Here is a 115,343-nt window from a genome sequence, read left to right on the forward strand (position 1 = left end):
CCAACAGCCAACGGCGCCAACACCCTGAGTGAGCAGTTCGCCGTCACCGTGGTCGATGACAACGGCACCACCGCCAACGCCAACCTCGACGTCAACATCGTCGACGACCTGCCAAAAGGCGTAAACGACACCAACGCCGGCACCGCCTCGGAAACCAACCTCACCTTGACCGGCAACGTCCTGACCAACGACGTGCAAGGCGCTGACCGCGTCCCAACCGGCCCCAACGCTGGCCCGATCACCGCCGGCACTTTCACCGGGACTTACGGCACCCTGGTGCTGAACGCCAACGGCACCTACACCTACACCCTCAACACCAACGATGCGGACTTCAAAAACCTGCACGGCAATGGCAACGGCACCGAGACCTTCACCTACACCATCACCGACTCGGACGGCGACGCCAGCACCGCGAACCTCGTACTGCAGATCCACAACAACGACGATCCGGTGATTCTCAACGGCCTGGACGTAAACGGTGGCGAGCTCACTGTTTTCGAGAAAAACCTCAGCAACGGCACTGCGCCGGATGCGACGGCGTTGACTCAGAGCGGCACCTTCACCGTCACCGCCCTCGACGGTCTGCAAACCCTCACCGTCGGCGGTATCGCCGTGGTGACCAATGGTGTAGCCGCAGGCTTCCCGCAATCGGTCGTCACGCCGCTGGGCAGCACGCTGACCATCACCGGTTACAACCCGGCCACGGGCGTGGTGAGTTACAGCTACACCCTGGTGGATCACGAAACCCACCCGACCGGCAACGGCGCCAACAGCATCACCGAGAACTTCAACGTGGTGGCTACCGATGGCGATGGCAGCACCGCGTCCGGGCAGATCAACGTCAACATCGTCGATGACCTGCCGACCGCCAAGGCCGACACCGGCTCGGTGGTGGAGGGCGGCACGGTCAATATCAGCGTGCTGGGCAACGACGTCACCGGTGCCGATGGCCCGGCGGCGGGCGGTGCGGTGGTGGGCGTGCGGGCTGGCAGCAACACCGCGACCTCGGCCATTGGCGGCCTCAACAGCAACATCAACGGCACCTACGGCTACCTGACCCTGGATGCGGCCGGCAACGCCGTTTATCACAGCAATCCGAACTCGGTGAGTCCAGCGGGCGCCACCGACACCTTCACCTACACCATCCGCGACAGTGACGGTGACGAAAGCACCACCACCATCACCGTCAACGTCGCCGACAGCAAACTCGTGGCCTCGGTCGATCAGGACGTGACCGTCTACGAAAAAGCCCTCGACCTGACCAAGGACGGGCAAGACCTGGCCCCCGGAACGGTCACCGGCAGCGATCCGACCAACACCGGCGAAACCGCCACCGGCACGCTGGTCGGCGCGGTCACCGGCGGCAGCGGCGCTATCACTTACACCCTGGTCGGTAGCGCCACCGGCACCTACGGACAGATCCTGCTCAACCCCGACGGCACGTACACCTACACCCTGACCTCGGCGCCGAAAACCACGCCGAACGCCAACGACGGGCCGAACACCCTGAGCGAAAGTTTCACCTACAAGGCCACCGATGCGCTGGGCAACAGCACCACCAGCACCATCGTGGTCAACATCGTCGACGATGTGCCAAAAGCGGTGGCGTCGGATCGGTCGGTGGCGGCGGTGGAGATCGACTCCAACATCCTGATCGTGCTCGACATCTCCGGCAGTATGGCCGACGCCTCCGGTGTGCCGGGCCTGTCGCGGCTGGACCTGGCCAAGCAGGCGATCAGTGCCTTGCTCGACAAGTACGATGATCTGGGCGATGTGAAAGTGCAGCTCGTCACCTTCAGCAGCAACGCCACCGACCGCACGACGGTGTGGGTCGATGTGGCGACGGCCAAGACCCTGCTCGCCGGCCTCAGCGCCGGTGGCGGCACCAACTACGATGCGGCCGTGGCGACCATGCAGACCGCGTTCAACACCTCGGGCAAACTCACCGGGGCGCAGAACGTCGGCTACTTCTTCTCCGACGGCAAACCCACCACCGGCCAGGAAATCGGCACCGCCGACGAGACCGCGCTGAAAAACTTCCTCGATGCCAACAACATCAAGAACTATGCGATCGGCCTGGGCAACGGCGTCAGCAACGCCAACCTCGATCCACTGGCTTACGACGGCATCAGCCACACCAACACCAATGCGGTGGTGGTCACCGACCTCAATCAACTCAACTCGGTGCTGTCCGGCACCGTGGTCGGCGCGCCGGTCACCGGTTCGCTGCTGGGTGACAGTGGTTCGTTCGGCGCCGATGGCGGTTTCATCAAATCCATCGTGGTGGACGGCACCACCTACACCTACGACCCGAAAGCCAACAGCGGCCAGGGTTCGCTGACCGCCAGCGGCGGCACCAACCACGGCACCTTCGACACGGTGAACAACACCCTGAGCATCGCCACCAACAACAGCGGCACCCTGGTGATCAACCTCGACACCGGCGACTACAGCTACACCTCGCAAAAAACCACCACGACGGTGATCACCGAGAACATCGGCTTTACCCTCAGCGACAACGATGGCGACCTCGCCAGCTCGACGCTGACGGTGAAAGTGATCCCCAACTCGCCTCCGGTGGCGGTGGACGACCACATCATCACCAACGTGCTGTCGAGCAATGTCGTGGTTCCGGGCGAGTTGCTGCTGGCCAACGACACCGATCCGGACAACGATACACTCAACGCTTCGCCAACCACCTTCAACACCGGTTGGGTCGCCAAGGGGGCGGACTTCACCGGCAGCGGCGCGATCAGCTTCACCGGCACCAGCAACACCGCCGCCAACCAGAACCTGGCGGATGTACGCAATTCCTTCGCAGCCAATACGGCGGCCATGACGGCGGTGCTGGTGGTCAGCGGCTACCTCGGCGCGGTGACCAACGCCAATGCCAACGATGAAGACCTCATCACCGTCAAACTGAAACAAGGCGAGACCCTCAACCTCGACCACAACCTGGCGGCCGGCCACATCACCATGGAGTACTCGGTGAACGGCGGGGCGTTCGTCAGCATCGCCGATGGCGGCACCATCACCGCCAGCGCCGATGGCACGTACCAGATCCACGTGACCAACATCACCAACACCAGCGGCAGCAACACCAATGCTGCGGAAAACTATCAACTGACCATGACGGTCAACTACGCCGGGGCCCACGACATCACCCCGGATTTCCACGGCACCTACACCGCCAACGACAACCACGGCGGCAACGACACCGCCAACGTGACCATCAGCTATCAGGACGGCCACACCCTTACCGGGACTTCCGGCGATGACGTGCTGGTGGCGGGCAGCGGCGACAACATCCTCAACGGTGGCGACGGCAACGATGTGCTCACCGCAGGCTCCGGGAATAACGAACTGCACGGCGGCGCCGGCAACGACTTGCTCTACAGCGGGCCGGGCAACGACATCCTCGATGGCGGCACCGGAATCGACACGGTCAGCTACGCACACGCGACGGCCGGGGTGACGGTCAACCTGAGCCTGCTCGGTGCGCAGAACACCCTCGGCGCTGGCATCGATACCATCAGCAACGTCGAAAACCTTGTCGGCTCGAACTTCAACGACACCCTGACCGGCGACAACAACAGCAACGTGATCAACGGCGGCCTGGGCAACGACATCCTCAACGGCGGCGGAGGCGATGACCTGCTGATCGGCGGGATGGGCAACAACACCCTGACCGGCGGGCCGGGCGCCGACACCTTCCAGTGGCTCAAGGGCAACAGCGGCCACGACACCGTCACCGACTTCACCCCCGGCACCGACAAGCTGGATCTGTCGCAACTGCTGCAAGGTGAAAACGGCACGTCGGCGTCACTGGATGACTACCTGCACTTCACCGTCACCGGCAGCGGCGCTTCGGTGGTCACCAGCATCGATGTCAGCGCCATGGCCGGCGCCACGCCGAACCAGACCATCGACCTGGCGGGCGTCAACCTCGCCAGCCACTATGGCGTGACACCGGGCGCGGGTGGGTTGATCGCCAGCGGGCATGACACGGCGACGATCATCAACGGGATGCTGAATGATCATTCGTTGAAGGTGGATACGGTGTAAGCCAGGGCTGAAACGACAAAACCCGCCGTCCCGATCAACCGGGGCGGCGGTTTTTTTGCGCGTTGATCGTTCCCACGCAGAGCGTGGGAACGATCAGTCGGCGATCAAGCCACAGCAGGCGCCTCAGCCTTCAACTCCAGATTATCCAGCACCCGATTCACCGCCAGCTCACCCAGCATGATCAACTGCGCAATCCCCAGCAGCACATGCCGTTGCGACCCATCCACCAGCCCGGCGAAGTCATTGGCCATGGTCTTGGCCGAAGTCAGGGTTTCACAGGCGTCGGCCAGCAGTTCTTCGCTGTCGATACCGGGGGCGATGAGGTAACGGGAGTTGGGTTTGAGCAGCGGCTTTCTGGGGAGGAGGGGATTGAGGTAGTGATCGAGCGCGCGCTCGGCGGCTTCGTGGAATTTTTTTGAATCGAGGGTTTCGTAGGGCGAGGTGGTGTCGGTTTCGGGTGGGTTCGGCGTTGGTTTGATCATGGGTAAAGCCTCTAGAGTAGTGGAGGCGCCACGCTTCGCTGCTAAACGAAAGAGGTGGCGGCCGTACGCGGGTTAGCAGACCAGGACTCTAGAACCCGGCGCACCGAAGTGCCCCACGCAAAGCCGCCATAACGTGAACGTTCAGGTGTGAACCTGATCACGAACGAACGGCATTGTGCGTCTAGAGTAGATCCGGGCTGCTAAACCCGATCGCTGCTTTTCAGCGACCGCCAAACAATAGAACCCGCCCCCAAGGCGCACAAGCCGGCGGATTCTGGCGGATGCGTAGGCAAAGGCGCAAGGTCGCGTGGCTTTGCGGACATAACATTCAACACTCTTCAACGAGGGTTTCCGAATGCGCGGAATCGACAAAATACGCGCTCCCGGTTGACCGGAAGCGCGGGTTTTCGTGTGGGGACTGTTAAATAAATGCGTCCCCATTTCTCTTTTCTTTATTCAGACCTCAAACCAGAGGTGATCCAAAAGGAAACCGTCATTTATTGAGAGGATCTGAATTGATGTAATTTCAGGAAAAGAACCTTCAAAGTACGTGATTTGTGAGCTGTGCGAAAGTGGTTTTTGTCCTAGTAGTCCGCCAGTACCATAGAATAAAACCACCGTATTTGCATCGTTTACTCCGTAGTGCCAAAAACTCAATTTATTGATTTTTAAATTAAATAGAATGCTTACGTTGTTTTGAGTTGTTGGATCCTTTGGCACAATGTTTAAGATATTTCCACTCATTTTTCCAGGTTGAGGTGGCGGAGGAAGACTTGTTTTGCTCAGGTCAACTATTTTTATGGTCGCGTTCCCGGATAGTAAGAGGATGGTCAATAAGTTAGTTTTTATGTGTTGGCCGAATTCAATAGATTGTTCCGGTTCAGAATCGAAGTCTTCAAAGTTTATGTTGCCTACTGTCAATGACCATTGATCAGAAGGTAACGAACTGGAGTTTGGACGTAAACCGAAGGTGTGCATCCCTTCAGACAGCCCCTCCACGCGCATAAAGAACCGACCACTGTCGTTGTACTCGGCATTGGCTGGGCTTAGAACTTTAAGGGTGCCGTTATGTGTGTCGGTTATTTGCAATGGAGTTTTCGGCGGTCCGTCGGCACCGATTTCAATGTCTCTGGATAACGTGGTGTCAGGGGGCTTCAGAGGCTTCCCGCTGGGATGTTCGGTAGCATAGGAGAAATACGGATTCTGCATTTTTGGCCTTTTCTTCATGGCAAACGCTCCTTCGTGGGTTCAGCCATGTCTGCCGGAGCAGCAGCGGGCATGTCCCATGAAGCGCCATCAGTAGAACGTTACACACCTGTCAACTCTGACAGTCCCGACAACCGGTCAAGACTTGTGCAACGTCTTCTGCCGCAAGATATAAACCGTCACCAGCACCGCACTGGTCAGCATGAACCCCCGCGCCCAAGGCAGCGGCACGAGGTAGCACGAAAACAGAATGCTCGCCCACATCAGCCCGATCGCATGGACCTTGCCTTGAAACGACAAAACCCGCCATCCCGGTTATACGGGACGGCGGGTTTTTCATGTCTGGTGAAACTGTGGCGAGGGAGCTTGCTCCCGCTGGGTTGCGAAGCAGCCCCCAAAAGCATTGCGAGCGCTTCGCACTCGAGCGGGAGCAAGCTCCCTCGCCACAATCGCTCACTTGCCTAGAGGTTTGCGTCAGCCTTCACTTCCAGATTATCCAGCACCCGATTCACCGCCAGCTCACCCAGCATGATCAACTGCGCAATCCCCAACAGCACATGCCGCTGCGGCGCATCGAGCATCCCGGCGAAATCGCTGGCCATGGTTTTGGCCGAGGTCAGGGTTTCGCAGGTGTCGGCCAGCAGCTCTTCACTCGGGATGCCGGGGGCGATGAGGTAGCGGGTGTTGGGTTTGAGCAGCGGTTTTCTGGGGTGGAACGGATTGAGGTAGTGATCGAGGGCGCGTTCGGCGGCCTCGTGGAATTTCTTTGAATCGAGGGTTCCGTAGGGCGAAGTCGAATCGACTTCCGGCGGGTTTGGCGTGGGTTTGATCATGGCGAATCTCCGTGATTGGACTGAGCCGCCACGACTCATCGCTAAACAAGTAAAGGTGGCGGCTGTACGCAGGTTAGCGATCCGGGTCACAGAAACCCCGGGTAGACCCGAAGGTCTCCCACGCACAGCCACCATTACGCCAAGTGCAGAGAAGAGACTGCAATCGGGATTGGGCGTTGTTGCGTCTGTCTGGAGCCGGATCGCTAAACCCGATCGCTGTTTTTCAGCGACCGCCAAACAATAGAACCCGCCCCCAAGGCGCACAAGCCGGCGGATTCTGGCGGATGCGTAGGCAAAGGCGCAAGGTGATGTGGCTTTGCGGACATAGCATTCAGCACTATTCAACAAATGTTACCGAAGGCGCGGAAACGACAAAACCCGCCTTCCCGATCGAACAGGAGGGCGGGTTTATCAGGGTTGGTGCTGGTAAATAAATGCGTCCCCTTTTATTGGTAAATAAATGCGTCCCCTTTTATTTTCTTTTATTTCTGGTAAATAAGTACCTCCCCTTTTCTCTTTTAATGGGCATCCCCTTTTTGCATTAGCTCCACTCAATGTTGTCTATGTGAGCAGCATATCCTACAACATCAAAATATGATGCGCGAGAGCTTGTTGAAGCCTCAAATGTATATGTACCTATAGGGGTGCGTATGTATTGTTCATCTAACTTATTCCCTGATGAGTCATAAACAGTAATTAACAGGTAGCCATCGTGTATGTTGAAAAACGGAAAGTGAATTTTACTTGCGGTATTGGGTAGTCTGAATCTACAAGTGCTTGTGCCCATGTATAAGTACTTTCCTTCCATGTTGGGTAATGGTTGTGATTTGACGGTGAATATCCCTGTTAAATTACTACCTAATATTGTCGTGGTGATTATGAGTCCACTCCTGCACGTGAGTGGTACATTGAGTCTGAGTAATTGGTCGGCCTCGTTACTGAAATTCTCTCTTCTGATCACCTGCTCAATGACACTCAGCGTGCGCACGTTTGAATATATCGGATTCGAAGGGTACAGCGACTTGGCATACAACCGATGAGCACCTGGCTCGACAGAAATCGAGAGTTCCCAATCACCACTGGCACTGACGGTCGCTTTGCCCTTGGGCACTGCACTTGCGCCGCTGTCGTCTAATACTTCGACCTGCTGGCCAGGACTTGCCTTGCCTTTAAGTGTCAACTGAGTGCTGGCAGTGCTTGTACCTTCTGGAACCTCCACATTGTTGGCGTCCAGCACGTTAATCAAGGTCGGGACAATCAACGTCGTGCCCACAAGCAATGTTCTCGGCGGGGTCGACACTGGACCCGAATCATAGTTGCCTTCGATCGTGTAACTACGTAGCCCCGCTGCTTGAGTACCGGTGTTATAGGCCCAGTCGCCATTTCTATCCACGGCGATCAGCCCCGGTTGCCTGACCCGGTCGATACGTAGATAAATGGTAGAGTTCGGCTTGGCTTTTCCACTCATCGCAAACAACGTTTCGGGAGTGGTGGCGCCTTCAGGAATCTCTACTCCGCTGATCAAACCTTTGAGCGACTTAATCGTCAGCGTCACGGCTGCACCCACGGTCAATATAAAAACATCGGTCTCAGGCAAACTGGCATTTCCCCGCAATTCAAAACGATGCAGTCCCTGAACCAGATTCACCAGTTGCTGGATGAATGCGCTGCTTGGATTGAACACTCCACTAGCCACTACCGCGCCGTTATCCGTAATCACAAATGGAGCACCCGCCGGCCCGCTTCCGCCAAACTCGACACCCGTGGAGGGGGTCGTGTCGCCAGGACTCAACGGGGATCCGCCGGGATACGTCGTGCAATAGCTAAAGAAAGGATTTTGAGTGCTCATGGGGAACGCTCCTTCGCAGGTTCAGCCGTTTTTGCCGGAATGGCAGCGGGCATGCACTATGAAGCGCCATCAAACGAACCTTACACACCTGTCAACTCTGACAGTCCCGACAACCGGTCAAGACTTGTGCAACGTCTTCTGCCGCAAGATATAAACCGTCACCAACACCGCACTGGTCAGCATGAACCCACGCGCCCACGGCAGCGGCACCAGATAGCACGAGAACAGAATGCTCACCCACATCAGCCCGATCGCGTAGACCTTGCCCTTGAGCGGTATGCCGTTGCCGTCGAGGTAATCGCGGATCCATGGCCCGAGCCGGGGATGCTCGACCAGCCATTGATAGAAACGCGGAGAGCTGCGGGCGAAGCAGGCGGCCGCCAGCAGAAGGAAGGGAGTGGTGGGGAGAACAGGCAGGAATATCCCGATCACCCCCAATGCCACGCTGAGCCAGCCGATGGCCAGCAGGATGTAGCGCAACATCAGGGGGCGGTTGCCTATGGGGTTGTCCATAGGCCGGAGCTTAGTGGTGACGTGGCTTGAGGATCGCCGGTTTTTCGTCGGGTGCCTGGCACAGCAGGTACAGCGCGGTCAGGGCTTCCGGGATCTGCACGATCATGTCGTCCATCAGGTTGGCGTCCTTGGCGATGTCTTCGAACTCGGGCTGTTCGTCGAACAGACCCGAACCGACCATGATCGGCAGGAGCATTTCGCTGACTTCTTCTTCGGCGGTTTCGAACCAGGCCGCTTCGCGCAGGAACACGCCTTCCATGAAGCCGATGCACCAGCCGCGCAGTTCGGAATCGTCCGGCTCGTCGCCCAGGTCCAGCTCGCATGGCAGCTCGAATTCTTCATCGGAGGCCAGTTGGCGGGCGATGTGGGCTTTCAGGCCGATCAGCGTGGCTTCGATCTCTTCGCGCTGGGCTTCGCTGCTGTAGTGCGGCTCTTCGGCGAACAGGGCGTCGATCCACTCACGATCCGGCACCACGTCGGCGCAGATCGACAGCGCGGTCAGGTAACCGTGAGCGGCCACGTAGTCCAGCGCCTCTTCATGCAGCTCGTCGGCGTCGAGGAAGACTTGCAGGCGGGTTAGTTGCTCGGCGAAGGACATTAAAGGGCTACCTTGGGGGAATAAACAATGCGGGAATTCTAGGCCTTCTTGAGCCCTCAAGCCAGCCGCACGGCAGATTTGCGCCCACAAGCTTCTTATCGGCGGTGCCCTTTGCCGGGGAGGGCTCGGGTATACTGCCGCGCTTTGCGATCCCTGCCGGTGTCGCGGCTGAAACTGTACGGCGTCAAGCAATGCGCCCTTACGTTTTGTTTAAAGCAGCCTCGGCTGTCTTGAACCAGCCTGTGCAGGGATGCTTCGGTGGATTTTTGGAGTTTTTATGCTCGAACAGGCTCAACGCGTCCTCAAGGACATCTTCGGCTACGACAGTTTCCGTGGCCGTCAGGGTGCAATCATTGAGCGCGTGGCCAGTGGCGGCGATGCCCTTGTCCTGATGCCGACCGGCGGCGGCAAGTCCCTGTGCTTCCAGGTGCCGGCGCTGCTGCGCGACGGCCTGGCGGTGGTGGTGTCGCCGCTGATCGCGCTGATGGACGATCAGGTCGCCACCCTCGAAGAGCTGGGTGTGGCTGCTGCCGCGTTGAACTCCACGTTGAGCGCCGAACAGCAGCGCGACCTCGCCAACCGGATCAAGCGCGGCGAAGTGAAAATGCTCTATCTGGCGCCCGAGCGTCTGGTGCAGCCGCGGATGCTGTCGTTCCTGCAAGGCTTGAACATCGCGCTGTTCGCCATCGATGAAGCGCACTGCGTGTCGCAATGGGGCCACGACTTCCGCCCGGAATACCTGCAACTGGGGCAGTTGGCGGAAATGTTCCCCGACGTGCCGCGCATCGCCCTGACCGCCACCGCCGACAAGCGCACCCGCGAAGAAATCGTCACTCGCCTGCATTTGCAGAACGCCGAGCGTTTTCTGTCGAGCTTCGACCGGCCGAACATCTTCTACCGCATCGTGCCCAAGGAGCAGCCGCGCAAGCAGTTGCTGGCGTTCCTTGCCGAGCGGCGCAGCGATGCCGGTATCGTCTACTGCCTGTCGCGCAAGAAGGTGGAGGAGGTGGCCGCGTTTCTCACCGAGCAGGGCTTCCCGGCGCTGCCGTATCACGCCGGTCTGCCCAACGATCTGCGCGCCTATCACCAGAAACGCTTCCTCAACGAGGAAGGCCTGATCATGGTCGCCACCGTGGCGTTCGGCATGGGCATCGACAAACCCAACGTGCGTTTCGTCGCTCACCTCGACCTGCCGAAATCCCTTGAGGCGTATTACCAGGAAACCGGACGCGGCGGCCGTGACGGTCTGCCGGCGGACGCGTGGATGGCCTACGGTCTGCAAGACGTGGTGATGCTCAAGCAGATGCTGCAGAACTCCGAAGGCGACGAGCGCCACAAGCGTCTGGAGCAGCACAAGCTCGACGCCATGCTCTCGCTCTGCGAAGAAACCCGCTGCCGTCGTCAGGCGTTGCTGGCGTATTTCGACGAAGACATGCCCGAGCCATGCGGGCACTGCGACAACTGCACCGACGGCGTGCAGACCTGGGACGCCACCGAGCCTGCACGTCAGGCGCTGTCGGCGATCTATCGCACTGGCCAGCGTTACGGTGTCGGCCATCTGGTGGACGTGCTGCTGGGCAAGGACAACGAAAAGGTCCGCAGTTTCGGCCATCAGCACCTGTCGGTGTACGGCGTGGGCAAGGCGCTTAGCGAGAGCGAATGGCGCTCGCTGTTTCGCCAATTGGTTGCTCGCGGCCTGGCGGATGTCGATCACGAAGGCTACGGCGGGCTGCGTCTTAGCGACACTTGCCGGCCGCTGCTCAAGGGGGAAGTGAGCCTGGAGCTGCGCCGCGACCTCAAGCCGCAAGTCACCGCCAAGAGCGGCAGCAAGAGCCCGGCCAGTCAACTGGTGCGCTTTGAGGAACGCGAACAGTGGGAAGCGCTGCGTGCCCTGCGCCGCAAACTGGCGGAAGAACACGGCGTGCCGCCGTACGTCATCTTCCCCGATTCGACCCTGCTGGAAATGCTCCGCAGCCAGCCGACCTCGCTGGCGGAAATGGCCCAGGTCAGCGGCGTCGGCGCACGCAAGCTGGAGCGCTACGGCGAGGCCTTCCTCGAAGTGCTCGGCGGCGAGGCCGAAACGCCGAAGGTGGTGGCCGACGTACGCCACGAATTGATTACCCTGGCCCGTGCCGGCATGACGCCGCTGCAGATTTCCGGTCAGTTGCAGTGCTCGGAAAAGAACGTCTACACCATGCTTGCCGAAGCCATCGGCAAGCAGCAACTGTCGCTGGAACAGGCGCTGGACCTGCCGGAAGACCTGATGGGCGAAGTCCAGGATGCATTCCTCGACGGCGAGGGCGAGTTGCCGTCGGTCGCTGAAGTGGCGGAGCTGTTTGCCGGCCGCGTACCGGAAGGCGTGCTGTATTGCGTAAGGGCTGCGCTGCAATCTGAATTCGAGATGTGAGCCTGGGCTTACACAAACCGTTGTACAGATGTAACGATTCAGTACAGGGCGGCTCTTGCCTATAGCCAAATGTCATGCTTAGCTGACTAATAATTAGTTTTTCTCTATTTCTTCAGTCTAACCATGAGTGTTTTATGCCGTTAACCGATCAACACCGCTTTGGCATGCAACTGGCCCAGATGTCCCGTGGCTGGCGTGCCGAACTGGATCGCCGGCTGGCCGGCCTGGGTTTGTCCCAGGCGCGCTGGCTGGTGCTGCTGCATCTGGCGCGCTTCGAAGAAGCCCCGACCCAACGGGAGCTGGCGCAAAGCGTTGGCGTCGAAGGGCCGACCCTTGCCCGTCTGCTCGACAGCCTGGAAAGCCAGGGCCTGGTGCAACGCCAGTCCGTGATGGAAGACCGGCGGGCGAAAAAAATCGTGTTGTGCGCTCCGGCCCTGCCGTTGATCGAACAGATCGAGACCATCGCCACGCAACTGCGTCACGAATTGTTCGAAGGCGTCGACGAGGCGGATTTGAAGGTGTGCATGCGGGTTCATGGGCACATTCTGGCCAACCTGGAAAAGTCTTGAGGCACAACCGCGTGCCGTTTTTTTGAGAGATCGCGCTGGGCAGACTATAAGAACTACTGGGCAATATCGTGTTCGTACCGGATGTGCGAACCCATAGAAGTCGGTTTTGCTTATTTAAGGGATGCTCATGTTCGACAGTCGGCACGTGGTACTGCGTTGCGCCAACTCACTGCTGGTGGCCGGTGTTCTCACCTGGTCCACGGCGTCACTGGCGCTGGGGCTCGGTGACATCACCGTGCACTCGGCCCTCAATCAGCCGCTAAAGGCCGACATCGCGCTGGTGGATGTCGCCGGGCTCAGCGAAAGCGAGCTCTCGGTCCGTCTGGCCACGGCGGACGAATTCGGCCGTGCCGGGGTCGAGCGGGTGTTCTTCCTCAATGACCTCAAGTTCACCCCGATCCTGCGTGGCAATCGCAACCTGATCCGGGTGACCTCCAGCAAACCGGTCAACGAACCCTTTCTGAATTTCCTTGTGCAGCTCAATCAGCCCAACGGCCACCTGCTGCGCGAATACACGGTGCTGATTGATCCGCCGGGTTCGCCGGGCATCGTGCCGGCCACCGACGAGCCCGACGTCCGCGCGCAATCGTCGGAGTTTCCAACGCCTGAGGCACCTGCTGCCGGCACCCAAAGCAAGCCTGCTGCGCCACCCGCCGCGCCAGTGCCGCAAACGGCTGCGACCAACGACGCGCAAGCCGAGCAGTTGGCTGCCAGCGTGCTGCAGAACCAGCAACTGCAGAAAACCATCGATGAGCTGAACGTGAAGCTTCAGGCGCAGGAAATCCTGATCGCCGACGGCAAGAAACAGCTGGGTGATTTGCAGGCCCGTCTGGCGGAAGTGCAACAGGCGCCGCCGGCTCCGGTAGCACCTGTGCAAGCCCCGGCTCCGGTTGCTGCACCGGTAGAGTCGCAGGAAGACTCCGTCAGCTGGCCGCTGCTTGGCGGTTTGCTGGTGTTGTTGGGCCTGTTGGGGGCGGTGTTGTATGTACACCGCCGACGCCAGTCTGAAGCGAATCTTGTCGGGCTTGCGGCGGTGGCACCCCAGCGAAGCGAACCCGCGCTCAATGAACCCGAAGTCGTTCGTCAGAACGTGGTTCAGGAGGCCGTCGAGCACCGTGACGAACAGGCCGCAGGCGATGTACTGGAGGCGGTCGGCATTTATCTGGCGTATGGGCGTCTCGGTGAAGCGCTCGGTCTGCTGCGCGAGGCCTTGCAAAAGGAGCCGGAGCGCATCGATCTGGGTGTGCAGATGCTTGAGGTACTGGGGCGCCAGGGCGACCAGTCAGCCTATGACGAACAGGAAAACCACCTGCGTCAGCTCGGTGTCGAGGAACAGCGATTGCTCGATATCCGGGCCCGCTACCCGAAACTGACCAGGACTGAACCTCCGGCTGCGGCGGCTCCGGTCATTGCCGCGCTGCCCGTTGAGCAAGCTGCACCCGCCACACCGTTGGCCGAGGATGATTTCGAGCTGAATCTGGAGCAGCTGTCGATGGATTCCAGCTGGGATCTGGAAGACCGTCGCCCGGCAACAGACACACCTTCGTCGACCCCGTCGGCACTGGGTTCCAGCCTGCAAGTGCTGCCACAGGATTTCGAGCTGCCGCAAACCGCCAACGATGACGCTGAGGCGACGGAGCTGGAGTGGATCGCCGAACCGGATGTGCAGCCGATAGACGATGACTTCCTCAACGAATTTGGCGATCCCGGTCAGTCGCTGAAACTGGAGCCACTGGATCTGCAATTACCGGAAGCCGAGCCGGGCCCGACCGAGGCGGCCAACGCCGGAAAGCTCGAGCAGGCCCAGACCTGCATCGACGACGGCGACCTCGACAGTGCGATCGCCTTGCTCAATGAGCTGTTGAAGGAAGGCGATGAGCCTCTCAGGCAAACGGCCCGAACCCTGTTGGCCGGGATTCGCTGATCCGGGTCAGAAGGTCTGCCCCAGATTCAGGTAAACCGCCTGTTCGTTGGCATCGTTCAGGCCATAGCTGAAGTTCAGCGGCCCCAGCGGTGTGTCGAAACCGATGAATACGCTGGCGGCATTGATGTAGCCGCTGTCGAACTCGTTGTCGTTGTTCCAGGCCCGGCCGCGCTCCAGCGAGCCGCCGGCATACAGCGGGAAATCCAGCGGCAGATAAGCGCGCGGCGTCAGACGGCGGTAATACACCGCCCGCATCAGGCTGACGTTCTGCCCGGAGATGGCATCTTCGCGGAAACCGGACAGTTGTCGGGCGCCGCCCAGCAGGAAGCTCGACGTCACCACATTCGCATCGTCCAGCGTGCGCCCGTAACGACCGCCCAGAATCAGCGTATTCGGGCCGCTGCTCATGGCCTTGTCCAGTTTGAATTCCCACTGCCGGTAGCGCGTGTCGGAACCCAGGCTCGGTTCGAATTGCATCAGGGTCAGGCTGATGTCCTTGCCGTCGTGGGGGAAGTACACATTGTCCAGTGAGTCGAACGAGTACTTCAGCGCATAAAACCCTTCGTTGAAGTGTTCGCTCGGCAGATTCTGATCGCCGATTCGCACATCCGCTTTGCCCCAGGCCTCGCCGACACCAAAGCGGATTTCACCGTTGTTGCCGATCTGGCGGCCGACATTGAGGCCGAGGCCGTAGCGCTCGACGCGATATTGGGCGATCGGGTCGTTGTCGAGCACCGAGTCGACGTTCTGGGCTTCGAACGCTGCATACGGTGCGACGAAGTAGCGCGAGCCAACGTCCAGCGGCTGATAGAACTCGGTGTAGAGCTCCTGCTTGTCGCCGATCTGCGCCCGGGTCAGCCATTCAGCGCCGAGTCGGTTGATGCCGTTCATTCGGTAACTGGCGCCGAGGTTGAAGGCGCTGTCGCCGCGCATGTCGTCCGACAGGTTCAAGCCAACCCGCAAGTAATCGGTGCCGCTGCGCTTGCCCCGGGCGCTGATCACCAGCGTATGTTCCTGGCCCTTGTGCACCACGCGGTATTGCACCTGTTCGAAGTAATCCAGGCCGTACAAGGTGCCCATGTCAGAGTGCAGACGCCCGAGGTCGAGCGGCTCACCGATGGGCTGACGGATGTAGTAACGGATCACGTCGTCGCCGACTTTCGAGTCGTTCTCGACCCTGATCGCGGTGATGATCGGCGTGCGCTGGCCCGGTGCGCGTGCGGCGTTGAGCTCGGCGTCCTGAGACACGGCGGGTTTCAATCGGGCGAGGCGGGCGTCGAGGGCCTTGGCGGCGCGGTAACCGGCATCGATCATTTCCTCGGCACGACCGAAATCGGTGGCGCCGAAACTGGCCAGCGGCGGCTGGATCAGCACGTCATTCGGGTGCAGCGCCGCCAGTTGTTCTTCGGAGTTGCGCCGGGTCATCAGGGTGATCGACTGGTTCAGTACATCGACCACGGTGGTCAGTTGCTTGCGGTTGCGCAGCGGGGTGCCGATGTCGACCACGATGGCCACGTCGACGCCCATTTCCCGGGCCACATCGAGGGGAATGTTATCGGTCATGCCGCCGTCCACCAGCAGCCGGCCATCAAGCTCGACCGGGGCGAACACGGCCGGGATCGACATGCTGGCGCGAATCACCTGGGGCAGGTGGCCTTTGCGAAACACCACTTTTTCGCCGTTGGCGATGTCGGTGGCCACGGCGCGGAACGGGATCGGCAGCTTGTCGAAATCACGGGTGTCGCTGGTGTGGGCCAGCAGGCTTTCCAGCAGCAGCGCGAGGTTCTGCCCTTGAATCACCCCGAGCGGCAGGCCGAGGCTGCCGTCGTCGCGAAAGCTCAGTTTCTGCTTCACCAGAAAATCGCGGTCATCCTGTTTGCGTCGAAACGGTACGTCTTCCCGGGGCGGGGCATCGGACAGGGCCTGCTGCCAGTCGATGCTCAGGGCGAGTTTTTCCAGTTCGTCGATCTTGTAACCCGAGGCGTAGAGGCCACCGACCACTGCACCCATGCTGGTGCCGGCAATCGCATCGATCTTGATGCCTTGCTCTTCCAGCGCCTTGAGCACGCCGATGTGCGCCAGTCCGCGGGCCGCACCGCCGGACAGCACCAGGCCGACTTTCGGTCGCGGCGCTTCACTGGCATGAACGAACAGCGGAAGGAAACCAAGCAAAAGGCAGATCAGCAGACGACGCATTGTGAGTCTCGGGGCAAGCGTTAAAGCCGGCTATTATAGCGGCGCCCTCTGGCTCAGGAGTTTCAACGATCATGACCGCCACAAAACCGGAAATCGTCATCACTTATTGCACGCAGTGCCAGTGGCTGCTGCGCGCCGCGTGGCTGGCGCAGGAGTTGCTCAGTACCTTTGGCGACGACCTTGGCAAAGTGTCACTGGTGCCGGGTACCGGCGGGATCTTTCACATCAGTTGCAACGATGTGCAGATCTGGGAGCGCAAGGCCGACGGTGGTTTCCCCGAGGCCAAGGTGCTCAAGCAGCGAGTCCGCGACCAGATCGACCCTGACCGCGACCTCGGCCATAACGACCGCACTCAATGAGACGCAGCCTCGGCCTCCACCGTTTTTTTGCTGGCGCTGCCTGACATCTGGCTCGACACAACGATGGCGACGATGATCAGCGCGCCGCCGAGCAGCATCCGCAGGGTCGGGTTTTCATCGAACAGCAGCCACGCGACGGTAATGCCGTACACCGGCTCCATGGCGAACACCACCGCCGCAGTTCGCGCCTTGATCACGGCGAGACTGGCGACGAACAGGCTGTGGGCGACGCCGGTACAGAACACACCGAGCAGGGCGATCCACAGCCAGTCGATGGCGCGCACTTCACTCAGTTGCGGCGCCGCCACCGGCAGCAGACACAACGCCACCACCACGTTCTGACACAACGCTGCCTGCACCGCCGGGATGCGTCCGGAACTGGCACGGTTGGTCAGCGACAACAGTGAAAACAGCAGGCCGGAAAGAATCGCCCAGAGCAGCCCGGTGGTGGCGCCGCTGGCCAGGTCGAACGCCGGGGTCACCAGCACCAGGCCGACACTGACCAGCGCCACCAGAATGATTTCGTTGGCACGGATGCGTTCGCGGAAGATCAACCCTTCGAGGATGACCGTGAAGGCCGGAAAACTGGCGAAACCCAGGGTGGCCACCGCGACGCCGGCCACCTTCACGGCAATGAAGAAGCTCACCCAGTGACCGGCCAGCAGCACACCGCTCAGGGCCAGTCGTCGCCAGTCCACGGCTTGCAGTTTTTGCCAGCCGTGCTGGCTGGCGAAACGGGCAAAGAACGCCAGCGCAAGAACGGCAAAGGCGGCCCGTCCAAAGACGATGACCGCTGGCGTTGCGGCGGCGAGTTTGCCGAAGACGCCGGTCAGGCCGAACATCAATGCGCCGATATGCAGGGCGCCAAGGGCAGTACGGGGAGTCATTGCAGTCCTTTTTCCAAACGCCATTTCAGGCACACATTGAAGCGTGTAGCGGCCGAAAAGTCTGTCGGCAGACTATCGACTTTTGTCGTCAGCCTCGCGTCGCAATTGTGTAGGAGAGGTACCGAATTCACGCAGGACGGCGGCCGAGAACGCACTTTGCGATCCATAGCCTACACGGCTGGCCACTTCCCCGATGGCTAGCGTGGTTTCCCGCAACAGCGTGACGGCCTTATGCAGCCGTCGACTGCGAATGTAATCCATGGGTGTCTGCCCGCATTCGGCGACGAACCGCGCATGCAATCGGGCGCTGGATAGTCCGGCGATGCGCGCCAGATCCGCGACTTGCAGCGGATAGGCCGCGTATTGCTCGATGTGCGCATCGAGGGCCGCGTAGGGCAGGCGACGGGCGCAGACCTCGGCAGGTTGCGCGTGATTCAGGCTCGCCAGCAACAGCACCGCGCCCTGTTGCGCAATCAGCGGATCGTCCACCGGGCTGTTCGCCAGCCAATTGACCAGTTGGCCCTGGCCGGCATCCAGCGACAGACGCGCGGCGTTGTCCAGCAGGCGGCGGCTGGCGTCGGCGTGATCGCCCAGTGAGCGTGACAACCATTGATCGTCCGGCACGTCCAGTACCAGGCAACGGCTGCCCTTGGGGCTGCCGCATGCGTGATGCGCGCCGGAGGGAATCACCACGAAGCTCTGCTGCAATACCTGGCTGCCATGCCCTTCGACCTCGAAATCCAGCGCACCCGACAGGCCGAACACCAGTTGGGCGTGGTCGTGACTGTGGACGATCAGGTCGTGGGTGTAATGGCGCAGGGTCAGGATCGGTGGCATGGCGGTCTCCGGGCGAGCTGCCAGTCTACACCGGCGCAGGGGCGACGCGTTTGTCACAAGACTGACGCACGCCTGTCATGGTCGATTAACCGGGCTCGCGCACAGTGGCGAAAACATCGCAGAGGGTTGCCCATGACCAGCGCCGAGCTCGCCAGACCCAGCCGTAAACAAAGGGTTCGCACCTTGTGGATTTCCGACGTGCATCTGGGCACGCGGGATTGCCAGGCCGAGCATCTGTCGCAATTTCTCAAGGGCTATCACGCCGACAAGATCTACCTGGTCGGTGACATCATCGACGGCTGGAAACTGCGCGGCGGCATGTACTGGCCCCAGGCGCACACCAACGTGATCCGCCGCTTGCTGACCATGAGCAAGCGCGGCACCGAGGTGATCTACGTTACCGGCAACCATGACGAATTCCTGCGTCGCTATTCGAAGCTGATCCTGGGCAACATCCAGTTGGTCGACGAAGCGGTGCATGTCACGGCCGATGGCCGGCATTTGCTGGTGATCCACGGCGACCAGTTCGACGTGATCACCCGTTATCACCGCTGGCTGGCGTTCCTTGGCGATTCGGCCTACGAATTCACCCTGACCCTTAATCGCTGGCTCAATCACTGGCGGGCGAAATACGGTTACGGCTATTGGTCGCTGTCGGCCTATCTCAAGCACAAGGTGAAGACCGCGGTGAGCTTCATCAGCGACTTCGAAGAAGCCATCGCTCACGAGTGCGTGAAGCGCGAATTGCACGGCGTGGTCTGCGGGCACATTCACCATGCCGAGATCCGCAAGGTCGGCGAGGTGGATTACCTCAATTGCGGTGACTGGGTGGAGTCGTGCACGGCGCTGATCGAACACTGGGACGGCACGATCGAGCTGTATCGCCTGGCGGATGCGCAGGCGCGGGAGGCCGAACTGAAAGCGGCCAAGGTTGCCGAGCTGGCCTGAGTGTCCAGATCAACTCAGGCCGGCGCGTGTTCTTCCATCGCAGCCTTGTAGATGGAGTTCTTCGGCCGGGCGAACAGGCGCTCCATCATCGGTTCGAAGAAGCTCAGCGGCAGGGTGTCGTAATCCGGGTCGAATGCCGCCGCGTCGTATTTCGCGCAGAATTCCGCGGTCGCCTGATACTGCGGATGACCGCTGAACTGCTCGCGCAGGTGCCGATCCATGCCCAGGTGATGGAAGAAGTAGTAGCCCTGGAAGATCCCGTGCTTTTCCACCATCCACAGGTTCTCGGCGCTGACGAACGGCTTGAGAATGGCGGCGGCGATGTCCGGGTGATTGTAGGAGCCCAGCGTGTCGCCGATGTCGTGGAGCAGGGCGCAGACCACGTATTCCTCGTCGCGTCCGTCGCGATATGCACGGGTCGCGGTTTGCAGCGAGTGGGTCAGGCGATCCACCGGAAACCCGCCGAAATCACCTTCGAGCAATTTCAGGTGCGCCATGATCCGGCCCGGCAGTTGACGGGCGTAGGCGCTGAAGTCCGCCGCGATAATCGCCCAGTCTTCCTGCGTGCCGTCCTTCATATGGGTGAAACGGGCATTGGCATTCATCGGCAATCCTCTTGGTCAGGGTTTCTAGAACGCCACGCGGCCCAGGATCATGTCGCGGTACATGACGAAATCCCCCAGCAGGCTGTAGAACGGATGCTGGAATGTCGCCGGCCGGTTCTTCTCGAAAAAGAAATGGCCGACCCAGGCGAAGCTGTAGCCGGCCAGCGGCAGGGCCAGCAACAGCAGCCAGGCGCCCTTGGCGATGGTCATCGCGAGAATGAAGATCACCAGCGTCGTCCCGATGAAATGCAGGCGACGGCAGGTGCTGTTGCTGTGTTCGCTGAGGTAATACGGATAGAACTCGGCGAAGCTGTTGAAAGGCTTGATGGTTTCCACGACCGCGATCTCTGTGGTTATTGTTCTGATTGCAAGTTGTTCGGTGGGTAGCTTATTTGAGTCTAGAGTGATCATTGGCGTCGGCCAGTGACAATCGGCGCCACTTTACTATCCTTGGGAAATCGGCCGTAGTATGCGGCTCACCATGTCATCCAAGAAAAAACGCCATGAGCGAACGAACGACATCTGCAAGCTGGGCGATGGGGATTGTCAAGGCACTGGAAATGGACGGCCTGGATTGCCGGGTTCTGTTCAAACAGCTGGGGCTCGACTACGCGGCGCTGGAGGATCCGGACGCACGCTTCCCGCAGGATTCCATGACCCGACTCTGGCAACGGGCGGTCGAGCTGTCCGGCAATCCCGCCATTGGTCTGAACATGGGCAAGGTGGTGCGACCGGCGTCGTTCCATGTGGCGGGCTACGCGCTGATGTCCAGCAACACCCTGGCCGAAGGCTTTCAGCGACTGGTGCGTTATCAGCGGATCATTGCCGAAAGTGCCGACTTGAGTTTTCGTCTGCTCGACGAAGGTTATGCATTGATTCTGACGGTGCACGGCGATCATCTGCCGCCGACCCGGCAAAGTGCCGAAGCCTCGCTGGCCTGCGCACTGGCGCTGTGCGGCTGGCTGACCGGGCGCACGCTGCACCCGCGCAAAGTGCTGGTGCAGGGCGACGAGCCCGATGATCTTCAACCCTACAAGCAAGCCTTTCATGCACCGCTGGTGTTCAACGCGCCGTATGACGCGCTGATCTTCGAACGCGCGGACATGGAAGCGCCGCTGCCCACCGCCAACGAGGCGATGGCGCTGCTGCACGACCGGTTTGCCGGGGAATATCTGGCGCGGTTTTCCGAAAGCCGTGTGACCCACAAGGCGCGTCAGGTGTTGTGCCGCTTGCTGCCGCAGGGCGAGCCCAAGCGCGATACGGTGGCGCAGACCCTGCACCTGTCGCAACGCACTTTGCAACGGCGTTTGCAGGAGGAGGGCACCAGTTTTCAGCAGTTGCTGGATGACACCCGCCGAGAACTCGCCGAGCAATACCTGGCGCAGCCGAGCATGACCTTGCTGGAGATTGCCTATCTGCTGGGGTTTGCCGATCCGAGCAATTTCTTCCGTGCCTTCCGCCGCTGGTTCGACACCACGCCCGGCGATTACCGGGCGCGGTTGCTGGAGGCGCCGAACGCGATCAGTGACGCCAGAACGCCGGAATACACAGCACAAACACCGTAATGATCTCCAGTCGGCCGAGCAGCATGCCGAACGACAGAATCCACTTGGCCGCATCCGGCAGGCTGGCGAAGTTGCCGGCCGGGCCGATGGTTTCGCCCAGCCCCGGGCCGACGCCGGATACGGTGCTGGCGGCGCCGGTCAACGCGGTCATCCAGTCCACGCCCAGCAGCGACAGCAGCAGGGCGATCACGCAGATGGTAATGGCGAAGAAGAACGAGAACGTCAGGATCGACCGGACGATTTCCTCGTCGAGGCGATGACCGTTGTACTTCTGTTTGATCACCGCACGCGGGTGGATCAGCTGGTTAAGGTTGGCCTTGAGCAGGATGTAGGCGACCTGGAAGCGGAAGATCTTGATCCCGCCCGCCGTCGAGCCGGAGCAGCCACCGACGAAGCCCAGATAGAAGAACAGCATCAGTGAGAAATTCCCCCACAGGCTGTAATCCCCCAATGCGAATCCGGTGGTGGTGACCACTGACGTCACGTTCAGCGCCACATGGCGAAGGGCGTCCAGCCAATGCAGGTTGGTGGTCCACCAGTACCACGTGCCGAGCACCAGCCAGGTCACCAGCAACATGCCGAGCAAACCCTGCACCTGTTGATCCTTGATCAGCGCCCGACGGTTGCCGCGCAGCGTCGCCACGTACAGGGTGAACGGCAGGCTGCCGAGGATCATCACCACCACTGCCACCCAGTGCACCGCCGGTTGCGTCCACTTGGCCAGGGATTGGTCGGAGGTCGAGAAACCGCCGGTGGAGATCGCCGACATCGCGTGGTTGATCGCATCGAACGGACTCATGCCCGCCCACCAGAACGCCAGGCTGCCGAGAATGGTGATGCCCACGTATGCCGCCACGATCAGCCGCGCCACCATGTGCGAGCGGGGCATGACCTTTTCCGAGCGGTCCGAGGATTCGGTCTGGAACAGGCGCATGCCGCCGATGCGCAGCAGCGGCAGAATCGCCACCGCCATGCCGATGAAGCCGATGCCGCCGAGCCAGTGCAGCAGCGAGCGCCACATCAGGATGCCCGGGGACATGGTGTCCAGCCCGCTCAATACAGTCGAGCCGGTGGCCGTGATGCCGGACATGCTTTCGAAGAACGAGTCGGTGTAGCTGATGTGCTGGGTCAGCAAAAACGGCAGCGCGGCGAAGATGCACACCACCAGCCAACTGGTGACGGTCAGCAGGTACATGTCGCGGGGACGCAGGTGAATGTGTTCCGGGCGCCCGGGAATCACCAGCGCGAGGCCGGCGAGGAAGGTGATCATGCTCGCCCAGAGGAACGACGGCAGATCGCCGGTGCGGTCGAAAATCACCAGGGTGGCCATGGGCACGACCATGGCGATGGCCAGGGTGATCAGGAAGATGCCGATGATGAAACCAATGATCCGTAAGGTCGGCAACGCCATGAAGTCCGCTCGGGCTGATGTGGGAAGGGCGCCATTCTACCTGCGGGGCAAGGCATGTAAACCGACGCGGCCGGATCACTTGCAGCTAGAATAGCCGGACATTTTTTTCAGGAGGTGGCCGATGCAGGCTCTCGACGCTTTGCTCAACCGTGTTTCCGTTCCACGACTGATCGATCCGGCCCCCACCGCCGAACAGCGCGAAGTGCTGTTTGCCGCCGCGACCCGTGCACCGGATCACGGGCATTTGCAGCCGTATCGCTTCCTGACCGTCGAAGGCGCGGCGCGTGAGCAGATGGGCGAGTTGCTGGCCGAAGCGGCGCAGATGCAGGAAGGCGAAGTCACCGAAGCGATGATCGACAAGGCCCGCAACGGCCCGCTGCGGGCGCCACTGGTGGTCGTGGTCATCGCCAAATTGCAGGATCACGTCAAATACCCGAAAGCCGAGCAGTTGCTGGCGGCGGGCTGTGCGGCGCACGGGATTCTGCTGGCGGCCTACGCGCAGGGGATTGGCGCGGTATGGCGCACCGGTGATCTGGCGTACTCGAAGCATGTCGCCAAGGGTTTGGGGCTGACGGATGGCGAAGAGGTGATTGCGTTCCTTTACCTCGGTACGCCGCAGAAAGAACCGCGGGTGGCCGAGAAGGTTGATCTGGCGGAGTTTGTCAGCGCCTGGCCAGCAAAGGCTTAAAGGGCGTTAAAAGCTTTAAAAGCGCCCTCACCCTAACCCTCTCCCGGAGGGAGAGGGGACTGATTGTGGGATGCTGCAGAGGTTCACCGACCTGAACGAACTTGGCCGAATCCGGAATGGACTCGGTTCAAGTGCTTCGGCCAAATCCGAATTGGCTTGGTTCAGGTGCTTTTTGCGGAACCGCAATCGACTCGGTCATTCAGGTCGATGTATGACCTAAGACACCTCGGTCGGCTCCCTCTCCCTCCGGGAGAGGGCTGGGGTGAGGGGCTGCTTCTAGGGCTGGACCACCGCTCCGGGCTCCAACGGCAATTCAAGACTGGCCACAAACCCGCCCTGCGGGTGATTGGCCAGCACCAGCGTCCCGCCATGGCGCTCCGCCGCTCTCCGGGCGATCGCCAGGCCCAGGCCGTGCCCGGCCGCAGTCTGCCCCGGCGCCCGATAAAACGGTTCGCCCAACTGATTCAAATGTTCGGCCTGCACCCCCGGCCCGTGGTCGCGCACGCTGACCACGATTCGCTCGCCCTGACGTGAAGCCTGCATTTCGATCGATTGCCCCACCGGGTTGAAGCGCTGGGCGTTGCGCAGCAGGTTGTCCACGGCGCGCTCGATCATGGTCGGCCATCCGGTCATGTTGAGCTGCGGCTCGACCTCCAGGCGGACGGTCTGCTCGGGCGAGCCGAGTTGCGCGTCCTTTTGCAGAGAGCCCAGCAGGGCATTCAGGTCCACGGCTTCGGCACTGGCGTTGTCGGCGTCGACCCGCGCCAGCACCAGGATTTCACTGATCAACGCTTCCAGCCGATCGCACTCGCGGGTCAGGCGTGGCCAGAGCTTTTCCCGTTCTTCCGGGCTCGCCCGTTCGGCCAATGCCAGCGCGATGCGTAGCCGTGCCAGCGGTGAACGCAACTCGTGGGACACGTCGCGCAGCAACTGGCGCTGACTGCCGATCAGGCTTTGCAGGCGTGCGCCCATGCGGTTGAAATCGTTGGCGAGCACGCCGAACTCATCGCGACGGTTGGCCAGTTTCGCCAGGCTGTTCTGCTGATAGGTGGTCTGCCCCAGATCGTGCACCGCGCCGCGCAAACGGCTGAGCGGACGGGTGATGGAGAAGGTCACCAGCAGGCTGAACAGGGTCAGCACCACCAATGCGATACCCAGCGCACTCAATGGCCAGAGCAGGCTTTCGCGATGCCAGGCGTCGAGTTCCGGGTGCGGGATGCGGTAGATAAAGAGGTAGGTGTCGCCGCTTTTTTCGCTGGTGAACTCATCGGTCAGTCGTCGCCATGGCAGGCGTCGGTCGTCATTGTTCTGCCGTGCTTCGAAAGCGGCCGCGCGACGGGGGAAGGTGCCACGCACCACGGGGTCGCCGCTCTCGTTCAGCACTTGCACGTCGATGTGGTATTGGCGTTTGCGTTGTTCGAGGATGTCCTGGGCAGCGTCTTCGCCCTGGGCTTCGTAGGTCTGCGTCCAGTCGGCGGCCAGGGTGTTGAGGCCCGGATGGCGGCTGAGGATCCACGCGTCCTGGTTGAGCATGTGCCCCAGCAGAATGGAAAGCCCTGCAACCAGAGCGATGGCCAGCCAGAAGCTCGCGAGAATACGCCAGAACAATGAACGCACGGAAAGTCCTCAAACAAAGAAAACCCAACGGCGGTGAGCCGTTGGGTCGGGGCGTGACGCTAGAACATTATTGCGCCTTTTGCGGTTGTTGCGCTTTCCAGGCCTTGAATTCAGCCCATTCGGCGCGACGCTCGTCCTGTTTCTTCTGGATCTCGTCGAATTTTTTCTGTTGATCCGGCTTCAGCACGGCGCGGACATCGGATTCGGCTTTCTTGTGGTTGGCCGCCATCTCGTCCTTCATGGCTTTCTGGTCGGCTGGCGAGAGTTTCTCCAGGTATTTCTCGACCGTCTGCTTACGCTCGTGCATCTGCTCGCCCATGATCTTGCGGATCTGCTCGCGCTGTTCGCGGGACAGGTCCAACTGGCTGTACGGGCCTTTGCCGTGCATGCCGTGCATCTGACCGCCGTGGCGCCAGCCACCGTCCGGCCCGCCCATCGGGCCACCATCCTGCGGCACGGCCATGGCGACGGTTGGCAGAGCGGCAGCGAACATCAGAGCGATAAGAGTCTTGCGCATGGTGTATCTCCTTGTCTCGTTCCCGGTACGTTCCGGATGAGTCCAGATTACGGAGATCAAGGTCAGCGGCGGTCAGCGCTGGGTAAAGCTTGGGTAAAGACGCTTTGTCATCAAACTGACAAAGCGTCCGGGTGCGGGGATTCAGAGGCTGTAATAGTAGCCGCGGCTGCGCAGGGCGACGATGCGCGGGCGGCCGTCGGCGTGGGGGCCGATCTTCTTGCGCAGGTTGCTGACGTGCATGTCCAGGCTGCGGTCGTACAGGGTCAGCTTGCGGCCGAGGGCGATCTGCGCCAGTTCCTGTTTGTCCAGCGGCTCGCCGGGTTGCTTGAGCAGGGCTTCGAGCAGGCGGCTTTCGGAAACGGTGAGGGTGAATTCCTTCTCGTCGATGCTGACCACGCCACGCACCGGGCTGAAACTCAAATCACCCAACTCAAGTTGGGTCGAGACGGCGGCTGGGTGACTGCGGCGCAAAACGGCGCGCAGGCGGGCGGTGAGCTCGCGCGGGTCGCACGGTTTGGCCAGGTAATCGTCGGCACCCAGTTCCAGGCCGAGGATGCGATCCAGCGGCTCGCCGCGAGCCGAGAGCATCAGCACCGGCAGATCGGGGTGGTCGTTGCGCAGTTGCTTGAGCAGTTCCAGACCGCTGCCGTCAGGCAGCATCACGTCCAGCACCACGGCGGCAGGCGCGGTCTCGGCCAGTGCCTTGCGGGCGCTCTGGCCGTCGTGACATGCACGGACCTGAAAGCCTTCCTGGCTCAGCCAACTGCTCAGGAGCTCACACAGCTCCTCGTCATCATCAATCAGTAACAGCTCGCTCATGACTCACTCAATTTAGCCATTGTCGACGTTTTCGACTTGCACCACTGGCAAAGATACCGCAGAGCAGGGCCAATAGCGCTACCCCGGCACCGGTGACGAACCATTGCTGCTGTTCGGTCAGCAGGCGCGGCAGCGGGCTGGCTTGGGCTTCCTTGAGTTGCAGCTTCAGGCGCTGGTTCTCTTGGCGCAACCGGGCAAGCTGGGCGCTTTCGCGGGTGTTGTCGGCATCTTGCAGTTGTTTGCTCAGTTCTTCCCGCTGCTGCTCGCTGGCCTTCAGGCGCTGCTGCAACTCGGTGATCTGGCTGCCGGCGCTCAACGAAAGCGGCGTGGAGTTGCCGCTTTCGGTGGTTTCTACACCATGGGCGGGCGCCACGATCGACAACGTGACCAACATCAGACACAACGGACCCTTGCGCATCGCGACTCCTGTTACCAAATGGATATTGGGCAGGTTGTCGGCCGGCAAACGAGAATAATGAGCGATTGAGAACGCGATGAACCGACAAGGTTCATCGCGTGGGGACACGGGCGGGGGAAAGTTACGGCAGGACTTGCTTGAACGGCTTCACGACAACATTGGCGTAGACACCGGCGGCGATGTACGGATCGGCATCGGCCCAGGCTTGCGCAGCGCTCAGGGAGTCGAATTCGGCGACGATCAGGCTGCCGGTGAAACCCGCAGCGCCCGGATCATTGCTGTCGACGGCCGGGTGCGGGCCGGCCAGGACGATGCGGCCTTCGCCCTTGAGCACTTGCAGGCGTTCAAGGTGGGCCGGGCGGGCGGCGAGGCGCGCGTCCAGGGAGTTGGCGACGTCGGTGGCAATGATTGCGTAGAGCATGTCAGTCCTCGGTTTTTGGCGTTGTGGTATCGGCGTCGTGCAGGTGACGGGTCAGGTAGATGCCCTGAGCGACCAGGAACAGCACGGTCAGGCCCAGGCTGCCGAATACCTTGAAGTCCACCCAGTAGTCCTGGAAGGTGAAGGCGACGAACAGGTTGGCGGCGCCGCAGAACAGCAAGAAAGCGATCCAGGCGATGTTCAGGCGCGCCCAGATCGGTTCCGGCAGCGTCACTGCGTGACCCATGATGCGTTTGATCAGCAGGCGGTCACCGATGAAATGGCTGCCGAGGAAGGCCAGGGCGAACAGCCAGTTGACCACCGGGGCTTTCCATTTCAGGAAGGTTTCGCTGTGGAAGGCCAGGGTCAGGCTGCCGAACACGAGGCAGGCGATCAGGGTCAGCCACTGGCTCTTTTCCAGCTTGCGCTGCTTGATGAAGAGCGCGCCATAGACCACCAGGGAGCTGATGATCAGCACGGCCGTGGCGCTGTAAATACCGCCTACGGTCAACTCATGACCGGCGACGTCGACGGTGCGTGGATCGAGTTTGTAGACGATGAAGAACAGCAGAAGCGGGATGAAATCGATGAATTGTTTCACAGTGAGAGCCAGAAGCTGGATGTGGCGGCATAATAACAAACATATGGGCGCGCGATAGCGCCAGCTGATTTGAGGTTACACATCCCCGTGAATGTTGATTTGCACTGCCATAGCACGGCCTCCGATGGCGCCCTGGCGCCTGCGGCACTGGTTGCGCGTGCGTTCGAGAACGGCGTGCGAGTCCTGGCCCTGACCGATCACGATACCCTCGAAGGCTTGGCCGAGGCGCGCATCGCGGCCACGGAACTGGGGATGCAACTGGTCAACGGCGTCGAGCTGTCCTGCACCTGGGGCGGTGCCACCATTCACGTGCTGGGCTACGGTTTCGACGTCAACGCCGCGCCATTGGTTGAGGCGATTGCGAAGCTGCACGATGGCCGCTGGCTACGGTCTGAAGAAATAAGCCGCAAGCTCGCCCTCAAGGGCATGCCGAATGCGCTCGACGGCGCACGGCAGATCCAGCAGGAACTGGGCGACAGCGGCAACGCGCCGGCCCGTCCGCATTTCGCCGACTGGATGGTGCGTGAAGGTTTCGTCAAGGATCGCGCCGAGGCGTTTCGTAAATGGCTCGGCGCCGGCAAGCTGGGGGACGTCAAGCAACACTGGCCGACCCTCGAAGACACCGTCGGCACGCTGCGCGCCGCCGGGGCGTGGGTCAGCCTGGCGCATCCCTGGCACTACGATTTCACGCGCAGCAAGCGCCGAAAGCTGATTGCCGACTATATTCAAGCGGGCGGGCATGCGATCGAAGTGGTCAACGGTCATCAGCCTGCGGAACAGGTGGGCAGCCTTGCAATCCTTGCCCGTGAGTTCGGTCTGCTGGTCAGCGCCGGCAGTGATTTCCATGGCCCTGGTGGCTGGTCCGAGATCGGCCAGTACCGGCCGGTGCCGGAGGACCTTCCACCCCTGTGGTGTCGGTTCAAACATGACACAGTTATTGCCGCCGTCTGAACAGGTAGAGAATGTGAGTCAATTTTTCCAGATCCATCCGGAAAACCCGCAAGCGCGCCTGATCAAACAGGCGGTCGAAATCATCCGCAAAGGCGGGGTGGTGGTCTATCCAACGGACTCTTCCTACGCAATCGGTTGCCAGATCGGCGACAAGAACGGCATCGAGCGCGTTCGACGCCTGCGTCAGCTCGACGAAAAGCACAACTTCGCGCTGATCTGCAGCGACCTGTCGCAACTGGGCAATTACGCCAAGATCGACACCGGCACCTTCCGTATTCTCAAGGCTCATTTGCCGGGGCCTTACACGTTCATTCTCAACGCCACCCGCGAAGTGCCACGGCTTTTGCTGCACCCGAAGAAGCGCACCATCGGCCTGCGGGTGCCGAGCCATCCGATCGCTTTGGCGTTGCTTGCCGAACTGGGCGAGCCGCTGATGAGCGTGACCCTGATCATGCCGGGCGATGAAGACCCGCTGAGCGATCCGTACGAAATGCGCCAGTTGCTCGAGCATCAAGTGGACCTGATCATCGACGGCGGTTTCGGTGGCATCAAGGCCTCCACCGTGATTGACCTGACCGGCGACGATCCGGAAGTGGTCCGCGTCGGTTGCGGCGATCCGGCTCCGTTCATGGTCGAGGCCTGAATGTCCGCAGTGGAAACCGTTGATCCCCAGGCCGGTGCCCAGCAGGAACTGCCGTTTGCGATGGTCTATGGCCAGGCCGTCACGGAAATGCCGCTGGACCTGTACATCCCGCCGGACGCCCTGGAAGTCTTCCTCGAAGCCTTCGAAGGCCCGCTCGATCTGCTGCTGTACCTGATCCGCAAACAGAACATCAACATCCTCGACATCCCGGTGGCGGAAATCACCCGCCAGTACATGGGCTATGTCGAGTTGATGCAGTCGGTGCGCCTGGAACTGGCCGCCGAGTATCTGGTGATGGCGGCGATGCTGGCCGAGATCAAGTCGCGGATGCTGCTGCCCCGGGCCGAAACCGTCGAAGAGGAAGAGGACGACCCGCGCGCCGAACTGATCCGTCGCCTGCAGGAATACGAACGCTTCAAGGCCGCTGCCGAAGGCATCGACGGCCTGAGCCGCGTCGGCCGCGACGTGATCGTGCCCAAGCTCGATGCCCCGGAAGCCCGGGCGCGCAAGCTGTTGCCGGACGTGGCGCTGGAAGAGATATTGATGTCCATGGCCGAAGTGCTGCGCCGTGGCGATATGTTCGAAAGCCATCAGGTCAGCCGCGAGGCACTGTCCACCCGCGAACGCATGAGCGATGTGCTGGAGCGGCTCAAGGGCGCCGGGTTTGTGCCGTTCGTCGAGCTGTTCACCGCCGAGGAAGGCCGGCTCGGCGTGGTGGTGACCTTCATGGCGATCCTTGAACTGGTCAAGGAATCCTTGGTCGAGCTGGTGCAGAATGAGCCGTTCGCCGCGATCCACGTGCGAGCCCGAGCCGAATAACGAGTCCCGATATGAACCTGAGTGAACCCCGCGAGCTGGCGCCCCTGCTTGAAGCCTTTCTGTTGGCCTCGGGAAAGCCGCAAACCCTTGAACGCCTGTACGAGTTGTTCGAGGAAGGTGAACGGCCGGAACCGCCGGTCTTCAAGAAGGCACTGACCCTGCTCGGCAAGTCCTGCGAGGGGCGGGCGTTCGAGCTCGTGGAGGTTGCCTCCGGCTATCGCCTGCAGATCCGCGAGAAGTTCGCGCCATGGGTCGGCCGCCTGTGGGAAGAGCGCCCGCAGCGTTATTCCCGGGCCCTGCTGGAAACCATGGCGTTGATTGCCTATCGCCAGCCGATCACCCGCGGCGAGATCGAAGACGTGCGTGGCGTGGCGGTCAACACCAACATCGTCAAGACGCTGATGGAGCGTGAGTGGATCCGCATCGTTGGTTACCGCGATGTGCCGGGCAAACCGGCGATGTTCGCCACCACCAAGCTGTTTCTCGATCACTTCAACCTCAAGAGCCTCGACGAGTTGCCACCGCTGGCCGAACTGCGCGAGATCGAGCCGGATCCGGTGCTCGACTTCGACGACGCTCCAGTGCCGCCGGGCTTGCAGGAACTGGCCGATGCCAGCGCCGAGCCGGAAGAGCCGAAAGAGGAAACCAGTTTCCACACGCTGCTGCTGGAACTGGACAGCATGGAGGAGGGGATCAAGACCGACTTCGACGATTTGCTGCGTGATGTTGCGGATGGCGAGCCGATGCCATCGGGGTTTGAGTCCGACCTGATTGAACCGCCAGTCGATGTGGAGCCTGAAGTAGAGCCAGAGGACGATTTTGAGCCTGAATCGGAATTTGAGCCTGAGCCCGAGCAGGAAGACGATGTGCTCGGCGTGGCCGAAGCCCGGGAAAAACTGCTGGCCGCCGTCGCCCGGCTTGAACAACCCGCACCAGATCCGGAACCAGAACTGAGCGAAGAAGAAGCCGAAGCCCGCGCCCTGGCCGAGGCCATCGAAGCCGAGCGCCGCGAGTTCGAAGATTGAGCATGAGCTCAGCCAAGGACCCGTGCGTCAGCCTCTGCAAGTTCAGCGACGACGTCTGCCTTGGCTGCGGTCGCAGCAAGCGCGAGATCAGGGTCTGGAAGAAACTCGACAAGGACGACAAGCGCACGGTGCTCGCCGAAGCTTCGCTGCGCCTGATCAAGCTCGGTGCCACCGGTCGGCGGAAAAAGAAATAACCTTGCCTCGATCGACTAGTCTCTGATGCGCGAACGAACACATCCGCGTATGATTCGCGACCCTTCGGCGATCCCTTCGCCCGAAAACCCAGATTTCAACGTTTCAGCGGGCTCAATCCTGAGCCGCTGAACAGACCACACCGGGAGGTGCCCAGATGAGTGACAACCAGAAAGACGACCAGGAAATCGGCCCAGCAGGCGAAAAACTGCAGAAAGTCCTCGCCCGTATCGGCGTCGGCTCGCGCCGTGACGTGGAAGCGTGGATCAGCCAGGGCCGGATCAAGGTCAACGGCAAAGACGCCACCCTCGGCCTGCGCGTCGACATGCACGATGCAATCACCATTGATGGCAAGGTCATCAAGCGTGAAGAGGCTGCCGAGTCGGTCCGCCGCGTGATCATGTATAACAAGCCCGATGGCGAGATCTGCACCCGTGACGACCCGGAAGGCCGTCCGACCGTGTTCGACAAGTTGCCGCGTCCGAAAGAAGGGCGCTGGATCAACATCGGTCGTCTCGACATCAACACCACCGGCCTGCTGATGTTCACCACCGACGGTGAGCTGGCCAACCGCCTGATGCACCCGTCCTACGAGATGGACCGTGAGTACGCGGTCCGTGTTCGCGGCGAAGTCGATGACGAGATGATCGAACGTCTGAAGGCCGGCGTTGTGCTGGAAGACGGCCCGGCGCGTTTCACCGACATCAAACAGGCACCGGGTGGCGAAGGCTTCAACCACTGGTATCACTGCGTGGTGATGGAAGGTCGCAACCGTGAAGTGCGTCGTCTGTGGGAATCCCAGGGTCTGGTGGTCAGCCGTCTGAAGCGTGTGCGTTTCGGTCCGGTGTTCCTCAACTCCGACCTGCCGATGGGCCGCTGGCGCGAAATGAGCCAGTACGAAGTCGATATTCTGAGTGCTGAAGTCGGCCTGACCCCGGTAGCCATGCCGCAACTGAACGCCAAGAGCAAAGACAAGCTCGATCGCATGCAGCGCAAGTCGTCGCGTCCTATGGCCCGTACCGAGCGCGTGCGTACCCTGCGTCCGGCCAATGGCGCACCGGCGGCTGCCGGCCCGCGTCAAGTGCGTGAGCCGCAGATCGAAGGCGAGCGTCCAGGTCGCAAGCCAGCAGCACGTGACGGCGAGCGCGCTCCGCGTCCGGCCAATGGCCGTACCGAGCGTGGCGAGCGGGGTGCTCCGGCCGGTCGCGGTACGCCGGTGGCGGATCGTCCAGCCGACACCAAGCGCCCGGCCAAGCCTGCGCCGAAGCGTCCAGGCATCAAACTGGCTGACGATGACAAGCCGTCGGGCAAGCGTCGTGGCGCACCGGCCGGTTCCGGCCAGCGTCCGGGTTTCGGTCGCAAGAAGCCTGAATGATCGTATTCAGCGCTGAATGAAAAAACGCCAACCTTCGGGTTGGCGTTTTTTTTTGGATTTTTTATTTCTTTTTTTCAGCGGTTTTTTCTGATTTGAAAACAAAAAACCTGAAGCACTTTCAAATAGTTAGCGAGCTAACAGCCACGGGCGGACCCCTTCTCGATTCGTCTGCTGTGGAAACTTTACGTTACGCGCTGTCAGTAAATGTTTACGGAAAAAGCCCCGGAGTCCCATGGATCGTGCGCCTTTGCAAGGCTGTAAGGAAAACCTGCCGAAGCCCTGTCGATATGGGCCGGCGCAGGGCTCTGGCGTGCTTGTTTCAGGCTCGTTTGAGAGGTGAGATGCGCCCCATGCCTGTCGTGCAGGTGCATAACAAGAAGGAGGCGCAATGAACGCCGATATCCATTTTCACTTCTCTACGTGGGACGGATTTTTCATCGTCCACGCCGATGGCCTGCAAAGGCCTGACTCAATTTTTGCAGCCGCCCGAGCCTCTCAGGGCGGACACACGCAATCCCGGCAACCGACACGCTGATCCAGCGGGGTCTGGCAGCAGGGGGTTAGCGGTGTACAATGCGCCGCGTTTTAACTGTGACCCTCTGCGTAATCGCGCATACCTCAAGGCTATCCGCCTTGTTCACTCCGTCGCGTCACGAGCGTGTCGGGTTCGATTTCGTCACAGATAAAAACAAACAGGTGACGCATGACCGTTGTAAAAAAGCTGAATTCCTGGTGCCTGCGCTGGGGTTTGATCAAGGTTGGTTGAAATCGCAACCTTGCAGCAACGTCTACTGAACATCATCAAACCTTGCGTGAGACCTTTTTCATGAGTGGACAAAACTCGCAATCAGGCGAGCTGAAACGCGGCCTGAAAAATCGCCACATTCAACTGATCGCCCTCGGTGGCGCGATCGGTACCGGATTGTTCCTCGGCTCGGCCGGGGTGCTGAAATCCGCCGGCCCGTCGATGATCCTCGGCTATGCCATCTGCGGCTTCATCGCTTTCATGATCATGCGCCAGCTCGGCGAGATGATCGTCGAAGAGCCGGTGGCCGGCTCTTTCAGCCACTTTGCGCACAAGTACTGGGGCGGCTTCGCCGGTTTCCTGTCGGGCTGGAACTGCTGGATCCTGTACATCCTGGTGGGCATGTCGGAGCTGACGGCGGTCGGCAAGTACATCCACTACTGGGCGCCGGAGATCCCGAGCTGGGTCACCGCCGCCGCCTTCTTCCTTCTGATCAACGCGATCAACCTGGCCAACGTCAAAGTCTTCGGTGAAGCCGAATTCTGGTTCGCGATCATCAAGGTCGTGGCGATCGTCGGCATGATTGCCCTGGGCAGCTATCTGCTGGTCAGCGGCCATGGCGGCCCGCAGGCTTCGGTCAGCAACCTGTGGTCCCACGGCGGCTTCTTCCCGAACGGCGTCAGCGGTCTGGTGATGGCCATGGCGATCATCATGTTCTCATTCGGTGGTCTGGAAATGCTCGGTTTCACCGCCGCCGAAGCCGACAAGCCGAAAACCGTGATCCCGAAAGCGATCAATCAGGTGATCTACCGGATCCTGATTTTCTACATCGGCGCACTGGTGATCCTGCTGTCGCTGACCCCATGGGACAGCCTGCTGGAAACCCTCAATGCGTCGGGCGACTCCTACAGCGGCAGCCCGTTCGTGCAAGTGTTCTCGATGCTCGGCAGCAGCACCGCCGCGCACATCCTCAACTTCGTGGTGTTGACCGCCGCGCTGTCGGTGTACAACAGCGGTACCTACTGCAACAGCCGCATGCTGCTGGGCATGGCTGAACAGGGTGATGCGCCGAAAGGCCTGGCGAAGATCGACAAGCGTGGCGTGCCGGTACGTTCGATCCTGGCCTCGGCGGCGGTAACGCTGGTGGCCGTGTTGCTGAACTACCTGATCCCGCAACACGCGCTGGAACTGCTGATGTCGCTGGTGGTTGCAACGCTGGTGATCAACTGGGCGATGATCAGCTTCTCGCACTTCAAGTTCCGCCAGCACATGAACAAGACCAACCAGAAGCCGCTGTTCAAGGCGCTCTGGTACCCGTACGGCAACTACATCTGCCTGGCGTTCGTCGCGTTCATTCTGGGTGTGATGCTGCTGATCCCGGGCATCCAGATCTCGGTGTATGCGATTCCGGTGTGGGTCGTGTTCATGTGGGTCTGCTACGTGATCAAGAACAAGCGTGGTGCGCAGCAAGCGCTGACTGCAGCAGGCGCTTCCAAATAAGCGACTCTGCAGAAACAAAAAACCCGGCCAAGTGCCGGGTTTTTTGTTTCTGCAGAGTCTGGAGGCTTTTCCGAGTTACGAGCCACTCCAGCTGCTAAGCGTAGTCAGCGATGGGATACAGCGTGCACAGCGCTTCGGTCTGTAGGCGGAATTGCTCCCTCAGTGTGGGTTCCAGCGTGTAGTCCTGCTCGCCGAGCGGCGTCACGTTGTCCAGAATCCGGCACATCAGATCGACAATCTGCCGGCATCCCCGGGCGTCGATGTGGCGTTGCGCGATGGAGCCAGTGCCGATGCGCAGCCCACTGGTCACGAGGGATGATCGGGTCTCGCCGGGGACGCGGTGTTTGTTGACGATGATCCCGCAGTGCTCCAGCGCTGACTCCGCAATGGCGCCGGTGATACCGCTGCGCAACCGAAGCAGAATCGCGTGGTTCTCACTGCGCCCGCCCACGACCTCGTAGTCATGTGCCTGAAACGCACTGGCGAGTTCATCGGCCGTGCTCCGGATCCGCGCCATGTAGGCGTCGAACTCGGCCGACCTTGCATAGCCCAGTGCCGCCGCCTTGGCCGCGATCATGTTGACCGCCGGCGCGCCCTGCATTCCGGGAAACACGGCTTGATCAAGGGCACGACTGAAGGTTGTCCGCAGGCCGGGTACCTTGGTGTTCGCGTCCCGGCCGGAAAGGATCAGGCCGCCGCGGGGGCCCATGAGTTGCTTGTGCGTGCAGGTCGTGGTGACGTGTGCAACGTTGATCGGGCTCGGATGTCGCCCGGTGGCAACCAGTCCGGCGATGTGCGAAATATCAGCGAGCAGAATCGCTCCGGCCTCATCGGCAATCTCACGGAACCGTTCGAAGTCCACAACCTGTGAATAGGCGGTGGCGCAGCACATGATGATGCGCGGGCGGTGGTCGAGGGCCAGTCGGCGTACGTTGTCGTAATCGATCAGGCCGTCGGCGGTCGTGCCGTACTGGATCGCCTTGTAGTGGTCGCCCGAAAACGCGGCGGTGCTGCCGTGGGTGAGATGACCTCCGTGTTCGACGGCCATTCCCAGCAGCGTATCTCCCGGTTCAAGCAGGCCGGTGAGCACCTGGTAGTTGGCGTTCGACGCCGAGTGTGACTGCACGTTGGCGTACTGGGCGTCGAACAGCTCCCGGGCTCTTCGGATGGCCAGCGACTCGACCCGGGTGACGTTCTCGCACCCGGCGTTATAGCGCCTGCCGGGCATGCCCTCGGCCGTCACGTTGACCAGTGCCGACGCCGATGCCACCAAGGTGCGAGGCTTGACTGCGCAAGAGGAGGAGACCAGCGAGAGAGTCCGGTGTTGACGCGTGACTTCAGCGTCGAGGATCTGTGCGAGTTCGGCGTCTTCCGCCCGGAGATCCGCCAGGCCACGTCGCAATAAGTCGGCCTGGTTCGTAAGCTGTTCGGTATTGACTGGCATTGTCTGTATTCCTTCCCTGTTTGTTGCGCGCAACGAACAACCGCGCGTCTTCCCTGGTCTTGCGTGTGCGTACCTGCATCCATGTTCTGCCAAGCGCCATACAGGCCGATCCGTGTTCTGGCGGCGATGCGCGCAAAACTAAAGCCTGTTTAAACAGCCGGTTTTCATGACCTCTGCTCGTAACCGTGAGGAGAGAATCACCGGATGCATCATAGATTTTTTGCTTGGGAACGCCACAAGATTAATCAGAAAAATGAACATTGTTCAAATAAAATGATTCTTTTTGTCCCCCTGAAGGGTGTAAAACTGCAGCTCGGCAGGCGTGATTTTTCAGGTGTCACGGGTGACGACAAGGAGAACTAACAAGTCAGTACAGATTTGCTGACCTGGACTATGCGGTGTCGTTTAGTCACTCAAGGAGGGAGGATGCTATGATCGCGCGCGGCTTTGATACGGATAAAACTGTAATGACCCACTTGACTTGAGTGATCCATGAGTGAGCGCTCGGGGTGTGATGTCAATTACAGTTATAAATGGATGGTAAGCACTTCATGCACAGAAGAGAAAGATCGGAGAATCTGAAAAACAACATCAAGTACTTGATTAAAAGTCGTGGGGAGACGCAGCTGTCCTTGTGCAACTCCAGTGGCCTGACCCGAACCACCATCTATAATATTCTCGAAGGGAAGGTGGTCAACGTACAGCAGTCCACGGTTCGCAAGATTTCTGATTTTTTCGGCGTTTCCTATGAGGAAATAGAAACGATCGATTTTGAAGAGAAGGAGATAATAGAAAGCAGTATTTCTCCGCAGGGGAATATGAACCCGGCGGCAGTGCCTATCATAAAAGAGAGCCTGGTTATCCAGAGTCTGGATAAAAGGATAGGCGAGTTGGCCACGATTTACCCGTTGACTTACTATTTCGGCACCTCCTTCAACTTGATAGGTGTGCTGCTGGAGAACGAGATCAATGGTTTACATGAACCAGGCGATCTATTGATCGTGCAGAAAGGTTCGTCGACCGGCGATAGGGAAAAGCTGGTGTATGACAAGATCACAAACAGGCTGCTTATAACCAAAGAGATCAGCGTTGCTACGGATCGCATTTGTGTTGTCGGGGATATAATCGAGGAACGATTTAATGGGTTGTAGTGTTGAAATGGAAAACAGCAAGTACAAGCTATTGGGGTTTGAAAATGGAAAAAGCCTGGCCGTCATCATGGTCATCGCGACCGGCAAGATTATTAAAATAAAACTGAGTGAAGTGTTGAATAGTGAGATTATGGACAATCTGAACAAGATAGAAGTCAAAAACCTGTACAAGAAGTTTTATTCCCAAGGAGAGACGCTCACCGCCTATGATCTGAATGATCGTCATGAGAGTTCCTGGATGATCTATATCATTCTGAACCTCATGTTGTTTACGCTGTACATCTTTACCAGTATCGCCGCGACCAAACCGATCTATCTGGAATACTTTGATATTATCGTAACGCCGGGTACCTTTCTTTATCCGTTGACCTTTCTGATCGTCGATTTGTTGAATGAGACGTTCGGTCTCAGGCTTGCGCGAAAAGCGATACTTTTTGCTTTTATCAGCAACGCGGCCATCATCATTTTGCTGGCCATCACGACTCATCTCCCCGGGCTGCCGGGCTGGAAGCTCGATGGGCCTTACAATGACGTTATCAGTCAGTTGTCTTCTGTCCTGGTAGCCTCTTCTGTTTCATTTCTGGTTTCCGAGAATATCAACTCGTATCTGTTGTGCAAAATCAAGGAGCTCACGAACTCCAGATTCCTGTTTTTGCGCGTGTTTTTAAGTACGTTGTTTGCGGTGATCATCGACAGCTTTCTTTTCTGCTTCATCGCATTTTATGGCGCGATGGAGACCAGCGCGATACTGAACATGATCTACGTCCAGATTGCGATAAAGGTAGGCTTCGCTTTCTTTAATGTCTTGCCTGCCTACGGGGCAAGGGCATTGTTCAAGAAGTACCTGACTGGCGGTCAGACGCAATAATGCAGGATGGCGCTCACCGGGTGTGTTGTTGCTGTCGTGCCGGGTGAGCGCTTGATGTGTCGTTATATACTTAGTTAAGATTCAGTTTTGCTTTCAGGCTGTGCGCAACCTGTTCTTTGTTGTTCAGGAACTCGTTGAGGCCTTTGGCACGAAGATTACAGGCATCGCAATTGGAGCAGCCGTTACCTTTGATGCCGTTGTAGCAGGTCAGTGTCTGGTCGCGAATGAACTCCAGCCGGTTATGGTAATCGGCCAGCGCCCAGGTTTCCGCTTTGTTCAGCCACATCAGCGGAGTGTCCAGGGTCAATTTGTAATCCATACCCAGTTCAAGGGCTTTGTTCAGTGCCTTTACAAAGTCATCTCGGCAATCCGGGTAGCCAGAGAAGTCTGTTTCACAAACACCGGTAATGACGGTCTTGGCCTGAACCTGGTACGCATATATGGAAGCCAGGGTCAAAAACAGGATATTTCTGCCCGGCACAAATGTACTCGGCAGGCTTTCTCCTGAACTATTGATGGTCGGGACTGGAATGTTGTCGCGCGTCAGGCTGCTGATGGCCAGTTCATTCAGCAGTGATACGTCCATGGTCTTGTGTACGGTCACGCCAAGTTCTTTTGCCAGTTGCTGTGCAACTTCAATTTCTGCGCGATGGCGCTGGCCATAGTCAAACGTGATGCAGTGGATTTCATCGTAGTGGGTCAAGGCGTGGATCAAACAGGTTGTTGAATCCTGCCCGCCGCTAAAAACGATAACTGCTTTATTGCTCATGGTTATGCTTCCTGCATTGATCGAGTAAGTGCAATGTTTGAACAATAATCGAGGAGGTTCTTGTCTCGGTTGCTCATTGCCGTGGCGATATTCTACGTAGTACGGCGCTCGTTGGCACTGATTAATGCCCCCATGTTGGCGTGGCATTTCTCCCGGACGTTTTCCCGTTTCGCCTGCCCGTTTCGCCTGATAGTCGCCGTGTATAGTGAAAAGGCGCGACACTGAAAGCACACCCAAGGTCAAGCTGACCGTAGCCGCTACAGGCACGGCGAAACAGGCTCTACGATGAGAATGCAATGCTGAAGATTTCCAATAACGTGCATCTGCCGGATGCCGAGATCGAACTGACTGCCATCCGCGCCCAAGGGGCCGGCGGGCAGAACGTCAACAAGGTCTCCAGCGCCGTGCACCTGCGCTTCGATATTCCTGCCTCGTCCTTGCCCGAGTTCTACAAGGAGCGGCTGCTGGCGCTTCGCGACACTCGCATCACCAGCGACGGCGTGTTGATCATCAAGGCTCAGCAATACCGCACGCAGGAACAGAATCGCGCCGATGCACTGGAGCGTCTGACCGAGCTGATCCTCAGCGCCACCAAGATCGAAAAGAAGCGTCGTCCAACCAAGCCGACGCTGGGTTCGAAGAAGCGTCGGCTGGAGTCGAAGACCAAGCGCGGCAGCATCAAGGCCGGGCGCGGCAAGGTGGATTTCTAGTCTTCGCGGTACTTCGACGTGTGGCGGTACAGATAGACGCTCAACGCCAGGCCGCTCAGCGCGGCGATCGCGGCAAACAGGAAGATCGAGGCAAAACCGAAGCCCGCCGCAATCGCTCCGGCCAGCGGCCCGGTGATCCCCAACGACAAGTCGATGAACAACGAATAGGCGCCAACCGCCGCGCCACGGCTGGAAGCCGGCACCAGATTCACCGCTTCCACGCCCAGCGCCGGGAACACCAGCGAGAAGCCGAAACCGCTCAGCGCCGCACCCGCCAATGCCCAGTGCGCATCCGGCGCCAGCCATAGCAATAGCAGCCCCAGTGTTTCCACCGACAGGCAGGCAATCGCCACGCGAAAGCCGCCGAGACGGTTGATCAGGTTGCCGAACAGCAGTCGCGCGCCGATGAAGCTGGCACCGAACAGACTCAGGCACAGCACCGCGTTATCCCAATGCTGGGTGGCGTAATACAACGTGATGAAGGTAGCGATGGTGCCGAAACCGATCGAGCCCAGCGCCAGTCCGCAGCCGTGGGGAAAGACGCGACCCAGCACGTGCATGAACGGCAAGCGCTCGCCAGCGACAATCGGCGCGGCGGTTTTCGGCCAGGCCAGCAGCAGGCCCAGCGCTGCAAGCAACAGAATGCTCACGCCCATGCTCCAGAGACCGAAACGGCTGACCAGCCACACGCCCAGCGGCGCACCGATCGCCAGCGCGCCGTAACTGGCGATGCCGTTCCACGAGATGACTTTGGCGGTGTTGGCCGCGCCGACGCGGCCGATGCCCCAGCCGATGGATCCGGAGCCGACAAGACTTTCCGCGCTGCCGAGCACCAGACGGCCGACGAACAGGCTGATCAGGCTGAGCATCGGCAGGTTCGGGGTCCAGGCCGAAATCAGCATGAACACACCGCTCAAGCCACAACCAGCCAGACCAATCATCACCGCACGTTTGCTGCCCTTGTTGTCGATGATCTTGCCGGCATATGGGCGGCTGAGCAGGGTGGCGAGGTATTGCACGCTGATCACCAGACCGGCGATGACCGCGCCGAAGCCCAGGTCGCTATGCACGTAGCCGGGCAGCACGGCCAGCGGGATGCCGATATTCAGGTAGCCGATGAAGGTGAACAGGACAATGGAAACGACTTGCAGCGTGACCGCCAGGGGGCGCTGGGGTTCTGGCATAGAGGACGACATGGGTAACGATCCACGGGGAGAGCAGAATAGATAGGCTGCTCATGATACCGGCGTGGACGATGCTGCGGCGGGGAAAAGTAAAACTATTTGGCCGGAGCGACCAGTTGCGTGGTGACCAGTGCGGCGAGGGCATTTTCTTCGCTGCCGAAACGGGCGAGCAGGGCGGCTTGCTTCTCGGGCGAGAGGCGGCTCCAGATCTCGATCATCTTCTCGGTGGCGCCGATGAGGATTTCAGCCTGTTGTTCGTTAAAGGATTCGTCGGTCATGGCAGGCTCGGGCTTCAGGCAGTGTGGAAAGCGCATGTTAGCGCTTTCCACACGGTCTGTACGGCGGGTGTTACTTACTCTTTGCTGTCGGCCGGACGGCTTTCGGCGGCTTCTTTCGGCTCGGGCTGTTGGGCACCGGCTTGTTGCGTGGTCGTCTGCTCAGGTACGTGCAGGCTTGGGAAGGGGAGATTGGGAATCTCGTGCATGGTTGCGCTCCTCGCTAAGTCTGTTGATAGATCTGGTAGATCCGCGCTTTCAGAAAGCCTGCGAAGGATACAGCAGTAAAAATGACAAACAGATTTTTAATTCCGCTTGTTGCGACGGGCGGGATTGTCTAGACAAGTGCGACAGGGTGACGCAGGGCAAATGCGGGAGCGGCGGTGTGCCCGCCGCCCCTGACATTCGTTTATTTGCAGACGCTAGCGATCGCTTCGGCCAGCAAATCCAGACGTGTCGCATCAATCCCGGCGACGTTGGCGCGGCCCGAGCTGACCATGTACACGCTGTGATGCTCGCGCAGGTTTTTCACTTGTTCCGGCGACAGGCCGGTGTAGGAAAACATCCCGCGTTGCACGCCAATGTGCGCAAAGCGCTCGCGCAGACCGTGCGGTTCCAGCGCTTCGACCAAACCGCTGCGCAACTGGGCGATGCGCAGACGCATGGCTTCCACTTCGTCGGCCCAGCGGCGTTTCAGCTCCGGGTCGGCGAGGATTGTTGCGACGACGGCCGCGCCGTGATCCGGCGGCGTCGACCACAGGTTGCGGGCGATGTGGGCCAGCTGGCTGCGGATGTCGATGAGCTTGTCAGCGGTTTTCGCGCAGACGATCAGCGCACCGGTACGGTCGCGGTACAGGCCGAAGTTCTTCGAGCAGGAACTGGTGATCAGCAGCTCAGGCAACTCGGCGGCGAACAGCCGGGTTGACCATGCATCCTGCTCCAGACCGTCGCCAAAGCCCTGGTAGGCAAAGTCGATCAGCGGCAGCAGGTTGCGGCTGCGCACCACGTCCAGCACCCGGTGCCAGTCGTCGTGACTCAGATCGAAACCGGTCGGGTTGTGGCAGCACGCGTGCAGCAGCACCACATCGCCTTTCGGCACTTCGTTGAGCACAGCGAGCATCGCGTCGACGTCGAGGCGGTTGTCGCTGCCGACGTACGGGTAATGGCTGATCTTGACCCCGGCCGCCGCGAAAATCGTTTCGTGGATCGGCCAGGTCGGGTTGCTCAGCCACACGCCTTTGCCCGGCAGGCATTGCGCGATGAAATCTGCTGCAAGACGCAGGGCGCCAGTGCCGCCCGGCGTCTGGGTAGCGCCGGCGCGTTGCTGGGCGATCAGCGCCGAATCGGCACCCAGCACCAGCTCATTGATGACCTTGCCGAACAGCGGATTGCCGTGACCACCGATGTAGGTCTTGGTGTCCTGGCTTTCGACCAGGCGCGCCTCGGCGATTTTCACCGCTTCGGGAATCGGCGTCAGGCCCTGGGCATCCTTGTAGACGCCCACGCCGAGGTCGAACTTGCGCGGGTTGGAATCCTGCGCGTAGGCCTCCATCAGGCCGAGGATCGGGTCGCCGGGCACCCGGCCGATGGCGTCGAAGTGCATTACTTGCGTCCTTCTGCGGTCTTGGCCACTTCGTCAGTGCGCGCGGCCATGATGAAGTCGTTGCGGTGCAGGCCTTTGATCGAGTGGCTCCACCAGGTCACGGTGACTTTGCCCCACTCGGTCAGCAGGCCCGGGTGATGACCTTCGGCCTCGGAGATCTCGCCGACGGCGTTGGTGAAGGCCAGGGCGTGCTTGAAATTCTTGAACAGGAAGACTTTTTCCAGCTGCATGATGCTGTCACGCACTTCGATGTTCCAGTCAGGGATCTGCTTGATCAGGATCGGCAGTTCTTCATCGCTGACTTGTGGGGCATCGGCACGGCACGCTTCGCAATGGGCTTGGTTCAAAGTGGACATGGTTTGATTCCTGAGATCGGATGTCTTTTTTATAAGAGCTGTTACGGTCGTCAATGTCGTCACGCTAAACCAAAGCCGCGACGACTGACAGGCTCACTTGTAAGTAAAAGCCACGGTTCACGCAGCTTTTGGTTTCGGCGGAAATTTCGGTGCGTGCAGACCCAGCTGCATGCCTTGCTTGACCATGCCCATGATGTCTTCGTGGGCGAGGTCGAACAGGCGCTTGAGGTTCGGCAGGACAAAGTACAGCGGTTGCAGGATGTCGATGCGATACGGCGTGCGCATGGCTTCCAGCGGATCGAAGGCCTGATGTTCAGGTTCGTCCGACAGCGAGTAAACGGTTTCTTTTGGCGAGGACAGGATGCCGCCGCCGTAGATGCGTTTGCCTTGCGGGGTATCGACCAGGCCGAACTCGATGGTCATCCAGTACAGACGCGCCAGATAAACGCGCTCTTCCTTGGTCGCTTGCAGGCCGAGCTTGCCGTATGTGTGGGTGAATTCGGCGAACCACGGGTTGGTCAGCAGCGGGCAGTGACCAAAGATCTCGTGGAAAATATCAGGCTCTTGCAGGTAGTCCAGTTCTTCGCGGGTGCGAATGAATGTGGCCACCGGAAACTGCTTGCTGGCGAGCAATTCGAAAAAGGTCTGGAACGGAATCAGCGCCGGGACGCGGGCGACCTGCCAACCGGTGGTCTCGCCGAGCACCTTGTTGATCTCGCCCAGTTGCGGAATGCGGTCGTGGGGCAGACCGAGTTTTTCGATACCGTCCAGGTATTCCTGGCACGCCCGACCCTCGATCACTTTCAACTGGCGGGTGATCAGCGTGTTCCACACCGCGTGTTCTTCGGCGGGGTAGTCGATAAAACCTTGCGCATCGGGCTCGCGGGCCACGTATTGCGTCTGCTTCATACTGCTCTCCTGCGAGGGGAATTCGTTCTTGTTATGTCCTGCTATGGACTGAGAAATACCCCAGAGCGTGCCGTGTTGCAGCAGGTTGATGACCGACCGAGTAGGAAAAGTCTCTTTAAATCGTAAAATTATCGTTACGCTTTTTGCGATAAGTCGTGATTACGGTGATTGGCGGGTTTGAAATGGCCGGTGTCTGTCACATAATCTTGACGACTATCTTGCGGGCGGCAGAGAAAAATCCGCCCCTCTACCTGTTTCGGGCCTTTATATGCGTATCAAAGTCCACTGCCAGAACCGCATCGGCATCCTGCGCGACATCCTCAATCTGCTGGTGGAGTACGGGATCAACGTCGCCCGCGGCGAGGTCGGCGGTGAGCACGGCAATGCGATCTATCTGCATTGCCCGAACCTGATCAATTTGCAGTTCCAGGCGTTGCGGCCCAAATTCGAAGCCATCGCCGGGGTGTTCGGCGTCAAGCGGGTAGGGCTGATGCCCAGCGAACGCCGACACATGGAACTGAATGCGTTGCTCGGTGCGCTGGAGTTTCCGGTGCTGTCGATCGACATGGGCGGCTCGATCGTTGCCGCCAACCGTGCGGCGGCGCAGTTGCTCGGCGTGCGGGTCGACGAAGTGCCGGGGATTCCACTGTCGCGTTACGCCGAGGATTTCGACTTGCCCGAACTGGTGCGCGCCAACAAATCGCGAATCAACGGCATGCGGGTCAAGGTCAAGGGCGATATCTTTCTGGCCGACATCGCTCCATTGCAATCGGAGCACGATGACAGCGAGGCCATGGCCGGTGCGGTATTGACGCTGCACCGGGCGGATCGGGTCGGCGAGCGCATCTACAACGTGCGCAAGCAGGAGTTGCGTGGTTTCGACAGCATCTTTCAAAGCTCGAAAGTGATGGCGGCGGTGGTGCGTGAAGCCCGGCGCATGGCACCGCTCGATGCGCCTCTTCTAATTGAAGGCGAAACCGGCACCGGTAAAGAGTTGCTGGCTCGGGCTTGTCACCTGGCGAGCCCGCGCGGCCAGTCGCCATTGATGGCGCTCAACTGCGCGGGGCTGCCGGAATCGATGGCCGAGACCGAGTTGTTCGGCTACGGCCCCGGTGCCTTCGAAGGGGCGCGGGCTGAAGGCAAGCTCGGGCTGCTGGAGCTGACGGCGGGCGGCACGCTGTTCCTCGATGGTGTCGGCGAAATGAGCCCACGCTTACAGGTGAAATTGCTGCGCTTCCTGCAGGACGGTTGCTTCCGTCGTGTGGGCAGTGATGAAGAGGTTTACCTGGATGTACGGGTGATCTGCGCCACCCAGGTCGACCTGTCCGAGTTGTGCGCTCGTGGCGAGTTTCGCCAGGATTTGTACCATCGCTTAAACGTGCTTTCGTTGCACATCCCGCCACTGCGCGAATGCCTCGACGGTTTGACGCCGTTGGTGGAGCACTTCCTCGATCAGGCCAGTCGGCAGATCGGTTGCCCGTTGCCGAAGTTGGCGCCGGCGGCGATGGATCGGCTCAGTCATTACCACTGGCCGGGCAACGTGCGACAACTGGAGAACGTGCTGTTCCAGGCGGTTTCGCTGTGTGATGGCGGGACGGTCAAGGCCGAGCATATTCGTCTGCCGGACTATGGCGTGCGTCAGCCGCTTGGCGATTTCTCGCTGGAGGGCGGGCTCGACGAGATTGTCGGGCGCTTCGAGAAAGCGGTGCTTGAGCGACTGTATTCCGAACATCCGAGCAGTCGGCAGCTGGGCAAGCGGCTGGGCGTCTCGCACACCACGATTGCCAACAAGCTGCGTGAGTATGAGGTGGGCAAGACCGAGTCTTGATCCCTGCGCGATCACTCCTGCGCAAGGCACGGGGTGATCGCGCCTCACCATTGCCGCCAAGCGGCATGACACCGCCGGTTTTTCGACTTCGATACATTTCCCCAAACCCTGCTGAATCCCTCAAGTCCTTTGTTTATCGGGTCCTCGACCGCCAGAAAAAAGTTGGTCTGCAAATTGCTTGTGGCTCAGCAGTACAGCGGTGGGCGGCAAACGTCCGGCATGCAGAGGAAAGAGTGTGGACAAGTACCTTTATGTGGCAATGACCGGCGCCAGCCAGAACGCACTGGCGCAAAAGGCTCATGCCAACAACCTGGCGAACATCTCCACCAATGGTTTTCAGCGCGACCTGGAGCAGGCGCGTTCGATGCCGGTGTTCGGTGACAGCTTTCCGGCGCGTGCGTTTGCCATGAGCGAACGGCCCGCCACCGACTTCACCGCAGGCTCCCTGGTGGAGACCGGTCGCGACCTCGACGTCGCCGTGACCGGCAACGGTTTCATTGCCGTGCAGAACCCCAACGGCGGTGAAAGCTACGTGCGCACCGGCAGCCTCAATATCGACGCCCTGGGCGTGCTGCGTGCCGGCAACGGCATGCCGGTCATGGGCAATGGCGGGCCGATTGCCGTGCCGCCGCAGCAGCAGGTGGAAGTCGGTGAAGACGGCACCATCAGTATTCGTGCGATGGGCGAAGGCCCGCGCGTCATGGCCGAAGTCGACCGGATCAAACTGGTCAATCCGGACATCAAGAACATGAACAAGGGCCTGGACGGTTCGATCTACACCAAGGACGGCCAGCCTGCGCCGGCCGATGCCAACGTCAAACTGGTGTCGGGTTTCCTGGAGTCGAGCAACGTCAATGCCGTGGAAGAAATGACGTCGGTGCTGGCCCTGGCCAAGCAGTTCGAGTTGCACGTCAAGATGATGAACACCGCCAAAGACGACGACCAGGCCATGGCTCGGGTCTTGCAGATCAGCTAATTATCAGAACGTCGCGCCGTAAAACAGGCGCACGAGGAGAATCGAATGCTTCCGGCTCTATGGGTTGCCAAAACCGGTCTGTCCGCCCAGGACACCAACCTGACCACCATTTCCAACAACCTGGCGAACGTGTCGACCACGGGTTTCAAACGTGACCGCGCCGAGTTCCAGGACCTGCTGTATCAGATCAAGCGTCAGCCTGGCGCCCAGTCGACCCAGGACAGCGAACTGCCGTCGGGTCTGCAAGTGGGTACCGGTGTGCGCATCGTCGGCACCCAGAAGAACTTCACCGCCGGTAGCCTGCAAACCACCGAGCAGCCGCTGGACATGGCCCTCGACGGCCGTGGTTTCTTCCAGATCCTGCAACCGGACGGCACCACGTCCTACACCCGTGACGGTACTTTCCACCTCGACTCCAATGGCCAGATCGTCAACGCCAGCGGTTTCGCTCTGGAGCCAGCGATTGTCATCCCGAACAACGCCCAGACCTTCACCGTTGGCCGTGACGGCACCGTGTCGATCACCGTTGCCGGCAACGCCGCCTCGCAAGTGATCGGCAACCTGCAAACCGCCGACTTCATCAACCCGGCCGGTCTGCAAGCCGTGGGCAACAACCTGTTCCTGGAAACCGCCGCTTCCGGCGCGCCACAAATCGGCACTCCGGGCCTGAACGGTTTCGGCACCACCCTGCAGAACACCCTGGAAACCTCCAACGTCAGCACCGTGGAAGAGATGGTCAACATGATCACCACTCAGCGCGCTTACGAGATGAACTCCAAGGTGATCTCCACCGCCGACCAGATGCTCTCGTTCGTAACGCAGAATCTGTAATCAAGTCTATGAGGCGGCCATGAGGCCGCCTGCAACACCGTGAGGTAAGGGTCATGAAACGCTTCGTATCTGTTCTGGCATTGGGTGGGGTGGTCTCGCTCGCGGGCTGCGTCGCTCCGACGCCCAAGCCCAATGACCCTTACTACGCCCCGGTGTTGCCGCGGACGCCGTTGCCGGCGGCCGCCAACAACGGCTCGATCTATCAGGCCGGTTTCGAACAGAACCTGTACAGCGACCGCAAGGCGTTCCGGGTCGGTGACATCATCACCATCACCCTGAACGAGAAGACTCAGGCCAGCAAGAACGCCAACTCGCAAGTGGCCAAGAACAGCAAGACCGGCATCGGCCTGACTTCGTTGTTCGGCGGCAGCGGCACCACCAACAACCCGTTGGGCGGTAACGACCTGAGCCTGGACGTCGGCTACAGCGGCGACCGTGCGACCAAGGGCGACAGCAAGGCGGCCCAGGGCAACACCCTGACCGGTTCGATCACCGTGACCGTCGCCGACGTGCTGCCCAACGGAATCATCGCCGTGCGCGGCGAGAAGTGGATGACCCTCAACACCGGTGATGAACTGGTGCGGATCGCCGGCCTCGTGCGCGCCGATGACATCGCCACTGACAACACCGTGTCGTCGACCCGGGTCGCCGATGCGCGCATCACCTACTCGGGCACCGGTTCGTTCGCCGATGCGAGTCAGCCAGGCTGGTTCGACCGTTTCTTCCTCAGCCCGCTGTTCCCTTTCTAGGTGGCTACGTTGAATTTCAAGAGCCTCATGCTCGCTGCGGCGTTGATGTCCGCAGCCTTTGGTGCCCACGCCGAGCGGCTGAAAGATATCGCCAGCATCTCTGGCGTGCGTTCCAACCAGTTGATCGGCTACGGCCTGGTGGTCGGGCTTAACGGCACCGGCGACCAGACGACGCAAACCCCGTTCACCCTGCAGACCTTCAACAACATGCTCTCGCAGTTCGGCATCAAGGTGCCGCCGGGATCGGGCAACGTGCAGTTGAAAAACGTCGCGGCGGTATCGGTGAGTGCCGATCTGCCGGCGTTCGCCAAACCGGGTCAGCAGGTCGACATTACCGTTTCGTCCATCGGTAACTCCAAGAGCCTGCGCGGCGGCACCCTGTTGCTGACCCCGCTCAAGGGTATCGACGGCAACGTCTACGCCATCGCTCAGGGCAACCTGGTGGTCGGCGGTTTCGATGCTGAAGGTCGTGACGGTTCGAAGATCACCGTCAACGTTCCGTCGGCCGGTCGCATCCCGGGCGGTGCATCGGTCGAACGTTCGGTGCCGAGCGGTTTCAACCAGGGCAACAGCCTGACGCTGAACCTCAACCGTTCCGACTTCACCACCGCCAAGCGCATCGTCGACAAGATCAACGACATGCTCGGCCCTGGCGTTGCCCAGGCCATCGACGGTGGTTCGATCCGCGTCACCGCGCCGCTCGATCCGAGCCAGCGCGTCGACTATCTGTCGATCCTGGAAAACCTCGAAGTCGACCCGGGTCAGGCCGTGGCGAAAGTCATCATCAACTCGCGTACCGGCACCATCGTCATCGGCCAGAACGTGAAAGTTTCGCCGGCCGCCGTGACCCACGGCAGCCTGACCGTGACCATCACCGAAGACCCGATCGTCAGCCAGCCGGGCCCGCTGTCCAATGGTCAGACGGCCGTGGTGCCGCGCTCGCGGGTGAATGCTCAGCAGGAAGCCAAGCCGATGTTCAAGTTCGGCCCGGGCACCACCCTCGACGAAATCGTGCGTGCGGTGAACCAGGTCGGCGCGGCACCGGGTGACCTGATGGCCATTCTCGAAGCACTGAAGCAGGCCGGCGCGTTGCAAGCCGATCTGATCGTGATCTGAGGACGGCACTCATGGATATGCGCAAAAGCGGTCTGGTCAGCAGCAGCGATTCGGGTTCGTACTCCGACCTCAATCGTCTGAACCAGCTCAAGGTCGGCGACAAGAACAGCGACGGGAACATGCGCAAGGTTGCGCAGGAGTTCGAATCGCTGTTCCTCGGTGAAATGCTCAAGTCGATGCGTTCGGCCACTGAAGCGCTGGGCCAGGACAACCCGCTCAACACCCCGGCAGCCAAGCAATATCAGGAAATGTACGACCAGCAACTGGCGGTTTCCCTGTCCCGCGAGGGCGGTGGTATCGGTCTGGCCGACGTGCTGATGAAGCAGATGTCGAAGAACAAACCGATGGCACCGGGCGAGGCCGCCGCCGCGTCCGCTGCCAAGCAGCAGGAAGCCCTGGCCAAGGCCGCTGCGGTGGAAACGCCGATTGCCGCCGGCACCTTGGCTACCAACGGTCCGCTGTCGCGCCTCAATGGCGAACGTCCGTTGTGGGCCTCGCGTTCGGTGCATGCGCCGAACACCCAGCTGACCCATCGCAACGACATGGAAATGATCAACCAGCGTCGCCTGGCACTGCCGCCGAAACTGGCTGATCGTTTGCTCGCCGGTCTGGTGCCTTCGGCCACGCCGACGGCGGCCACTCAATTGCCGCAACGCGCCACGACGGCCGCTGCCACCGGTTCCGGTCCGCTGTACAACGGCGACTGGCTGGCCCGCGCCGAGGCGGACAAGGCCTCTGGCGGGCAGATGCAGATTTACGGTCGCGCCATGGCACAGATTCCGCTGGCGCCGGCGAAGAAGGCATTCAGCAACGCCGACGAATTCGTCAGCACCATGCTGCCGATGGCCAAGGAAGCGGCCGCGCGCATCGGTGTCGATCCGCGTTACCTGGTGGCTCAGGCCGCGCTCGAAACCGGCTATGGCAAGTCGGTCATGCGCGCCCAGGACGGCACCAGCAGTCACAACCTGTTCGGCATCAAGGCCAGCAGCAACTGGCAGGGCGATTCGGCCCGTGCGATCACCAGCGAGTTCCGCAACGGGCAGATGGTCAAGGAGACGGCGGAGTTCCGTTCCTACGCCTCGTACAAGGACAGCTTCCACGATCTGGTGACTTTGCTGCAGAGCAATAATCGCTATCAAGATGTGCTGAAGTCGGCCGATAACCCAGAACAGTTTGTACGCGAGTTGCAAAAGGCCGGTTACGCAACCGACCCGAACTACGCAAGCAAGATTTCGCAGATTGCCAGGCAGATGACGGTAAATCAGAACTACGCTGCGGCCGGCGTTTCAACAACGCCTTTATAAACACAAGGTAAGGTTTGAATCATGAGTTTGCTCAATATCGGGATGTCGGGGTTGGCCGCGAGTTCGTCCTCTCTGGCTGTGACAGGTAACAACATTGCCAACGTCGACACCGCCGGTTATTCACGCCAGCAAACCGTGCAGGGCACCAAGTCCTCGCAGCAGTTCGGCAACGTCTTCATCGGCACGGGCACGACCCTGGCCGACGTGCGCCGGGTGTACAACTCTTACCTCGAAACACAACTGCACACCGCCACCTCGCTCAACAGCGAAGCGGCCGCGTACGGTGCCCAGGCGACCGCGCTGGACGCCTCGCTGTCCGACACCAACACGGGCCTGACCGGTGTGCTGCAGAAATTCTTCACCTCGATGCAGGGTGTAGCGACCTCGGCGACCGACGACACTTCCCGTCAGTCGGTACTGACCGGTGCGCAGGCCCTGACCAGCCGCTTCAACGCGCTGGCCAAACAGCTGAACGATCAGAACACCACGATCAACGGCAACCTGTCGGACATGACGTCCCAGGTGAACAAGCTGGCCACCGCGATTGCCAACCTGAACCAGAAGATCGGTGAGGTTTCCACCAGCGGCGGCCAGCCGAACGATCTGCTCGACAGCCGTAACGAAGCCGTGCGTCAGCTCTCCGAGTTGACCGGTGCGCAAGTCGTCGAGCGCGGCAGCAGTTTCGACGTCTACGTCGGCAGCGGTCAGCCACTGGTCATCGGCAACACCACCAACACCCTGAGCACCGTGCCGAGCAAGGACGACCCGTCGCGCATGGGCATCCAGATGGATCGCGGCTCAAGCACCCTCGACATCACCTCGGTGATGAGCGGCGGTGAAATCGGTGGTCTGCTGACCTATCGCAATGAAGTGCTCAACCCTTCGCTCAACGAGCTGGGCCGTGTAGCACTGGTCATTGCCGACCAGATGAATCGCCAGCAAGCCCAGGGTATCGACAAGAACGGTGACTTCGGCGCGGCCATTTTCAACGACATCAACAGTGCCGCACTGATCAGCCAGCGCAGCATTGCCCAGTCGACCAACAGTGCAGGTTCCGGCAACCTTGATGTCACCATCAAGGACACCGGCAAGCTGACCACCAGCGACTACCAGGTCACCTTCACCAGCGCGACCAACTACTCGGTCAAGCGCTCGGACGGTACCGACATGGGTTCGTTCAGCACCACGACCACGCCACCGCCAGTGATCGACGGCTTCACCCTGGCCCTCAATGGCGGTGCGTTGAGCGCCGGCGACACCTTCAAGGTGACCCCGACCCGTAACGCCGGCAGCACCATCCAGACCGTGCTCACCGATCCGAAGAAAATCGCGGCGGCAGCACCGTTGACCGGTGTGGCCAGTGCCAACAATTCCGGCACCTACACGCAGCCGACGCTGATCGACACCCTCGACATCACCAACCCGGCCTCCCAGGCCGAGCTGCAGAATGCGCTCAAGTACTCGACGCCGGTCAAACTGGTCATGGGTGCGGTCGCCAGCGGCAGCCAGTCGTACAACATGGTCGATGCCAAGGGCAACACCATCGGTTCCGGCACCATCGTGCCGGGGCAGGCCAACACCCTGAACCTGAAGATCGGCATGGTCGATTCCACCGGTGCTCCGGTGATGGATACCTCGGTCACGCCGAACGTGCAGAAAACCTTTACCGTGCAGACCACCGTGGGCGCGACGCCGAAGCCAGGCGAAACCTTCACGATCAACCTGACCGGCGCGGCTTCTTCGGACAACCGCAACGCGCAGGCGCTGGTTGGCTTGCAGACCAAACAGACCGTGGATACCGGCACGGCGAGCAAGGGCATCAGCCTGACTGACGCCTACAACAAGCTGGTGACCAACGTCGGTACCAAGGCTGCTCAGAGCAAGTCCGACAGCGCCGCCACCACGGTGATTCTGGATCAGGCACAGGGTGCGCGCGATTCGCTGTCCCAGGTCAACCTGGACGAAGAAACCGGCAACCTGGTCAAGTATCAGCAGTACTACACCGCCTCTTCGCAAATCATCAAGGCTGCGCAGGAAACCTTCGCAACGCTGATCAACAGTCTTTAAGGAGCCGTAATTCATGCGCATTTCCACCGCCCAGTATTACGCGACACAAGCTGCTCAATATCAGCGCAACTACAGCAAGACTGTCGCGACCGCCAACGAGGCGAGCAGCCTGCAGCGCATCAACACCGCTGCCGACGATCCGATCGGCGCCGGGCGTCTGCTCAAGCTGGGTCAGCAGGCCTCGATGCTCGAGCAGTATCAGGGCAACATCGATACCACCAAGAGTGCGCTGACCGTGCAGGAGTCCACGTTGAACTCCATCACTACGGCCTTGCAGCGCGCCAAGGAAATCGGCCTGGCCGCCAACAACGGCATCGCCACTGATACTGACCGCAAGGCCTACGCCGCCGAGTTGAGCCAGATCCAGCAACAAGTGCTGGGCCTGATGAACTCCAAGGACGCCAACGGCAATTACCTGTTTTCCGGTTCCAAGACCGATACCGCGCCGTACTCGCAAAATGCCGATGGCACTTACACCTACAATGGTGACCAGACCCAGATCAACCTGGGCATTGGCGACGGTCTTTCGGTGGCCTCCAATACCACTGGCTGGGATGCGTTCCAGCAGACCATCAACACCAGCCGCACCACGACCAGCATGACCGCGCCAACCCCCGATGATGGCCGCGTGGTGCTGACCAACGGTATCGTTGGCACCGCCGCGACGTACAACGCCAAGTTCGCGGCCGGTCAGCCGTACACCGTGGATTTCATCAGCAGCACTCAGTTGAAAATCACCGATGCCCTGGGCAACGACGTGACGACCGAAGCCAGCCAGAACGGCGCGATCACCAACAGCAACGGCGCCAACCAGACCGTCAGCTTCCGTGGCGTCGATCTGAAGTTGAACATCAACCTCAAGCCTGGTGACACCAACCCGGATGCGGTCATTGCCGGCCACAGCTTTCAGCTGGCGGCCACGCCTGACTCGTTCACCACCTCGCGCAGCGCGGGTAATGCGTCGACTGCGGTCATCACCGGCTCCGGCGTGACCAACCAGGCGGCCTACGACGCGGCATTCCCGTCGGGCGGCGGTGCGATCCTGAAGTTCACCAGCGCCACCAACTTCGACCTGTATGCAGCGCCAGTGACAGCTGACAGCAAGCCAGTGTCGTCGGGCACCATGGTCGGCGCCAACGCCACGGCAGCGGGTGTGACCTTCACGTTTGGCGGTACGCCGGGTGCGGGTGATCAGTTCTCGATCCAGTCCAACAACCACCAGACCCAGAACGTGCTCGACACCCTGGGCCAGATGGTCACGGCACTGAATGCGCCGATCGACGGAAATCCTGTGGCCAAGCAGAAATTCCAGGGTGCCATGGAGTCGGCGCTGGGCAACATCGACAGCGCGGCCAATCAGATTGGTTCGGCGGTGACTTCGATCGGTGCTCGCGGACAGTCGCTGGATGACCAGAACACCACCAACCAGAGCCTGACTCAGGCGAATACCACCACTCAGGGTTCGATCCGTGATTCGGATCCTGCCGAAGTGATGACCCGCCTGACCTTGCAGCAGACCATGCTGCAGGCCTCGCAACTGGCATTCAGCAAAATCAGCCAGCTGGGTCTGTTCAACAAGATCTGACGGTAGCCGGGCGCGCTGGCGCCCGTTCTGCCCTGTCCCTTCAATAGTCAATGTCTTTAGCGGTTTCAAGGGCTCGCTTTTCTGAGCGGGCTCGCACCGCCTGTGAGCCCGCCGTGAATCCACTTCCTCTCGTCAGCCTGGTCATTCCTGCCTTCAATCCACGTTTCTTCGAACGGGCATTGCTCAGTGCGGTGAGCCAGGGCTATGGCAATCTTGAAGTCATTGTCTGCGACGACAGTCGCGGCAACGAGATTGAAACCACCGTCGCCTCGGTGATCGAGAGTTCCGGCGTGGCCGTGCGCTACGTGCGCAATGCGCGCACGCTCGGGCTGGTCGGCAATCTGCATGCGTGCCTTGAGCAGGCGCAGGGCGAGTTCATCAAGTTTCTGTGTGATGACGACCAATTGTTCGGCACGTGCATCGAGCGCCAGGCACAGGTTCTCATCGATCAGCAGGACGTCAATCTGGTGCTCGCCCAGCGTCTGTTCTGGGATGCCGACGACCGCCCGTTGCCTTCACGCCTGGAAAATACCCCGTTGTCGCCGGTGTGCGGACTGTTCAAGGGGGATGACCTGCTGGCGATTTTCGAGAATTTCCCGGTCAACATTCTCGGCGGTTTCAGCAATGCACTGTTTCGCCGGGCCGATGTGCTGGAGCTTCTCCCGGCCTTGACCACTCCCGAAACCTGCTTTGTCGCGACCCTGGATTTTGCGTTGTACGTCTGCCTGTTGCGTCGCGGCAACCTGGTGGTTTCGAATCACGTCCTGAGCGTCGAGCGCCTGTACGCCGAGCGCTTGAGTGGCCAACAGGCAATGCGCGATGCTGCGTACACCGAACGCCAGTGGTTGTCGCAGATGCTCAAGGCGCGCAGTGGCGAATCGGCCCCGGCACCGGGCTGGGTGCGTTATGTGCCGATCACCAAGGCGCAGGAAACGCCGCGAGTCTGGGAAGAGTTGCCGCTGAGCCGGACGCTGGGCACCAAACAGACCACCCAGGATTGGCATGTCGGCGTTTCCAGTGTCAGTTTTGCCGAGTTGTATGCGCAGTGGCTGGCATGCCGCAACCTGACCGAAGGCCAGCGCGAACTGCTGCCGGATACGCTCGCGGCATGGCCGCGCGTGCCGAAAATCGTGCCGCTGATCATTGACGAGCAGGGCAGTCGCTCGGCGCTGGATCTCACCCTGCAATCGCTCGACGCACAGGAATACCTGCCCGAGTTGACCCTTGTGTTGTCCGCCTCCTGCACCGAGACGCAGCTCGAAGAGCGCGTCTTGCGCATGCCGTTGCAGGAGGACTGGCAACAGCAGATCAACGAACTCTTGCCGCAGCTGGAAGGTGCCGACTGGTTCTACCTGCTGCGTGCCGGTGATCGTCTGGTGGTGCCGGCGCTGCTGGTGATGGCCGAGCGCATTGCGCTCTCGCGAACCGTTACCTGCCTTTACAGCGATGAAGGTGGTTTGAGCGAGGGCGAGTCGACCGAGCCGGTGTTCAAGCCGGACTTCAACCTGGACCTGATGCGCAGCTACCCCTATGTGGGCCGGGCCCTGGCGTTCGAGCGCGAACGGTTCCTGGCACTCGGCGGTTTCGATTCCGCGTTTGGCGAGCTGGCGCCCCACGATGTGTTGTGGCGCATGGTCGAGAACGACGGCACGCAGGTCATTGGCCATATTTCCGAAGTGCTGCTGGAGTCGGCATTCGACCTCGCCAAGTGGCTGTCGGAACCGCAAATGGCTGACGGCAATTCGCAGTTGATCTCGGCGCACCTTGACCGTCTGGGCATTGCCCACGAAATCCGCAACGGCGCCTCGGCGCTGCTGAACCGCGTGGATTACCACCATGGCCGGCAACCGTTGGTGTCGATCGTCATTGTCAGCAAGGATCAGACGGCCGCCGTGCAGCGCTGTGTCGAGAGCCTGCTGGAGAAGACCGCCTACGCCGAGTACGAGTTGCTGCTGGTCGACAACGGCAGTCAGGGCGTCGAGGCGCAGACCTGGTTTGACGGCATGGCGCAATTGGGCAGCGAGCGGATTCGTGTCCTCGATTGCCCGCAGCAAGACAACATGGCCGCCGTGCGCAATCTCGCGGTGAGCCAGGCGCGGGGCGAATACGTCTTGCTGCTCAACCCTTACGCCGTGATCACCCATGGCGACTGGCTGGCGGAAATGCTCAATCACGCCCAGCGCCCCGAAGTCGGTGTGGTGGGGGCCAAACTGTTCAACCCGGACGGGCGAGTCTTGCACGCCGGCTTGATCCTCGGCCTGCAAGGGCCGGCCGGTGTACCGTTTTACGGCGAGTCGTTGCAGGCGACGGGTTACATGTACCGGCTATTGGTCGCTCACGACCTGAGCGCCGTCGGCAGTGATTGCCTGATGGTGCGCAAGGCTGTGTTCGATGCCGTCAACGGGCTCGATGAGCAGGCGCTGGCGCAGTCGCTCAACGAAGTGGATCTGTGCCTGCGAGTCGGCCAGGAAGGTTACCTGGTGGTGTGGACGCCTTACGCGCAGCTGGCGTTGGGTGCGCAACCGGCGCAAGCCCCGAAGGAGGGCGAGGAGGCAGCGCTCGGCCTGGAGCGGGAAGTGTTCTACAAGCGCTGGTTGCCGATCGTCGCACGGGATCCGGCCTACAACGCCAACCTGTCGCTGAACGGTCTTGGGGGCTCGAGCTTCAGTCTCGACCCGGGCCTGCGTACCGGCTGGAGTCCGTTTTCGCAGCCGCAATTGCCCAAGATCCTGGCGTTGCCGGTCAACGCATCGGCGATCGGTCACTACCGTGTGACTCAGCCCCTGATCGAGCTGGAAGCAGCGGGCAGGGCACTGGGACGGATTCATTACAACCTGCCGACCATCATCGAAGTCGAGCGCCAGTCCCCTGACGTGATCATTCTGCAGGGACGTTATGCCGAAGCACCGATCAACGAAATTCCAAGCCTGCAGAAGTACTCGAGTGCCCGGCGGATCTACGAGCTCGATGACTACGTGATCGACGTTCCCCATCGCAATGCGCACATCCGCAACATGCCGAACAAGGACGAGATGGAAAAACTGGTCCGGCGTGCGATCGGCATGTGTGACCGGGTCGTGGTGTCCACGGCGCCGTTGGGTAACGCACTGTCGAGCATGCACAGCGACATCCGCGTGGTCCCGAACATGCTGGCCAAAAACATGTGGAGCGATTTGCGCAGCCAGCGCCGTACCTCGAAAAAACCTCGGGTCGGCTGGGGCGGTGGCACCAGCCACCACGGCGACCTGGCGGTGATCGCCGATGTGGTGCGCGAATTGGCCAACGAAGTCGACTGGGTGTTTTTCGGCATGTGCCCGGACGATCTGCGTCCGTACATGCATGAGTTCCATGGCGTGATCGGCCTCGATGTGTACCCGGCGAAACTGGCCAGCCTCAATCTGGATCTGGCGCTGGCACCGCTGGAGTTCCACATCTTCAACGACTGCAAGAGCAACCTGCGTCTGTTGGAGTACGGCGCCTGCGGTTATCCGGTGATCTGCACCGACACCGAGGCCTATCGCGGTTACCTGCCGTGCACCCGGATCAAGACCAACACCACGGATGAGTGGCTGCAGGCGATCCGCATGCACCTGGCCGATCCGGACGCCAGCTACCGCATGGGCGACGAGTTGCGCGAGGTCGTGTTGCGCGACTACGTCTTGCGCGGCGACAACCTGCGTTACTGGGAAAACGGCTGGCTGGCGGACTGATCGGTCCACGGACGCTACCCCCCCAAAAAACAGGCGACTTTTGCAGTCGCCTTTTTTTCACCTCGAAATTCGTATTTGTATCAACTCGGATACTTTTTTTGCCCGGCACCTCAAGCCGCCACAATCCTCTGTCGATACCCCTTGATAGCCGGTCTCGGACGATTGACGCAGAGGGGGCGAGCGGTGCCCGGGATTGCAGGTTTCCAGCCTCAACAACAACGCAAGGAAGAAGCAAATGTCAGTAGTAAATGGAACGAGTGATGTGGATTACCTGATGGGCACCGATGGTAATGACGAACTCTATGGACTGGAGTCGGATGACCAGTTGATCGGCAGTGGCGGATCGGACGTGCTGGATGGGGGCGAGGGGTTTGATACGGCGGACTATCGCGTGCTGTCTTCGGCAGTCAATGTCGAGATCGGCAATGACGCGTGGACTGTCACCGGCGCCGAGGGCAAGCGCGATACCTTGCTCAATGTCGAGAAAGTCATCGGTACATCTTTCAACGACACCTTCACCGGCAACGTTGCCGGTGTGACGCTGGACGGTAGCTGGGGTGACGATGTGTACATCGTCGGCAGCGAAGGCGTGACCATCATCGAAGAAAGCTACGGCGGTTACGACGAACTTCGCACCAGTCTCAACACCATCAAGATGGACCCCTTCATCGAGAAACTGACCTTCACCGGTACGGGTGATTTCAAGGCCTACGGCAGTGACACCGACAACGAAATCATCGGCGGTGCCGGCAACGACTGGCTGTGGGGCGGCGACGGGGCGGATCACTTCGTGGGTGGCGAGGGTTTCGATACCGTCAGCTACAGCGACAGTCTCGAAGGGGTGAGAGTCGGGGACTGGAGCAACTATGACTGGTTGACCATTGCCTACGGAGATACCTTCACCGGTATCGAAGCCATTGAAGGTTCGAAGTTCGATGATCTGATCTATCGCTCCGAAGGGTCGATGATCATTGACGGTTCCGATGGCTACGACACGGTGAGCTATTTCCAGACCGCGGGGCCGGTCACCATCGAGATCGGCAGTGGTATCAATGCAGTGGGCGACACCTTTCGCAATGTCGAAAAGATCATTGGCACCAACAATGCGGATCAGTTCACCGCCAACATCGGTGGCGTGACCCTGGCCGGTGGCGATTGGAACGATGTGTACATCATCAACAGCACCGGTGTGACCATCGAAGAAGTCGAGGGCTTCATGGGCGGCACCGATCAGGTGTACACCACGCTGTCTGTGATGCACCTGGATCCGTTCGTTGAAAACCTCACGTACACCGGGACCGGCGACTTCACCGGCTACGGCAACGACACCTGGAACACGATCGTCGGCGGCAGTGGCAACGACGTGCTGTTTGGCGGTGCCAAGGGTGACTCCTTCGACGGTGGCGACGGTATCGATGTGCTCAGCTACGGCGACAGCACGGTGGCCATGACGCTGAACTGGGCAACCCGGGAGTTTTCGGGGATCGCTGACGGCGATACGTTCCAGAACATCGAGATCATCCGTGGCAGTGACTTCAGCGACACCTTTTACGCGACCGGCATGCCCTGGTATTTCGGCCTGGATGGCGGGCAAGGGCAAGATCTGCTCAGTTTCAAATACGCCACCATGCCGATGGCGATCGACCTGAGCGGTGCCGCCTACAAGCCCTGGGACCCGATGCCTGAATACACCAGCATCGAATTGATCGAGGGCAGTCAGTATTTTGATGACTTCATCGGTTCGGCCGGCAACGAAACGTTCATCGGTGGTGGTGGCGGTGATGCAATCGATGGCCGCGATGGCATCGATAATGTCTGGTACCTCACCAGCGCCTCGGCGGTAGAGATCAATCTGCAGACCGGCATCAACCTGGGTGGTGATGCGCAGGGCGATACGCTGACCAATGTCGAAGGCGTGATGGGCAGCCATTTCGACGACACCTTGACCGGCAACGAAGCGGACAACTACCTGGAAGGCGGGCGCGGCAGCGATCTGATCAATGGCGGTGACGGCAACGACGTTATCTACGGCGGCCTGGTGTCCGACATCGGACCGTTCAGCCTCGAAGGTGTGGCCGATAATGCGCAGGCCGATCAGTTGTATGGCGGGGCGGGCGACGATGTGATTGTCAGTGCCGAAAATGATCTGGGTACCAATGCATTCGGTGAGGACGGCAATGACACCGTGACAGTGTTCAACGGCAGCGCCATCGGCGGTATTGGCGACGACGTATTGACCGGCAAGGGCAGCGCCTACTCGTTGTTCGGTGGCGAGGGTGACGACCGGTTGATTCTCAATCTGGCCGGCCAGCAGGCCTCCGGTGGTTTCGCCAATGGCGGTGAAGGTGATGACACTTACGTGGTGAACACCTCCGGTCTGGTGGTGATTCAGGACGGCGGCACCAGCCTGAACGACACCCTGATCCTGAACACCATTGCCAATGCCAGCCAGTTGAACGTGACCCGTATCGGCGACGATGCCTATTTGCACAGCGCCAATGACGGCAGCGTCGGTGCGCCGACCAGTGGTGTGAAACTGGCAGGCTGGTATGCGGGCTTCAACAACATCGAGCACATCCAGACCGCGGACGGCCAGGCCTACAGCCTGCCAGCCGCTGCCGACGGGTTTGCCCTGTTCGGTTGATCCGGTCGATTCACTGAAACCGCTCGATGAAAGGGATGGGTCCGGCAACGGACTCATCCCTTTTTTCATGCCCGTGTCCCCATCGACGCAGCGTCGGCGGAGCTGGCGCGTTTCCTGCAAGTCCCCCTCAAATCGCCATAAAACGAGCGCTCGCGGTCATTGCACCTGCGCCCGGACCGGCAGAAAGGTTTAGCCAGAAGGCCGCAAAGCTCATAAAGCCGCGCGCAGCCCTGTGACGAACGAGAGGGGAGACCATGAAGGCAGTTATTTTGGCGGGTGGCCTGGGCACTCGCATCAGTGAAGAGTCGCACCTCAAGCCCAAACCGATGATCGAAATCGGCGGCAAGCCAATTCTCTGGCACATCATGAAACAGTATTCCGCACACGGAATTCATGACTTCGTGATTTGCCTTGGCTACAAGGGCTACGCGATCAAGGACTTCTTCGCCAACTACTTCCTGCACACCTCCGACGTGACGTTCGACATGCGTGAAAACCGCATGGACGTTCACCAGAACTACAGCGAGCCGTGGCGCGTGACGCTGATCGACACCGGTGAGGAAACCATGACCGGTGGCCGTCTGCGCCGCGCCGCACGCTATCTGGAAAACGAAAAAGCCTTCTGCTTCACCTATGGCGACGGTGTCTCGGACCTGAACATCAGCTCGTTGGTGGATTTCCACCTGACCCACGGCAAGTTGGCGACCGTCACCGCCGTACAGCCGCCGGGACGTTACGGCGCGCTGAACCGTGAAGGCGATCGCGTACTGGGGTTCACTGAAAAACCCCGTGGCGACGGTGGCTGGATCAATGGCGGATTCTTTGTGTTGTCGCCGAAAGTCCTGCCGCTGATCGAAGGCGACGAGACGTCGTGGGAGTCCGGTCCGCTGGATGGCCTGGCCGAGCGTGGCGAGCTGATGGCTTATCAGCACGACGGTTTCTGGCAACCGATGGATACCCTGCGCGACAAGAATCACCTCGAAGCGCTGTGGCAGACCGGGGAGGCCCCATGGAAGCAATGGGACTGAGTCCGGAATTCTGGCGCGGCAAGCGGGTTCTGGTCACCGGTCACACCGGTTTCAAGGGCAGCTGGCTGACCCTGTGGCTGCAAAGCCTCGGCGCGCAAGTCAGCGGTTTTTCCCTCGACCCGTCGACCGAACCGAGCCTGTTCGAACTGGCGCGGGTGCACGAAGGCATCAACGACCAGCGTGGCGACCTGCGTGACCTCGGCGCCTTGCTCGAGATCATCGCCGACACCGAGCCTGAGATCGTCCTGCACCTGGCGGCCCAGCCGCTGGTGCGCGAAGGTTATCGCGATCCGCTCGGCACGTATTCCAGCAACGTCATGGGCACCCTGAACCTGCTCGAAGCGATTCGTCAGGTCGGTTGTGTGCGGGCCTGTGTGTTGGTGACCACCGACAAGGTCTACGCCAACAAGGAATGGCTGTGGCCCTACCGCGAGGACGAAGCCCTCGGTGGACACGACCCTTACAGCAGCAGCAAGGCTTGCTGCGAGTTGTTGGCGCAGTCTTATGCCGCGTCGTTCTTCCCGGCCGACAAGTACGCCGAACACGGTCTGGCCCTGGCCACCGCGCGAGCCGGCAACGTGCTGGGTGGCGGTGACTTCGCCCCTGAGCGCCTGATTCCCGACGTACTGAAAGCCTGGTCGGCCGACGAGCCGGTGACCCTGCGTTACCCGCAAGCCGTGCGCCCGTGGCAACACGCGCTGGAGCCGCTGGCCGGCTACCTGCAACTGGCCGCCGGGCTCTACGAAGAGGGCCCGGAATACGCCGGGGCGTGGAACTTCGGCCCGGGCGAAACGGACATGTGCAGCGTCGGCGAAGTGGTCGAACTGCTCGCCAATCGCTGGCCACAGGCCCGTGGTCTGCGCATCGAACCGAGCGAACTGCACGAAGCCGGTCTGCTGCGTCTGGACAGCAGCCGCGCCCGTCAGGTCCTTGGCTGGCAACCGCGCTGGTCGCTGCAGCAATGCCTGACCCAGACCCTCGACTGGCACCTGGCGTGGCAGAACGGCGACGACATGCGCACCGTCACTCTCGGTCAACTGAACCTGTACCGGGGCGCGCTGTGAGCGAGTTTTCCTTGAAACAGTTGCCGCTGGCCGGGTTGTTCAGCGTCCAGCACAAGCGCTTCGAAGATCAGCGCGGGCACTTCGCCCGGCTGTTCTGCGAGGGCAGCCTGAGTGCGTTCGGCGCCGAGTTTCACATCCGCCAGATCAACCACTCCTGCACTCGCGAAAAGGGCAGTGTGCGCGGTTTGCATTACCAGAACGCCAACGCGCCGGAAGCCAAGTTGATCACCTGCCTGCGCGGTGAAGTGTGGGACGTGGCGGTGGACCTGCGCCCGGACTCCGAAACCTTCCTGCACTGGCACGCCGAGCACCTGAAGGCCGGCGACGGTCGCAGCCTGTTGATTCCGGCCGGCTTCGCCCATGGCTTCCAGACCCTCACCGAGGATGCCGAGCTGCTTTACCTGCACAGCGCCGATTACGCGCCGGAGCACGAGGCCGGCCTGTCGGTGAACGATCCACGGCTGGCGATTGCCTGGCCGTTGCCTGTCAATAATTTGTCAGCGCGTGATTCCAGCCATCCCGCGCTCGATCAACACTTTGCTGGAGTGCGTCTATGAACTGCCGTGGGTGCGCCGCACCGCTGAGTCTGCCGCTGATCGACCTCGGCACCTCGCCACCGTCCAACGCCTACGTGCACGCCGATCGGCTGGAACAGGCCGAACAATGGGTGCCCTTGAAGGTCGCCGTGTGCCAGCAATGCTGGCTGGTGCAGACCGAGGATTACACCAGCGCCGACAGCCTGTTCGATGCCGAGTACGCCTACTTCAGTTCGTTCTCCAGCACCTGGCTGGCCCATGCCGAACGCTATGTGGCCGAGATGGTCGAGCGCTTTGGCCTGACGGCTGACAGCCGCGTGGTGGAAGTCGCCGCCAACGACGGTTACCTGCTGCAGTACGTAGCCGGTCGCGGTATCCAGTGCCTGGGCGTCGAGCCGACTCGCAGCACCGCGCAGGCAGCGCGGGAAAAAGGCCTGGAGATTCGTGAACTGTTCTTCGGTCGCGACACCGCAGCACAGTTGAAAAGCGAAGGCTGGGGCGCCGACCTGATGGCTGCCAACAACGTGCTGGCCCACGTGCCGGACATCAACGACTTCCTTGGTGGTTTCGCCGCGCTACTGAAGCCGACCGGAGTTGCCACGTTCGAATTCCCGCAACTGCTGACGCTGATGGCGGGCGCGCAGTTCGACACGCTGTACCACGAACACTATTCCTACCTGTCCCTGACCGCCGTTAAAACACTGTGCGAGCGCAACGGTCTGGAAGTGTTCGACGTCAGCCAGCTGACCACCCATGGCGGATCGCTGCGGGTGTTCGTCCAGCGCAAGGACGGCGAACGCCGTGCCGTGCAGCCGGCCGTGCAACAGCAGTTGCAGGCCGAACTCGACGCCGGGGTGAAAACCACCGAGTACTACGCGACGCTGGCGCCGGCCGCCGAACGCATCAAGCACAATCTGTTGCGTTTCCTGTTGCAGGCCAAGGCCGATGGCAAGCGTGTGGTCGGCTACGGCGCTGCCGCCAAGGGCAACACCTTGCTCAACTACGCCGGGGTCAAACCGGATCTGCTGGCCTGGGTCGCCGATGCCAACCCGCACAAACAGGGCAAATTCCTGCCGGGCAGCCGCATTCCGATCGTGGCGCCCGAGCGCATTGCGCAAGAGCGGCCGGACTACATTCTGGTTCTGCCCTGGAACCTGTTGAGCGAAGTGACGCAACAACTGGCCGAAGCCAAAACATGGGGTGCACGCTTTGTCGTCGCCGTTCCGGAGTTGAGCATTCAATGAGCAGAATCCACTACACCAAACCGAGCGTCGGCGAACTCGAAGCGCAATATGCCCTGGATGCCGTGCAGAACGGCTGGGGCGCACGCTGCTACGAATACCTGACCCGCTTCGAGCACGGCTTCGCCGAGCATCTGGGTGCGACCTATGCAATCGCCACCTCCAGTTGCACCGGGGCCTTGCACATGGGCATGGCGGCATTGGGTGTCGGCGCCGGCGATGAAGTGATCCTGGCCAATACCAACTGGATCGCTTCGGCAGCGCCGATCACTTACCTGGGGGCGACCCCGGTGTTTGTCGATGTGCTGGCCGATAGCTGGTGCCTGGATCCGCAACAGGTCAGAAACGCGATCAGCCCGCGCACCAAAGCCATTCTGGCGGTTCACCTCTACGGCAATCTTTGCGACATGGATGCCTTGCTGGCCATCGGCAAGGAGTTCGGCATTCCCGTGATCGAGGACGCGGCTGAAGCCATCGGCTCGCAATGGCGTGGCAAGGCAGCGGGTTCGCTCGGTGCCTTCGGCGCCTTTTCGTTCCACGGCACCAAGACCATGACCACCGGCGAAGGCGGCATGTTCGTCACCTCGGACAAGGCCTTGTACGAGCGCGTGCTGACCCTGTCCAACCATGGCCGGGTCGCGGGCAGCACCAAGCAGTTCTGGCCGGAATTCGTCGGCTTCAAATACAAGATGAGCAACCTGCAGGCGGCGGTCGGCTGCGCTCAGGTCGAGCGCATCGAAGAGTTGATCGAGCGCAAGCGGGCGATTTTCGCCAACTATGCGCAGGCGCTTGAAGGTGTGCCGGGCGTATCGCTCAATCCGGAACCGGCCCATGGGCGCAATGGTTACTGGATGCCGACCGTGGTGTTCGATGCCGACACCGGCATCCATCGCGATCAGTTGATTGCGGCTTTCCAGGCGGCGGATATCGACGCCCGGGTGTTTTTCTGGCCGCTGTCGTCGCTGCCGATGTTCAGCGAATACGTGGTCGACACCCCGCTGGCGTTCGCGTTGCCCGAGCGTGCCTTCAACCTGCCGAGTTATCACGAAATGACTGACGCCGATCAGCAGCGCGTGGTGCAAGTGGTGCTCGACTTGCTGGCCAGCAGGAAAGCACCGTGAAGATGTATCTGTTGGGCGCCGCCAACCCGGAAGCGGTGCGCATGCTGCAGGCCGTCAAGCGCAGCACACCGAACATCGAGTTTGCGTTTCTCGATAACGATCCGCGCAAGCACGGCACGCTGTTTTATGGCGTGCCGGTGGTCGGCGGTTCGGAGCGGGTGGCCGAGCTCAATGGGCCGGACGTGCGCTTCGTCAATCTGATCACCGGCAGTACCCGTTTACGCTACGAAACCACCTGCCAGTTGGTCGAGGCTGGGGCGCGACTGGGTCAGTTCATCCACCCCGGCATCGACCTGAGCATGATTCGCATGGGGCAGGGCAGTTACCTGCAGGAAGGCGTGTTGATGCAGGCCGAGGTCGAGCTCGGCGACAACACCAGCATCAGTGCCGGCAGTGTCGTGGGGCATGAGGGACGGATCGGCCACTCGGTGTTCATGGCGCCCGGCGTCTGTATCGCCGGCTGCGTGGAGATCGGTGACGGCACCTTCATCGGTACCAACGCCACGATCCTGCCGCGCCTGCGCATCGGTCGCTGGGTGACCATCGGCGCCGGTGCCGTGGTGACGAAAGATGTCCCGGATTTTTCGGTCGTGGTGGGCAATCCCGCCAGGATCATCAAGAACAACACGGTGCCTTACCCGGACGCCAAGGTGTTCAAGTAAGCCGTTTCCCGAATTTTTGGAGAGTTGCAATGAATCCACATGAGCAGTTTCGCGAAGAAGTAAAAGCCAACATCGAAGGCCTGCAGGAAGACAAGGCACTGCAAACCGAGTCCCTGGACTGGGTAGCCACCACTGCCAAACACAAATACACCTACAACTTCAGCTGGATGGGCCGGCCGATCATTCAGTTCCCGCAGGACATGGTCGCCATGCAGGAAATCATCTGGAACCTGCGTCCGGACGTGATCGTTGAAACCGGTATTGCCCACGGCGGTTCGCTGGTGTTCTACGCCTCGATCCTGGAACTGATCGGCCACGGCGAAGTGCTGGGTGTCGACATCGATATCCGCCAGCACAACCGCGAAGCCATCGAGTCGCACCCGATGTTCAAGCGGATCAGCATGATCCAGGGTTCGAGCATCGACACCGCGATTGTCGACCAGGTGCGTGAACGCGTGCAGGGCAAGAAAGTGCTGGTGGTGCTGGACTCCAACCACACCCACGAGCACGTCCTCGAAGAGCTGCGCCTGTACGCACCGATGGTTTCGGTGGGCAGCTACTGCGTGGTCATGGACACCGTGGTCGAAGATATGCCGGAAGACGCGTTCCCGGATCGTCCGTGGGGCAAGGGTGACAACCCGAAAACCGCCGTGTGGGCGTACCTGGAAGAGAACCGTGATTTCGAAATCGATCAGGCCATACACAGCAAGTTGCTGATCACAGTCGCGCCGGATGGTTATCTGCGCCGCGTACGTTAATCGACAAACAACGTAGAGTTTTCGGCGACTCGCCGCTTGTGGGGAATATATGCAAGGCAAGAACAGTTCTGGACACGGTTTGGCACTCAACGAACAGTTGACCGTTGTGCTGATATCTCACGAACGCCCGGCGTTTCTGCGCAGGGCCGTGCGTTTCTACAGCACCCTGCCGTGCAGGATTCTGGTGCTGGACTCGTCCGCCGAGGCATTGCCGGGTGTGGCCGGGCAATTTGCCAACGTGGATTATCAGCACCTGCCGCAGTTCGGCTATTGGGGCATTCGCGCCAAACTGGCCTACGGTATCGAGCAGTTGCAGACCCCTTACATGGTGTTCGCCGCCGACGATGACTTCCTGGTGCACGATGCCTTGCACGAAGCCGTTGCCTTCATGGACGCCAACCCCGATTACAGCATGTGCCACGGCTACAGCATGATGTACCTGGCACTGGCCAACGGCGTCAGTTACTACCGTCGTGACAAGAAAGTCTGCGAGGACTACTCGGCCGATCTGGCCCAGGATCGCCTGGTGGATTACATGTACCAGTACCTGCCACCGTTCTACGCGGTGCAGCGCTCCGACATCATGCGCGACTGGTACAAGGCGATGCCCGAAGACACGATCTTCCAGTGGCAGGAAGTCGGTCACACGTACTACATGCTGGCGCGGGGCAAGGCACGGATTCTGCCGATCCCTTACGTTGTGCGTGAAATCAACTATCAGCACTCCGACCACAGCACCGAGATTTTCCACTCGCTGGCGTACACCGACGCCAAGTCCGTCGCCGAGCGCGAGGCCTTTGCCGAGTTTCTGGCCGGCCTGCCGACGCAAGTCCGGCATGAAAGCCCGGAGCAAGGCAAAGCCTTTGTCCTGAAGAGTTTCGAGGCGCTGGCCGACAGCCTGCGCACCGGTCGCGCACTGACCGCCGAGCTGATTCTGGAATCGGCGTGGACCAACATCGAGGCCGGCCCGCAGCGCCGCTTCGGCCCGAAACAGTACGTCGAAATGCCGTTCTACAATCAGGCGTTTTTCGATCAACTGACCCACTTCGAGTTTCTGTTGCACGCCATGCCGGCCGGGCGCATTCAGTTGCAAGGGCTGGAGGGCATCTGGGCCCGTCAGGAGAACCTGATGCTGGCCCGCAACAACGACACGCCGGAAAGCGTGGTGGACCGTTTGTGGCAAGCCCACGACAGCAACGTGTTCAACCGCACCGTGATCAAGCGTCTGGTGGCGCAGTTGCAATTGCTGGGTGAAGACGAGGACGCCGAAAAACTGCGTGAGTGGAATGCGCGTCTGGAAGCGGCATCGCTGGAAGGCAATCAGGCGACATTCAGCAAAATGCGCACCGGCCGGTTGCTCAAATGGCTCGATGCGCGTCAGCCCGATGACGAACAGGCCGGGGCGATTGCCCGCGACCTGGCAGCCAATGGCGGTGGTCCGCAGTTCGGCATTTTCCTGCTCGACCTGGATAACGACATCGACAAGTTGCAGGTCACCCTGGACAGCTTGCTCGAAGGTCACAGCAAGGCGTTCAAAGTGGTGGTGTTCACCACGGGCGAACCGCCGGCGGCGACCACCGCGCAGAACACCCTGCACTTTGTGCGGGTCTCGTCCGGCAACTTCGTCGACAAGCTGAACCAGAGTGTTCGTCAGTCGCCGTGCGACTGGCTGCTGCTGGCCGAAGCGGGCGACGAGTTCACCGCTGGCGGTCTGCTGCGCGCCGGTCTGGAACTGGCGTCGGCCGAAGGTTGCCGCGCGGTGGCCACCGATGAAATCCAGCGCAACGCCGAAGGCGCCCTGGTGGATGTGTTCCGTCCGGGCTTCAACCTCGACCTGCTGCAAAGCCTGCCGGCGCTGATGGCGCGGCACTGGCTGATCCGTCGCGAGGTGCTGATCGAGGCGGGCGGTTATCAGGCGGACTTCAGCAAGGCGCTGGAATTCGATCTGCTGCTGCGCATCATCGAACAGGGTGGCCTGGGCGGTCTGGCGCACCTCGACGAGCCGCTGCTGATCACTCGCAGTTCGGTCCTGGAAGAAAACGCCGACGAGCGTCAGGCCCTGCTGCGTCACCTGGGCAATCGTGGCTACAAGGCCAAGATCACCTCGAAGGAACCGGGCACCTATCAGATCGATTATCGCCATGCCGAACAGCCACTGGTGTCGATCATCCTGCCGGCCAGCGATGATCTGCCGGCCCTGCAACGCTGCCTGGACGGTGTGCTGCTGAGAACCCGCTACACCCGCTATGAAGTGTTGCTCGCAGCCCGACCGAATCAGTCGGCGGCCGTCAACGACTGGCTGGGCACCTTGAACCACGCCAAGGTCCGCGTTCTGCACGCCGATCAGCCGCTTGGCGATGCGGCCCTGTGCAACGCTGCCAGCCAAGAGGCGCAGGGTGAATACCTGGTGCTGATGGCGGCCGACAGTGAGGTGGTCAACCCGAACTGGATCGAGTCCTTGCTCAACCATGCTCAGCGTCCTGAAGTCGGTATCGTCGGGCCGAAACTGGTCGATCGCGATGGGAAAATTTCCCAGGCCGGTCTGATTCTCGGCAAGGAAGGCACCGTCGGTTCGGCCTTCATTGGCGAGAAGCACGACGCCGAAGGTTACATGCACCGTCTGCAGGTTGATCAGAACTACTCGGCCGTATCGGGCGTGTGCCTGATGGTGAACAAAGAGTTGTTCGACGCCCTGGGCGGTCTGGACACCGAAAGCTTCGGCGACGGTTTCAGCGATGTCGACCTGTGCCTGAAGTCCGGTCAGGCCGGTTACCTCACTGTGTGGACGCCGCTGGTCCAGGTGCTTCATGGCGGGCAATTGCCACAAGCGCCACAGGCGCTGGAAGCACTGGCTGAAAAATGGTCCTCCGTCTTCGCTCAGGACCCGGCCGGCAACCCGAACCTGATCCTGAACGGCAAAGACTTTGCTCTGAACGAGCGTGCTGCGGTGAACTGGGCGCAGTGGCTCGGCTGACGCCTTGGGGCACAGGAAACAGGACTCTAGACATGTTCAACGGTAAATCGATTTTCATCTCCGGTGGCACCGGCTCGTTCGGGCGCAAGTTCATTGCGCGCCTGCTCGAGCAATACCAGCCCAAGCGGGTGGTGGTGTTCTCCCGGGATGAACTCAAACAGTACGAGATGCAGCAGACGTTCAACGCGCCGTGCATGCGTTACTTCCTCGGTGACGTGCGCGACGCCGAGCGTCTGCGCCAGGCCATGCGCGGCATCGATTACGTGGTGCACGCCGCGGCGTTGAAACAGGTGCCGGCGGCGGAATACAACCCGACCGAGTGCATTCGCACCAACGTCAATGGCGCGGAGAACATCATCGCCGCCGCCATCGACAACGGCGTGAAGAAAGTCGTCGCGCTGTCCACCGACAAGGCGGCGAGCCCGATCAACCTGTACGGCGCCACCAAGTTGCTGTCGGACAAATTGTTCGTCGCCGCCAACAACATTGCCGGTGAGCAACAGACGCGTTTTGCCGTGGTTCGCTACGGCAACGTGGCGGGCTCGCGCGGGTCAGTGGTGCCGTTTTTCAGCAAGCTGATTGCCGATGGCGCGACAGAGCTGCCGATCACCGACGAGCGCATGACCCGTTTCTGGATCACCCTCGATCACGGCGTACAGTTCGTCCTCGACAGCTTTGCGCGGATGCACGGTGGTGAAGTGTTTGTGCCGAAGATCCCGTCGATCCGTGTGGTCGATCTGGCTCGCGGCATGGCCGAGCATCTGCCGCACAAGAACGTCGGCATCCGTCCGGGCGAGAAGCTGCACGAACTGATGGTGCCGTTGGACGATGCGCGGATGACCCTGGAGTTCGCCGATCACTACACCATCCAGCCGTCGATTCGTTTCACCAGCGTCGATGTGGATTTCGCCGAAGACAAACTCGGCGAGCGTGGCGTGCCGGTCGGTGAAGATTTCGAATACCGCTCCGACACCAACCCGCATTTCCTCTCGGTGGGGCAGATCGCCGACCTGCACGCGAAGCTGTCGGTATGATTCCCTACGGTCGGCAAAGCCTCGACCAGACGGACATCGACGCGGTCGTCGAGGTGTTGCAGTCCGACTGGTTGACCCAGGGGCCGACCATCGAGCGCTTCGAACAGGCAATGGCCGAGCGTTGCCAGGCCGATTTCGCGGTCGCGGTGTGTAACGCCACGGCAGCGCTGCACATTGCCTGCCTGGCGGCGGGGCTGGGAGCGGGCGACCGCCTGTGGACCACGCCGAACACCTTTCTCGCGTCGGCCAACTGCGGCCGTTACTGCGGCGCCGACGTTGACTTCGTGGACATCGATCCGCTGACCTGGAACCTCGATGCCGAGGTGCTGGCCGGCAAACTCGAAGCCGCCGAGCGCGACGGCAGCTTGCCCAAAGTGCTGGTGGCGGTGGCGTTTTCCGGGCAGAGCTGCGACATGCGGCGAATCGCCGAACTGGCCGAACGCTACAACTTCACCGTGATCGAAGACGCTTCTCACGCCGTCGGCGCAAGCTACGCCGGGCGCCCGGTGGGTTGCGGTGAGTTCGCGGCGATGACCGTGTTCAGTTTCCATCCGGTGAAGATCATCACCAGCGGCGAAGGCGGCATGGTGCTGACCAGTCGCCCGGAGCTGGCCGAGCGTCTGCAACGCCTGCGCAGCCACGGCATGACCCGCGATCCACAGCAGATGACCGAGCCCAGTCACGGGCCGTGGTATTACCAACAGGTCGAGCTGGGTTTCAATTATCGGATCACCGATCTGCAAGCTGCGCTGGGCTTGTCACAGCTGAGCAAGCTGGACGATTTCATCGCCCGTCGTCGGGAACTGGCCGCGCGATACGACCGCTTGCTGGCGTATTTGCCGGTCACCGTGCCGAGCATCCAGCCGGACGCCGAATCGGCCTGGCACCTGTACGTGGTGCGCTTGCAGACCGAGCGCATCAACCTCAGCCACCGTCAGGTGTTCGAAGGCTTGCGCGCGGCCGGCATCGGCGTGAACCTGCACTACATTCCGGTGCATCTGCAGCCGTACTATCGTGAACTGGGTTTCGCCGAGGGAGACTTTCCCGAGGCCGAGCGTTATTACGCCGAAGCGATCAGCCTGCCGCTGTTTCCGTTGCTGAGCGATCAGCAGCAGGATTACGTGGTCGAGCAATTGCGTCGATTGACTGAATAAGTGCCGCTGCGGCGGTGGATGGAAAACGGCAATGCGTGATCTGAGCGAGCAGGAACAATTCTGGCAGGGCGAGTTCGGCAACCAGTACGTCGACCGCAACGTCGGGCAACCGCTGGTGGCGGCCAATCTGGCGTTGTTCGCCAAAGCGCTGACCCGGGCTGGACGGATCGACAGCCTGCTGGAGCTGGGCACCAACGCCGGCAACAATTTGCAGGCGCTGCGTCAGCTGTTGCCGCGCTGTGAGTTGTTCGGCGTCGAGATCAATGCCAGCGCCTGTGCCCAGGCGCGTGCGCTGGAGATTGCGAACATCTGGCACGGCTCGCTGTTCGATTTCCCCCGCGAGCGCCGCTACGACCTGACGCTCAGCAAAGGCGTGCTGATTCATCTGGCCCCGGAGCTGTTGCCGACCGCCTATACGCAATTGTACGAGCTGAGCCAGCGCTACATCCTGATCGCCGAGTACTACAATCCGTCGCCGGTGGAAGTGTCCTATCGCGGCAACAGCGGCAAGTTGTTCAAGCGCGATTTCGCCGGGGAAATGCTCGATCGCTATCCCGATCTGCAACTGCTGGATTACGGCTTTGGTTATCACCGTGATCCGCAATTCCCGCTGGACGACGTCACCTGGTTCCTGCTGGAAAAACGCCCTTGAGCAACGTCGCAATCATCCCGGCCCGCGGCGGAAGCAAACGCATTCCGCGCAAGAACCTCAAACCGTTCGACGGTGTGCCGATGATTGCCCGTTCGATTCGCACAGCGCTGGATTCGGGATTGTTCGACCAGGTGGTGGTCAGCACCGATGACGAAGAGATCGCCGAACTGGCGCAGGCCCATGGTGCACAGGTGCCGTTCTTGCGTCCGGCGGAGCTGGCCGATGATTTCACCGGCACGGCTGCGGTGATCGTGCATGCCTTGCAGCAACTGCCGGCCTTCGATTACGCCTGCTGCGTGTACGCCACGGCGCCGTTGTTGCAGGCGCGGTTCCTGCGTCAGGGACTTGAGTTGTTGGAAAAGCATCCCGACAAGTCCTTTGCCTTTTCGGTCACTGATTTCGGCTTTCCGGTGCAGCGTGCCTTGACCCTTGACGGGCAGGGCGCGCTGACGGCGTTGTACCCCGAGTTTCGCAACACCCGTTCGCAGGATCTGCCGGCTGCCTTTCAGGATGCCGGCCAGTTCTACTGGGGGCGCAGCGAGGCCTGGCTGCGTGGCGAGATTCTGTATTCGCCGGTTAGCCTGCCGGTGATCCTGCCCCGGCATCTGGTGCAGGACATCGACACCGCTGAAGACTGGAAGCGCGCCGAATACCTCTACGCCGCACTCAAGGCCGGCGGAGAGCTGCAATGAGAGTACTGATCCGTGCCGACGCCTCGCCCACCATCGGTAGCGGCCATATCGCCCGTTGCCTGACGCTGGCACGGGTGTTGCGCGCCCAGGGCAGTCACGTCGCGTTTGCCTGTCGTCGCTTGCCGGGCCATCGGCTCGATGCGTTGCAGGGCGAAGGCTTCGAGACGTTCGCCTTGCCGGATCGCTACGCCGGTGAAGACCCGGAACAGGCCATCGAGTCGATGCTGCCGTGGCAGGCGGATATCGATGCACTGGCGACGCAACTGGAAGGTCAGGCCGAATTCGACTGGATCATCGCCGACCACTACGGCCTCGATCATCACTGGCAGACCGCGGCCCGTCGCTTCGCACCACGGATCGCCGCCGTCGACGATCTGGCGACCCGCCGTTACAGCGTGGATCTGCTGCTCAATCAGAACCTCTCCGGTCTCAGCGAAAACTATCAGCCACTGCTGCCGGCAGGTTGCCGAACGCTGCTTGGTCCGCGCTTTGCCATGTTGCGCGAAGAGTTCAGCGGCCCGGTCATCGAGATCAAACCCGTGGCGCGACGGGTGCTGGTGAACTTCGGCGGCTTCGACGCTGCCCGCCAGACCCACCACGCGATGCTGGCGCTGGCGGATTTTTCCGGGCTTGAAGTGGACTTCGTCGCCGGTGCCGACAACCCGGCATGGGCGCAGATGCAGGCACTGGCCGCAAGCCGGCCGAACTGGCGCCTGCACAGTTTCGTCAGCGATTTTCATCGGCGCATGACCGAGGCCGACCTGTTCATCGGCGCTGGCGGTGGCACCAGTTGGGAACGCGCGGCCATGGGCCTGCCGACCATCTGCATCGCGGTGTCGAACAACCAGCAGGCCAACGGCGAGGTGATGGCCGCGGCCGGGGCGCATGTGTTCATGGGCGCGCGGGAGCAGGTCAGCGTCGAACAACTGCGTGATGCCGTCGGTTTTGTCGTGGGCAACTTTTATCTGCGCCAGAGCCTGGCCGAGCGTTCGCGGCAACTGGTCGACGGGCGCGGCGCGCTGCGGGTTGCGGCGGCACTGGCCGGCGCGGTGCTCACGCTGCGGGGCGCGACGCTGGACGATGCGCAGGTGTTGTTCGACGGACGCAACGCCGACGCTGTGCAGCGCTGGTCGGTGAAGAGTGGCGCGATCGAGTGGTCGCAGCATCTGAACTGGTTGAGCGCCAGTCTGCGCAATCCTCAACGGCTGTTGTTGATCGCCGAGGCCGATGACGGCCCTGTCGGTGTGTTGCGCTACGATCTGCGCGGCTTTGAAGCCGAGGTTTCGCTGTATCTGCTGGAGGGGCGTTTCGGTCTCGGCTGGGGCAGGGCGCTACTGACGCGGGGCGAGGCGTTCGTCACGGCGCACTGGCCGCAATTGACCGCAATCAGCGCACAGGTGTTGCCGGCCAATCGGGCCTCATTGAATGTATTTCGTGACGCCGGGTTCACCCAAAGTGCCTGCGCGTTCACCAAGGATTTGAAGGAACACCGTTCATGAACAGTTTCAAGATTGGCGATCGCCTGATCGGTGCCGACGCACCGCCGTTCATCATTGCCGAAATGAGCGGCAACCATAACCAGTCGCTGGACGTCGCCTTGCAGATTGTCGAGGCGGCGGCCAAGGCCGGTGCCCATGCCTTGAAGCTGCAAACCTACACCGCTGAAACCATGACGCTGGATCTGGCGGAAGGCGAATTCTTCATCAAGGATCCGAACAGTCTGTGGGCCGGCACGTCCCTTTACGACCTGTACGAAAAGGCCCACACGCCCTGGGAATGGCACGCACCGATCTTTGCCCGGGCCAAAGAACTGGGCATGCTGGCGTTTTCGACGCCGTTCGATGACAGCGCCGTGGATTTTCTTGAAAGCCTCGACGTGCCGGCCTACAAGATCGCCAGTTTCGAAAACACGGATCTGCCACTGATTCGCCGTGTGGCGGCGACTGGTAAGCCGCTGATCATTTCCACCGGCATGGCCAGCATCGCCGAGCTCGACGAAACCGTACGCGCTGCCCGTGAAGCCGGGTGCAAGGATCTGGTGCTGCTCAAGTGCACCAGCACCTACCCGGCAACGCCGCTCAACAGCAATGTGCGCACGATCCCGCATCTGCGTGAGTTGTTCGGTTGTCAGGTGGGGCTGTCCGATCATTCGATGGGCGTTGGTGTGTCGGTGGCGGCTGTGGCACTCGGTGCGACGGTGGTTGAAAAGCACTTCACCCTCGACCGCGCGGCGGGCGGGGTGGATGCCAGTTTCTCGCTGGAGCCTGCGGAAATGGCCGCTCTGGTGCTGGAAACCGAGCGCGCCTGGCAGGCTATGGGTCAGGTGCATTACGGCGTGACCGAGGCTGAGAAAAAGTCTCTGGTCTACCGTCGGTCGCTGTACGTCACGGCCGACATGGCGGCCGGTGAACCCTTCACGGCGGCCAACGTGCGCGCCATTCGTCCTGGTCTCGGTCTGCCGCCCAAGCACACCGACGCCGTCCTCGGCCGCCGCGCGCGCGCGCCGATCAAACGCGGCACGCCGCTGGACTGGTCACTGGTCGAATAACCCGATCTGCACCGATTCGGCAAAATAGCGTGACCTGCGAGTCATAACGCGCATCTTCACTGTATTGTATTGACCGGGGAGATGGCGCCTGGCCCGTTATCGGTTGCAGTGATAGCCCTTTACGCTCCCCGTGGCTGCCCGTTGTGGCGGCCGTTTTCTGTTTGTCGGCGCCCCTCGAAATCCTTGCGAGCGGTGGTATTGGGCTGTTTATTATTGGGAAGCCGTAATGATTGGCATAAAAAGCATTGCGAGCTACGTTCCTGTAGCCGGCGTGGACAATTACGCACAAGGTGCAAAATTCGAGAAGGATGAAGAATTCATCCTCGGCAAGATCGGTTCGGCCTTCCTCCCACGTAAAGACGCGGAACAGGAAACCTCCGATCTGTGCGTTGAAGCGGCCAATGCGCTGTTTGCCAACAACCCTGAACTGAAACGTGAATCCATCGATGCACTGATCGTCGTCACCCAGAACGGTGACGAAGAAGGCTTGCCGCACACCGCTGCGATCGTCCAGGACAAGCTCGGCCTGCCGACCAACGTCGCCGCGTTCGATATTTCCCTGGGTTGCTCCGGTTACGTCTATGGGATCTACGCGATCAAGGGCTTCATGGAAGCCGCCGGCCTGAAGAACGGTCTGCTGATCACCGCCGACCCGTATTCGAAGATCGTCGACCCGGAAGACCGCAACACCACCATGCTGTTCGGCGATGCCGCTACCGCGACGTGGATGGGCGAAAATCCGGCCTGGGCGCTGGGCAAGGCCAAGTTCGGCACCGACGGTTCCGGTGCGCCGCACCTGAAAGTCACCGATGGCGTGTTCTTCATGAACGGTCGTCAGGTGTTCAACTTTGCGCTGCTGAAAGTCCCGGCGCACTTGCATGAGTTGCTCGACGATTCCGGCCTCAAGGCCGATGACATCGATGCATTCTGCATTCACCAGGGCAGTGCGGCGATTGTCGATGCCGTGGCACGACGCTTCGAAGGCGAGCCGGAGAAGTTCATCAAGGACATGGTCGAGACCGGTAACACCGTGTCGTCCAGCGTTCCGCTGCTGCTGGAAAAACACGTGCTGGATTCCGACTGGCAGCGCATTGCGATCAGTGGTTTCGGCGTCGGTCTGTCGTGGGGTTCGGCGATTATCTATCGTCCTTGAAGCGGCGAAAAACGACGGATACAAAAATAGCGTTCAAGGGTTAACCTTGAACGCTATTTTTTTGCCTGAATGGAGCGTGAGGCACCATGAGCGAATTCTTCCAAGCCAACGCTGAAGTCATCGAGCGACGCTGGCCGGCACTGTTCGCACGGTTGATGAACGAAGACAGTTCGGCGATCGAAGCCGAGCTGACGCAGGGGCTCGGTTCGACGCTGAGCATCGGCGGGATTCAGCTCACCAGTCGCCATGACCGCCTCCACGAAGCCCGGATCCAGGCCGCCAGCCTGCCGGCGGACAAGCCGCAATTGCACGTCTACGGCACCGGTCTCGGGGATTTACCGGCGGTACTGCTGGAGCGCGCCGGGCTTGAGCGACTGTATGTGCACATTCTCAATGGCGCGCTGTTCGCCCTGGTGTTGCAACTGATCGATCAGCGGCAGTGGCTGGAAGAGGCGCGGGTAGAGCTTCTGTACGCCGGAGACCTGACGGACATCTGCACGCCGTTTTTTGCCTTGCCGACTGAAATGCTGCTGGCCGATGACTTCAACGCGAAGATTCGTGATCGGCTGGTCAGCGAGGTGCACCTGAGTTTCAACAATCGTGAGTTCGATCCGCATTCGCCCGTCATTCTGCAGCGTTTGCAGGACTGCCTGCCGGTGCTGCTGGCTGACGATGATGTGGCGCAATTGTTCGGTACTTGTGCCGGCCGGGAAGTCTACGTGATCGGCACCGGGCCGACGCTTGAGCAGCATTTCGAGCGACTCGCAGCGATCCGTGAGCGCGACGAGCGCCCGCTATTCATTTGCGTGGATACCGCTTACCGACCGCTGCGCGAGCACGGGATCGTGCCCGACTATGTGGTGAGCATCGATCAGCGCATCAGCTTTCGGCATTTGCCTTTCGAAGAATCCGACGGCATCCCGCTCGTGTATCTGCCCATGAGCGACCCTGAGGTATTGAGGGCCTGGAAGGGCAAGCGCTACGGCGGCTATTCGCTCAGCCCGGTCTATGCGGCGTTGCGAGAGCAACATCCACGGGCGCTGCTGCATGTGGGCGGCAGCGTGATTCATCCGGCGGTGGATCTGGCGGTGAAGATGGGGGCGGCGCGGATCACCCTGTTCGGTGCCGACTTCGCGTTTCCGATGAACAAGACCCACGCCGGCTGGCGTGATGGTGATCTGGGGCCGTCGGTGAACCAGGCACGGCACTGGGTGCGTGACGGCTTCGGCGAGCGCGTCAGTACGCAGCTCAATTTCCGCGGCTATCTGTGTGTGCTGGAGCGTTACATCGCCAGCCAGCCCCAAGTCGAGTTCTTCAACAGTAGTCGCGCAGGTGCGTTGATCGCCGGGACGCGCTTCAACCAGGAGTTCGTGCAATGAGTGCGCTGCAAGGCTGTGTCGACGAATGCCGGCGGTGTGCCGGCCTGTTTCGCCTGGGGCGTGATGTCGAAGCGGCGCTGGACATGGTCGATGTATTCGAGGGCGCGCAGCAGTTGCTGGTGTCCGCCTCGCCGGATATCCAGCAGTCGTGGGCGCACCTGCTCACACAAATGCTCGATTGCCAGGAGCGTCAGGACTGGCTCGGGCTTGCCGACTTCATGGAGTACGAGTTGATCCGGTTGCTGGAAAGTTCTGCGGCTTGAGGAAAGCCGACAGCGCTGGCCCGCAGGTTTGCGCGGCGGACGGTTTTATGGCGTCATTTTTTCGCAGGTAAAGTGCTGCTAAGTCTTTGTTTTCAGGGGGGTGGCAGGGTGATGGCAAAAATTTTCAAAAAAGCCCTCAAGCAACCTGCAAACCCGACGATAACTATTACGAAGGTTCTCTAGGCCATACCCGGCGGTTGCCAGGGCCGGAAGCCGCAGTACCCAACCAACGAGGAATTCGTCATGGCTTTAACAGTAAACACTAACACCACGTCGTTGAACGTTCAGAAGAACCTGAACCGCGCCTCCGACGCTCTGTCGACTTCGATGCAGCGCCTGTCTTCCGGCCTGAAAATCAACAGCGCTAAAGACGACGCTGCTGGCCTGCAAATCGCTACCCGTATGTCCTCGCAGATCCGTGGTAACACTCAGGCGATCCAGAACGCCAACGACGGTATCTCCGTTGCTCAGACCGCTGAAGGCGCTCTGCAAGCTTCGACCGACATCCTGCAGCGTATGCGTGAACTGGCTGTTAAAGCTCGTAACGGTACCAACGGCACTGCTGACCAGACCGCAACCAACGCTGAATTCGCTCAGATGTCTGACGAAATCACCCGTATCTCGGCTGCTACCAACCTGAACGGCAAAAACCTGCTGGACGGTTCGGCTGGTACTGTGACCCTGCAAGTTGGCGCCAACACTGGCTCCGCCAACCACATCGACCTGGTACTGAGCGGCAAGTTCGACGCCGTCAGCCTGTCGGTAGGTAGCGGTACTGTTGTTCTGACCGGTGCTACTTCGGCTGCCGCCGCTTCGAACATCGACAACGCGATCACCGCGATCGACGCTGCAATTGCGAACATCAACGCCACTCGCGCCGCTCTGGGTGCTTCGCAAAACCGTCTGACCAGCACCATCCAGAACTTGCAGAACATCACCGAGAACACCACTGCTGCACAAGGTCGCGTACAAGATACCGACTTCGCCGCAGAGACTGCTAACCTGACCAAGCAGCAAACCCTGCAACAGGCTTCGACCTCTGTTCTGGCTCAAGCCAACCAACTGCCTTCCGCTGTACTGAAGCTGCTTCAGTAATTTCGGAATGAGTTTTGGCGGGGGAGTGCGCTTGTCGTGCTCTCTCGCTTTTTCACGTTAGGAGGTGATGAGCATGGACATGAGCGTAAAGCTTAACGTGACTTATCCGGCTCCCAAGCCAGCCAATACTGTCACTGACAAGCCCTCGGAAGCGAAGCCGCAGGCTGCTGACGCCGTTACTGCCGTGAAAGACAGTCAGGAAACGGATGAAAGCAAATTGAAGCTGGCGGTGCAGGAGATCGAAAAGTTCGTACAGTCGATCAAGCGCAATCTGGAATTCTCGATTGACGAGCATTCCGGGAAAGTCATCGTCAAGGTGATTGCAAGCGAGACGGGCGAGGTCGTACGACAGATCCCCTCCGCAGAAGCGCTGAAGCTGGCAGACAGCCTCGCCAACGCGAGTCACGTGTTGTTCGACGCCAAAGTCTGATAGCTGGCATGAATAGTGTTTGAAGTTCTTTAGGCGCCGACAAGGGTCAAAAGACTGGCAACAACCCCAAGGGAGATGCACATGGCAAGTCCAATTTTACCGGGTACGGGCCTGGGCTCCGGCCTGGACATTGGTGCGATCGTTACTGCGCTGGTCAATGCCGACAAGTCGCCGAAGCAGACGCAGATCGATGCCACGACCAAAACCAACACGCTGAAGATCTCCGGTATCGGTACGCTGAAGAGTGCGCTGACGACATTCCAGACGGCGATGGCCAACCTAGGCAGCAAGACCAACCCTGCGTTTTCCGGTTACACCGCCACGTCGGCGACTCCGACTGTTCTGGGCGTGACTTCGGATAACACCGCAGTATCGGGTACATACAGCGTAGTTGTGCAGAAACTGGCCACAGGCTCGAAAGTAGCCAGTGCATCCTTTGCCGGTGGTGCTGCCAGTGCCATTCCGAGTGGTACCCTGAAAATCAGTCAGAATGGCACTGATTACAATGTCGCGATCCCGGCGAACGCGACTTTGCAGAGCACTCGCGATGCAATCAACTCGGCTCAGGCTGTCAATGGTATTTCCGCGAACATCGTGACCGACAGCTCCGGATCTTCTCGTCTGGTGATCAGTTCGAGCAAGACGGGTGCGGGTTCTGATCTGACAGTCAGCGGTATTGCCGGTCTTGAGATCGATGGTACCCAGCCGATGGGGGCGACCCCGGCACCAGGTGCCTCCGGCTCGGTCAATGGCCTGGCACAGGATGCGCAGCTGACCATCGACGGTCTTCAGGTAAGCAGCAAGAGCAACACGGTCACTGGCGCCATCAGCGGTTTGACGATGAACCTGCTGACTGTTCCTGCTACGGCCGGAACACCGGTTACGGTAACCGTTGATGCCAACACCAAGGGTTTGCAGACGTCCGTTCAGTCTTTCGTCGACGCCTACAACACCCTGAAGAGCACCATCGATACGCTGTCTAAGGCAACGCCGGACGAAAATGGCAAGCTGACCGTTCAGGCGGCGTTCACCGGTGATTCCCTGCCGCGTTCGCTGATTGCCGACATTCGTGCGCAGTTGACTGCTCCGAGCGCCACGGCCGGTACCTCGATGGCCTATCTGTCGCAGATGGGGGTCATGACCGACAAGCTCACCGGTAACCTGACGTTCGATACCGTTGCGTTCAACAAGGTCATGTCCACGCCAGGCATGACCGGCAAGGTCCAGGACATGTTCACCGGCACCAACGACACCAATGGTCTGTTGACGCGCATGAGCAAGGCGGTGGATCCGTATCTCAAGCCATCGGCTGATGGCAAGACCACTACGGGTCTGCTTGATCAGCGCATGACGATCCTGAACAACAACACCAGGAACCTTACCAACCAGCAACTGGCGCTGGACCTGCGGGTCGCCAACCTGACCAAGACGTTGACTGCCAAGTACAACGCCATGGACTTGCTGGTAGGGCAGATGAAGGCCACGGCGAGCAACATTACTTCGTTCTTCAGCTCGCTGAACGCTCAGCAATCTGCGAAGTAACATGCAAGCGCGACAAAAACCCGGCTACGCTTTCGAGCGTGTGCCGGGTTTTTGTCTTATGGTCTAAAGTTTTTCGACTCGCAGGCGATACACTGTTCATACGAGTCATTGTGGCAAATGAGGTAGAACATGAATCCGATGTTAGCCCTTCGGCAATACCAGAAAGTTGGCGCCCACGCTCAGACGTCCGAAGCGAGCCCTCACCGACTGGTGCAAATGCTGATGGAAGGCGGCCTGGACCGCATCGCTCAGGCCAAGGGTGCGATCGAGCGCAAGGATATTCCAGCCAAGTGCACGTCGATCAGCAAGGCGATCGGGATCGTCAGTGGTCTGCGTGAGGGCCTGGACCTGGAAAAGTCCGCGGACACGCTGGCTGATCTGGATGGCCTTTATATCTACATGATGAAGCGTCTTGCCGAGGCGAACATCAGCAGCGACCCGCGTATTCTGGACGAGGTCGCCGGCTTGCTGAGCACGGTAAAAGAAGGCTGGGACGCGATCGCTCCTGCGCCCGCTCCTCAGTTCTAAGGAGATCACCATGAGTCTTGTATTGCAGCGAATCGAAGAAACCCGAGAGGCGTTGGTCGGTGCCCTGGCCGAGCGCAACTGGGAGGCCATCGGTCAATTGGATCTCGATTGCCGTTCCTGCATGGAAGATGTCTTGAGTGAAGCTTCGCTGGATGAAGTGGCACTGCGTGACAATCTTGAGGAGTTGCTGCATGTCTACAAGCAGCTTCTTGAGGTCGCCATGGGTGAGCGGCAGGCGATAGTCGACGAGATGTCGCAGATCACCCAAGCGCAGAGCGCGGCAAAGGTTTACCATCTGTTTGGTTAATTAACCCTCAGTTAATCCAGACATGTGCGCCATAAATTTGACTGTGCACGGTTTTTTGACTTAACTAGTGGCTGTTTTCAGATTTCAGGCGTCTACAGGCACAAGGTGTCCTGCAAGCGTCTCGCTTGCCCCTCGTTTCGGGCATTGAGTTGACTAGGGAAGTTGCTATTGCATGTGGCGTGAAACCAAAATTCTGCTGATCGATGACGATAGCGTCCGCCGCCGCGACCTGGCGGTGATTTTAAATTTTCTTGGCGAAGAAAATTTACCCTGCGGAAGCCATGACTGGCAGCAGGCAGTCGGCTCTTTGTCGTCTAGTCGTGAGGTCATTTGCGTACTGATCGGGACGGTCAATGCTCCTGGTGCGCTCTTGGGCCTGTTAAAGACACTCTCAACCTGGGATGAGTTCCTTCCGGTTTTGCTGATGGGCGATAATTCTTCGGTGGACTTGCCCGAAGACCAGCGCCGCCGGGTGCTTTCGACCCTCGAAATGCCGCCGAGCTACAGCAAACTGCTGGACTCCCTGCACCGTGCCCAGGTCTATCGCGAAATGTACGACCAGGCCCGCGAGCGCGGCCGTCATCGCGAACCCAACCTGTTCCGCAGTCTCGTCGGCACCAGCCGGGCGATCCAGCATGTGCGCCAGATGATGCAGCAGGTGGCCGACACCGACGCCAGCGTGCTGATCCTCGGCGAGTCCGGCACCGGCAAGGAAGTGGTTGCGCGCAACCTGCATTACCATTCCAAGCGTCGTGACGCGCCGTTCGTGCCCGTCAACTGCGGGGCGATCCCGGCAGAGCTGCTGGAAAGCGAGCTGTTCGGCCACGAGAAGGGTGCCTTCACCGGTGCAATCACCAGCCGTGCCGGCCGCTTCGAGCTGGCCAATGGCGGTACGCTGTTCCTCGATGAAATTGGCGACATGCCGCTGCCGATGCAGGTCAAGCTGCTGCGCGTATTGCAGGAACGCACCTTCGAGCGCGTGGGCAGCAACAAGACCCAGAGCGTCGACGTGCGCATCATCGCCGCGACCCACAAGAATCTCGAAAGCATGATCGAGATCGGCACCTTCCGCGAAGACCTCTACTATCGCCTGAACGTGTTCCCGATCGAGATGGCGCCGCTGCGTGAGCGCGTCGAAGACATTCCGCTGTTGATGAACGAACTGATTTCGCGGATGGAGCACGAGAAGCGCGGTTCGATCCGTTTCAACTCCGCCGCCATCATGTCCCTGTGCCGCCATGGCTGGCCGGGCAACGTTCGCGAGCTGGCCAACCTGGTGGAGCGCATGGCGATCATGCATCCGTACGGGGTGATCGGTGTGGTCGAGCTGCCGAAGAAGTTCCGCTACGTCGACGACGAAGACGAGCAAATGGTCGACAGCCTGCGTAGTGATCTGGAAGAGCGCGTGGCAATCAACGGCCACACGCCTGACTTCACTGCCAACGCCATGCTGCCGCCGGAAGGCCTGGATCTGAAGGACTACCTCGGTGGTCTGGAGCAGGGGCTGATCCAGCAGGCGCTGGATGATGCCAATGGCATCGTGGCCCGTGCTGCCGAACGCCTGCGCATTCGCCGCACCACGCTGGTGGAAAAGATGCGCAAGTACGGCATGAGCCGGCGTGAAGGTGATGAACAGGCGGATGATTGACGCCTGTTTTTCAACGGCTTCATTTATAAGCAGTTTTTTTTTAGGCACGGGTATTGCTACGTCCCTCGCAACGTTCCGTTTAACTGACGGTCAGCCAAGCGAGAGAGCACAATGCCCCAAGCCTCCCAGATGTCTTCTGTTCCCGAGTCCTCGGGGCAACTGCCGTCCGTAGAGCAGGCCAGTCGGCAGGGTCTTGAGCAGGCGTTCGCGCTGTTCAACCAGATGTCGAGTCAATTGACCGATTCCTACAGCATGCTTGAAGCGCGGGTCACCGAGCTCAAGGGCGAGTTGGCCGTGGTCAGCGCCCAGCGCATGCAGGAGCTGGCGGAAAAAGAACGTCTGGCCAACCGTCTGCAAAATCTCCTCGATCTGTTGCCCGGTGGCGTCATCGTCATCGACGGTCATGGCATCGTGTGCGAGGCCAATCCGGCCGCCATCGATCTGCTCGGTTTACCCCTCCAGGGCGAGCTGTGGCGCCATGTCATCGCACGCTGCTTCGCGCCTCGTGAAGACGACGGTCATGAAATCTCCCTGAGAAACGGTCGGCGCCTGTCGATTGCCACCCGCTCGCTGGATGCGGAGCCCGGGCAATTGGTGCTGCTCAACGACCTGACTGAAACCCGTCACTTGCAGGATCAGCTCGCACGCCACGAGCGGCTGTCGTCGTTGGGGCGCATGGTCGCCTCGCTGGCTCATCAGATTCGCACGCCGCTTTCCGCCGCGCTGCTGTATGCCAGTCATTTGACTGAGCAGGCGCTGCCGGTCGCCACTCAACAACGTTTTGCCGGGCGTCTCAAAGAACGTCTGCATGAGCTGGAGCATCAGGTGCGCGACATGCTGGTGTTCGCTCGCGGTGAATTGCCGCTGACCGACCGCATCACGCCCAATGCCCTGATGCAGTCGTTGCAGGCCGCCGCGCTGACCCATGTGCAGGATCTGCCAATTCGCTGGCAGTGCGACAGCCATGCCGGTGAGTTGCTGTGCAATCGCGATACGCTGGTCGGAGCCATCCTCAATCTGATTGAAAACGCGATTCAGGCCAGTGGCGGTGACGTGCGCCTGAAAGTGCATTGCTACACCCGCGACAACACCCTGCGCCTGTGCGTCAGTGATAACGGTGGCGGTATCGAACCGGCGGTGCTGGCGCGGCTGGGCGAGCCGTTTTTCACCACCAAGGTCACCGGCACCGGCCTGGGCCTGACCGTGGTCAAGGCCGTGGCCCGTGCTCATCAGGGACAATTGCAGCTGCGCTCGCGGGTCGGGCGCGGCACGTGCGCGCAGGTGGTCCTGCCGATGTTTTCCGCTGTACAGGGAGCTGAGTGAAAGTCATGGGCATCAAGGTTCTGCTGGTCGAGGATGACCGTTCATTGCGCGAGGCGCTGGCCGATACGTTGCTGCTGGCCGGCCACGATTATCACGCAGTGGGTTCGGCCGAGGAGGCGCTGAAGGCAGTGGAGTGCGAGGCGTTCAGTCTGGTGGTCAGCGACGTCAACATGCCCGGTATGGATGGTCATCAGTTGCTCGGCCTGCTGCGCGCCCGCCAACCGCAATTGCCGGTGTTGCTGATGACGGCCCACGGCGCCGTCGAGCGCGCGGTCGATGCCATGCGCCAGGGCGCGGCGGATTATCTGGTCAAGCCTTTCGAGCCCAAGGCACTGCTGGATCTGGTCGCGCGCCATGCCTTGGGCAATCTCGGTACAGCCGACACGGAAGGGCCGATCGCGGTCGAGCCGGCCAGTGCGCAGTTGCTGGATCTGGCAGCGCGGGTGGCGCGCAGTGATTCCACCGTGTTGATTTCCGGCGAGTCCGGCACCGGCAAGGAAGTGCTGGCGCGCTACATTCACCAGCAGTCCCATCGTGCCCGTCAGCCATTCATTGCGATCAACTGCGCGGCGATCCCGGACAACATGCTCGAAGCGACATTGTTCGGTCACGAGAAGGGTTCGTTCACCGGCGCCATCGCGGCGCAGGCCGGCAAGTTCGAGCAGGCCGATGGCGGCACCATTCTGCTCGATGAAATTTCCGAAATGCCTCTGGGCTTGCAGGCCAAGCTGCTGCGGGTGCTGCAAGAGCGCGAGGTGGAGCGGGTCGGCGCGCGCAAGCCGATCACCCTCGATATCCGTGTGGTCGCGACCACCAACCGTGATCTGGCGGGCGAGGTGGCGGCGGGGCGGTTCCGTGAAGACCTCTACTATCGTCTGTCGGTTTTTCCGTTGGCCTGGCGTCCGCTGCGTGAGCGGACCGCCGATATCCTGCCGCTGGCCGAGCGTCTTTTGGCCAAACACGTCAATAAAATGAAGCATGCAATGGCGAAGTTCTCGCCCGAGGCGCAGGCGTGCCTGATCGGTTATCCATGGCCGGGCAACGTGCGCGAGCTGGACAACGCGGTCCAGCGGGCGTTGATTCTGCAGCAGGGCGGCCTGATCCAGCCGCAGGATTTCTGCCTCTCGGGCCCTGCGCTGTTCGCCCCGTTGCCGGTGGCAGTGCCGACTGCGCCAGTCATTCGTGAAGTCGACATCGAGGCGGATTCGGCCGGGGCGCTGGGCGATGACCTGCGTCGTCGTGAGTTCCAGATGATCATCGACACCCTGCGCACCGAGCGCGGACGACGCAAGGAAGCCGCCGAAAAACTCGGTATCAGCCCGCGTACGTTGCGCTACAAACTGGCGCAAATGCGCGATGCCGGGATGGACGTCGAAGGGTATCTGTTCGCCACCTGACGGGTGGCGCAAACGTTTGAAAACGCATTTCTCGAAGCGGTGCCCGTGAGCTGGCACCGTTGTTGCTAACACCTGAGTACCCGCCGAGTGAGTGTCAAAAAATTGCGGGCCGCCCAAGAGAGTAGACCATGAGCCAAGGTATTGAAATTAATCGGTTGATGACGGACATGAAGGCCATGCAAATGGACGCCATGTCGAAGCCGAAATCGACTGCCGCCGTCCCTGAAGTGGCGGGCAGCAGCTTTTCCGACATGCTCGGTCAGGCCATCAACAAAGTGAACGATACCCAACAGGCTTCGAGCCAATTGGCCAACGCGTTCGAAATCGGCAAGAGCGGCGTCGATTTGACGGACGTGATGATTTCCTCGCAGAAGGCCAGCGTGTCGTTCCAGGCTCTGACCCAGGTGCGCAACAAACTGGTTCAGGCTTATCAAGACATCATGCAGATGCCGGTTTAAGGACGAGATTGAGTCATGGCAGAAGCAGTCGCCGATAACGTTCCGGCCAAGGCCACCCCGATAGACGGCAAACCGCCGCTGTTCGGCCTGTCCTTCCTGGAAAACCTCTCCGAGATGACCATGCTGCGTCAGGTGGGCCTGTTGGTCGGCCTGGCTGCGAGCGTGGCGATTGGCTTTGCCGTGGTGCTGTGGTCGCAGCAACCGGACTACCGGCCTCTGTACGGCAGCCTTGCCGGTATGGACGCCAAGCAGGTCATGGACACTCTGGCCTCCGCCGATATTCCGTACACCGTTGAACCGAATTCCGGCGCCTTGCTGGTCAAGGCCGATGACCTGTCCCGTGCGCGACTCAAACTCGCGGCCGCTGGTGTCACTCCCAGCGACGGCAATATCGGTTTCGAGATTCTCGACAAGGAACAGGGTCTGGGTACTAGTCAGTTCATGGAAGCGACCCGTTATCGTCGCGGCCTCGAAGGCGAACTGGCTCGCACCATTTCCAGCCTGAACAACGTCAAGGGCGCGCGCGTTCACCTGGCGATCCCGAAAAGCTCGGTGTTCGTACGTGACGAGCGCAAGCCAAGCGCTTCGGTACTGGTCGAGTTGTACTCCGGTCGTTCGCTGGAGCCGGGTCAGGTCGTCGCCATCATCAATCTGGTGGCCACTTCCGTCCCTGAGCTGAGCAAGTCGCAGATCACCGTCGTCGACCAGAAGGGCAACCTGCTGTCGGATCAGGCGGAAAACTCTGAAATGACCATGGCCGGCAAGCAGTTCGATTACAGCCGCCGCATGGAAAGCATGCTCACCCAGCGTGTGCACAATATTCTGCAACCGGTACTGGGCAACGATCGTTACAAGGCTGAAGTGTCGGCCGACGTCGACTTCAGTGCCGTCGAATCGACCGCCGAACAGTTCAATCCGGACCAGCCGGCGCTGCGCAGCGAACAGTCGGTCAACGAACAGCGTACTGCCAGCAATGGCCCGCAAGGCGTTCCGGGTGCCCTGAGCAACCAGCCGCCGTCGCCAGCCTCGGCGCCACAAACCACCGGCGGTGCAGCAACCTCGACGAGCATGGTGCAACCGGGCCAGCCACTGGTTGATGCCAACGGTCAGCAGATCATGGACCCGGCCACCGGCCAGCCGATGCTCGCGCCGTACCCGGCAGACAAGCGTCAACAATCCACCAAGAACTTCGAACTCGACCGTTCCATCAGCCACACCAAGCAGCAGCAGGGTCGTCTGAATCGCCTGTCGGTGTCGGTGGTGGTGGACGATCAGGTCAAGATCAACCCGGCCAACGGCGAAACCACCCGTGCGCCGTGGAGCGCCGACGAATTGGCGCGCTTCACTCGCCTGGTGCAGGACGCGGTCGGCTTCGACGCCAGCCGTGGCGACAGCGTCAGCGTGATCAACATGCCGTTCTCCGCCGAGCGCGGTGAAGTGATTGCCGACATTCCGTTCTACTCCCAGCCATGGTTCTGGGACATCGTCAAACAAGTGCTGGGTGTGTTGTTCATCCTGGTGCTGGTGTTCGGCGTGCTGCGTCCGGTGCTCAACAACATCACCGGTGGCGGCAAAGGCAAGGAACTGGCCGGTCTGGGCGGTGACGTGGAACTGGGTGGCATGGGCGGTCTGGACGGTGAATTGTCCAACGATCGTGTCAGCCTCGGCGGCCCGACCAGCATCCTGCTGCCGAGCCCGAGCGAAGGCTATGACGCTCAGTTGAACGCAATCAAGAGTCTGGTGGCAGAAGACCCGGGTCGTGTGGCCCAGGTCGTGAAAGAGTGGATTAACGCAGATGAGTGATAACCGAGCCGCCGTCGCCAAACTGTCCCGGGTCGATAAAGCCGCGATTCTGCTGCTGTCCCTGGGTTCGACCGATGCTGCACAAGTGCTGCGCCACATGGGCCCCAAAGAGGTTCAGCGAGTCGGCGTGGCCATGGCCCAGATGGGCAACGTCCACCGTGAGCAGGTCGAGCAGGTCATGAGCGAGTTCGTCGACATCGTCGGCGACCAGACCAGCCTGGGCGTCGGCTCCGACGACTACGTGCGCAAAATGCTCACCCAGGCCCTGGGTGAAGACAAGGCCAACGGCCTGATCGACCGCATTCTGCTGGGCGGCAACACCAGTGGCCTCGACAGCCTGAAATGGATGGAACCGCGCGCCGTTGCCGACGTGATCCGCTACGAGCACCCGCAGATCCAGGCGATCGTGGTCGCGTACCTCGATCCGGATCAGGCCGGTGAAGTGCTGGGCAACTTCGACCACAAGGTGCGTCTGGACATCATCCTGCGCGTCTCGTCGCTGAACACCGTGCAGCCGGCGGCACTGAAAGAATTGAACCAGATCCTCGAGAAGCAGTTCTCCGGCAACTCGAATGCCTCGCGCACCACCCTGGGTGGCATCAAGCGGGCGGCGGACATCATGAACTTTCTCGACAGCTCGATCGAAGGCCAGCTCATGGACTCGATCCGCGAAGTCGACGAAGACCTGTCCGGTCAGATCGAAGACCTCATGTTCGTGTTCAACAACCTGGCCGATGTCGACGACCGCGGTATCCAGGCGCTGTTGCGCGAAGTGTCCTCCGATGTGCTGGTGCTGGCCCTCAAGGGTTCGGACGAAGGCGTCAAGGAAAAGATCTTCAAGAACATGTCCAAACGTGCTGCCGAACTGCTGCGCGACGACCTCGAGGCCAAAGGCCCGGTGCGCGTCAGCGACGTGGAAACCGCGCAGAAGGAAATCCTCACCATCGCCCGCCGTATGGCCGAAGCCGGAGAAATCGTGCTCGGTGGCAAGGGCGGCGAGGAAATGATCTAACACCATGGGCAAGAACGACGACGATGTAACGGACCTGATCCGTGCCCGGGACGTCCGCGGTTTCGAAACCTGGGCGATCCCGAGTTTCGATCCGCCGGCACCGGAACCCGAGCCGGAACCGGAGCCCGAACCGCCGGAAATGGAAGAAGTGCCGCTGGAGGAAGTCCAGCCACTGACCCTGGAAGAACTCGAAAGCATCCGTCAGGAGGCTTACAACGAGGGCTTCGCCATCGGCGAAAAAGAAGGTTTCCACAGCGCCACCCTCAAGGTGCGCCAGGAAGCCGAGGTGGTCCTGACGGCCAAGGTCAACGGCCTTGAGCAGTTGATGGCGAACCTGTTCGAACCCATCGCCGAACAAGACACCCAGATCGAAAAATCCCTGGTCGACCTCGTGCAGCACATCGCCAGACAGGTGATTCAGCGCGAACTGGCCATCGACTCGACGCAGATCGAACACGTCATGCGCGACGCCCTCAAGCTGTTGCCGCTGGGCGTGGGCAATGTGCGGCTGTACGTCAATCCGCAGGACTTCGAACAGGTCAAAGCCCTGCGCGAACGTCATGAGGAAACCTGGCGTATCGTCGAGGACGAATCGCTGCTGCCGGGCGGTTGCCGGGTCGAAACCGAACACAGCCGGATCGATGCGAGCATCGAAACCCGCGTCAGCCAGATCATGGCCAAGCTGTTCGATCAATTGCACGAACAAGCCCTGCACCCGGCCGCGCCGGACATGAGTCTGGACTTGCCGGAAACGCCGAAGCCGGCGCCTGTCACCGACGAGCCGCTCGCGGACGCCCCCGATGCGCCTTGAACGCACCAGTTTCGCCAAGCGCCTGAGCACCTACGCTGAAGCCGCCGAAATTCCCGGTGCGCCGATTCTCGAAGGGCGCCTGCTGCGCATGGTCGGCCTGACGCTCGAGGCCGAAGGCTTGCGCGCTGCAATGGGCACCCGCTGCATGGTGATCAACGACGACAGCTATCATCCGTCGCAGGTTGAAGCCGAAGTCATGGGTTTCTCTGGCAGCAAAGTTTTCCTGATGCCTGTTGGCAGTGTTGCCGGTATTGCGCCGGGCGCCCGTGTGGTGCCGCTGGCCGATACCGGTCGCTTGCCGATGGGCATGAGCATGCTCGGTCGCGTGCTGGACGGCGCCGGACGTGCGCTGGACGGCAAGGGCGGCATGAAGGCCGAAGACTGGGTGCCGATGGACGGCCCGACCATCAACCCGCTCAACCGTGACCCGATCAGCGAACCGCTGGACGTCGGCATTCGTTGCATCAACGGTTTGTTGACGGTCGGTCGCGGCCAGCGTCTGGGCCTGTTCGCCGGTACCGGCGTCGGTAAATCGGTCTTGCTCGGCATGATGACCCGCTTCACCGAGGCTGACATCATCGTCGTTGGCCTGATCGGTGAGCGGGGTCGAGAAGTTAAAGAATTCATCGAGCACATCCTCGGTGAAGAAGGCCTCAAGCGTTCGGTGGTGGTTGCATCCCCTGCGGACGACGCGCCACTGATGCGTCTGCGCGCGGCGATGTACTGCACGCGGATCGCCGAGTATTTCCGCGACAAGGGCAAGAACGTCCTGTTGCTGATGGATTCCCTGACCCGTTTCGCCCAGGCCCAGCGGGAAATCGCCCTGGCCATCGGCGAGCCGCCGGCGACCAAGGGTTACCCGCCTTCAGTGTTCGCCAAACTGCCGAAACTGGTGGAGCGCGCCGGTAACGCGGAGAAGGGCGGGGGTTCGATCACTGCCTTCTACACCGTATTGTCCGAGGGCGATGATCAGCAGGACCCGATTGCCGACTCGGCGCGAGGCGTGCTCGACGGCCACATCGTGTTGTCCCGGCGTCTGGCCGAGGAAGGTCATTACCCGGCCATCGATATCGAAGCGTCGATCAGCCGGGTGATGCCGGCGGTGGTATCGCCGGAGCACATGACCCGTGCGCAGTACTTCAAGCAGTTGTGGTCGCGCTATCAGCAGAGTCGCGATCTGATCAGCGTCGGTGCCTATGTTGCTGGCGGTGATCGTGAGACGGACCTGGCCATCAATCTGCAACCGCAACTGGTCAGATACTTGCGTCAGGGCCTGAACGACAGCATCAGCCTGGGTGAAAGCGAGGCGTACCTCGAAACGATTTTCGCCCCTGCGGCCGGCGGGTAACCGGCCATGGCCCTGAGCCGAGCCGCGCGTCTGGCGCCGGTGGTGGAAATGGCCGAAAAAGCCGAGAAAACCGCCGTGCAGCGCCTGGGGTATTTCCAGGGTCAGGTGAAGGTGGCCGAAAGCAAACTCGCCGACCTGCATGCCTTTCGTCTGGATTACTCCGAACAATGGATCGTGCGCGGCAGCACGGGCGTGTCCGGGCAATGGCTGCTGGGTTTTCAGGGCTTTCTGGCGCAACTCGACACCGCGGTCGATCAACAGCGGCAAAGCCTGCAATGGCACCAGAACAATCTGGACAAGGCGCGTGACGCCTGGCAGCAGGCGTTTGCCCGGGTCGAGGGTCTGCGAAAACTTGTACAACGCTACCGCGACGAAGCCCAGCGCGCCGAAGACAAGCGCGAGCAGAAGCTGCTGGACGAGTTGTCCCAGCGCCTGCCGCGCCGTGATGCCTACTGACGGGTTGATCTCTGACAGTTTCCGGCGACTTCCTGCCTTGCCCCTTACCCTTGCAAGTGCTAAACCTTGTACAGGTTCGTCAATGACAAGGAAGCCAGTACATGTCAGTCGTTACAGAAGTCTCTCCGGATGGGCAAAAGCTGACGATTTCGATCAAGGGCCGGTTCGATTTCGGACGCCATCAGGAGTTTCGCGAGTCCTACGAGCGACTCAATAAAAAGCCCGACGCCATCGTGGTGGATCTCAAGGATGCCACCTATCTCGACAGTTCGGCTCTGGGAATGCTGCTTCTGCTGCGCGATCACGCCGGTGGCGACGACTCGGACGTACGAGTGATCAACAGCAATTCGGATGTGCGCAAGATCCTCGCCATTTCCAACTTCGACAAACTGTTCGACATCAGTTGACGGCCATGCAGCCGCAAGAACCGCTGACGATCCTGATCGCCGAAGACAGCGCCGCCGACCGGCTGCTGTTGTCGACGATCGTGCGTCGTCAGGGGCATGTCGTGCTGACGGCTACCAATGGGGCTGAAGCGGTCGCGGTGTTTTCTGCTCAGCAGCCGCATCTGGTGCTGATGGATGCCATGATGCCGGTCATGGATGGCTTCGAGGCGGCGCGGCAGATCAAGGTGCTGGCGGGTGAAAACCTGGTGCCGATCATTTTCCTCACGTCGCTGACCGAGAGCGAAGCCCTGGTGCGATGCCTGGAGGCTGGCGGTGACGATTTTCTGGCGAAGCCTTACAACCAGGTGATCCTCTCCGCCAAAATCAAGGCGATGGATCGCTTGCGCCGCCTGCAAGCCACGGTGCTTGAGCAGCGCGACCTGATTGCCCGGCACCACGACTACCTGCTCAACGAGCAGCGGGTCGCCAAGGCCGTATTCGACAAGGTCGCGCATTCCGGTTGCCTGAGTGCGCCGAACATCCGCTATCTGCAATCACCCTACGCACTGTTCAACGGCGATCTGCTGCTGGCGGCCTACACGCCGGCCGGTGACATGCATGTGTTGCTCGGTGATTTCACCGGGCATGGTCTGCCGGCGGCGGTCGGTGCCATGCCCCTGGCGGAAGTGTTCTACGGCATGACGGCCAAGGGCTATGGCCTGGCCGAAACCCTGCGGGAAATGAATGCCAAGCTCAAGCGCATCCTGCCGGTGGACATGTTCTGCTGCGCGACGCTGCTCTGCCTGAGTTTTCAGCGCCGCAGCGTGGAAATCTGGAACGGCGGAATGCCCGACGGTTATCTGCATCGCATCGCCACGGGCGAGCGGGTGCCGCTTGCGGCGCGCCATTTGCCGCTGGGTGTGCTCAGCCCGCAGGCCTTCGACGATCAAACCGAAGTGCTGTCGATGGCGGTGGGTGACCGTGTGTTCCTGTTGTCCGACGGCGTGATCGACACCTGCGATGCCAATGATCAGTTGTTCGGCGTCGAACGCTTGCAGCGGGTGTTTGCCGACAATCGCCAGCCGGATCGGCTGTTTGCCGAGATCGAGCAGGCGTTGCAGGATTTTCGCGGCGAAGCCCGGGACGATGTGAGCATGGTCGAGGTCAGCCTGCTGGAAATGGCGCAGGTCAATCCGTCGGCGCCGGTGTATTCCGACAGCGGTCAGTCGTGCCCGCTGGACTGGTCGGTGAGCTTCGAATTTCGCGGTTCCACCCTGAAACGCTTCAATCCGTTACCCTACCTGCTGCAATTGCTGCTCGAGGTGCATGGCTTGCGCACGCAGAGCGGGGCGTTGTACAGCGTGCTCGCCGAGCTTTACTCCAATGCGCTGGAGCACGGGGTGTTGGGGCTGGACTCCAGTCTCAAACGCGATGCTTCAGGCTTTGCCCGCTATTATGAGCAGCGTAATGCTCGACTGGATGCCTTGCAGGATGGCTATGTGCGCGTGCACTTGCAGGTCCGTCCGGAGGGCGAGGGTGGTTGTCTGATCGTGCGGGTGGAAGACAGTGGCAAAGGCTTTGACGTGGCCCGGGTGATGGAGCGGCCACTCGACGGTGTCCGTTTGTCGGGGCGTGGCGTCAGCCTGATCCGGCAACTGAGCAGGAATCCGAGCTGGTCAGACGATGGTCGCAGTGCTCGCGTGGAGTTTTTCTGGGAGGCTCTGGCATAATCCGCGCATTCTTGATCAAGGAGTGAACAAGTGACTGATGCCTGTGTAGATCGCGACGTACTGAGTGCGTTGCAAGAAGTCATGGAGGATGGCTATCCGGAGTTGCTGGATACGTTCCTGGCAGATTCCGAAGCGCGCCTGCGTGAATTGCAAAAGACCGCGGATGCCGACGCCTTGTCGTCGGTGGCTCATAGCTTCAAAGGCAGCAGCAGCAACATGGGGGCGACCCGTCTGGCTGAGCTTTGCCAGGAGCTGGAGCTGCACGCCAGGGACAAGAGCCCGTCCGATATCATCAAGCTGGTGGCCGACATCCATAACGAGTTTGCGGATGTGCGCCCCGTCTATGAAGCCGAGCGACAGCGCTCTCCCGCCCATTGAGCCAGCCGTCCGGCGTTTTTATTCGGCGCCGGACGAAACTGGCCCGGCACTTGCAGTCATCTCGTTCAACTGTACCTACGATCCCAGTGCAGCGGAGACCGTGCCATGCCTGCAACCCCTAACATTCTTATTCAGACTGCCGCCCAGGCCAAGGCGCAAGCCGCCTCCGCCAAACCGTCAGTGGTGGCCGCAGGCCCCGGGGACAAGGCTTCAAGCTTCGCTCAGGTGTTTGCCGATCAGGGACAGAACAAGCCTTCCGTTGCGACCGATAACTCGGTGAAACCTGCACGCGACAAGGACACTGGCAGCGTCAGCAAGAAGGACAGCGGCAAGGATCAGTCTGCCGCCCCCGAGCCGGCCGTTGCCGATAGCGGCAATGCCTTGCCCGCCGACAAAACCTCGTCGACCGCAACGGATGACGCGGTGGCCAGCGACGATACGTCCGATACACCGGCCACGCCGGTCGCGGACACCACGCCTGTCGTAGATCCGACGCTGGACCCGGCGCTGATGCAAGTCGCGCAGCCGGTCGTCACGCCGCCGGTCGTGGCGGCGCCAGTCGTTGAAACACCCGTGAAGCCTGAAACCCAGGCGCCAGCGGTGGCTGCATTGCCGGCGGCCGCCACGGCGGCGCCTGCCGCCGACAGTGATTTCGATCCCGAGGCCGATCCGCTCGACTCGATGCCGGCCGTGCGTATGGCGATGGAGCAGAGCGGTCACATTTCCGCGTCCAGCCAGTCGCAGCCCAAGGCGACGCCGGCCCAGGCCCAGGCTGATGGCGAGCTGACCTCGGCTCAGACCTTCGCCGCCGGCATGGCCAGCATGCTGGATGTGCAGGCTGACAAGGACAGCACCAGCCAGGGCGGTGAAAAGGCCTTCAGTGGTCTGATCGACGATGGCCTGAAAGACCTGAAGTCCGCCACCAGCGATACCCGCGTGGATGATTTCGCCAACCGTCTGGCGGCGCTGACTCAGGCGGCCACACCGAAAACCGCCAACGCGGTGCCGGTGAACCAGCCGATCGCCATGCATCAGAGCGGCTGGACCGAAGAAGTGGTCAACCGCGTCATGTACCTGTCGAGCAACAACCTGAAGGCCGCTGATATCCAGTTGCAGCCGGCCGAACTGGGTCGCCTGGACATTCGGGTGAACATGGTGCCGGACCAGCAGACCCAGGTGACCTTCATGAGCGCACACCCGAGTGTTCGCGAAGCGCTCGACGGCCAGATGCATCGCCTGCGTGACATGTTCACGCAGCAAGGCATGGGGCAGGTCGATGTCAACGTTGCCGACCAGAACCGTGGCTGGCAGGGGCAAGGTCAGGAGCAGGCGCAACAGGGGCAGCAGGGTGGTCGCACCAGCGCCGCCGGCGGTCGCCTGGACTCGTCGGAAGAAGAGTTGACGCCTGCGGCCGTGGCTGAAGCCGCCGCTCAAACCACTAGCGTGATCGGCAGCAGCGCCGTCGACTACTACGCCTGATTCATCCTCCCCCGAGGGAGCGGCCCTGTCCGCTCCCTCGTCTGTTTTGCCACCGCTCTCCATTCCCCTCCGACACTTCTGGCATAACACTTGCTCTTGCCTTGCCGTGCGACTGTGAAAACCCGATTAGTGACGGATTATTGGCATGGCGAAGAGCGAAGCAGCAGCAGTAAAAGACCCCGCAACCAAAGGCAAACTCAAGATGATCATTGTGATCGTGCTCGGGTTGCTGCTGGCCATCGGCGCGTCTGTGGGGGCGACGTGGTTCTTCATGCACAGCGCCCAGAGCAAACCTGCGGCTGCCGCGGAAACTGCTCCGGTCGGCAAGCAAGCGGCGATTTTCGAGCCGATGGCGCCGGCCTTCGTGGCCAACTACAACCAGAACGGCCGTCAGCGCTACATGCAGGTGAGCATCACCATGCTGGCGCGCAATCAGGCCGATCTTGAAGCGCTCAAAGTGCACATGCCGGTGATCCGCAACAACCTGGTGATGCTCTTCTCCGGTCAGGATTTCGCCACTTTGGCGACGCCGGTCGGTCAAGAGATGTTGCGCCAGAAGGCCACGGCCAGCGTCCAGGAAGTGGCGCAGAAAGAGCTGGGCAAAGTGGTGATCGAACAGTTGCTTTTCACTAATTTCGTACTGCAGTAGGAACACGACATGGCCGTGCAGGATCTGCTGTCCCAGGATGAAATCGACGCGCTGTTGCATGGCGTCGACGATGGTCTGGTACAGACCGATAACGCTGCCGAACCCGGCAGTGTCAAAAGCTACGACCTGACCAGCCAGGATCGCATCGTCCGCGGACGCATGCCGACTCTTGAGATGATCAACGAGCGTTTTGCCCGTTACACCCGCATCAGCATGTTCAACATGCTGCGCCGCTCGGCGGACGTTGCCGTCGGTGGCGTACAGGTGATGAAGTTCGGCGAATACGTGCACTCGCTGTACGTGCCGACCAGTCTGAACCTGGTCAAGATCAAACCCCTGCGCGGCACCGCGCTGTTCATCCTCGACGCCAAACTGGTGTTCAAGCTGGTGGACAACTTCTTCGGCGGCGACGGCCGTCACGCCAAGATCGAAGGGCGTGAATTCACCCCGACCGAACTGCGCGTGGTGCGCATGGTGCTGGAGCAGGCGTTCGTCGACCTGAAAGAAGCCTGGCAGGCGATCATGGAAGTCAACTTCGAGTACATCAACTCGGAAGTGAATCCGGCCATGGCCAACATCGTCGGCCCGAGCGAAGCGATCGTGGTTTCCACGTTCCACATCGAACTCGACGGCGGTGGCGGCGACCTGCACGTGACCATGCCGTACTCGATGATCGAGCCGGTGCGCGAAATGCTCGACGCCGGTTTCCAGTCGGACCTCGACGACCAGGACGAGCGCTGGGTCAACGCCCTGCGCCAGGACGTCCTCGATGTCGACGTGCCGATCGGTGCCACCGTGGCTCGCCGCCAGTTGAAACTGCGCGACATCCTGCACATGCAGCCGGGTGACGTGATCCCGGTCGAGATGCCGGAAGACATGATCATGCGCGCCAACGGCGTGCCGGCCTTCAAGGTCAAGATGGGCTCGCACAAAGGCAACCTCGCGTTGCAGGTGATCGAGCCGATCGAGCGCCGCTGAAGCGGCGCAACACCCCTTTCGCATTTAACTGAATTGTTGCCCGCCGAGGACAAATGATGAACGACGATATGAACGCCCAGGACGATCAGGCACTGGCTGACGAGTGGGCTGCCGCCCTGGAAGAAACCGGTGAAGCCGGGCAGGCCGACATCGACGCGCTGCTGGCCGCCGACGCTGGTGTTTCGAGCTCCAACCGTCTGCCGATGGAAGAGTTCGGCAGCGTGCCGAAGAACAACGATCCGGTGACCCTCGACGGTCCGAACCTGGACGTGATTCTCGACATTCCGGTGTCGATCTCGATGGAAGTGGGCAGCACCGACATCAACATCCGCAACCTGCTGCAACTCAACCAGGGTTCGGTGATCGAGCTCGATCGTCTGGCCGGTGAGCCGCTGGACGTGCTGGTCAACGGCACCCTCATCGCTCACGGTGAAGTGGTTGTGGTCAACGAAAAGTTCGGCATCCGCCTGACCGACGTGATCAGCCCAAGCGAACGCATCAAGAAGCTGCGCTGAGTGAAAAAGGTTCTGGGTTCTTTGCTGGCCTCGGCGCTGGCGCTGCCATCGATCGTGATGGCCGCCGAGCCGGTGGCTGCCACCGCTGCGGCGGTGACGCCTGCGGTCAATAGCGGTGTCGCCGGGCAATTGACGCAGCTGGTGTTCGGTCTGCTGCTGGTGCTGGGGTTGATCTTCTTCCTCGCCTGGCTGTTGCGCCGGGTGCAGCAGGCAGGCCCGGCGGGCAAGGGCCAGGTGATCGAGCTGATCGGTTCCCGCGCGCTCGGTCCGCGTGATCGTCTGATGCTGGTGCAGGTCGGCAAGGAGCAGATCCTGCTGGGTCTCAGCCCCGGCACGATCACCGCGCTGCACGTACTCAAGGAACCGGTGGACGTCCCGGCGACCTCCGAAAAAGCGACTCCGGAATTTGCCCAGCATCTGTTGAAGATCCTCGGCAAGGATCAAAAGGATACGAAGTAATGGGTGCGTTGCGCATCGTCTTGACCCTGGCCTTGATGTTGGCCGCGCCACTGGCGTTCGCCGCCGATCCGTTGTCGATCCCGGCGATCACCTTGGGCACCAACGCCAACGGTGCCCAGGAATATTCGGTCAGCCTGCAGATCCTGCTGATCATGACGGCGCTGAGCTTCATTCCGGCCGCCGTCATTCTGATGACCAGCTTCACCCGGATCATCATCGTCTTCTCGATCCTGCGTCAGGCCCTCGGTCTGCAGCAGACGCCGTCGAACCAGATCCTCACCGGCATGGCGCTGTTCCTGACCATGTTCATCATGGCGCCGGTGTTCGACCGGGTGAACAACGATGCCCTGCAACCGTATCTGGCGGAGAAACTCACCGCCCAGCAAGCGGTGGAAAAGGCTCAGGTGCCGATCAAGGACTTCATGCTCGCGCAGACGCGTTCCAGCGATCTGGAGCTGTTCATGCGCCTGTCCAAGCGCACCGATATCGCGACGCCGGATCAGGCACCGCTGACCATTCTGGTGCCGGCCTTCGTCACGTCTGAACTGAAAACCGCGTTCCAGATCGGCTTCATGATCTTCATTCCGTTCCTCATCATCGACCTGGTCGTGGCGAGTGTGCTGATGGCGATGGGTATGATGATGCTGTCGCCGCTGATCATTTCCCTGCCGTTCAAGATCATGCTGTTTGTGCTGGTGGATGGGTGGGCGCTGATCATCGGCACCTTGGCCAGCAGTTTCGGAGGTGTATCGCCATGACGCCAGAAGTAGCGGTCGACATTTTTCGCGAAGCCTTGTGGCTGACCACGATGATGGTCGCGATTCTGGTGATCCCGAGTCTGCTGGTGGGCCTGCTGGTGTCGATGTTCCAGGCCGCCACGCAGATCAACGAACAGACCCTGAGCTTTCTGCCGCGTCTGCTGGTGATGCTGGTGACCCTGATTGTCGGCGGTCCGTGGATCATCCAGACCTTCATGGAATACATCATCCAGTTGTACAAAAACATTCCGCTGGTCATCGGCTGAGTCATGCAGTCGCTGCTTCAGTTGACCGACACGCAGATCAGCACCTGGGTGGCGACGTTCATGCTGCCGCTGTTTCGCATCGGCTCGATGCTGATGGTGATGCCGGTGTTCGGCACCACGCTGGTTCCCAAACGTGTCCGTCTCTACCTCGCCCTGGCGATCACCGTGGTGATCGCGCCGAGCCTGCCGCCGATGCCGGCCGTCAGTCCGCTGGATCTCAGTGGCTTGTTGTTGATTGCCGAGCAGATCCTGGTCGGCGCCGTGTTGGGCTTCTCCTTGCAGCTGTTCTTCCAGGCCTTTGTGGTCGCGGGGCAGATCGTTGCGATTCAGATGGGCATGGGCTTCGCCTCGATGATCGACCCTACCAACGGCGTGTCGGTGGCGGTGATCGGGCAGTTTTTCACCATGCTGGTGACGCTGCTGTTCCTCGGCATGAACGGTCACCTTGTAGTCTTTGAGGTGCTGACTGAAAGCTTCACCACGCTGCCGGTCGGCGCAGGCCTGATGACCGCGCATTACTGGGAGCTGGCCGGCAAGCTCGGCTGGGTGCTGGGCGCTGCATTGATGCTGGTGCTGCCGGCCGTCACTGCGCTGCTGGTGGTCAACATTGCATTCGGTGTGATGACCCGGGCGGCGCCACAGCTGAACATTTTCTCGATCGGTTTTCCGCTGACCCTCGTGCTCGGCCTGTTCATTGTCTGGGTCGGGCTGGCGGACATTCTCAATCAGTATCAGCCGCTGGCCGTCGAGGCCTTGCAGTTGCTACGCGAACTGGCACAGGCGCGCTGAGTCATGGCAGAGAGCGAGAGCGGTCAGGATAAAACAGAAGACCCCACGGAGAAGCGCAAGAAGGACTCCCGGGAAAAGGGCGAGATTGCGCGCTCCAAGGAACTCAACACGCTGGCGATCATGCTCGCTGGTTCCGGTGCGCTGCTGGTGTTCGGCGGGATGTTGGCGCAGGACTTGATGGAGCTGATGCGCCTGAACTTCACGCTGTCGCGCGAAGTGATCATGGATCAGAGCTCCATGGGCAAGTTCTTGATGAATTCCGGGGTGATCGCATTGGTAGCGATCCAGCCGATCATGATCACCTTGCTGCTGGCGGCGTTTCTCGGGCCGATCGCGCTCGGCGGCTGGCTGTTTGCGGCGGGTTCCCTGGCGCCCAAGTTCAGTCGGATGAACCCTGGCGCGGGTCTCAAGCGCATGTTCTCCATGAAGTCGGTGATCGAACTGCTCAAGGCGCTGGCCAAGTTCCTGATCATTCTGGCAGTGGCGCTGGTGGTGTTGTCCGGGGATGTCGACGACCTGTTGCGCATTGCTCATGAGCCGCTGGACCGGGCGATCATTCACAGTCTGCAACTGGTGGGCTGGAGCACTTTGTGGATGGCGTGCGGTTTGATCATCATCGCGGCCGTCGACGTCCCGGTGCAGCTCTGGGAGAGCATTAAGAAACTCAAGATGACCAAGCAGGAAGTGCGCGACGAGCACAAGGACCAGGAAGGTCGGCCGGAGGTCAAACAGCGGATTCGTCAGGTCCAGCGCGAGATGTCGCAGCGCCGGATGATGGCGGCGATCCCGGATGCCGACGTGGTCATCACCAACCCGACGCACTACGCCGTGGCGCTCAAATACGACTCGGAGAAGGGCGGGGCGCCGATGCTGCTGGCCAAGGGCAGCGACTTCCTGGCGCTGAAAATCCGCGAAATCGCCGTGGCCAACAACGTCATGCTGCTCGAATCGCCGGCCCTGGCGCGTTCGATCTACTACTCCACCGAGCTGGAAGAAGAAATTCCCGGCGGTCTGTACCTGGCGGTCGCTCAGGTACTGGCCTACGTCTACCAGATCCGCCAGCACCGCGCGGGCAAGGGCAAGTTCCCGGAACCGCTCAAGGACGATCTGCCGATCCCGCCGGATCTGCGGCGCGATTCCTGATGGTGATGAAGTAAAAAACCGCCTCGGGTTGAACCCGGTGGCGGTTTTTTTATGCCTGGTGACCTGTGTTGCTTGTGCGGTCGCTTTCGCGATCAGCAGCCACGACACATCACATCTGCGACGGCGGTAGTTCCAGATTATTCAGCACCCGATTCGCTGCCAGCTCCCCGAGCATGATCAGTTGCCCGATGCCCATCAATGTCCTGCGCTGCGAGGCGGGCATGAGGTGGGCGAAGTCATTGGCGATGGTTCTGGCGGAAGCGAGGGTTTCGCAGAGCTCGACCAGCAGCTCTTCGTTTTTGAAGTCTGCGGTGACGGCAAACATTCGGCGGGTTTTGCGCGGTGGTGGCGTGGATCCGGGCGGGCAGAGATAGTGATCGAGGGCGCGGTCGGCGGCTTCGTGAAGCTTTCTGGAGTCGAGGGATTCGTAGGGCGAGGCGGGGTCGGTTTCGGGTGGATTGGGTGTTGGTTTGATCATGGTGAAGCTCCTTTGGGGTGGAGCCGCCAGACCCAGTCGCTAAACAGGAAGGTGGCGGCTGTACGCAGGTTAGCGAACCGGTCAAAGGCACCCGGCAGACCGCAAGGGTCTCCCGCATACAGCCACCATAACGAAATTGCAGACATACAGATCCGCAACCGAGCCTGGAACGCTGATGCGCCTTTAACTTGAACCGAGTCGCTAAACCCGATCGCTGATTCGTCAGCGACCGACCCACAATAGAACCCGACCCCAAGGCGCACAAGCCGGCGGATTCTGGCGTAGCTGTAGGCAACGGCGCAAGGATTCGTAGCCTGTAAGGCGTGTCTGAAGGTGTCTTTTAAACACCCGAGTTTAAAAGGTACTTTTTGCTGACTTCTCGGTCCCTTCGCGCCTTTTTTCTGTTTGCCGAATCCCTGCCCCGAGATGAGGATCTGGCCTCTCGTCGGAAATCCCTCATCACCTGTTAGTTCTGACAGTAGACAGTCGCCACCCTCTGGCGCCCCATTGGCCTTGTCCTCGTCCCGCTGAATGCTTTCGTATTGAGAGCGCCGGGAATGAGTCATCCACTCAGGGCTGAAGGAATCATTATGACGACGCGTTTATACAAACATCTGGACGGGATGGAGTTGAAGTTCATTGCAGGGAAGCTGGAGCGGGATGTGGCGCAGCGGGCCATTTTTTACGAAATGATCTGGGAGCTGACTTTGGATTTTGCCAAGTTCGAGGCAATGGCAAATCTCTACATTCCCGGTTATTTATCAAAACCGCTCAACGCGATTCGGCCCGAATTGGCTGGATCGGCGTATCACTATTCCTACAATTACTTGTTTGGTGCAGCTGGCAGCATCGTCGATAACCAGACGCTGTTGGCACTGTTCAGCAGCCCCGGTTATTACATGGATCAATGGTCGAGTGGGGGAGGTCCGGTGGAGCGTCGTTATGACAGACCGGTCTTTGAAATGGTTGGAGGCAATATTCAAATCACTTCCAGGCAATACTTTCGGCTCGGGGCGGGAGATCCGCCAATCGAGATCGGTGATTTGCCGTTCATCTGGTTCGAGTGGGCGCTCAATCTGATGAGGGGCGAGACGAAAGCCTCCGCCGTTATCCCGGAGACTGTGGTGGTGCTCATGCAGGCCGGGGAAACTCTGGTTGATGTGGGTGGGTCGCACCCTCTCTACAAGCGCACGCCGTACCTTGATATCGATTCCCTTGCATTCGGTCCGATCTTCGCAAAACAAATTCTGATCGCATGAGCACTGGGTCCCTCCCTGTAGAAACTCCCTGCCTGAGGCGAACCCCGCAGTACGCCTTGGACCGGGCCATCTCCCCTCTATTTCAATCTCCCGCAAAAGTTGGAAGGCTTCTTGCAGTAGCCGCCGTGCGCCCGCTCTGGGCGTCAAAAGTTTGCTTTAAAGGAACGGGGAAAACCGGTGGATCGCTCTCAGTTAATCAACAGTGCTCGCTCGAACATTGCCGATCTCAGTCGGGGCAATCTGGGTGTGCCGCTGTTGCTGCTGGTCATGCTGGCGATGATGATGTTGCCGGTGCCGCCGTTCCTGCTCGACGTCTTCTTCACCTTCAACATTGCCCTGTCGATCGTCGTGCTGCTGGTCTGCGTGTACGCGTTGCGGCCGCTGGATTTCGCGGTGTTCCCGACGATCCTGCTGGTGGCGACGCTGTTGCGGCTGGCGCTGAACGTGGCGTCGACGCGGGTGGTGATGCTCCACGGTCAGGACGGCCACGCCGCTGCCGGTAAGGTGATCCAGGCCTTCGGTGAGGTGGTGATCGGCGGTAACTACGTGGTCGGTATCGTGGTCTTCGCGATTTTGATGATCATCAACTTCGTCGTGGTCACCAAGGGTGCCGGGCGGATTTCCGAGGTGAGCGCGCGTTTCACACTCGATGCGATGCCCGGCAAACAAATGGCAATCGACGCCGACCTCAACGCCGGTCTGATCGACCAGAACCAGGCCAAGGCCCGTCGTTCCGAAGTCGCCCAAGAGGCTGAGTTCTACGGTTCGATGGACGGTGCCAGCAAGTTCGTTCGCGGTGACGCCATCGCCGGCCTGCTGATTCTGTTCATCAACCTGATCGGCGGCATGGCCGTCGGTATCTTCCAGCACAACATGACCTTCGCCGACGCCGGCAAGGTTTACGCCCTGCTGACCATCGGTGACGGTTTAGTGGCGCAATTGCCATCACTGTTGTTATCTACAGCGGCAGCAATCATGGTGACCCGTGCTTCCGGTTCGGAAGACATGGGCAAGCAGATCAATCGCCAGATGTTCGCCTCGCCGAAAGCGCTGGCGGTGGCGGCCGGTCTGATGGCGGTCATGGGCCTGGTGCCGGGCATGCCGCACTTCTCCTTCCTGAGCATGGCGGCCCTGGCGGCTGGTGGCGCGTACCTGTTCTGGAAAAAGCAGAACGTCGCCAAGGTGCAGGCGCTGCAAGAGGTTCAGCGTCAGCAGGAGCTGCTGCCTTCGCCGGCCCGCGCCATGGAAACCAAGGAGCTGGGCTGGGACGACGTGACGCCAATCGACATGATCGGCCTGGAAGTCGGTTATCGCCTGATTCCGCTGGTGGACCGCAACCAGGGCGGGCAATTGCTGGCGCGGATCAAGGGCGTGCGCAAGAAGCTCTCGCAGGATCTGGGCTTCCTGATGCCGACCGTGCACATCCGCGACAACCTCGACCTGGCGCCGAGTGCCTATCGCCTGACCCTGATGGGCGTGATCCTGGCCGAAGCCGAGATCTACCCGGATCGCGAACTGGCGATCAACCCGGGGCAGGTCTACGGCACGCTCAATGGTATTACCGCCAAAGATCCGGCTTTCGGCCTGGAGGCGGTGTGGATCGAAGTCAGCCAGCGTGCCCAGGCACAATCGCTCGGTTACACCGTAGTGGACGCCAGTACCGTGGTCGCCACGCACTTGAACCAGATTCTGTACAAGCACTCCAGTGAGCTGATCGGCCACGAAGAAGTGCAGCAACTCATGCAATTGCTGGCCAAGAGCTCGCCAAAACTGGCGGAAGAGCTGGTGCCGGGTGTGGTGTCGCTGTCGCAACTGCTCAAGGTGCTGCAAGCACTGCTGGCCGAACACGTGCCGGTGCGCGACATCCGCAGCATTGCCGAAGCCATCGCCAACAATGCCGCCAAGAGTCAAGATACCGCCGCTTTGGTGGCCGCTGTGCGGGTCGGCGTTTCTCGCGCCATCGTCCAAAGCATTGTAGGGACTGAGTCGGAGCTGCCAGTTATCACGCTGGAGCCAAGGTTGGAACAAATATTGCTCAATAGTCTGCAGAAGGCAGGACAAGGCTCGGAAGAGGGCGTTCTGCTGGAGCCAAGCATGGCCGAGAAGCTGCAGCGTTCGCTCATCGAAGCGGCGCAGCGTCAGGAAATGCAAGGTCAGCCGGTGATCCTGTTGGTAGCAGGCCCGGTTCGCGCGATGCTCTCGCGCTTTGGCCGCCTGGCAGTCCCTGGACTGCATGTGCTGGCCTACCAGGAAATTCCGGACAACAAGCAAGTGACCATCGTTGCGACAGTAGGGCCCAACGGCTGAGGTAGTGGTTTATGCAAGTTAAGCGTTTTTTCGCCGCCGATATGCGTCAGGCCATGAAGCTGGTTCGTGATGAGCTGGGCGCTGATGCCGCCATCATTGGCAACCGCCGCATTGCCGGCGGCGTCGAGCTGACGGCGGCGCTGGATTACAAATTGTCGGCGCTGGCGCCACGGGTTCCGAACATGGAACTCGAAGACGAGCTGCGCAAGACCCAGTCGCGCATCGTCACCGCCCAGGCCGAGTTGAGCATGCGTGGTGAGGCCGACGGCAACACCAATCGCCAGTTGTTCTCCGGTCTGCCATTGACCGCCGGCCTGCCGCTGACGGCTGCCGAGCCTCTGACAGAACCGACTTACGCTGCTCCGGCGCGTCCAGCTCCGGCACCTGCGCCGGCTGCCGCTGGCGTTGATCCGCGTGCGCTGGATTCGATGCGTTTCGAACTCAACAGTCTGCGCGAGCTGATGGAAGTGCAGCTCGGCACTCTGGCCTGGAATCAGCTGCAAGGCAGCCGTCCGGCTCAGGCGAACCTTTATCGTCGTCTGCAACGCATCGGCTTGTCCGGCCCGTTGTCCCGCGACCTGCTGGTGCTGACCAGCGATATCGAAGAACCTCGTCAGGCCTGGCGCATGTTGCTGGCGCACCTGGCGCGGATGATCGCCACCCCGGAAGTCGAGCCGCTGGAAGAGGGCGGGATCATTGCCATGGTCGGTCCTGCCGGCATGGGCAAGACCACCACCCTGGCCAAACTGGCCGCCCGTTACGTGCTCAAGTACGGCGCGCAGAACATTGCGCTGGTGAGCATGGACAGCTTCCGCATCGGTGCTCAGGAACAGTTGAAAACCCTGGGCCGGATCCTCAATGTGTCGGTGACCCACGTCGACCCGGGCCAGTCCCTGGTGCAGGCGCTGGATCCACTGCTGCGCAAACGCGTGGTGCTGATCGATACCGCCGGCCTGCAGGCCAGCGATCCGGCACTGCGCATGCAGCTGGAAAGCCTGGCCGGTCGTGGCATTCGGTCGAAAAATTATCTGGTACTGGCAACCACCAGCCAGAAACAGGTTCTAACCGCCGCTTATCACAGTTACAAGCGTTGCGGGCTCGCCGGGTGCATCCTGACTAAACTGGATGAGACGGCCAGCCTTGGCGAAGTGCTGAGCCTGGCGATCAGTCATGAACTGCCGGTCGCCTACCTGACCGACGGCCCACGGATTCCGGATGATCTGCATCTGCCGCGCCGTCATCAATTGGTCAGCCGCGCCGTCAGTGTGCAAATGCAGGAAGAACCCAGCGAAGAAGCCATGGCTGACATGTTCGCTGATATCTACCACAGTCCCACCAAGCAGGTTGGCTGAGGTAATGAACAGTTTTTGTACCTACATCGATGGTCTGCCATGCATTGTTCCGGTTGTGAACGCGCAGCCAGTAATGTGGCCTCCGTCTATGCAAGACAAGGTAAAGAAATAACATGGGCAGCATGCATCCCGTACAGGTGATCGCGGTGACCGGCGGCAAAGGTGGCGTCGGCAAGACTAACGTGTCAGTGAACTTGTCCCTGGCGCTGGCAGAGCTTGGCCGTCGGGTCATGCTGCTGGACGCCGACCTGGGTCTGGCGAACGTCGACGTTCTGCTGGGCCTCACGCCCAAACGTACCCTGGCCGATGTGATCGAGGGCCGCTGCGAGCTGCGCGACGTGCTGTTGCAAGGCCCCGGCGGGATCCGCATCGTGCCGGCCGCTTCCGGCACGCAGAGCATGGTTCACCTGAGCCCGGCCCAGCATGCCGGTCTGATTCAGGCGTTCAGCGACATCGGCGACAATCTCGACGTACTGGTGATCGACACCGCTGCGGGTATTGGTGACTCGGTAGTCAGTTTTGTTCGCGCTGCGCAAGAAGTGTTGCTGGTGGTCTGCGACGAGCCGACCTCGATCACCGACGCCTACGCGCTGATCAAACTGCTCAACCGCGATTACGGCATGAACCGCTTCCGCGTCCTGGCCAACATGGCCCAGAGCCCGCAGGAAGGTCGCAATCTGTTCGCCAAGTTGACCAAGGTCACGGATCGCTTCCTCGACGTCGCCCTACAATACGTCGGTGCGGTGCCTTACGACGAAAGCGTGCGCAAGGCGGTGCAGAAGCAGCGTGCGGTCTATGAAGCCTTCCCGCGTTCCAAGTGCGCACTGGCGTTCAAGGCGATCGCGCAAAAGGTCGACACCTGGCCGCTGCCCGCCAATCCGCGCGGCCACCTCGAATTTTTCGTCGAGCGCCTCGTGCAGCAAACGGCAGGACCTGTGCTATGACCGCCAGCGGTATGAATTTCTACAAGAAGTCGGCACGTGACGCGCAGTACGAGCTGATCGAGCGTTACGCGCCACTGGTCAAACGCATTGCTTACCACTTGCTGGCGCGATTGCCGGCCAGTGTGCAGGTCGAAGACCTGATCCAGGCCGGGATGATCGGCCTGCTCGAAGTCTCGACCAAATACGACGCCAGCAAAGGCGCCAGTTTCGAAACGTACGCGGGCATCCGGATCCGCGGCGCCATGCTCGATGAAGTACGCAAGGGGGACTGGGCACCGCGCTCGGTTCACCGCAACACCCGTATGGTCAGCGACGCGATTCGCTCGATTGAAGCTAAAACCGGCCGTGACGCTAAAGATCACGAGGTTGCGGCCGAACTCCAATTGAGTCTCGACGATTACTACGGGATTTTGAACGACACCCTGGGCAGCCGACTGTTCAGTTTCGACGACCTGTTGCAGGACGGCGAACACGAAGGGCTGCACGAGGATGGCGCAAGTGCTCATCTTGAGCCGTCGCGCGATCTGGAAGATGAGCGCTTCCAGGCTGCGTTGGCGGACGCGATTGCCAATTTGCCGGAGCGTGAGCGACTGGTGTTGGCGCTGTACTACGACGAAGAGCTGAACCTCAAGGAAATCGGTGAAGTCCTTGGCGTCAGTGAATCGCGGGTCAGCCAGTTACACAGCCAGTGCGCGGCCCGCTTGCGGGGGCGTTTGGGGGAGTGGCGAGCGCGCTGAAGGCAGTGTGGGGACGCTGCGAACGAGGCTGGTGCGGTGGTGAACGGCACCGGTCTTGCTCTGTTGTGCTCCAGACAGTCATCGAGTGCTTTGCCGGATTGATTGAAATGGCGCGTCCAGGTGCTGGGCGCGTTTAAGACTGCTTGGAGGTCGAATTGAACAAAGACATGAAAATCCTCATCGTTGATGACTTCTCAACGATGCGGCGGATCATCAAGAACCTGTTGCGTGACCTTGGGTTCACCAACACCGTTGAAGCCGACGATGGCACCACTGCCATTCCGGTGCTCAACAGCGGCAGCATCGACTTTCTGGTGACCGACTGGAACATGCCTGGCATGACCGGTATCGACCTGCTGCGTCACGTGCGCGCCGATGAAAAACTCAAGCACCTGCCAGTGCTGATGGTGACCGCTGAAGCCAAGCGCGAGCAGATCATCGAAGCGGCCCAGGCCGGCGTTAACGGCTACGTGGTCAAACCTTTCACGGCTCAGGCGCTGAAAGAAAAAATCGAGAAGATTTTCGAACGCATCGGCTGATGACGCGCGGGGGAGCTATGGAGCATAACGAATCTTCACAGGGCGACTTCGAGTCGACTCTGAAAAAACACGCGGTCGAACTGGTCGAAAGCCTTGAAAAAGGCAGGTTCGGCGACGCTGTGCAACTGATCCATGAGCTCAATCAGACCCGTGACCGTGGCCTGTACCAGGAAGTGGGCAAGCTCACGCGCGAACTGCACAGTGCAATCGTCAACTTCCAGATCGACCCGCATATGCCGCAGGCCGAGGAAGTATCGCAGATCACTGATGCGACCGAGCGTCTGGGCTATGTGGTCAAGCTGACTGAAGCGGCGGCCAACCGCACCATGGACCTGGTGGAAAGCGCCACGCCGGTGGTCAATGGCCTGGCTGACGAAGCCCAGGCGTTGAGTGCCGACTGGGGACGTTTCATGCGCCGTGAAGTCGGGGCTGAAGAGTTCCGCGAGCTGGCGCGTCGGGTCGACGGTTTTCTGGCACGCAGCAGCGCGGACAACCGCGCGGTGTCGAGCAACCTCAACGACATTCTGCTGGCCCAGGATTACCAGGACCTCACAGGTCAGGTGATCAAGCGCGTGACCCAGTTGGTCACCGAAGTCGAAAGCAATCTGCTCAAACTCGTGCTCATGGCCAGTCAGGTGGACCGCTTTGCGGGCATCGAACATGACCGTGCGGCGATGCTCGCTGAAAAAGATCCACAAAAACATCTCTCGCAGGGTGAAGGTCCGCAGATTCATGCCGATAAACGAGAAGACGTTGTGTCCGGTCAGGACGATGTGGACGATTTGTTATCCAGCCTTGGATTCTAGAGTTTTGGAATTATAGGTTTTTTGGGTTTTTAGACCTGTAGGAGCACCCCCTAATGAGCTTCGGCGCCGATGAAGAGATCCTTCAGGATTTCCTGGTTGAGGCCGGCGAGATTCTTGAGCAACTGTCCGAACAACTGGTCGAGCTGGAAAGCCGTCCGGATGACGCAGATCTGCTCAACGCAATTTTTCGCGGTTTCCACACTGTAAAAGGGGGCGCCGGCTTCCTTCAGCTCAATGAGCTGGTGGAGTGCTGTCACATCGCCGAAAACGTGTTCGACATCCTGCGCAAGGGTGAGCGTCGCGTAGATGCAGAACTGATGGACGTGGTGCTCGAAGCGCTGGACGCGGTGAACAGCATGTTCAGCGAAGTCCGCGATCGCAGCCCGATTACTGCCGCAACCCCGGAACTGCTGGCCGCCCTGGCGCGTCTGGCTGAACCGCAATCGGCGGATGAAGCCCCGGCTTCGCCTGTTGCCGAGATGATCGAAGAACTGGTCGTCGAAGGCGATTCGGGCGATATCACCGATAACGAATTTGAACAGTTGCTGGACTCGCTGAACGCCGTCAAGGCCGAAGCTGAAGCCCCGGCGGCTGCCGCTGCGCCTGCTTCCGATGAGGCAGCCAGTGATGAAATCACCGACGCCGAATTCGAGTCGCTGCTCGACCAGTTGCACGGCAAGGGCCAGTTCGCGGCCGACGCCGTGGCACCGACAGCCGCTGCACCGGCTGCTCCGGCGGCGGGCGACAGCTCCGACATCACCGACGACGAATTCGAAGCCTTGCTCGATCAGTTGCACGGCAAGGGCAACTTTGCCGTCGATGCGCTGGAATCGGCGATTGCGTCGGTGCCTGCATCTGCTGCTCCGGCAGCGGCTGCGGCCGGTAGCGATCTGATCAGCGACCATGAGTTCGAATCGCTGCTCGACGATCTGCATGGCAAAGGCAAGTTCACTGACGTCGCCACCGGTGCCGTGGTGACGGCCGGCAATGCTTCTGCTGTTGCAGCACCTGCCGCCAAGGCCCCGGCCGCTGCGGCAAAACCTGCTGCAAAAGCGCCTGAGCCTAAAGCCGAACCGGCCAAGCCAGCCGCCGCTGCTGCACCGGCTCCGGCCCGTGCGCCGGCGACTCCGCCACCGGAAAAACCGGCGAGCGAAGCCGAAACCACCGTTCGTGTGGACACCGCACGTCTCGACGAAATCATGAACATGGTCGGCGAGCTGGTACTGGTGCGTAACCGTCTGGTGCGCCTGGGCCTGAACAGCGGCGACGAATCGATGCAGAAGGCCGTGTCGAACCTCGACGTGGTCACCGCCGACTTGCAGACCGCGGTAATGAAGACCCGGATGCAGCCGATCAAGAAAGTCTTCGGCCGCTTCCCGCGTCTGGTTCGCGATCTGGCGCGTCAGCTCAAGAAAGAGATCAACCTGGAACTGGTGGGCGAAGAGACCGACCTCGACAAGAACCTCGTCGAGGCTCTGGCCGACCCGCTGGTCCACTTGGTGCGCAACGCGGTCGACCACGGTATCGAGTCGCCGGAAGAGCGCGAAGCCTCGGGCAAGGCCCGTGGCGGCAAGGTGATCCTGGCCGCCGAGCAGGAAGGCGACCATATCCTGCTGTCGATTTCCGATGACGGCAAAGGCATGGACCCGAACGTCCTGCGTGCCATCGCCGTGAAACGCGGTGTGATGGACAAGGATGCCGCCGATCGCCTGAGCGACACCGAGTGCTACAACCTGATTTTCGCCCCGGGTTTCTCGACCAAGACCGAGATCTCCGACGTGTCCGGCCGTGGTGTCGGCATGGACGTGGTGAAGACCAAGATTTCCCAGCTCAACGGTTCGATCAACATCTACTCGACCAAGGGCGCCGGCTCGAAAATCGTCATCAAGGTGCCGCTGACGCTCGCGATCATGCCGACCCTGATGGTGATGCTCGGCAACCAGGCGTTCGCGTTCCCGCTGGTGAACGTCAACGAAATCTTCCACCTCGACCTGTCGACCACCAACGTGGTGGACGGCCAGGAAGTGGTGATCGTGCGGGACAAGGCGCTGCCATTGTTCTACCTCAAGCGCTGGCTGGTCAGCTCCGCGGCTCACGAAGAGCAGCGTGAAGGCCATGTGGTGATCCTTTCGGTGGGCACTCAGCGGATCGGCTTCGTCGTCGATCAACTGGTCGGCCAGGAAGAAGTGGTCATCAAGCCATTGGGCAAAATGCTGCAGGGAACCCCGGGCATGTCCGGCGCCACCATTACCGGTGACGGCCGCATTGCGCTGATTCTCGATGTTCCAAGCATGCTCAAGCGTTACGCCGCACGGCGTATTTGAATCCGGGGCGGCGGGGCGACAACGTCCCGCAGCACCTAATGGAGTGTTTATGGCAGTCAAAGTCCTGGTGGTGGACGATTCGGGTTTTTTCCGCCGCCGCGTCTCGGAAATTCTTTCAGCGGATCCGAGCATCCAGGTTGTCGGTACGGCAACCAACGGTAAAGAGGCGATCGATCAGGCCCTGGCCCTCAAGCCGGACGTGATCACCATGGACTACGAGATGCCGATGATGGACGGCATCACGGCAGTGCGGCACATCATGCAGCGCTGCCCGACCCCGGTGTTGATGTTCTCCTCGCTGACCCATGAAGGCGCCCGGGTAACCCTGGATGCGCTGGATGCCGGTGCGGTGGATTTCCTGCCGAAGAATTTCGAAGACATCTCCCGCAATCCGGAGAAGGTCAAGCAACTGCTGTGCGAGAAGGTGCACAGCATCTCGCGCAGTAACCGTCGTTTCAGTGCCTACAGTGCGCCGGCGCCTGCCGCTGCGCCTGCGCCGACTCCGGCAGCGGCGCCGTCGAGCTTTGGCAGCCACAGTGCTCCGGCTCGTCCGGCACCTGCGCCTGCACCGGCTCGCGCTCCGGCGGCCAGCACTTCGTCGGCAGCGCCGAAACGCAAAGCCTACAAACTGGTGGCTATCGGCACGTCGACTGGCGGCCCGGTTGCCCTGCAACGGGTTCTGACCCAGTTGCCGGCCAACTTCCCGGCGCCGATCGTGCTGATCCAGCACATGCCGGCAGCCTTCACCAAGGCGTTCGCCGAGCGTCTGGACAAGCTCTGCCGCATCAGCGTCAAGGAAGCCGAGGATGGCGACATCCTGCGTCCGGGCCTGGCGCTGCTGGCGCCGGGTGGCAAGCAGATGATGATCGACGGCCGTGGCGCGGTGAAAATCCTGCCGGGCGACGAGCGTCTGAACTACAAGCCTTGCGTGGACATCACTTTCGGTTCCGCGGCGAAGTCCTACAACGACAAAGTTCTGGCGGTCGTAT

107 protein-coding genes and 1 pseudogene (1 of these 108 running past the window's edge) are annotated in these 115,343 nt (G+C 60.6%); 80 read left to right on the forward strand and 28 right to left on the reverse strand.

The window, feature by feature from the left end; genetic code table 11:
• The coding region (locus AC1RR7_RS27385) for a beta strand repeat-containing protein (protein ID WP_493158796.1) at window positions 1-4,065 on the forward strand (4,065 nt) is incomplete at its 5' end.
• A 104-nt stretch (window positions 4,066-4,169) separates the two neighbouring features.
• Here AC1RR7_RS27385 and AC1RR7_RS27390 read toward each other — a convergent pair.
• From AC1RR7_RS27390 to AC1RR7_RS27420, 7 genes and pseudogenes are all read right to left on the reverse strand, one after another.
• Window positions 4,170-4,547 (reverse strand): DUF6124 family protein, encoded by a 378-nt coding sequence (locus AC1RR7_RS27390; RefSeq protein ID WP_493158797.1) that lies wholly within the window; start codon window positions 4,545-4,547, stop codon window positions 4,170-4,172.
• 456 nt (window positions 4,548-5,003) lie between these two features.
• Entirely contained in the window at window positions 5,004-5,774 is a 771-nt protein-coding gene (locus tag AC1RR7_RS27395) for a hypothetical protein (RefSeq protein ID WP_493158798.1), read from the reverse strand.
• 117 nt (window positions 5,775-5,891) lie between these two features.
• A pseudogene (locus AC1RR7_RS27400) lies at window positions 5,892-6,053 on the reverse strand (YbaN family protein); the annotation flags it as partial.
• 161 nt (window positions 6,054-6,214) lie between these two features.
• A complete protein-coding gene (locus tag AC1RR7_RS27405) occupies window positions 6,215-6,586 on the reverse strand; it encodes a DUF6124 family protein (protein WP_493158799.1) in 372 nt (123 codons plus the stop codon).
• A 541-nt stretch (window positions 6,587-7,127) separates the two neighbouring features.
• Window positions 7,128-8,435, reverse strand: a complete 1,308-nt coding sequence (locus tag AC1RR7_RS27410; RefSeq protein ID WP_493158800.1) for a hypothetical protein — start codon at window positions 8,433-8,435, stop codon at window positions 7,128-7,130.
• A gap of 117 nt (window positions 8,436-8,552) precedes the next feature.
• Complete coding sequence (locus AC1RR7_RS27415) at window positions 8,553-8,948, reverse strand: YbaN family protein (RefSeq protein ID WP_493158801.1); 396 nt, start codon at window positions 8,946-8,948, stop codon at window positions 8,553-8,555.
• Between the two features lie 10 nt (window positions 8,949-8,958).
• Window positions 8,959-9,546: a UPF0149 family protein gene (locus tag AC1RR7_RS27420; RefSeq protein WP_085710385.1), complete on the reverse strand. Its 588-nt coding sequence runs from the start codon at window positions 9,544-9,546 to the stop codon at window positions 8,959-8,961.
• A gap of 277 nt (window positions 9,547-9,823) precedes the next feature.
• On the opposite strand from AC1RR7_RS27420, the gene recQ reads away from it, so the two are divergent.
• From recQ to AC1RR7_RS27435, 3 genes are all read left to right on the forward strand, one after another.
• Complete coding sequence (recQ, locus tag AC1RR7_RS27425; protein WP_096822239.1) at window positions 9,824-11,953, forward strand: DNA helicase RecQ; 2,130 nt, start codon at window positions 9,824-9,826, stop codon at window positions 11,951-11,953.
• A 134-nt stretch (window positions 11,954-12,087) separates the two neighbouring features.
• Window positions 12,088-12,522, forward strand: coding sequence for a MarR family transcriptional regulator (locus AC1RR7_RS27430; RefSeq protein ID WP_007919713.1), 435 nt, complete (start codon window positions 12,088-12,090; stop codon window positions 12,520-12,522).
• Between the two features lie 127 nt (window positions 12,523-12,649).
• The gene (locus tag AC1RR7_RS27435) at window positions 12,650-14,446 is read left to right on the forward strand and encodes a motility hub landmark protein FimV (protein WP_493158802.1); all 1,797 of its coding nucleotides are present in this window, start codon (window positions 12,650-12,652) and stop codon (window positions 14,444-14,446) included.
• 6 nt (window positions 14,447-14,452) lie between these two features.
• Here AC1RR7_RS27435 and AC1RR7_RS27440 read toward each other — a convergent pair whose 3' ends face one another.
• Window positions 14,453-16,642 carry a patatin-like phospholipase family protein gene (locus AC1RR7_RS27440; protein ID WP_192560070.1) on the reverse strand — a complete coding sequence of 730 codons (2,190 nt, stop codon included), beginning with the start codon at window positions 16,640-16,642 and terminating at the stop codon, window positions 14,453-14,455.
• 71 nt (window positions 16,643-16,713) lie between these two features.
• On the opposite strand from AC1RR7_RS27440, the gene AC1RR7_RS27445 reads away from it, so the two are divergent.
• Window positions 16,714-17,001, forward strand: a complete 288-nt coding sequence (locus AC1RR7_RS27445; RefSeq protein WP_493158803.1) for an Rdx family protein — start codon at window positions 16,714-16,716, stop codon at window positions 16,999-17,001.
• Here the strand turns inward: AC1RR7_RS27445 and AC1RR7_RS27450 are convergent.
• On the reverse strand, window positions 16,995-17,888 hold the full coding sequence (locus AC1RR7_RS27450) for a DMT family transporter (protein ID WP_096822236.1): 894 nt from the start codon (window positions 17,886-17,888) through the stop codon (window positions 16,995-16,997). The genes AC1RR7_RS27445 and AC1RR7_RS27450 overlap by 7 nt on opposite strands.
• A 72-nt stretch (window positions 17,889-17,960) precedes the next feature.
• Window positions 17,961-18,725, reverse strand: coding sequence for a helix-turn-helix transcriptional regulator (locus tag AC1RR7_RS27455; RefSeq protein WP_493158804.1), 765 nt, complete (start codon window positions 18,723-18,725; stop codon window positions 17,961-17,963).
• A 132-nt stretch (window positions 18,726-18,857) separates the two neighbouring features.
• Here AC1RR7_RS27455 and AC1RR7_RS27460 point away from each other — a divergent pair, with 132 nt between their 5' ends.
• Window positions 18,858-19,673: a UDP-2,3-diacylglucosamine diphosphatase gene (locus tag AC1RR7_RS27460; RefSeq protein WP_007958385.1), complete on the forward strand. Its 816-nt coding sequence runs from the start codon at window positions 18,858-18,860 to the stop codon at window positions 19,671-19,673.
• A gap of 14 nt (window positions 19,674-19,687) precedes the next feature.
• On the opposite strand, the gene AC1RR7_RS27465 is transcribed toward AC1RR7_RS27460, so the two are convergent.
• A complete protein-coding gene (locus AC1RR7_RS27465; protein WP_096822234.1) occupies window positions 19,688-20,278 on the reverse strand; it encodes an HD domain-containing protein in 591 nt (196 codons plus the stop codon).
• A 24-nt stretch (window positions 20,279-20,302) separates the two neighbouring features.
• On the reverse strand, window positions 20,303-20,614 hold the full coding sequence (locus AC1RR7_RS27470; RefSeq protein WP_096822233.1) for an Mpo1-like protein: 312 nt from the start codon (window positions 20,612-20,614) through the stop codon (window positions 20,303-20,305).
• A 167-nt stretch (window positions 20,615-20,781) separates the two neighbouring features.
• On the opposite strand from AC1RR7_RS27470, the gene AC1RR7_RS27475 reads away from it, so the two are divergent.
• A complete protein-coding gene (locus tag AC1RR7_RS27475; protein ID WP_217993314.1) occupies window positions 20,782-21,843 on the forward strand; it encodes an AraC family transcriptional regulator in 1,062 nt (353 codons plus the stop codon).
• Here the strand turns inward: AC1RR7_RS27475 and AC1RR7_RS27480 are convergent.
• Window positions 21,800-23,254, reverse strand: a complete 1,455-nt coding sequence (locus tag AC1RR7_RS27480; protein ID WP_096822231.1) for a TrkH family potassium uptake protein — start codon at window positions 23,252-23,254, stop codon at window positions 21,800-21,802. The genes AC1RR7_RS27475 and AC1RR7_RS27480 overlap by 44 nt on opposite strands.
• A 121-nt stretch (window positions 23,255-23,375) precedes the next feature.
• Between AC1RR7_RS27480 and AC1RR7_RS27485 the strand changes: the two genes are divergently transcribed.
• Window positions 23,376-23,942 carry a nitroreductase family protein gene (locus AC1RR7_RS27485; RefSeq protein ID WP_493158805.1) on the forward strand — a complete coding sequence of 189 codons (567 nt, stop codon included), beginning with the start codon at window positions 23,376-23,378 and terminating at the stop codon, window positions 23,940-23,942.
• 276 nt (window positions 23,943-24,218) lie between these two features.
• Here the strand turns inward: AC1RR7_RS27485 and AC1RR7_RS27490 are convergent, their stop codons facing one another.
• The 6 genes from AC1RR7_RS27490 to AC1RR7_RS27515 all read right to left on the reverse strand — a co-directional run bounded on the left by AC1RR7_RS27490 (window position 24,219) and on the right by AC1RR7_RS27515 (window position 28,332).
• Window positions 24,219-25,559 (reverse strand): sensor histidine kinase, encoded by a 1,341-nt coding sequence (locus AC1RR7_RS27490; protein ID WP_493158806.1) that lies wholly within the window; start codon window positions 25,557-25,559, stop codon window positions 24,219-24,221.
• A gap of 67 nt (window positions 25,560-25,626) precedes the next feature.
• On the reverse strand, window positions 25,627-26,076 hold the full coding sequence (locus AC1RR7_RS27495; protein ID WP_102620317.1) for a Spy/CpxP family protein refolding chaperone: 450 nt from the start codon (window positions 26,074-26,076) through the stop codon (window positions 25,627-25,629).
• Window positions 26,077-26,217: 141 nt separating this feature from the next.
• Window positions 26,218-26,895 carry a response regulator transcription factor gene (locus AC1RR7_RS27500; RefSeq protein WP_096822228.1) on the reverse strand — a complete coding sequence of 226 codons (678 nt, stop codon included), beginning with the start codon at window positions 26,893-26,895 and terminating at the stop codon, window positions 26,218-26,220.
• 7 nt (window positions 26,896-26,902) lie between these two features.
• Window positions 26,903-27,313 (reverse strand): SH3 domain-containing protein, encoded by a 411-nt coding sequence (locus AC1RR7_RS27505; RefSeq protein WP_096822227.1) that lies wholly within the window; start codon window positions 27,311-27,313, stop codon window positions 26,903-26,905.
• A 121-nt stretch (window positions 27,314-27,434) separates the two neighbouring features.
• Complete coding sequence (locus AC1RR7_RS27510) at window positions 27,435-27,734, reverse strand: YciI family protein (protein WP_096822226.1); 300 nt, start codon at window positions 27,732-27,734, stop codon at window positions 27,435-27,437.
• Window position 27,735: 1 nt separating this feature from the next.
• Window positions 27,736-28,332, reverse strand: coding sequence for a septation protein A (locus AC1RR7_RS27515; RefSeq protein ID WP_102620318.1), 597 nt, complete (start codon window positions 28,330-28,332; stop codon window positions 27,736-27,738).
• Between the two features lie 87 nt (window positions 28,333-28,419).
• Here AC1RR7_RS27515 and AC1RR7_RS27520 point away from each other — a divergent pair, with 87 nt between their 5' ends.
• From AC1RR7_RS27520 to AC1RR7_RS27550, 7 genes are all read left to right on the forward strand, one after another.
• Complete coding sequence (locus AC1RR7_RS27520) at window positions 28,420-29,283, forward strand: PHP domain-containing protein (RefSeq protein WP_096822224.1); 864 nt, start codon at window positions 28,420-28,422, stop codon at window positions 29,281-29,283.
• A gap of 13 nt (window positions 29,284-29,296) precedes the next feature.
• Window positions 29,297-29,926, forward strand: coding sequence for an L-threonylcarbamoyladenylate synthase (locus AC1RR7_RS27525; protein ID WP_096822250.1), 630 nt, complete (start codon window positions 29,297-29,299; stop codon window positions 29,924-29,926).
• Window positions 29,927-30,745: a segregation and condensation protein A gene (locus tag AC1RR7_RS27530; RefSeq protein WP_096822223.1), complete on the forward strand. Its 819-nt coding sequence runs from the start codon at window positions 29,927-29,929 to the stop codon at window positions 30,743-30,745.
• Window positions 30,746-30,756: 11 nt separating this feature from the next.
• Entirely contained in the window at window positions 30,757-31,770 is a 1,014-nt protein-coding gene (gene scpB, locus AC1RR7_RS27535; protein WP_493091982.1) for an SMC-Scp complex subunit ScpB, read from the forward strand.
• A 2-nt stretch (window positions 31,771-31,772) separates the two neighbouring features.
• Complete coding sequence (locus AC1RR7_RS27540) at window positions 31,773-31,964, forward strand: DUF1289 domain-containing protein (protein ID WP_493158807.1); 192 nt, start codon at window positions 31,773-31,775, stop codon at window positions 31,962-31,964.
• A 155-nt stretch (window positions 31,965-32,119) separates the two neighbouring features.
• A complete protein-coding gene (gene rluB / locus AC1RR7_RS27545) occupies window positions 32,120-33,337 on the forward strand; it encodes a 23S rRNA pseudouridine(2605) synthase RluB (protein WP_096822221.1) in 1,218 nt (405 codons plus the stop codon).
• Between the two features lie 826 nt (window positions 33,338-34,163).
• Window positions 34,164-35,582 (forward strand): amino acid permease, encoded by a 1,419-nt coding sequence (locus tag AC1RR7_RS27550; RefSeq protein WP_102620322.1) that lies wholly within the window; start codon window positions 34,164-34,166, stop codon window positions 35,580-35,582.
• Between the two features lie 94 nt (window positions 35,583-35,676).
• On the opposite strand, the gene glyA is transcribed toward AC1RR7_RS27550, so the two are convergent.
• The gene (gene glyA / locus AC1RR7_RS27555) at window positions 35,677-37,026 is read right to left on the reverse strand and encodes a serine hydroxymethyltransferase (protein WP_096822219.1); all 1,350 of its coding nucleotides are present in this window, start codon (window positions 37,024-37,026) and stop codon (window positions 35,677-35,679) included.
• 551 nt (window positions 37,027-37,577) lie between these two features.
• On the opposite strand from glyA, the gene AC1RR7_RS27560 reads away from it, so the two are divergent.
• Both AC1RR7_RS27560 and AC1RR7_RS27565 read left to right on the forward strand, forming a co-directional pair.
• Entirely contained in the window at window positions 37,578-38,177 is a 600-nt protein-coding gene (locus AC1RR7_RS27560; protein WP_096822249.1) for a helix-turn-helix transcriptional regulator, read from the forward strand.
• Window positions 38,167-39,045 carry a queuosine precursor transporter gene (locus AC1RR7_RS27565; RefSeq protein ID WP_096822218.1) on the forward strand — a complete coding sequence of 293 codons (879 nt, stop codon included), beginning with the start codon at window positions 38,167-38,169 and terminating at the stop codon, window positions 39,043-39,045. Before AC1RR7_RS27560 ends, AC1RR7_RS27565 begins: the two co-directional genes overlap by 11 nt.
• Before the next feature lie 70 nt (window positions 39,046-39,115).
• Here the strand turns inward: AC1RR7_RS27565 and queC are convergent, their stop codons facing one another.
• Window positions 39,116-39,814 (reverse strand): 7-cyano-7-deazaguanine synthase QueC, encoded by a 699-nt coding sequence (gene queC, locus AC1RR7_RS27570; protein ID WP_096822217.1) that lies wholly within the window; start codon window positions 39,812-39,814, stop codon window positions 39,116-39,118.
• Window positions 39,815-40,110: 296 nt separating this feature from the next.
• On the opposite strand from queC, the gene arfB reads away from it, so the two are divergent.
• Window positions 40,111-40,524: an alternative ribosome rescue aminoacyl-tRNA hydrolase ArfB gene (gene arfB, locus AC1RR7_RS27575; RefSeq protein ID WP_096822216.1), complete on the forward strand. Its 414-nt coding sequence runs from the start codon at window positions 40,111-40,113 to the stop codon at window positions 40,522-40,524.
• Here arfB and AC1RR7_RS27580 read toward each other — a convergent pair.
• From AC1RR7_RS27580 to phhA, 6 genes are all read right to left on the reverse strand, one after another.
• Window positions 40,521-41,708 carry an MFS transporter gene (locus AC1RR7_RS27580; RefSeq protein ID WP_493065537.1) on the reverse strand — a complete coding sequence of 396 codons (1,188 nt, stop codon included), beginning with the start codon at window positions 41,706-41,708 and terminating at the stop codon, window positions 40,521-40,523. The genes arfB and AC1RR7_RS27580 overlap by 4 nt on opposite strands.
• 95 nt (window positions 41,709-41,803) lie before the next feature.
• Window positions 41,804-42,022, reverse strand: coding sequence for a hypothetical protein (locus tag AC1RR7_RS27585; protein ID WP_096822214.1), 219 nt, complete (start codon window positions 42,020-42,022; stop codon window positions 41,804-41,806).
• A 38-nt stretch (window positions 42,023-42,060) separates the two neighbouring features.
• Window positions 42,061-42,192, reverse strand: coding sequence for a hypothetical protein (locus tag AC1RR7_RS27590; protein ID WP_255261961.1), 132 nt, complete (start codon window positions 42,190-42,192; stop codon window positions 42,061-42,063).
• Window positions 42,193-42,392: 200 nt separating this feature from the next.
• Window positions 42,393-43,586, reverse strand: a complete 1,194-nt coding sequence (locus tag AC1RR7_RS27595; RefSeq protein WP_102620324.1) for an amino acid aminotransferase — start codon at window positions 43,584-43,586, stop codon at window positions 42,393-42,395.
• Window positions 43,586-43,942, reverse strand: a complete 357-nt coding sequence (locus tag AC1RR7_RS27600; RefSeq protein ID WP_003222798.1) for a 4a-hydroxytetrahydrobiopterin dehydratase — start codon at window positions 43,940-43,942, stop codon at window positions 43,586-43,588. The genes AC1RR7_RS27595 and AC1RR7_RS27600 overlap by 1 nt, the downstream gene beginning before the upstream one ends.
• A gap of 117 nt (window positions 43,943-44,059) precedes the next feature.
• On the reverse strand, window positions 44,060-44,896 hold the full coding sequence (gene phhA / locus AC1RR7_RS27605; RefSeq protein WP_225739972.1) for a phenylalanine 4-monooxygenase: 837 nt from the start codon (window positions 44,894-44,896) through the stop codon (window positions 44,060-44,062).
• Window positions 44,897-45,119: 223 nt separating this feature from the next.
• Here phhA and AC1RR7_RS27610 point away from each other — a divergent pair, with 223 nt between their 5' ends.
• From AC1RR7_RS27610 to flhB, 53 genes are all read left to right on the forward strand, one after another.
• A complete protein-coding gene (locus tag AC1RR7_RS27610; RefSeq protein WP_096822212.1) occupies window positions 45,120-46,679 on the forward strand; it encodes a sigma-54-dependent transcriptional regulator in 1,560 nt (519 codons plus the stop codon).
• A 235-nt stretch (window positions 46,680-46,914) separates the two neighbouring features.
• Complete coding sequence (locus tag AC1RR7_RS27615) at window positions 46,915-47,655, forward strand: flagellar basal body rod protein FlgF (protein ID WP_096822211.1); 741 nt, start codon at window positions 46,915-46,917, stop codon at window positions 47,653-47,655.
• Window positions 47,656-47,700: 45 nt separating this feature from the next.
• Window positions 47,701-48,486, forward strand: coding sequence for a flagellar basal-body rod protein FlgG (gene flgG, locus AC1RR7_RS27620; RefSeq protein ID WP_096822210.1), 786 nt, complete (start codon window positions 47,701-47,703; stop codon window positions 48,484-48,486).
• 53 nt (window positions 48,487-48,539) lie between these two features.
• Entirely contained in the window at window positions 48,540-49,235 is a 696-nt protein-coding gene (flgH, locus tag AC1RR7_RS27625; RefSeq protein WP_007965503.1) for a flagellar basal body L-ring protein FlgH, read from the forward strand.
• Between the two features lie 27 nt (window positions 49,236-49,262).
• Window positions 49,263-50,351 carry a flagellar basal body P-ring protein FlgI gene (locus tag AC1RR7_RS27630; RefSeq protein ID WP_080593281.1) on the forward strand — a complete coding sequence of 363 codons (1,089 nt, stop codon included), beginning with the start codon at window positions 49,263-49,265 and terminating at the stop codon, window positions 50,349-50,351.
• Between the two features lie 11 nt (window positions 50,352-50,362).
• Window positions 50,363-51,655 (forward strand): flagellar assembly peptidoglycan hydrolase FlgJ, encoded by a 1,293-nt coding sequence (gene flgJ, locus AC1RR7_RS27635; protein WP_493158808.1) that lies wholly within the window; start codon window positions 50,363-50,365, stop codon window positions 51,653-51,655.
• 21 nt (window positions 51,656-51,676) lie between these two features.
• Window positions 51,677-53,722 (forward strand): flagellar hook-associated protein FlgK, encoded by a 2,046-nt coding sequence (gene flgK, locus AC1RR7_RS27640; protein ID WP_096822208.1) that lies wholly within the window; start codon window positions 51,677-51,679, stop codon window positions 53,720-53,722.
• Between the two features lie 13 nt (window positions 53,723-53,735).
• Window positions 53,736-55,307 carry a flagellar hook-associated protein 3 gene (locus tag AC1RR7_RS27645; protein ID WP_096822207.1) on the forward strand — a complete coding sequence of 524 codons (1,572 nt, stop codon included), beginning with the start codon at window positions 53,736-53,738 and terminating at the stop codon, window positions 55,305-55,307.
• Window positions 55,308-55,420: 113 nt separating this feature from the next.
• Complete coding sequence (locus AC1RR7_RS27650; protein WP_493158809.1) at window positions 55,421-59,017, forward strand: glycosyltransferase; 3,597 nt, start codon at window positions 55,421-55,423, stop codon at window positions 59,015-59,017.
• A 235-nt stretch (window positions 59,018-59,252) separates the two neighbouring features.
• The gene (locus AC1RR7_RS27655) at window positions 59,253-61,661 is read left to right on the forward strand and encodes a calcium-binding protein (RefSeq protein ID WP_493158810.1); all 2,409 of its coding nucleotides are present in this window, start codon (window positions 59,253-59,255) and stop codon (window positions 61,659-61,661) included.
• A 254-nt stretch (window positions 61,662-61,915) separates the two neighbouring features.
• The gene (gene rfbF / locus AC1RR7_RS27660; protein ID WP_096822205.1) at window positions 61,916-62,689 is read left to right on the forward strand and encodes a glucose-1-phosphate cytidylyltransferase; all 774 of its coding nucleotides are present in this window, start codon (window positions 61,916-61,918) and stop codon (window positions 62,687-62,689) included.
• Window positions 62,671-63,753, forward strand: coding sequence for a CDP-glucose 4,6-dehydratase (gene rfbG, locus AC1RR7_RS27665; protein WP_096822204.1), 1,083 nt, complete (start codon window positions 62,671-62,673; stop codon window positions 63,751-63,753). Before rfbF ends, rfbG begins: the two co-directional genes overlap by 19 nt.
• Window positions 63,750-64,310 carry a dTDP-4-dehydrorhamnose 3,5-epimerase gene (gene rfbC / locus AC1RR7_RS27670; protein WP_096822203.1) on the forward strand — a complete coding sequence of 187 codons (561 nt, stop codon included), beginning with the start codon at window positions 63,750-63,752 and terminating at the stop codon, window positions 64,308-64,310. The genes rfbG and rfbC overlap by 4 nt, the downstream gene beginning before the upstream one ends.
• The gene (locus AC1RR7_RS27675; protein WP_493158811.1) at window positions 64,307-65,533 is read left to right on the forward strand and encodes a methyltransferase domain-containing protein; all 1,227 of its coding nucleotides are present in this window, start codon (window positions 64,307-64,309) and stop codon (window positions 65,531-65,533) included. The genes rfbC and AC1RR7_RS27675 overlap by 4 nt, the downstream gene beginning before the upstream one ends.
• Entirely contained in the window at window positions 65,530-66,651 is a 1,122-nt protein-coding gene (locus tag AC1RR7_RS27680; protein ID WP_096822201.1) for a DegT/DnrJ/EryC1/StrS family aminotransferase, read from the forward strand. The genes AC1RR7_RS27675 and AC1RR7_RS27680 overlap by 4 nt, the downstream gene beginning before the upstream one ends.
• The gene (locus AC1RR7_RS27685; RefSeq protein ID WP_096822200.1) at window positions 66,648-67,313 is read left to right on the forward strand and encodes an acetyltransferase; all 666 of its coding nucleotides are present in this window, start codon (window positions 66,648-66,650) and stop codon (window positions 67,311-67,313) included. Before AC1RR7_RS27680 ends, AC1RR7_RS27685 begins: the two co-directional genes overlap by 4 nt.
• Window positions 67,314-67,342: 29 nt before the next feature.
• A complete protein-coding gene (locus AC1RR7_RS27690; RefSeq protein WP_096822199.1) occupies window positions 67,343-68,071 on the forward strand; it encodes a cephalosporin hydroxylase family protein in 729 nt (242 codons plus the stop codon).
• A 49-nt stretch (window positions 68,072-68,120) separates the two neighbouring features.
• On the forward strand, window positions 68,121-71,045 hold the full coding sequence (locus AC1RR7_RS27695; RefSeq protein WP_493158812.1) for a glycosyltransferase family 2 protein: 2,925 nt from the start codon (window positions 68,121-68,123) through the stop codon (window positions 71,043-71,045).
• A gap of 32 nt (window positions 71,046-71,077) precedes the next feature.
• Window positions 71,078-72,079 (forward strand): UDP-N-acetylglucosamine 4,6-dehydratase (inverting), encoded by a 1,002-nt coding sequence (gene pseB / locus AC1RR7_RS27700; RefSeq protein ID WP_096822197.1) that lies wholly within the window; start codon window positions 71,078-71,080, stop codon window positions 72,077-72,079.
• On the forward strand, window positions 72,076-73,233 hold the full coding sequence (pseC, locus tag AC1RR7_RS27705; RefSeq protein ID WP_493158813.1) for a UDP-4-amino-4,6-dideoxy-N-acetyl-beta-L-altrosamine transaminase: 1,158 nt from the start codon (window positions 72,076-72,078) through the stop codon (window positions 73,231-73,233). Before pseB ends, pseC begins: the two co-directional genes overlap by 4 nt.
• A 31-nt stretch (window positions 73,234-73,264) precedes the next feature.
• Window positions 73,265-73,885, forward strand: a complete 621-nt coding sequence (locus AC1RR7_RS27710) for a pseudaminic acid biosynthesis-associated methylase (protein ID WP_493158814.1) — start codon at window positions 73,265-73,267, stop codon at window positions 73,883-73,885.
• On the forward strand, window positions 73,882-74,577 hold the full coding sequence (gene pseF, locus AC1RR7_RS27715; RefSeq protein ID WP_493158815.1) for a pseudaminic acid cytidylyltransferase: 696 nt from the start codon (window positions 73,882-73,884) through the stop codon (window positions 74,575-74,577). Before AC1RR7_RS27710 ends, pseF begins: the two co-directional genes overlap by 4 nt.
• Window positions 74,574-76,076: a UDP-2,4-diacetamido-2,4,6-trideoxy-beta-L-altropyranose hydrolase gene (gene pseG / locus AC1RR7_RS27720; protein ID WP_493158816.1), complete on the forward strand. Its 1,503-nt coding sequence runs from the start codon at window positions 74,574-74,576 to the stop codon at window positions 76,074-76,076. Before pseF ends, pseG begins: the two co-directional genes overlap by 4 nt.
• Window positions 76,073-77,125 (forward strand): pseudaminic acid synthase, encoded by a 1,053-nt coding sequence (gene pseI / locus AC1RR7_RS27725; RefSeq protein ID WP_096822192.1) that lies wholly within the window; start codon window positions 76,073-76,075, stop codon window positions 77,123-77,125. The genes pseG and pseI overlap by 4 nt, the downstream gene beginning before the upstream one ends.
• 226 nt (window positions 77,126-77,351) lie before the next feature.
• On the forward strand, window positions 77,352-78,278 hold the full coding sequence (locus AC1RR7_RS27730; protein ID WP_096822191.1) for a ketoacyl-ACP synthase III: 927 nt from the start codon (window positions 77,352-77,354) through the stop codon (window positions 78,276-78,278).
• Window positions 78,279-78,364: 86 nt separating this feature from the next.
• The gene (locus AC1RR7_RS27735) at window positions 78,365-79,657 is read left to right on the forward strand and encodes a motility associated factor glycosyltransferase family protein (RefSeq protein ID WP_102620334.1); all 1,293 of its coding nucleotides are present in this window, start codon (window positions 78,365-78,367) and stop codon (window positions 79,655-79,657) included.
• Window positions 79,654-79,920: a hypothetical protein gene (locus AC1RR7_RS27740; RefSeq protein WP_096822189.1), complete on the forward strand. Its 267-nt coding sequence runs from the start codon at window positions 79,654-79,656 to the stop codon at window positions 79,918-79,920. Before AC1RR7_RS27735 ends, AC1RR7_RS27740 begins: the two co-directional genes overlap by 4 nt.
• Window positions 79,921-80,163: 243 nt before the next feature.
• On the forward strand, window positions 80,164-81,015 hold the full coding sequence (locus AC1RR7_RS27745) for a flagellin domain-containing protein (protein ID WP_064594348.1): 852 nt from the start codon (window positions 80,164-80,166) through the stop codon (window positions 81,013-81,015).
• Window positions 81,016-81,088: 73 nt separating this feature from the next.
• On the forward strand, window positions 81,089-81,445 hold the full coding sequence (locus AC1RR7_RS27750; protein ID WP_096822188.1) for a flagellar protein FlaG: 357 nt from the start codon (window positions 81,089-81,091) through the stop codon (window positions 81,443-81,445).
• 81 nt (window positions 81,446-81,526) lie between these two features.
• A complete protein-coding gene (gene fliD / locus AC1RR7_RS27755) occupies window positions 81,527-82,987 on the forward strand; it encodes a flagellar filament capping protein FliD (RefSeq protein WP_096822187.1) in 1,461 nt (486 codons plus the stop codon).
• 129 nt (window positions 82,988-83,116) lie between these two features.
• Complete coding sequence (fliS, locus tag AC1RR7_RS27760) at window positions 83,117-83,515, forward strand: flagellar export chaperone FliS (protein WP_102620336.1); 399 nt, start codon at window positions 83,117-83,119, stop codon at window positions 83,513-83,515.
• A gap of 10 nt (window positions 83,516-83,525) precedes the next feature.
• A complete protein-coding gene (gene fliT / locus AC1RR7_RS27765) occupies window positions 83,526-83,822 on the forward strand; it encodes a flagellar protein FliT (protein WP_096822185.1) in 297 nt (98 codons plus the stop codon).
• A 172-nt stretch (window positions 83,823-83,994) separates the two neighbouring features.
• Window positions 83,995-85,470 (forward strand): sigma-54 dependent transcriptional regulator, encoded by a 1,476-nt coding sequence (locus AC1RR7_RS27770; protein ID WP_003222863.1) that lies wholly within the window; start codon window positions 83,995-83,997, stop codon window positions 85,468-85,470.
• Window positions 85,471-85,581: 111 nt separating this feature from the next.
• Window positions 85,582-86,793: a sensor histidine kinase gene (locus tag AC1RR7_RS27775; protein ID WP_493158817.1), complete on the forward strand. Its 1,212-nt coding sequence runs from the start codon at window positions 85,582-85,584 to the stop codon at window positions 86,791-86,793.
• A 5-nt stretch (window positions 86,794-86,798) separates the two neighbouring features.
• Window positions 86,799-88,190 carry a sigma-54-dependent transcriptional regulator gene (locus AC1RR7_RS27780; RefSeq protein ID WP_493158818.1) on the forward strand — a complete coding sequence of 464 codons (1,392 nt, stop codon included), beginning with the start codon at window positions 86,799-86,801 and terminating at the stop codon, window positions 88,188-88,190.
• Window positions 88,191-88,318: 128 nt separating this feature from the next.
• Complete coding sequence (gene fliE / locus AC1RR7_RS27785) at window positions 88,319-88,648, forward strand: flagellar hook-basal body complex protein FliE (RefSeq protein ID WP_096822182.1); 330 nt, start codon at window positions 88,319-88,321, stop codon at window positions 88,646-88,648.
• 15 nt (window positions 88,649-88,663) lie between these two features.
• On the forward strand, window positions 88,664-90,451 hold the full coding sequence (fliF, locus tag AC1RR7_RS27790) for a flagellar basal-body MS-ring/collar protein FliF (protein ID WP_102620339.1): 1,788 nt from the start codon (window positions 88,664-88,666) through the stop codon (window positions 90,449-90,451).
• Complete coding sequence (gene fliG / locus AC1RR7_RS27795; protein WP_007958288.1) at window positions 90,444-91,463, forward strand: flagellar motor switch protein FliG; 1,020 nt, start codon at window positions 90,444-90,446, stop codon at window positions 91,461-91,463. Before fliF ends, fliG begins: the two co-directional genes overlap by 8 nt.
• Window positions 91,464-91,467: 4 nt before the next feature.
• Window positions 91,468-92,274, forward strand: a complete 807-nt coding sequence (gene fliH / locus AC1RR7_RS27800) for a flagellar assembly protein FliH (RefSeq protein ID WP_192560094.1) — start codon at window positions 91,468-91,470, stop codon at window positions 92,272-92,274.
• Window positions 92,264-93,622 carry a flagellar protein export ATPase FliI gene (gene fliI, locus AC1RR7_RS27805; RefSeq protein ID WP_096822179.1) on the forward strand — a complete coding sequence of 453 codons (1,359 nt, stop codon included), beginning with the start codon at window positions 92,264-92,266 and terminating at the stop codon, window positions 93,620-93,622. The genes fliH and fliI overlap by 11 nt, the downstream gene beginning before the upstream one ends.
• A 6-nt stretch (window positions 93,623-93,628) precedes the next feature.
• Window positions 93,629-94,078, forward strand: coding sequence for a flagellar export protein FliJ (gene fliJ, locus AC1RR7_RS27810; protein WP_085733745.1), 450 nt, complete (start codon window positions 93,629-93,631; stop codon window positions 94,076-94,078).
• Between the two features lie 101 nt (window positions 94,079-94,179).
• A complete protein-coding gene (locus tag AC1RR7_RS27815) occupies window positions 94,180-94,485 on the forward strand; it encodes an STAS domain-containing protein (protein ID WP_096822178.1) in 306 nt (101 codons plus the stop codon).
• Between the two features lie 5 nt (window positions 94,486-94,490).
• Entirely contained in the window at window positions 94,491-96,194 is a 1,704-nt protein-coding gene (locus tag AC1RR7_RS27820) for an ATP-binding SpoIIE family protein phosphatase (RefSeq protein ID WP_096822177.1), read from the forward strand.
• Between the two features lie 30 nt (window positions 96,195-96,224).
• Entirely contained in the window at window positions 96,225-96,572 is a 348-nt protein-coding gene (locus AC1RR7_RS27825) for an Hpt domain-containing protein (RefSeq protein WP_493158819.1), read from the forward strand.
• Window positions 96,573-96,677: 105 nt separating this feature from the next.
• On the forward strand, window positions 96,678-98,051 hold the full coding sequence (locus tag AC1RR7_RS27830) for a flagellar hook-length control protein FliK (RefSeq protein ID WP_493158820.1): 1,374 nt from the start codon (window positions 96,678-96,680) through the stop codon (window positions 98,049-98,051).
• Window positions 98,052-98,196: 145 nt separating this feature from the next.
• Window positions 98,197-98,700, forward strand: a complete 504-nt coding sequence (gene fliL, locus AC1RR7_RS27835; RefSeq protein ID WP_102620342.1) for a flagellar basal body-associated protein FliL — start codon at window positions 98,197-98,199, stop codon at window positions 98,698-98,700.
• Between the two features lie 9 nt (window positions 98,701-98,709).
• Window positions 98,710-99,678: a flagellar motor switch protein FliM gene (gene fliM / locus AC1RR7_RS27840; protein WP_003222890.1), complete on the forward strand. Its 969-nt coding sequence runs from the start codon at window positions 98,710-98,712 to the stop codon at window positions 99,676-99,678.
• A 56-nt stretch (window positions 99,679-99,734) separates the two neighbouring features.
• Window positions 99,735-100,193, forward strand: a complete 459-nt coding sequence (gene fliN / locus AC1RR7_RS27845) for a flagellar motor switch protein FliN (RefSeq protein ID WP_096822173.1) — start codon at window positions 99,735-99,737, stop codon at window positions 100,191-100,193.
• A complete protein-coding gene (gene fliO / locus AC1RR7_RS27850) occupies window positions 100,194-100,652 on the forward strand; it encodes a flagellar biosynthetic protein FliO (protein ID WP_493072021.1) in 459 nt (152 codons plus the stop codon). It begins immediately after the preceding gene.
• A complete protein-coding gene (gene fliP / locus AC1RR7_RS27855) occupies window positions 100,652-101,410 on the forward strand; it encodes a flagellar type III secretion system pore protein FliP (RefSeq protein WP_096822171.1) in 759 nt (252 codons plus the stop codon). Before fliO ends, fliP begins: the two co-directional genes overlap by 1 nt.
• Complete coding sequence (gene fliQ / locus AC1RR7_RS27860) at window positions 101,407-101,676, forward strand: flagellar biosynthesis protein FliQ (RefSeq protein WP_096822170.1); 270 nt, start codon at window positions 101,407-101,409, stop codon at window positions 101,674-101,676. Before fliP ends, fliQ begins: the two co-directional genes overlap by 4 nt.
• A 3-nt stretch (window positions 101,677-101,679) precedes the next feature.
• Window positions 101,680-102,465: a flagellar biosynthetic protein FliR gene (gene fliR / locus AC1RR7_RS27865; RefSeq protein ID WP_096822169.1), complete on the forward strand. Its 786-nt coding sequence runs from the start codon at window positions 101,680-101,682 to the stop codon at window positions 102,463-102,465.
• A 3-nt stretch (window positions 102,466-102,468) separates the two neighbouring features.
• Window positions 102,469-103,608: a flagellar biosynthesis protein FlhB gene (gene flhB, locus AC1RR7_RS27870; protein ID WP_096822168.1), complete on the forward strand. Its 1,140-nt coding sequence runs from the start codon at window positions 102,469-102,471 to the stop codon at window positions 103,606-103,608.
• A 109-nt stretch (window positions 103,609-103,717) separates the two neighbouring features.
• Here flhB and AC1RR7_RS27875 read toward each other — a convergent pair whose 3' ends face one another.
• Window positions 103,718-104,086 (reverse strand): DUF6124 family protein, encoded by a 369-nt coding sequence (locus tag AC1RR7_RS27875; protein ID WP_493158821.1) that lies wholly within the window; start codon window positions 104,084-104,086, stop codon window positions 103,718-103,720.
• Window positions 104,087-104,676: 590 nt separating this feature from the next.
• Here AC1RR7_RS27875 and AC1RR7_RS27880 point away from each other — a divergent pair.
• From AC1RR7_RS27880 to AC1RR7_RS27920, 9 genes are all read left to right on the forward strand, one after another.
• Window positions 104,677-105,345, forward strand: coding sequence for a hypothetical protein (locus AC1RR7_RS27880; RefSeq protein WP_273536703.1), 669 nt, complete (start codon window positions 104,677-104,679; stop codon window positions 105,343-105,345).
• Between the two features lie 177 nt (window positions 105,346-105,522).
• Entirely contained in the window at window positions 105,523-107,652 is a 2,130-nt protein-coding gene (flhA, locus tag AC1RR7_RS27885) for a flagellar biosynthesis protein FlhA (protein ID WP_096822166.1), read from the forward strand.
• 11 nt (window positions 107,653-107,663) lie between these two features.
• Window positions 107,664-109,004, forward strand: a complete 1,341-nt coding sequence (gene flhF / locus AC1RR7_RS27890) for a flagellar biosynthesis GTPase FlhF (protein ID WP_493158822.1) — start codon at window positions 107,664-107,666, stop codon at window positions 109,002-109,004.
• A gap of 113 nt (window positions 109,005-109,117) precedes the next feature.
• The gene (gene fleN / locus AC1RR7_RS27895; protein WP_003222917.1) at window positions 109,118-109,948 is read left to right on the forward strand and encodes a flagellar synthesis regulator FleN; all 831 of its coding nucleotides are present in this window, start codon (window positions 109,118-109,120) and stop codon (window positions 109,946-109,948) included.
• A complete protein-coding gene (gene fliA, locus AC1RR7_RS27900) occupies window positions 109,945-110,685 on the forward strand; it encodes an RNA polymerase sigma factor FliA (protein ID WP_011333070.1) in 741 nt (246 codons plus the stop codon). Before fleN ends, fliA begins: the two co-directional genes overlap by 4 nt.
• A 167-nt stretch (window positions 110,686-110,852) precedes the next feature.
• Window positions 110,853-111,224, forward strand: a complete 372-nt coding sequence (locus AC1RR7_RS27905) for a chemotaxis response regulator CheY (protein ID WP_003183998.1) — start codon at window positions 110,853-110,855, stop codon at window positions 111,222-111,224.
• 17 nt (window positions 111,225-111,241) lie between these two features.
• Window positions 111,242-112,030 (forward strand): protein phosphatase CheZ, encoded by a 789-nt coding sequence (locus AC1RR7_RS27910; RefSeq protein ID WP_096822164.1) that lies wholly within the window; start codon window positions 111,242-111,244, stop codon window positions 112,028-112,030.
• Window positions 112,031-112,083: 53 nt separating this feature from the next.
• Entirely contained in the window at window positions 112,084-114,354 is a 2,271-nt protein-coding gene (locus tag AC1RR7_RS27915; protein WP_493072023.1) for a chemotaxis protein CheA, read from the forward strand.
• 49 nt (window positions 114,355-114,403) lie between these two features.
• A protein-coding gene (locus AC1RR7_RS27920) for a protein-glutamate methylesterase/protein-glutamine glutaminase (protein ID WP_192560100.1) crosses the window boundary here: on the forward strand, window positions 114,404-115,343 show its 5' portion. Its footprint extends 191 nt past the window's final position; only the first 940 of its 1,131 coding nucleotides appear in the window; it begins with the start codon at window positions 114,404-114,406; its stop codon lies off the right edge, out of view.

It is taken from the genome of Pseudomonas sp. GW821-FHT11G12 (assembly GCF_058808055.1).

Coding starts and splice junctions, on each gene's coding strand:
- fliI (WP_096822179.1), top strand. CDS start 92,264: ATGCGCCTTGAACGCACCAGTTTCGCCAAGCGCCTGAGCACCTACGCT.
- AC1RR7_RS27440 (WP_192560070.1), bottom strand. CDS start 16,642: ATGCGTCGTCTGCTGATCTGCCTTTTGCTTGGTTTCCTTCCGCTGTTC.
- pseI (WP_096822192.1), top strand. CDS start 76,073: ATGAACAGTTTCAAGATTGGCGATCGCCTGATCGGTGCCGACGCACCG.
- AC1RR7_RS27905 (WP_003183998.1), top strand. CDS start 110,853: ATGAAAATCCTCATCGTTGATGACTTCTCAACGATGCGGCGGATCATC.
- AC1RR7_RS27510 (WP_096822226.1), bottom strand. CDS start 27,734: ATGCTCTACGCAATCATTGCCACCGACGTCGCCAACTCCCTGGACGCG.
- AC1RR7_RS27410 (WP_493158800.1), bottom strand. CDS start 8,435: ATGAGCACTCAAAATCCTTTCTTTAGCTATTGCACGACGTATCCCGGC.
- fliS (WP_102620336.1), top strand. CDS start 83,117: ATGAATCCGATGTTAGCCCTTCGGCAATACCAGAAAGTTGGCGCCCAC.
- fliP (WP_096822171.1), top strand. CDS start 100,652: ATGGGTGCGTTGCGCATCGTCTTGACCCTGGCCTTGATGTTGGCCGCG.
- AC1RR7_RS27710 (WP_493158814.1), top strand. CDS start 73,265: ATGCGTGATCTGAGCGAGCAGGAACAATTCTGGCAGGGCGAGTTCGGC.
- AC1RR7_RS27675 (WP_493158811.1), top strand. CDS start 64,307: ATGAACTGCCGTGGGTGCGCCGCACCGCTGAGTCTGCCGCTGATCGAC.
- flgJ (WP_493158808.1), top strand. CDS start 50,363: ATGGATATGCGCAAAAGCGGTCTGGTCAGCAGCAGCGATTCGGGTTCG.
- fliG (WP_007958288.1), top strand. CDS start 90,444: ATGAGTGATAACCGAGCCGCCGTCGCCAAACTGTCCCGGGTCGATAAA.
- AC1RR7_RS27560 (WP_096822249.1), top strand. CDS start 37,578: ATGCACAGAAGAGAAAGATCGGAGAATCTGAAAAACAACATCAAGTAC.
- AC1RR7_RS27405 (WP_493158799.1), bottom strand. CDS start 6,586: ATGATCAAACCCACGCCAAACCCGCCGGAAGTCGATTCGACTTCGCCC.
- fliF (WP_102620339.1), top strand. CDS start 88,664: ATGGCAGAAGCAGTCGCCGATAACGTTCCGGCCAAGGCCACCCCGATA.
- AC1RR7_RS27505 (WP_096822227.1), bottom strand. CDS start 27,313: ATGCGCAAGGGTCCGTTGTGTCTGATGTTGGTCACGTTGTCGATCGTG.
- AC1RR7_RS27465 (WP_096822234.1), bottom strand. CDS start 20,278: ATGAATGCCAATGCCCGTTTCACCCATATGAAGGACGGCACGCAGGAA.
- flhF (WP_493158822.1), top strand. CDS start 107,664: ATGCAAGTTAAGCGTTTTTTCGCCGCCGATATGCGTCAGGCCATGAAG.
- AC1RR7_RS27740 (WP_096822189.1), top strand. CDS start 79,654: ATGAGTGCGCTGCAAGGCTGTGTCGACGAATGCCGGCGGTGTGCCGGC.
- AC1RR7_RS27395 (WP_493158798.1), bottom strand. CDS start 5,774: ATGAAGAAAAGGCCAAAAATGCAGAATCCGTATTTCTCCTATGCTACC.
- fliD (WP_096822187.1), top strand. CDS start 81,527: ATGGCAAGTCCAATTTTACCGGGTACGGGCCTGGGCTCCGGCCTGGAC.
- AC1RR7_RS27910 (WP_096822164.1), top strand. CDS start 111,242: ATGGAGCATAACGAATCTTCACAGGGCGACTTCGAGTCGACTCTGAAA.
- rfbF (WP_096822205.1), top strand. CDS start 61,916: ATGAAGGCAGTTATTTTGGCGGGTGGCCTGGGCACTCGCATCAGTGAA.
- fliQ (WP_096822170.1), top strand. CDS start 101,407: ATGACGCCAGAAGTAGCGGTCGACATTTTTCGCGAAGCCTTGTGGCTG.
- AC1RR7_RS27550 (WP_102620322.1), top strand. CDS start 34,164: ATGAGTGGACAAAACTCGCAATCAGGCGAGCTGAAACGCGGCCTGAAA.
- AC1RR7_RS27780 (WP_493158818.1), top strand. CDS start 86,799: ATGGGCATCAAGGTTCTGCTGGTCGAGGATGACCGTTCATTGCGCGAG.
- AC1RR7_RS27690 (WP_096822199.1), top strand. CDS start 67,343: ATGAATCCACATGAGCAGTTTCGCGAAGAAGTAAAAGCCAACATCGAA.
- AC1RR7_RS27595 (WP_102620324.1), bottom strand. CDS start 43,586: ATGCACTTCGACGCCATCGGCCGGGTGCCCGGCGACCCGATCCTCGGC.
- flgH (WP_007965503.1), top strand. CDS start 48,540: ATGAAACGCTTCGTATCTGTTCTGGCATTGGGTGGGGTGGTCTCGCTC.
- AC1RR7_RS27875 (WP_493158821.1), bottom strand. CDS start 104,086: ATGATCAAACCAACACCCAATCCACCCGAAACCGACCCCGCCTCGCCC.
- AC1RR7_RS27815 (WP_096822178.1), top strand. CDS start 94,180: ATGTCAGTCGTTACAGAAGTCTCTCCGGATGGGCAAAAGCTGACGATT.
- AC1RR7_RS27445 (WP_493158803.1), top strand. CDS start 16,714: ATGACCGCCACAAAACCGGAAATCGTCATCACTTATTGCACGCAGTGC.
- AC1RR7_RS27735 (WP_102620334.1), top strand. CDS start 78,365: ATGAGCGAATTCTTCCAAGCCAACGCTGAAGTCATCGAGCGACGCTGG.
- AC1RR7_RS27585 (WP_096822214.1), bottom strand. CDS start 42,022: ATGCGCTTTCCACACTGCCTGAAGCCCGAGCCTGCCATGACCGACGAA.
- AC1RR7_RS27450 (WP_096822236.1), bottom strand. CDS start 17,888: ATGACTCCCCGTACTGCCCTTGGCGCCCTGCATATCGGCGCATTGATG.
- AC1RR7_RS27390 (WP_493158797.1), bottom strand. CDS start 4,547: ATGATCAAACCAACGCCGAACCCACCCGAAACCGACACCACCTCGCCC.
- fliR (WP_096822169.1), top strand. CDS start 101,680: ATGCAGTCGCTGCTTCAGTTGACCGACACGCAGATCAGCACCTGGGTG.
- AC1RR7_RS27775 (WP_493158817.1), top strand. CDS start 85,582: ATGCCCCAAGCCTCCCAGATGTCTTCTGTTCCCGAGTCCTCGGGGCAA.
- AC1RR7_RS27480 (WP_096822231.1), bottom strand. CDS start 23,254: ATGGCGTTGCCGACCTTACGGATCATTGGTTTCATCATCGGCATCTTC.
- AC1RR7_RS27600 (WP_003222798.1), bottom strand. CDS start 43,942: ATGTCCACTTTGAACCAAGCCCATTGCGAAGCGTGCCGTGCCGATGCC.
- AC1RR7_RS27500 (WP_096822228.1), bottom strand. CDS start 26,895: ATGAGCGAGCTGTTACTGATTGATGATGACGAGGAGCTGTGTGAGCTC.
- AC1RR7_RS27430 (WP_007919713.1), top strand. CDS start 12,088: ATGCCGTTAACCGATCAACACCGCTTTGGCATGCAACTGGCCCAGATG.
- AC1RR7_RS27540 (WP_493158807.1), top strand. CDS start 31,773: ATGAGCTCAGCCAAGGACCCGTGCGTCAGCCTCTGCAAGTTCAGCGAC.
- fliH (WP_192560094.1), top strand. CDS start 91,468: ATGGGCAAGAACGACGACGATGTAACGGACCTGATCCGTGCCCGGGAC.
- AC1RR7_RS27420 (WP_085710385.1), bottom strand. CDS start 9,546: ATGTCCTTCGCCGAGCAACTAACCCGCCTGCAAGTCTTCCTCGACGCC.
- fleN (WP_003222917.1), top strand. CDS start 109,118: ATGGGCAGCATGCATCCCGTACAGGTGATCGCGGTGACCGGCGGCAAA.
- AC1RR7_RS27435 (WP_493158802.1), top strand. CDS start 12,650: ATGTTCGACAGTCGGCACGTGGTACTGCGTTGCGCCAACTCACTGCTG.
- AC1RR7_RS27455 (WP_493158804.1), bottom strand. CDS start 18,725: ATGCCACCGATCCTGACCCTGCGCCATTACACCCACGACCTGATCGTC.
- AC1RR7_RS27460 (WP_007958385.1), top strand. CDS start 18,858: ATGACCAGCGCCGAGCTCGCCAGACCCAGCCGTAAACAAAGGGTTCGC.
- AC1RR7_RS27915 (WP_493072023.1), top strand. CDS start 112,084: ATGAGCTTCGGCGCCGATGAAGAGATCCTTCAGGATTTCCTGGTTGAG.
- AC1RR7_RS27630 (WP_080593281.1), top strand. CDS start 49,263: ATGCTCGCTGCGGCGTTGATGTCCGCAGCCTTTGGTGCCCACGCCGAG.
- AC1RR7_RS27880 (WP_273536703.1), top strand. CDS start 104,677: ATGACGACGCGTTTATACAAACATCTGGACGGGATGGAGTTGAAGTTC.
- scpB (WP_493091982.1), top strand. CDS start 30,757: ATGAACCTGAGTGAACCCCGCGAGCTGGCGCCCCTGCTTGAAGCCTTT.
- AC1RR7_RS27495 (WP_102620317.1), bottom strand. CDS start 26,076: ATGCGCAAGACTCTTATCGCTCTGATGTTCGCTGCCGCTCTGCCAACC.
- AC1RR7_RS27580 (WP_493065537.1), bottom strand. CDS start 41,708: ATGCCAGAACCCCAGCGCCCCCTGGCGGTCACGCTGCAAGTCGTTTCC.
- AC1RR7_RS27565 (WP_096822218.1), top strand. CDS start 38,167: ATGGGTTGTAGTGTTGAAATGGAAAACAGCAAGTACAAGCTATTGGGG.
- AC1RR7_RS27415 (WP_493158801.1), bottom strand. CDS start 8,948: ATGGACAACCCCATAGGCAACCGCCCCCTGATGTTGCGCTACATCCTG.
- recQ (WP_096822239.1), top strand. CDS start 9,824: ATGCTCGAACAGGCTCAACGCGTCCTCAAGGACATCTTCGGCTACGAC.
- AC1RR7_RS27530 (WP_096822223.1), top strand. CDS start 29,927: ATGTCCGCAGTGGAAACCGTTGATCCCCAGGCCGGTGCCCAGCAGGAA.
- rluB (WP_096822221.1), top strand. CDS start 32,120: ATGAGTGACAACCAGAAAGACGACCAGGAAATCGGCCCAGCAGGCGAA.
- pseB (WP_096822197.1), top strand. CDS start 71,078: ATGTTCAACGGTAAATCGATTTTCATCTCCGGTGGCACCGGCTCGTTC.
- flgG (WP_096822210.1), top strand. CDS start 47,701: ATGCTTCCGGCTCTATGGGTTGCCAAAACCGGTCTGTCCGCCCAGGAC.
- flgK (WP_096822208.1), top strand. CDS start 51,677: ATGAGTTTGCTCAATATCGGGATGTCGGGGTTGGCCGCGAGTTCGTCC.
- queC (WP_096822217.1), bottom strand. CDS start 39,814: ATGAGCAATAAAGCAGTTATCGTTTTTAGCGGCGGGCAGGATTCAACA.
- AC1RR7_RS27730 (WP_096822191.1), top strand. CDS start 77,352: ATGATTGGCATAAAAAGCATTGCGAGCTACGTTCCTGTAGCCGGCGTG.
- AC1RR7_RS27655 (WP_493158810.1), top strand. CDS start 59,253: ATGTCAGTAGTAAATGGAACGAGTGATGTGGATTACCTGATGGGCACC.
- AC1RR7_RS27680 (WP_096822201.1), top strand. CDS start 65,530: ATGAGCAGAATCCACTACACCAAACCGAGCGTCGGCGAACTCGAAGCG.
- AC1RR7_RS27770 (WP_003222863.1), top strand. CDS start 83,995: ATGTGGCGTGAAACCAAAATTCTGCTGATCGATGACGATAGCGTCCGC.
- AC1RR7_RS27590 (WP_255261961.1), bottom strand. CDS start 42,192: ATGCACGAGATTCCCAATCTCCCCTTCCCAAGCCTGCACGTACCTGAG.
- fliN (WP_096822173.1), top strand. CDS start 99,735: ATGAACGACGATATGAACGCCCAGGACGATCAGGCACTGGCTGACGAG.
- fliL (WP_102620342.1), top strand. CDS start 98,197: ATGGCGAAGAGCGAAGCAGCAGCAGTAAAAGACCCCGCAACCAAAGGC.
- rfbG (WP_096822204.1), top strand. CDS start 62,671: ATGGAAGCAATGGGACTGAGTCCGGAATTCTGGCGCGGCAAGCGGGTT.
- fliE (WP_096822182.1), top strand. CDS start 88,319: ATGAGCCAAGGTATTGAAATTAATCGGTTGATGACGGACATGAAGGCC.
- AC1RR7_RS27820 (WP_096822177.1), top strand. CDS start 94,491: ATGCAGCCGCAAGAACCGCTGACGATCCTGATCGCCGAAGACAGCGCC.
- fliT (WP_096822185.1), top strand. CDS start 83,526: ATGAGTCTTGTATTGCAGCGAATCGAAGAAACCCGAGAGGCGTTGGTC.
- AC1RR7_RS27610 (WP_096822212.1), top strand. CDS start 45,120: ATGCGTATCAAAGTCCACTGCCAGAACCGCATCGGCATCCTGCGCGAC.
- fliA (WP_011333070.1), top strand. CDS start 109,945: ATGACCGCCAGCGGTATGAATTTCTACAAGAAGTCGGCACGTGACGCG.
- AC1RR7_RS27645 (WP_096822207.1), top strand. CDS start 53,736: ATGCGCATTTCCACCGCCCAGTATTACGCGACACAAGCTGCTCAATAT.
- arfB (WP_096822216.1), top strand. CDS start 40,111: ATGCTGAAGATTTCCAATAACGTGCATCTGCCGGATGCCGAGATCGAA.
- pseG (WP_493158816.1), top strand. CDS start 74,574: ATGAGAGTACTGATCCGTGCCGACGCCTCGCCCACCATCGGTAGCGGC.
- AC1RR7_RS27475 (WP_217993314.1), top strand. CDS start 20,782: ATGAGCGAACGAACGACATCTGCAAGCTGGGCGATGGGGATTGTCAAG.
- fliM (WP_003222890.1), top strand. CDS start 98,710: ATGGCCGTGCAGGATCTGCTGTCCCAGGATGAAATCGACGCGCTGTTG.
- pseC (WP_493158813.1), top strand. CDS start 72,076: ATGATTCCCTACGGTCGGCAAAGCCTCGACCAGACGGACATCGACGCG.
- fliJ (WP_085733745.1), top strand. CDS start 93,629: ATGGCCCTGAGCCGAGCCGCGCGTCTGGCGCCGGTGGTGGAAATGGCC.
- AC1RR7_RS27485 (WP_493158805.1), top strand. CDS start 23,376: ATGCAGGCTCTCGACGCTTTGCTCAACCGTGTTTCCGTTCCACGACTG.
- AC1RR7_RS27830 (WP_493158820.1), top strand. CDS start 96,678: ATGCCTGCAACCCCTAACATTCTTATTCAGACTGCCGCCCAGGCCAAG.
- AC1RR7_RS27750 (WP_096822188.1), top strand. CDS start 81,089: ATGGACATGAGCGTAAAGCTTAACGTGACTTATCCGGCTCCCAAGCCA.
- flhB (WP_096822168.1), top strand. CDS start 102,469: ATGGCAGAGAGCGAGAGCGGTCAGGATAAAACAGAAGACCCCACGGAG.
- AC1RR7_RS27695 (WP_493158812.1), top strand. CDS start 68,121: ATGCAAGGCAAGAACAGTTCTGGACACGGTTTGGCACTCAACGAACAG.
- AC1RR7_RS27745 (WP_064594348.1), top strand. CDS start 80,164: ATGGCTTTAACAGTAAACACTAACACCACGTCGTTGAACGTTCAGAAG.
- glyA (WP_096822219.1), bottom strand. CDS start 37,026: ATGCCAGTCAATACCGAACAGCTTACGAACCAGGCCGACTTATTGCGA.